The organism is Fusibacter tunisiensis (genome assembly GCF_016908355.1).
Classification (GTDB): Bacteria; Bacillota; Clostridia; order Peptostreptococcales; family Acidaminobacteraceae; genus Fusibacter_D; species Fusibacter_D tunisiensis.
This window is the reverse complement of record NZ_JAFBDT010000001.1, coordinates 1-115,343: the sequence shown is the minus strand read 5'-3', so window position 1 is coordinate 115,343 and position 115,343 is coordinate 1. Positions and strand designations below refer to the sequence as shown.

General features: G+C 37.4%; 124 protein-coding genes and 1 other annotated feature (1 of these 125 running past the window's edge). Of the genes, 8 read left to right on the top strand and 116 right to left on the bottom strand.

The window, feature by feature from the left end:
• The 63 genes from rpsB to JOC49_RS00310 form a co-directional block, all read right to left on the bottom strand.
• Positions 1 to 265 carry the 5' portion of a 30S ribosomal protein S2 gene (rpsB, locus tag JOC49_RS00620; RefSeq protein WP_204661160.1) on the bottom strand. The gene continues 464 nt to the left of window position 1, outside the view, so only the first 265 of its 729 coding nucleotides appear in the window; its start codon is at positions 263 to 265; its stop codon lies off the left edge, out of view.
• Between the two features lie 142 nt (positions 266 to 407).
• Positions 408 to 926, bottom strand: a complete 519-nt coding sequence (locus JOC49_RS00615; protein ID WP_204661158.1) for a DUF6115 domain-containing protein — start codon at positions 924 to 926, stop codon at positions 408 to 410.
• A 2-nt stretch (positions 927 to 928) separates the two neighbouring features.
• Entirely contained in the window at positions 929 to 1,252 is a 324-nt protein-coding gene (locus JOC49_RS00610; protein WP_204661155.1) for a hypothetical protein, read from the bottom strand.
• Between the two features lie 22 nt (positions 1,253 to 1,274).
• A complete protein-coding gene (locus tag JOC49_RS00605) occupies positions 1,275 to 2,654 on the bottom strand; it encodes a DUF342 domain-containing protein (RefSeq protein WP_204661153.1) in 1,380 nt (459 codons plus the stop codon).
• A 109-nt stretch (positions 2,655 to 2,763) separates the two neighbouring features.
• A complete protein-coding gene (locus tag JOC49_RS00600; protein ID WP_204661151.1) occupies positions 2,764 to 3,498 on the bottom strand; it encodes a sigma-70 family RNA polymerase sigma factor in 735 nt (244 codons plus the stop codon).
• Positions 3,499 to 3,516: 18 nt separating this feature from the next.
• Complete coding sequence (locus tag JOC49_RS00595) at positions 3,517 to 4,002, bottom strand: chemotaxis protein CheD (protein WP_204661149.1); 486 nt, start codon at positions 4,000 to 4,002, stop codon at positions 3,517 to 3,519.
• Complete coding sequence (locus JOC49_RS00590) at positions 3,999 to 4,619, bottom strand: chemotaxis protein CheC (protein ID WP_204661147.1); 621 nt, start codon at positions 4,617 to 4,619, stop codon at positions 3,999 to 4,001. Before JOC49_RS00590 ends, JOC49_RS00595 begins: the two co-directional genes overlap by 4 nt.
• A gap of 8 nt (positions 4,620 to 4,627) precedes the next feature.
• Complete coding sequence (locus tag JOC49_RS00585; protein WP_204661145.1) at positions 4,628 to 5,068, bottom strand: chemotaxis protein CheW; 441 nt, start codon at positions 5,066 to 5,068, stop codon at positions 4,628 to 4,630.
• 15 nt (positions 5,069 to 5,083) lie between these two features.
• Positions 5,084 to 7,141, bottom strand: coding sequence for a chemotaxis protein CheA (locus JOC49_RS00580; protein WP_204661143.1), 2,058 nt, complete (start codon positions 7,139 to 7,141; stop codon positions 5,084 to 5,086).
• A gap of 5 nt (positions 7,142 to 7,146) precedes the next feature.
• Positions 7,147 to 8,208 (bottom strand): protein-glutamate methylesterase/protein-glutamine glutaminase, encoded by a 1,062-nt coding sequence (locus tag JOC49_RS00575; RefSeq protein ID WP_204661141.1) that lies wholly within the window; start codon positions 8,206 to 8,208, stop codon positions 7,147 to 7,149.
• Between the two features lies 1 nt (position 8,209).
• Entirely contained in the window at positions 8,210 to 8,935 is a 726-nt protein-coding gene (locus tag JOC49_RS00570; protein ID WP_204661139.1) for a flagellar brake protein, read from the bottom strand.
• 10 nt (positions 8,936 to 8,945) lie between these two features.
• Positions 8,946 to 9,809: a MinD/ParA family protein gene (locus tag JOC49_RS00565; protein WP_204661137.1), complete on the bottom strand. Its 864-nt coding sequence runs from the start codon at positions 9,807 to 9,809 to the stop codon at positions 8,946 to 8,948.
• Positions 9,810 to 9,829: 20 nt separating this feature from the next.
• Entirely contained in the window at positions 9,830 to 10,969 is a 1,140-nt protein-coding gene (gene flhF / locus JOC49_RS00560; protein WP_204661135.1) for a flagellar biosynthesis protein FlhF, read from the bottom strand.
• Positions 10,969 to 13,005: a flagellar biosynthesis protein FlhA gene (gene flhA, locus JOC49_RS00555; RefSeq protein WP_204661133.1), complete on the bottom strand. Its 2,037-nt coding sequence runs from the start codon at positions 13,003 to 13,005 to the stop codon at positions 10,969 to 10,971. Before flhA ends, flhF begins: the two co-directional genes overlap by 1 nt.
• Positions 13,006 to 13,015: 10 nt before the next feature.
• A complete protein-coding gene (gene flhB, locus JOC49_RS00550) occupies positions 13,016 to 14,101 on the bottom strand; it encodes a flagellar biosynthesis protein FlhB (RefSeq protein WP_204661131.1) in 1,086 nt (361 codons plus the stop codon).
• 15 nt (positions 14,102 to 14,116) lie between these two features.
• Positions 14,117 to 14,857 (bottom strand): flagellar biosynthetic protein FliR, encoded by a 741-nt coding sequence (fliR, locus tag JOC49_RS00545; protein ID WP_204661129.1) that lies wholly within the window; start codon positions 14,855 to 14,857, stop codon positions 14,117 to 14,119.
• Positions 14,858 to 14,899: 42 nt separating this feature from the next.
• Positions 14,900 to 15,169 (bottom strand): flagellar biosynthesis protein FliQ, encoded by a 270-nt coding sequence (gene fliQ, locus JOC49_RS00540; protein WP_204661127.1) that lies wholly within the window; start codon positions 15,167 to 15,169, stop codon positions 14,900 to 14,902.
• Between the two features lie 12 nt (positions 15,170 to 15,181).
• Positions 15,182 to 15,967: a flagellar type III secretion system pore protein FliP gene (fliP, locus tag JOC49_RS00535; protein ID WP_204661125.1), complete on the bottom strand. Its 786-nt coding sequence runs from the start codon at positions 15,965 to 15,967 to the stop codon at positions 15,182 to 15,184.
• Complete coding sequence (locus JOC49_RS00530; protein ID WP_204661123.1) at positions 15,951 to 16,346, bottom strand: flagellar biosynthetic protein FliO; 396 nt, start codon at positions 16,344 to 16,346, stop codon at positions 15,951 to 15,953. Before JOC49_RS00530 ends, fliP begins: the two co-directional genes overlap by 17 nt.
• A gap of 9 nt (positions 16,347 to 16,355) precedes the next feature.
• On the bottom strand, positions 16,356 to 16,718 hold the full coding sequence (locus JOC49_RS00525; protein ID WP_204661121.1) for a response regulator: 363 nt from the start codon (positions 16,716 to 16,718) through the stop codon (positions 16,356 to 16,358).
• A 17-nt stretch (positions 16,719 to 16,735) separates the two neighbouring features.
• A complete protein-coding gene (gene fliY, locus JOC49_RS00520) occupies positions 16,736 to 17,869 on the bottom strand; it encodes a flagellar motor switch phosphatase FliY (protein ID WP_204661120.1) in 1,134 nt (377 codons plus the stop codon).
• Complete coding sequence (gene fliM, locus JOC49_RS00515; protein WP_204661119.1) at positions 17,862 to 18,869, bottom strand: flagellar motor switch protein FliM; 1,008 nt, start codon at positions 18,867 to 18,869, stop codon at positions 17,862 to 17,864. The genes fliY and fliM overlap by 8 nt, the downstream gene beginning before the upstream one ends.
• Positions 18,870 to 18,944: 75 nt before the next feature.
• Positions 18,945 to 19,367, bottom strand: coding sequence for a flagellar basal body-associated FliL family protein (locus JOC49_RS00510; RefSeq protein WP_204661118.1), 423 nt, complete (start codon positions 19,365 to 19,367; stop codon positions 18,945 to 18,947).
• 13 nt (positions 19,368 to 19,380) lie between these two features.
• On the bottom strand, positions 19,381 to 20,130 hold the full coding sequence (locus JOC49_RS00505) for an OmpA/MotB family protein (protein WP_204661117.1): 750 nt from the start codon (positions 20,128 to 20,130) through the stop codon (positions 19,381 to 19,383).
• Positions 20,123 to 20,911 carry a motility protein A gene (locus JOC49_RS00500; RefSeq protein WP_204661116.1) on the bottom strand — a complete coding sequence of 263 codons (789 nt, stop codon included), beginning with the start codon at positions 20,909 to 20,911 and terminating at the stop codon, positions 20,123 to 20,125. Before JOC49_RS00500 ends, JOC49_RS00505 begins: the two co-directional genes overlap by 8 nt.
• Before the next feature lie 26 nt (positions 20,912 to 20,937).
• Complete coding sequence (locus tag JOC49_RS00495) at positions 20,938 to 21,138, bottom strand: flagellar FlbD family protein (protein ID WP_204661115.1); 201 nt, start codon at positions 21,136 to 21,138, stop codon at positions 20,938 to 20,940.
• Between the two features lie 57 nt (positions 21,139 to 21,195).
• Positions 21,196 to 22,581: a flagellar hook protein FlgE gene (locus JOC49_RS00490; protein WP_204661113.1), complete on the bottom strand. Its 1,386-nt coding sequence runs from the start codon at positions 22,579 to 22,581 to the stop codon at positions 21,196 to 21,198.
• Between the two features lie 75 nt (positions 22,582 to 22,656).
• Complete coding sequence (locus tag JOC49_RS00485) at positions 22,657 to 23,058, bottom strand: TIGR02530 family flagellar biosynthesis protein (protein WP_243423523.1); 402 nt, start codon at positions 23,056 to 23,058, stop codon at positions 22,657 to 22,659.
• Positions 23,059 to 23,075: 17 nt separating this feature from the next.
• Complete coding sequence (locus JOC49_RS00480; RefSeq protein ID WP_204661112.1) at positions 23,076 to 23,543, bottom strand: flagellar hook assembly protein FlgD; 468 nt, start codon at positions 23,541 to 23,543, stop codon at positions 23,076 to 23,078.
• A 9-nt stretch (positions 23,544 to 23,552) separates the two neighbouring features.
• A complete protein-coding gene (locus JOC49_RS00475; RefSeq protein WP_204661111.1) occupies positions 23,553 to 25,043 on the bottom strand; it encodes a flagellar hook-length control protein FliK in 1,491 nt (496 codons plus the stop codon).
• Positions 25,044 to 25,052: 9 nt separating this feature from the next.
• Positions 25,053 to 26,318, bottom strand: coding sequence for a hypothetical protein (locus JOC49_RS00470; protein WP_204661110.1), 1,266 nt, complete (start codon positions 26,316 to 26,318; stop codon positions 25,053 to 25,055).
• On the bottom strand, positions 26,318 to 26,770 hold the full coding sequence (fliJ, locus tag JOC49_RS00465) for a flagellar export protein FliJ (RefSeq protein ID WP_204661109.1): 453 nt from the start codon (positions 26,768 to 26,770) through the stop codon (positions 26,318 to 26,320). Before fliJ ends, JOC49_RS00470 begins: the two co-directional genes overlap by 1 nt.
• Positions 26,767 to 28,068 carry a flagellar protein export ATPase FliI gene (gene fliI, locus JOC49_RS00460; protein WP_204661108.1) on the bottom strand — a complete coding sequence of 434 codons (1,302 nt, stop codon included), beginning with the start codon at positions 28,066 to 28,068 and terminating at the stop codon, positions 26,767 to 26,769. The genes fliJ and fliI overlap by 4 nt, the downstream gene beginning before the upstream one ends.
• 2 nt (positions 28,069 to 28,070) lie before the next feature.
• Positions 28,071 to 28,859 (bottom strand): FliH/SctL family protein, encoded by a 789-nt coding sequence (locus JOC49_RS00455; protein ID WP_204661107.1) that lies wholly within the window; start codon positions 28,857 to 28,859, stop codon positions 28,071 to 28,073.
• Positions 28,852 to 29,865, bottom strand: coding sequence for a flagellar motor switch protein FliG (gene fliG, locus JOC49_RS00450; RefSeq protein WP_204661105.1), 1,014 nt, complete (start codon positions 29,863 to 29,865; stop codon positions 28,852 to 28,854). The genes JOC49_RS00455 and fliG overlap by 8 nt, the downstream gene beginning before the upstream one ends.
• Positions 29,866 to 29,876: 11 nt before the next feature.
• The gene (gene fliF / locus JOC49_RS00445; protein WP_204661104.1) at positions 29,877 to 31,436 is read right to left on the bottom strand and encodes a flagellar basal-body MS-ring/collar protein FliF; all 1,560 of its coding nucleotides are present in this window, start codon (positions 31,434 to 31,436) and stop codon (positions 29,877 to 29,879) included.
• A gap of 27 nt (positions 31,437 to 31,463) precedes the next feature.
• Entirely contained in the window at positions 31,464 to 31,766 is a 303-nt protein-coding gene (gene fliE / locus JOC49_RS00440; RefSeq protein ID WP_204661103.1) for a flagellar hook-basal body complex protein FliE, read from the bottom strand.
• 29 nt (positions 31,767 to 31,795) lie between these two features.
• A complete protein-coding gene (gene flgC / locus JOC49_RS00435; protein ID WP_204661102.1) occupies positions 31,796 to 32,236 on the bottom strand; it encodes a flagellar basal body rod protein FlgC in 441 nt (146 codons plus the stop codon).
• 11 nt (positions 32,237 to 32,247) lie between these two features.
• Entirely contained in the window at positions 32,248 to 32,646 is a 399-nt protein-coding gene (gene flgB / locus JOC49_RS00430; RefSeq protein WP_204661101.1) for a flagellar basal body rod protein FlgB, read from the bottom strand.
• 224 nt (positions 32,647 to 32,870) lie between these two features.
• Positions 32,871 to 33,647: a GTP-sensing pleiotropic transcriptional regulator CodY gene (gene codY / locus JOC49_RS00425; RefSeq protein WP_204661100.1), complete on the bottom strand. Its 777-nt coding sequence runs from the start codon at positions 33,645 to 33,647 to the stop codon at positions 32,871 to 32,873.
• Between the two features lie 16 nt (positions 33,648 to 33,663).
• Positions 33,664 to 35,721: a type I DNA topoisomerase gene (topA, locus tag JOC49_RS00420; protein WP_204661098.1), complete on the bottom strand. Its 2,058-nt coding sequence runs from the start codon at positions 35,719 to 35,721 to the stop codon at positions 33,664 to 33,666.
• A gap of 84 nt (positions 35,722 to 35,805) precedes the next feature.
• A complete protein-coding gene (gene dprA, locus JOC49_RS00415) occupies positions 35,806 to 36,900 on the bottom strand; it encodes a DNA-processing protein DprA (RefSeq protein WP_204661097.1) in 1,095 nt (364 codons plus the stop codon).
• Complete coding sequence (locus JOC49_RS00410) at positions 36,900 to 38,369, bottom strand: YifB family Mg chelatase-like AAA ATPase (RefSeq protein ID WP_204661096.1); 1,470 nt, start codon at positions 38,367 to 38,369, stop codon at positions 36,900 to 36,902. Before JOC49_RS00410 ends, dprA begins: the two co-directional genes overlap by 1 nt.
• 83 nt (positions 38,370 to 38,452) lie before the next feature.
• Entirely contained in the window at positions 38,453 to 38,806 is a 354-nt protein-coding gene (locus JOC49_RS00405; protein ID WP_204661095.1) for a YraN family protein, read from the bottom strand.
• Positions 38,803 to 39,078, bottom strand: a complete 276-nt coding sequence (locus tag JOC49_RS00400; RefSeq protein ID WP_204661094.1) for an EscU/YscU/HrcU family type III secretion system export apparatus switch protein — start codon at positions 39,076 to 39,078, stop codon at positions 38,803 to 38,805. Before JOC49_RS00400 ends, JOC49_RS00405 begins: the two co-directional genes overlap by 4 nt.
• An 8-nt stretch (positions 39,079 to 39,086) precedes the next feature.
• Positions 39,087 to 40,523, bottom strand: coding sequence for a hypothetical protein (locus JOC49_RS00395; RefSeq protein WP_204661093.1), 1,437 nt, complete (start codon positions 40,521 to 40,523; stop codon positions 39,087 to 39,089).
• A gap of 10 nt (positions 40,524 to 40,533) precedes the next feature.
• Positions 40,534 to 41,301 (bottom strand): ribonuclease HII, encoded by a 768-nt coding sequence (locus tag JOC49_RS00390; RefSeq protein WP_207754670.1) that lies wholly within the window; start codon positions 41,299 to 41,301, stop codon positions 40,534 to 40,536.
• The gene (gene ylqF, locus JOC49_RS00385; protein ID WP_204661092.1) at positions 41,298 to 42,164 is read right to left on the bottom strand and encodes a ribosome biogenesis GTPase YlqF; all 867 of its coding nucleotides are present in this window, start codon (positions 42,162 to 42,164) and stop codon (positions 41,298 to 41,300) included. Before ylqF ends, JOC49_RS00390 begins: the two co-directional genes overlap by 4 nt.
• An 87-nt stretch (positions 42,165 to 42,251) precedes the next feature.
• Positions 42,252 to 42,605, bottom strand: coding sequence for a 50S ribosomal protein L19 (gene rplS / locus JOC49_RS00380; protein ID WP_204661090.1), 354 nt, complete (start codon positions 42,603 to 42,605; stop codon positions 42,252 to 42,254).
• Between the two features lie 87 nt (positions 42,606 to 42,692).
• Positions 42,693 to 43,397: a tRNA (guanosine(37)-N1)-methyltransferase TrmD gene (gene trmD, locus JOC49_RS00375; protein ID WP_204661089.1), complete on the bottom strand. Its 705-nt coding sequence runs from the start codon at positions 43,395 to 43,397 to the stop codon at positions 42,693 to 42,695.
• On the bottom strand, positions 43,394 to 43,882 hold the full coding sequence (gene rimM, locus JOC49_RS00370) for a ribosome maturation factor RimM (RefSeq protein ID WP_243423531.1): 489 nt from the start codon (positions 43,880 to 43,882) through the stop codon (positions 43,394 to 43,396). Before rimM ends, trmD begins: the two co-directional genes overlap by 4 nt.
• Before the next feature lie 82 nt (positions 43,883 to 43,964).
• Positions 43,965 to 44,195: a KH domain-containing protein gene (locus tag JOC49_RS00365; protein ID WP_204661087.1), complete on the bottom strand. Its 231-nt coding sequence runs from the start codon at positions 44,193 to 44,195 to the stop codon at positions 43,965 to 43,967.
• Between the two features lie 21 nt (positions 44,196 to 44,216).
• Entirely contained in the window at positions 44,217 to 44,468 is a 252-nt protein-coding gene (gene rpsP, locus JOC49_RS00360; protein ID WP_204661086.1) for a 30S ribosomal protein S16, read from the bottom strand.
• Positions 44,469 to 44,499: 31 nt separating this feature from the next.
• Entirely contained in the window at positions 44,500 to 45,840 is a 1,341-nt protein-coding gene (ffh, locus tag JOC49_RS00355) for a signal recognition particle protein (protein ID WP_204661085.1), read from the bottom strand.
• A 22-nt stretch (positions 45,841 to 45,862) separates the two neighbouring features.
• Complete coding sequence (gene ylxM, locus JOC49_RS00350) at positions 45,863 to 46,204, bottom strand: YlxM family DNA-binding protein (RefSeq protein WP_207754668.1); 342 nt, start codon at positions 46,202 to 46,204, stop codon at positions 45,863 to 45,865.
• Positions 46,205 to 46,265: 61 nt separating this feature from the next.
• Positions 46,266 to 47,183, bottom strand: coding sequence for a signal recognition particle-docking protein FtsY (ftsY, locus tag JOC49_RS00345; RefSeq protein WP_243423522.1), 918 nt, complete (start codon positions 47,181 to 47,183; stop codon positions 46,266 to 46,268).
• 8 nt (positions 47,184 to 47,191) lie between these two features.
• On the bottom strand, positions 47,192 to 50,773 hold the full coding sequence (gene smc / locus JOC49_RS00340) for a chromosome segregation protein SMC (RefSeq protein WP_204661084.1): 3,582 nt from the start codon (positions 50,771 to 50,773) through the stop codon (positions 47,192 to 47,194).
• The gene (locus tag JOC49_RS00335) at positions 50,757 to 51,794 is read right to left on the bottom strand and encodes an elongator complex protein 3 (protein WP_204661082.1); all 1,038 of its coding nucleotides are present in this window, start codon (positions 51,792 to 51,794) and stop codon (positions 50,757 to 50,759) included. The genes smc and JOC49_RS00335 overlap by 17 nt, the downstream gene beginning before the upstream one ends.
• Entirely contained in the window at positions 51,784 to 52,473 is a 690-nt protein-coding gene (rnc, locus tag JOC49_RS00330; RefSeq protein WP_204661080.1) for a ribonuclease III, read from the bottom strand. Before rnc ends, JOC49_RS00335 begins: the two co-directional genes overlap by 11 nt.
• 151 nt (positions 52,474 to 52,624) lie before the next feature.
• The gene (gene plsX, locus JOC49_RS00325) at positions 52,625 to 53,629 is read right to left on the bottom strand and encodes a phosphate acyltransferase PlsX (protein WP_204661078.1); all 1,005 of its coding nucleotides are present in this window, start codon (positions 53,627 to 53,629) and stop codon (positions 52,625 to 52,627) included.
• An 88-nt stretch (positions 53,630 to 53,717) separates the two neighbouring features.
• Entirely contained in the window at positions 53,718 to 53,900 is a 183-nt protein-coding gene (gene rpmF / locus JOC49_RS00320; protein WP_204661076.1) for a 50S ribosomal protein L32, read from the bottom strand.
• A 19-nt stretch (positions 53,901 to 53,919) separates the two neighbouring features.
• The gene (locus JOC49_RS00315; protein WP_204661075.1) at positions 53,920 to 54,408 is read right to left on the bottom strand and encodes a YceD family protein; all 489 of its coding nucleotides are present in this window, start codon (positions 54,406 to 54,408) and stop codon (positions 53,920 to 53,922) included.
• A gap of 82 nt (positions 54,409 to 54,490) precedes the next feature.
• Positions 54,491 to 55,684, bottom strand: a complete 1,194-nt coding sequence (locus JOC49_RS00310; protein ID WP_204661074.1) for an acetate/propionate family kinase — start codon at positions 55,682 to 55,684, stop codon at positions 54,491 to 54,493.
• A gap of 115 nt (positions 55,685 to 55,799) precedes the next feature.
• Between JOC49_RS00310 and JOC49_RS00305 the strand changes: the two genes are divergently transcribed.
• Entirely contained in the window at positions 55,800 to 56,999 is a 1,200-nt protein-coding gene (locus JOC49_RS00305; protein ID WP_204661073.1) for a nucleotidyltransferase, read from the top strand.
• A 65-nt stretch (positions 57,000 to 57,064) separates the two neighbouring features.
• Here the strand turns inward: JOC49_RS00305 and JOC49_RS00300 are convergent, their stop codons facing one another.
• The 6 genes from JOC49_RS00300 to JOC49_RS00275 form a co-directional block, all read right to left on the bottom strand.
• Positions 57,065 to 57,607 (bottom strand): hypothetical protein, encoded by a 543-nt coding sequence (locus JOC49_RS00300; protein WP_204661072.1) that lies wholly within the window; start codon positions 57,605 to 57,607, stop codon positions 57,065 to 57,067.
• Complete coding sequence (gene coaD / locus JOC49_RS00295; protein ID WP_204661071.1) at positions 57,607 to 58,089, bottom strand: pantetheine-phosphate adenylyltransferase; 483 nt, start codon at positions 58,087 to 58,089, stop codon at positions 57,607 to 57,609. Before coaD ends, JOC49_RS00300 begins: the two co-directional genes overlap by 1 nt.
• Complete coding sequence (gene rsmD, locus JOC49_RS00290) at positions 58,064 to 58,630, bottom strand: 16S rRNA (guanine(966)-N(2))-methyltransferase RsmD (RefSeq protein ID WP_341534638.1); 567 nt, start codon at positions 58,628 to 58,630, stop codon at positions 58,064 to 58,066. The genes coaD and rsmD overlap by 26 nt, the downstream gene beginning before the upstream one ends.
• 26 nt (positions 58,631 to 58,656) lie before the next feature.
• A complete protein-coding gene (recG, locus tag JOC49_RS00285; protein WP_204661069.1) occupies positions 58,657 to 60,675 on the bottom strand; it encodes an ATP-dependent DNA helicase RecG in 2,019 nt (672 codons plus the stop codon).
• 66 nt (positions 60,676 to 60,741) lie between these two features.
• Positions 60,742 to 62,388: a DAK2 domain-containing protein gene (locus tag JOC49_RS00280; RefSeq protein WP_204661067.1), complete on the bottom strand. Its 1,647-nt coding sequence runs from the start codon at positions 62,386 to 62,388 to the stop codon at positions 60,742 to 60,744.
• 14 nt (positions 62,389 to 62,402) lie between these two features.
• Positions 62,403 to 62,759: an Asp23/Gls24 family envelope stress response protein gene (locus tag JOC49_RS00275; RefSeq protein ID WP_204661065.1), complete on the bottom strand. Its 357-nt coding sequence runs from the start codon at positions 62,757 to 62,759 to the stop codon at positions 62,403 to 62,405.
• 206 nt (positions 62,760 to 62,965) lie between these two features.
• Between JOC49_RS00275 and rpmB the strand changes: the two genes are divergently transcribed.
• Positions 62,966 to 63,157 carry a 50S ribosomal protein L28 gene (gene rpmB / locus JOC49_RS00270; RefSeq protein WP_204661063.1) on the top strand — a complete coding sequence of 64 codons (192 nt, stop codon included), beginning with the start codon at positions 62,966 to 62,968 and terminating at the stop codon, positions 63,155 to 63,157.
• A 46-nt stretch (positions 63,158 to 63,203) separates the two neighbouring features.
• Here rpmB and JOC49_RS00265 read toward each other — a convergent pair whose 3' ends face one another.
• The 15 genes from JOC49_RS00265 to JOC49_RS00195 all read right to left on the bottom strand — a co-directional run bounded on the left by JOC49_RS00265 (position 63,204) and on the right by JOC49_RS00195 (position 78,477).
• On the bottom strand, positions 63,204 to 63,872 hold the full coding sequence (locus tag JOC49_RS00265) for a thiamine diphosphokinase (protein ID WP_204661061.1): 669 nt from the start codon (positions 63,870 to 63,872) through the stop codon (positions 63,204 to 63,206).
• Positions 63,869 to 64,519: a ribulose-phosphate 3-epimerase gene (gene rpe / locus JOC49_RS00260; RefSeq protein ID WP_204661059.1), complete on the bottom strand. Its 651-nt coding sequence runs from the start codon at positions 64,517 to 64,519 to the stop codon at positions 63,869 to 63,871. Before rpe ends, JOC49_RS00265 begins: the two co-directional genes overlap by 4 nt.
• A complete protein-coding gene (rsgA, locus tag JOC49_RS00255; protein WP_204661058.1) occupies positions 64,513 to 65,403 on the bottom strand; it encodes a ribosome small subunit-dependent GTPase A in 891 nt (296 codons plus the stop codon). The genes rpe and rsgA overlap by 7 nt, the downstream gene beginning before the upstream one ends.
• 12 nt (positions 65,404 to 65,415) lie before the next feature.
• Entirely contained in the window at positions 65,416 to 67,431 is a 2,016-nt protein-coding gene (gene pknB, locus JOC49_RS00250; RefSeq protein WP_204661056.1) for a Stk1 family PASTA domain-containing Ser/Thr kinase, read from the bottom strand.
• The gene (locus tag JOC49_RS00245; RefSeq protein WP_204661055.1) at positions 67,428 to 68,156 is read right to left on the bottom strand and encodes a Stp1/IreP family PP2C-type Ser/Thr phosphatase; all 729 of its coding nucleotides are present in this window, start codon (positions 68,154 to 68,156) and stop codon (positions 67,428 to 67,430) included. The genes pknB and JOC49_RS00245 overlap by 4 nt, the downstream gene beginning before the upstream one ends.
• 7 nt (positions 68,157 to 68,163) lie before the next feature.
• Positions 68,164 to 69,501 carry a 16S rRNA (cytosine(967)-C(5))-methyltransferase RsmB gene (gene rsmB / locus JOC49_RS00240; protein ID WP_204661054.1) on the bottom strand — a complete coding sequence of 446 codons (1,338 nt, stop codon included), beginning with the start codon at positions 69,499 to 69,501 and terminating at the stop codon, positions 68,164 to 68,166.
• A gap of 121 nt (positions 69,502 to 69,622) precedes the next feature.
• Entirely contained in the window at positions 69,623 to 70,735 is a 1,113-nt protein-coding gene (locus JOC49_RS00235) for a KamA family radical SAM protein (RefSeq protein ID WP_204661053.1), read from the bottom strand.
• Between the two features lie 170 nt (positions 70,736 to 70,905).
• Positions 70,906 to 71,586 (bottom strand): zinc metallopeptidase, encoded by a 681-nt coding sequence (locus JOC49_RS00230; RefSeq protein WP_204661052.1) that lies wholly within the window; start codon positions 71,584 to 71,586, stop codon positions 70,906 to 70,908.
• Positions 71,587 to 71,588: 2 nt separating this feature from the next.
• Positions 71,589 to 72,530, bottom strand: coding sequence for a methionyl-tRNA formyltransferase (gene fmt, locus JOC49_RS00225; protein WP_204661051.1), 942 nt, complete (start codon positions 72,528 to 72,530; stop codon positions 71,589 to 71,591).
• Positions 72,530 to 73,015, bottom strand: a complete 486-nt coding sequence (gene def, locus JOC49_RS00220) for a peptide deformylase (protein WP_204661050.1) — start codon at positions 73,013 to 73,015, stop codon at positions 72,530 to 72,532. The genes fmt and def overlap by 1 nt, the downstream gene beginning before the upstream one ends.
• A 32-nt stretch (positions 73,016 to 73,047) precedes the next feature.
• On the bottom strand, positions 73,048 to 75,486 hold the full coding sequence (gene priA, locus JOC49_RS00215; protein WP_204661048.1) for a replication restart helicase PriA: 2,439 nt from the start codon (positions 75,484 to 75,486) through the stop codon (positions 73,048 to 73,050).
• Positions 75,487 to 75,523: 37 nt separating this feature from the next.
• Positions 75,524 to 76,732 (bottom strand): bifunctional phosphopantothenoylcysteine decarboxylase/phosphopantothenate--cysteine ligase CoaBC, encoded by a 1,209-nt coding sequence (gene coaBC, locus JOC49_RS00210; RefSeq protein WP_204661046.1) that lies wholly within the window; start codon positions 76,730 to 76,732, stop codon positions 75,524 to 75,526.
• Between the two features lie 19 nt (positions 76,733 to 76,751).
• The gene (gene rpoZ, locus JOC49_RS00205) at positions 76,752 to 76,967 is read right to left on the bottom strand and encodes a DNA-directed RNA polymerase subunit omega (protein ID WP_204661045.1); all 216 of its coding nucleotides are present in this window, start codon (positions 76,965 to 76,967) and stop codon (positions 76,752 to 76,754) included.
• Positions 76,948 to 77,583 carry a guanylate kinase gene (gmk, locus tag JOC49_RS00200; protein WP_204661043.1) on the bottom strand — a complete coding sequence of 212 codons (636 nt, stop codon included), beginning with the start codon at positions 77,581 to 77,583 and terminating at the stop codon, positions 76,948 to 76,950. The genes rpoZ and gmk overlap by 20 nt, the downstream gene beginning before the upstream one ends.
• A 9-nt stretch (positions 77,584 to 77,592) precedes the next feature.
• Entirely contained in the window at positions 77,593 to 78,477 is an 885-nt protein-coding gene (locus JOC49_RS00195; protein ID WP_204661041.1) for a YicC/YloC family endoribonuclease, read from the bottom strand.
• A 133-nt stretch (positions 78,478 to 78,610) separates the two neighbouring features.
• On the opposite strand from JOC49_RS00195, the gene JOC49_RS00190 reads away from it, so the two are divergent.
• The 3 genes from JOC49_RS00190 to JOC49_RS00180 all read left to right on the top strand — a co-directional run bounded on the left by JOC49_RS00190 (position 78,611) and on the right by JOC49_RS00180 (position 81,758).
• Positions 78,611 to 80,362 (top strand): Rqc2 family fibronectin-binding protein, encoded by a 1,752-nt coding sequence (locus JOC49_RS00190; RefSeq protein ID WP_204661039.1) that lies wholly within the window; start codon positions 78,611 to 78,613, stop codon positions 80,360 to 80,362.
• A gap of 1 nt (position 80,363) precedes the next feature.
• Positions 80,364 to 81,071, top strand: a complete 708-nt coding sequence (locus JOC49_RS00185) for a hypothetical protein (RefSeq protein ID WP_204661037.1) — start codon at positions 80,364 to 80,366, stop codon at positions 81,069 to 81,071.
• A gap of 87 nt (positions 81,072 to 81,158) precedes the next feature.
• Entirely contained in the window at positions 81,159 to 81,758 is a 600-nt protein-coding gene (locus JOC49_RS00180; protein WP_204661036.1) for an NfeD family protein, read from the top strand.
• A gap of 36 nt (positions 81,759 to 81,794) precedes the next feature.
• Here JOC49_RS00180 and pyrR read toward each other — a convergent pair whose 3' ends face one another.
• Both pyrR and JOC49_RS00170 read right to left on the bottom strand, forming a co-directional pair.
• Positions 81,795 to 82,334, bottom strand: coding sequence for a bifunctional pyr operon transcriptional regulator/uracil phosphoribosyltransferase PyrR (pyrR, locus tag JOC49_RS00175; protein WP_204661035.1), 540 nt, complete (start codon positions 82,332 to 82,334; stop codon positions 81,795 to 81,797).
• 13 nt (positions 82,335 to 82,347) lie between these two features.
• A complete protein-coding gene (locus JOC49_RS00170; RefSeq protein ID WP_204661034.1) occupies positions 82,348 to 83,259 on the bottom strand; it encodes an RluA family pseudouridine synthase in 912 nt (303 codons plus the stop codon).
• Positions 83,260 to 83,368: 109 nt separating this feature from the next.
• Here JOC49_RS00170 and JOC49_RS00165 point away from each other — a divergent pair, with 109 nt between their 5' ends.
• Positions 83,369 to 84,142: a threonine/serine exporter family protein gene (locus tag JOC49_RS00165; RefSeq protein WP_204661033.1), complete on the top strand. Its 774-nt coding sequence runs from the start codon at positions 83,369 to 83,371 to the stop codon at positions 84,140 to 84,142.
• A gap of 9 nt (positions 84,143 to 84,151) precedes the next feature.
• On the top strand, positions 84,152 to 84,595 hold the full coding sequence (locus JOC49_RS00160) for a threonine/serine exporter family protein (protein WP_204661032.1): 444 nt from the start codon (positions 84,152 to 84,154) through the stop codon (positions 84,593 to 84,595).
• A 44-nt stretch (positions 84,596 to 84,639) separates the two neighbouring features.
• Here the strand turns inward: JOC49_RS00160 and JOC49_RS00155 are convergent, their stop codons facing one another.
• Together JOC49_RS00155 and JOC49_RS00150 are read right to left on the bottom strand one after the other, a co-directional pair.
• On the bottom strand, positions 84,640 to 85,053 hold the full coding sequence (locus tag JOC49_RS00155; RefSeq protein WP_204661031.1) for a MaoC family dehydratase: 414 nt from the start codon (positions 85,051 to 85,053) through the stop codon (positions 84,640 to 84,642).
• A gap of 8 nt (positions 85,054 to 85,061) precedes the next feature.
• Positions 85,062 to 85,781, bottom strand: coding sequence for a beta-ketoacyl-ACP reductase (locus JOC49_RS00150; RefSeq protein WP_204661030.1), 720 nt, complete (start codon positions 85,779 to 85,781; stop codon positions 85,062 to 85,064).
• 102 nt (positions 85,782 to 85,883) lie between these two features.
• Between JOC49_RS00150 and JOC49_RS00145 the strand changes: the two genes are divergently transcribed.
• A complete protein-coding gene (locus JOC49_RS00145) occupies positions 85,884 to 86,210 on the top strand; it encodes a hypothetical protein (RefSeq protein ID WP_204661028.1) in 327 nt (108 codons plus the stop codon).
• Between the two features lie 205 nt (positions 86,211 to 86,415).
• Here JOC49_RS00145 and JOC49_RS00140 read toward each other — a convergent pair whose 3' ends face one another.
• The 28 genes from JOC49_RS00140 to lgt form a co-directional block, all read right to left on the bottom strand.
• Complete coding sequence (locus JOC49_RS00140; RefSeq protein ID WP_204661026.1) at positions 86,416 to 87,786, bottom strand: PhoH family protein; 1,371 nt, start codon at positions 87,784 to 87,786, stop codon at positions 86,416 to 86,418.
• Entirely contained in the window at positions 87,783 to 89,120 is a 1,338-nt protein-coding gene (locus JOC49_RS00135; protein ID WP_204661024.1) for a Sapep family Mn(2+)-dependent dipeptidase, read from the bottom strand. The genes JOC49_RS00140 and JOC49_RS00135 overlap by 4 nt, the downstream gene beginning before the upstream one ends.
• A gap of 110 nt (positions 89,121 to 89,230) precedes the next feature.
• Entirely contained in the window at positions 89,231 to 92,329 is a 3,099-nt protein-coding gene (gene ileS, locus JOC49_RS00130) for an isoleucine--tRNA ligase (RefSeq protein WP_204661022.1), read from the bottom strand.
• A 56-nt stretch (positions 92,330 to 92,385) separates the two neighbouring features.
• Positions 92,386 to 92,593, bottom strand: a binding site (T-box leader).
• 49 nt (positions 92,594 to 92,642) lie between these two features.
• On the bottom strand, positions 92,643 to 93,101 hold the full coding sequence (locus tag JOC49_RS00125; RefSeq protein ID WP_204661020.1) for a DivIVA domain-containing protein: 459 nt from the start codon (positions 93,099 to 93,101) through the stop codon (positions 92,643 to 92,645).
• Between the two features lie 19 nt (positions 93,102 to 93,120).
• On the bottom strand, positions 93,121 to 93,912 hold the full coding sequence (locus tag JOC49_RS00120) for a YlmH family RNA-binding protein (RefSeq protein WP_204661018.1): 792 nt from the start codon (positions 93,910 to 93,912) through the stop codon (positions 93,121 to 93,123).
• Positions 93,912 to 94,175 (bottom strand): YggT family protein, encoded by a 264-nt coding sequence (locus JOC49_RS00115; RefSeq protein ID WP_204661016.1) that lies wholly within the window; start codon positions 94,173 to 94,175, stop codon positions 93,912 to 93,914. The genes JOC49_RS00120 and JOC49_RS00115 overlap by 1 nt, the downstream gene beginning before the upstream one ends.
• A gap of 20 nt (positions 94,176 to 94,195) precedes the next feature.
• Positions 94,196 to 94,687, bottom strand: coding sequence for a cell division protein SepF (locus tag JOC49_RS00110; protein WP_204661014.1), 492 nt, complete (start codon positions 94,685 to 94,687; stop codon positions 94,196 to 94,198).
• Positions 94,687 to 95,424: a YggS family pyridoxal phosphate-dependent enzyme gene (locus JOC49_RS00105; protein ID WP_204661011.1), complete on the bottom strand. Its 738-nt coding sequence runs from the start codon at positions 95,422 to 95,424 to the stop codon at positions 94,687 to 94,689. The genes JOC49_RS00110 and JOC49_RS00105 overlap by 1 nt, the downstream gene beginning before the upstream one ends.
• Positions 95,417 to 96,661: an HlyD family efflux transporter periplasmic adaptor subunit gene (locus tag JOC49_RS00100; protein WP_204661009.1), complete on the bottom strand. Its 1,245-nt coding sequence runs from the start codon at positions 96,659 to 96,661 to the stop codon at positions 95,417 to 95,419. The genes JOC49_RS00105 and JOC49_RS00100 overlap by 8 nt, the downstream gene beginning before the upstream one ends.
• Before the next feature lie 11 nt (positions 96,662 to 96,672).
• Positions 96,673 to 97,701: an NAD(P)H-dependent glycerol-3-phosphate dehydrogenase gene (locus JOC49_RS00095; protein WP_279381176.1), complete on the bottom strand. Its 1,029-nt coding sequence runs from the start codon at positions 97,699 to 97,701 to the stop codon at positions 96,673 to 96,675.
• A gap of 87 nt (positions 97,702 to 97,788) precedes the next feature.
• On the bottom strand, positions 97,789 to 99,105 hold the full coding sequence (der, locus tag JOC49_RS00090; protein ID WP_204661005.1) for a ribosome biogenesis GTPase Der: 1,317 nt from the start codon (positions 99,103 to 99,105) through the stop codon (positions 97,789 to 97,791).
• On the bottom strand, positions 99,098 to 100,414 hold the full coding sequence (locus JOC49_RS00085; RefSeq protein ID WP_204661003.1) for a DUF512 domain-containing protein: 1,317 nt from the start codon (positions 100,412 to 100,414) through the stop codon (positions 99,098 to 99,100). The genes der and JOC49_RS00085 overlap by 8 nt, the downstream gene beginning before the upstream one ends.
• 60 nt (positions 100,415 to 100,474) lie before the next feature.
• Positions 100,475 to 101,308 carry a peptidoglycan editing factor PgeF gene (gene pgeF / locus JOC49_RS00080; protein ID WP_204661001.1) on the bottom strand — a complete coding sequence of 278 codons (834 nt, stop codon included), beginning with the start codon at positions 101,306 to 101,308 and terminating at the stop codon, positions 100,475 to 100,477.
• A 68-nt stretch (positions 101,309 to 101,376) separates the two neighbouring features.
• On the bottom strand, positions 101,377 to 101,844 hold the full coding sequence (nrdR, locus tag JOC49_RS00075) for a transcriptional regulator NrdR (RefSeq protein WP_204661512.1): 468 nt from the start codon (positions 101,842 to 101,844) through the stop codon (positions 101,377 to 101,379).
• Between the two features lie 52 nt (positions 101,845 to 101,896).
• Positions 101,897 to 102,976 carry a cell division protein FtsZ gene (ftsZ, locus tag JOC49_RS00070; RefSeq protein ID WP_204660999.1) on the bottom strand — a complete coding sequence of 360 codons (1,080 nt, stop codon included), beginning with the start codon at positions 102,974 to 102,976 and terminating at the stop codon, positions 101,897 to 101,899.
• Between the two features lie 254 nt (positions 102,977 to 103,230).
• Positions 103,231 to 103,584: a small basic family protein gene (locus tag JOC49_RS00065; protein WP_204660996.1), complete on the bottom strand. Its 354-nt coding sequence runs from the start codon at positions 103,582 to 103,584 to the stop codon at positions 103,231 to 103,233.
• A 14-nt stretch (positions 103,585 to 103,598) separates the two neighbouring features.
• Positions 103,599 to 104,303 (bottom strand): DUF881 domain-containing protein, encoded by a 705-nt coding sequence (locus tag JOC49_RS00060; protein ID WP_204660994.1) that lies wholly within the window; start codon positions 104,301 to 104,303, stop codon positions 103,599 to 103,601.
• 11 nt (positions 104,304 to 104,314) lie between these two features.
• Positions 104,315 to 105,025 carry a DUF881 domain-containing protein gene (locus tag JOC49_RS00055; RefSeq protein ID WP_204660992.1) on the bottom strand — a complete coding sequence of 237 codons (711 nt, stop codon included), beginning with the start codon at positions 105,023 to 105,025 and terminating at the stop codon, positions 104,315 to 104,317.
• 7 nt (positions 105,026 to 105,032) lie between these two features.
• Entirely contained in the window at positions 105,033 to 105,752 is a 720-nt protein-coding gene (locus tag JOC49_RS00050; RefSeq protein ID WP_204660990.1) for a cell division protein FtsQ/DivIB, read from the bottom strand.
• Between the two features lie 13 nt (positions 105,753 to 105,765).
• A complete protein-coding gene (gene murG, locus JOC49_RS00045; RefSeq protein WP_204660988.1) occupies positions 105,766 to 106,878 on the bottom strand; it encodes an undecaprenyldiphospho-muramoylpentapeptide beta-N-acetylglucosaminyltransferase in 1,113 nt (370 codons plus the stop codon).
• Between the two features lie 13 nt (positions 106,879 to 106,891).
• Positions 106,892 to 107,983 carry a putative lipid II flippase FtsW gene (gene ftsW, locus JOC49_RS00040; RefSeq protein WP_204660986.1) on the bottom strand — a complete coding sequence of 364 codons (1,092 nt, stop codon included), beginning with the start codon at positions 107,981 to 107,983 and terminating at the stop codon, positions 106,892 to 106,894.
• Positions 107,980 to 109,347 (bottom strand): UDP-N-acetylmuramoyl-L-alanine--D-glutamate ligase, encoded by a 1,368-nt coding sequence (murD, locus tag JOC49_RS00035; protein WP_204660984.1) that lies wholly within the window; start codon positions 109,345 to 109,347, stop codon positions 107,980 to 107,982. Before murD ends, ftsW begins: the two co-directional genes overlap by 4 nt.
• A 12-nt stretch (positions 109,348 to 109,359) precedes the next feature.
• Positions 109,360 to 110,307 (bottom strand): phospho-N-acetylmuramoyl-pentapeptide-transferase, encoded by a 948-nt coding sequence (mraY, locus tag JOC49_RS00030; protein WP_204660982.1) that lies wholly within the window; start codon positions 110,305 to 110,307, stop codon positions 109,360 to 109,362.
• Between the two features lie 27 nt (positions 110,308 to 110,334).
• Entirely contained in the window at positions 110,335 to 112,275 is a 1,941-nt protein-coding gene (locus tag JOC49_RS00025) for a penicillin-binding transpeptidase domain-containing protein (protein WP_204660980.1), read from the bottom strand.
• A gap of 98 nt (positions 112,276 to 112,373) precedes the next feature.
• Positions 112,374 to 112,889 (bottom strand): hypothetical protein, encoded by a 516-nt coding sequence (locus JOC49_RS00020; protein WP_204660978.1) that lies wholly within the window; start codon positions 112,887 to 112,889, stop codon positions 112,374 to 112,376.
• A 15-nt stretch (positions 112,890 to 112,904) separates the two neighbouring features.
• On the bottom strand, positions 112,905 to 113,837 hold the full coding sequence (gene rsmH, locus JOC49_RS00015) for a 16S rRNA (cytosine(1402)-N(4))-methyltransferase RsmH (RefSeq protein WP_204660976.1): 933 nt from the start codon (positions 113,835 to 113,837) through the stop codon (positions 112,905 to 112,907).
• A 12-nt stretch (positions 113,838 to 113,849) separates the two neighbouring features.
• Positions 113,850 to 114,287 carry a division/cell wall cluster transcriptional repressor MraZ gene (gene mraZ / locus JOC49_RS00010; RefSeq protein WP_204661509.1) on the bottom strand — a complete coding sequence of 146 codons (438 nt, stop codon included), beginning with the start codon at positions 114,285 to 114,287 and terminating at the stop codon, positions 113,850 to 113,852.
• Positions 114,288 to 114,468: 181 nt separating this feature from the next.
• Positions 114,469 to 115,221, bottom strand: a complete 753-nt coding sequence (gene lgt / locus JOC49_RS00005; RefSeq protein WP_204660974.1) for a prolipoprotein diacylglyceryl transferase — start codon at positions 115,219 to 115,221, stop codon at positions 114,469 to 114,471.
• Positions 115,222 to 115,343 lie beyond the last annotated feature (122 nt).

Here is a 115,343-nt window from a genome sequence, read left to right as displayed (position 1 = left end):
TACCTGCTCTTCTAGCTTCTGCTTCAATTGCTTCTTGAGCCTGCTTTTTTGTACCTACAAATAAAACAGTTCCATTTTCTTCAGATACACTTCTGATAAAATCATAAGCTTCCTCAATTTTACCAACAGTTTTTTGAAGATCGATAATGTAAATTCCGTTTCTTTCAGTGAAGATGTACTCAGCCATTTTAGGGTTCCATCTTCTTGTCTGGTGACCAAAGTGTACACCAGCTTCAAGCAATTCTTTCATAGAAATTACTGACATTTTATGTCCTCCTTGTTTTTGGTTTCCTCCCCTTTTTTCATCTTTTACAAAGACCTTTAGGCAACATCTGTAAAATTAAAAAGAGTGTGTTTTAATTACCTTTGATATTATATCACAGCCTCAATATGAAAACAATATTTTTTTAGCGGTTGAGTTTAAGAAGCAATTGAACTTCACCAATTCCCATATCAAGGTCTCTTGCTATCTGTGAAGCACTTTTCCCTTGTCTTTTCAGCTGATGAACTTCTAGTCTTTTTGACTCTTTTATATCCAAATCAATCGCAATTTTCGGAGATTCAGAAATAAAATTGATTTGATCATTTGCCTTATTGAGTGTAACCTCTTCAACTTCATGAGATTTCTGAGCTGTTTCTAATGATTTTTTCAGTTCAATGAACAATTTTTGAAGATCCTGTATTTCCTTTTCATGAACACTGTACTTACCTTCTAAGTCTGCAGCAATGTCATAAAACGCACGATTCATTTCATCAATTGAAACCTGCATAGACTCCAAAAGATTAAATAGGTCCTCTTCTTTATAAACCTTTGATTGTTCAATAATTTGAGCTTTGGTATGAAGTGCTCTATTTAATTCATATCTTATCAAAAAAAGTGAACTGATTACTAAAATCAGTCCTAGACTTATACTTAAAAAATACATACTTACACCTTCATATCAAAATGAATCCCTATGGGTTCCAAATCACTTGAATTCTTCTTATTTTTTTCAGACGCTTCATCAGAATCGTGCTTGTCACTCTGTTTTGAATGCCCTTTTGCGTGACGTTCTTCATCCCCACGAATCTTTTTAAGCTCTGTTTTTTCAGTGTTTAGTACGCGCTCTCGATCCCGCACATAGGTCACTTTATTTTGCATCTGCGCTTGGGTAAGTTCATTATCTTGTTTGTTCACGACACTCTGTTTAGCTGGATGAATGTCTTGAGTTTTTTGTACAACGACTTGCATGTCGAGAGGTCTAATTGACATCTTGTCACCTTCTTATAATCAACTAAAATCCAATAGCAATGATTTCACCATGGTCTTTTTTAATGATACTTCTCGTCAACTGATGTTTTACATAAAAATTACCATTTCCAACTTTTATCCTTGTGCCAGGATAAAATGTGTTTGCCTTTATTTGTGCACCACTAATGTTATTAACAAGTTCGTTTAGCATTTTTAGTCTTGTGCGTTTTTCGTTTAAACTTACATCCATTTCCACAAAATTTGCACTGTATTTTTCATACATAAACACAGACCGCTTATCCTCTGGGTTCTGTTCAATCTTAGTTTTTAAAAGTTTAACAGATTTCCCTAATTTATCATGCATGTCTATCAGGTCTCTCACATCAGAGGTTAAGGTCTTTAGCTCTTCTATCGTTTCAACATCAACACCTAGTTTTATGGATGTGGTAACACCAAGCTCTGATCCAACAACATTGGCTTCAATGTCTGATTTAGAAGTGATTTCGCCACCTACAATTAAGCCCTTTTTCCCTTTAACGACAATTCGGCCATCGCATTTTATCTTACTGCTCATAATAGCCCCAGTTTCAATCGTCCCTTTTACATACACATGACAAGAGTTTATAAAATTACTTGTAAGATCTCCATGACACGTAATAGATGCTTTATCATGTCCCTGAATTCCTCTGGAAATAACAATGTTGCCGCCAGCCTTAAGGACAGCCCCCTCCACAACGCCATTTACCACGAGATCCCCATCGCATTCAACTGAATAACCACTGGTCACATTGCCATTTACGACAACTTGCCCTTGAAATGTGATGTTTCCGGTCTCAACACCTACATCCCCTCGAATTTCCAAGGACTTAATAACAGAAATTCGATCATTATCAACCACAACAGTACCGTCTGAAGTTGCAATGGCTTTTAAGCCGTCAGGACTAACGCGCATGTTCTTCCCAATCTTAAGCACCACATCTTTACCATCTTTGCCCCGGATGGCTTTTCCTGTTACAGTAGTTCCGTTTTTGCCTTTAGTTGGTGGGACTTTTACTGCTAAAACATCTTCCTCATTTACCAATTCAACAAAACCCATGTTTTTAAAATCAACGCGCCCGTCTTCTAAGATCTGTGGCTTCACTTTGTGCTCTTTGGTAATTTTAAAATCAATATAGCCATCTTTTCCATTTTCATGAACAATGCCTTCGGCAACAACAATGCTGTGCACAGTTGTACCTTCTTTACATATTTGTTCAATCACATTATGCTTAAGGCCAAAAATAACATTGCGTTCCTTAAGAATTTTTATAATATCATCAGGTTTAACTTTTGCGCCAGGCTCCATTTCTAGTGATAAATAAGCCACATAATAATTATCTGAAATTTTAACTGATGCTTCAAATTTTCGACTGGTTTCGCTCATTACATCCCCCTACAAAGATTGTCTTATATTGTTTCATATATCGGCATATATGTATAAAAACATTAGTATTATTATGAAGACACAAGAGAAAATCACAGGCTACTGTGATTTAATACAAGTCATTCAATGCTATTTTAAGTTTTGAAATGGCTTTTGTATGAATTTGTGAAACTCTAGATTCTGATATCTCTAAAATTTCTGCAATTTCTTTGTAGGTTAATTCTGAATAGTAATACAATTGCATAACACGCATTTCTTTCTCAGGAAGTTGCTCAATTGTTTGAGACAAAATCTTTTTCATTTCGTTCTCTACAAATCGGTCCTCCGGCTGAATGTCAACCACATTTGATGCAATATCAAAATTTAAGCTGTCTTCAATCTTTTCTTCCAGAGATACCACTGAATAAGTGGTTGCCTCGCCAAGTAATTTGCTGAACGCTTCAAGCGTTAAACCTAACTCATCTGCAATTTGCTCGTCCGTAAAATCATTGCCAAACTTCTTTTGAAGCCTAGCGACCGCTTCTTCTATTCGCTTATATTTTTGCCTTGTACTTCTAGGGATCCAATCCATATGACGAATTTGGTCAATAATTGCACCTCTAATTCGAATATTGGCATAAGTTTCAAATTTAATGTTCTTTTTATGGTCAAATTTTTCAAGTGCATCAATCAAGCCAATAATGCCATAACTTAGGAGATCATCGAATTCAACATGCGCATTATAACTGGTATATAATCTACCCGCAATAATTTTAACCAATTCCACGTATTCAATAATTAGCGCGTCTTTGGCCTCTTTGCTGTTATACTCCTTGTATTGAACCCAAAGCTCTTCATTGGTCATTCTAAACCACCCTCGTTATTAAATCTCTTTAATGCCTTTACCGGCTGTCTTAATTACAAGTTTGCCATTTTCGCTGAAAAACTCAATTGTACGGCCAAAGTTTCCTCCTGTTTCATCCGCTTTAATTGGGATGCCCATGGATTTCAATATTGCACGTACAGCTTCAGCATTACGCTCCCCAATTTTCATCGAATCATTCGCGGATGAAAATGAAAACATTTGTGCCCCGCCAGCAATTTTAGCAGTCAATCTTGTTTTATTGGCCCCTTTCAATTGCATTTGTTTGATTAACTCATCAATGGCGGTATCGGCAAATTTGGCAACGTTCTCATTCTTGCGGATTGCTTTACTGGATGGCAACATAATATGTGCCATTCCAGTAACTTTTGACATAGGATCGTAGAGGCAAATGCCCACACACGATCCAAGTCCAAGTGTTGTTAAAGCATCCGGGTGTTCTACAACTTTCAAATCAGCCATGCCGACTTTTACCATTGTGCTCATAGTGTCACTCCTAAACTGCCTAATAACACGTCATAAGATTCCATATCCGGAATTAAGAAAAAATAACCGTCTACGCTTTTTGCTTCCTGTGTTTCAATAAATTCATTTTGAATGATTAAGACATTGTCACTCAATTGCCCAAATTCAATTGCCGGAACACTTAAAATAGCGCCAGCCATATCAATCGACAGTGAAGGTACTGAAATCTTGATTTGTAAATTTGTAAGACCTGACAAAGAACGTATATATGATCCAGAAAGAATGTTGCCAATTTCCATCAAAGCAGAAACTGTAAATTCATCAAATTCAGGGTTATCGCGTGGCATCAGTAAATCCACTAAGTTTAATGCAGACTTCTGGTCAAGCACAAACATTATACTGCCCGTTATATCCCCCTCAAACTTAAAGAAAATCCCGCAAACAATATTCTCTGGTCCTCCAAGCAGTTCCGGCACTTCATCAAAATCAAGCAATTGAATAACAGGAACCTTCATGTCTATTTTTTTATCAATCATTTGTGCCAAAGATGTTGCAGCATTCCCTGCACCAATATTACCAATTTCTCTGAGTACATCCATGATGATTCCATTGCTCATTTCATCAAACTGAATTCCCATTCTTCACCTCACTCAACGTGTTGCTCAATATTAAGTACTTTATGCAAATCAATTAGCATAATAATTCGACCATTTTTCTTGCCAATGTTCTTAATAAATTCATTGTTAATATCTTTTTTTACATTTGGTGCAGCGTCAATCTCTGAAGTTTCTATTTGCAACACTTCAGAAGACGCATCTACCAACATACCAATTTTCAAATCTTCCAAGTTTACAATAATGATTCTAGACTCCTCAGAATTTTCTTTTGGTTCTAGGTTAAATCTAGATCTCAAATCAACAACTGGAACAATTATGCCTCTTAAGTTAATCACACCCCGCACATAATCATGTGTGTAAGGAACACGTGTTATAGGGAGGACTTTTTCGATATTCTCCACATTGTTAATGTTAATGCCATAATATTCTTCGTTTAATCTAAACGTCACAAATTCTTTTATTTCACTCATAGTATCACCCCCCGACTAGAATAACTGATTTGGATCTACAATCAATGCAACAGTTCCGTTTCCTAGAATAGTAGCACCAGAAATTGCTTTTATACCTGTTAAATATTTGCCCAGTGATTTAATTACGATTTCCTGCTGGCCAATCAAGCCATCTACAACCAGACCAGCTTCAACATCACCTTTTTTGACAATAACTACTGTCAGTTCATCTGCATCGTCACGGGTATGGTCAATTTCAAGAACTTCCTTTGTACGAATAATAGGCAAAGTTTTATTTCTATATAAAACGACTTCTTGATCTTGAACCATTGTAATATCTTTTGTATCAATATTTGTAATTTCTTTGATGTTATTTAAAGGTACTGCAAATTTTTCTTCATTCAAATAAACCATAAGCGCCTGAATAATTGCAAGCGTTAACGGTAGTCTTATAATAAACTTACTGCCTTGTCCCACAGTGGAATTAACTTCAACAGTACCATTAATCGCTTCTATCTTTGACTTAACAACATCTAGTCCCACGCCGCGACCCGATAAATCTGTTACCTTATCCACTGTGCTAAAACCTGCCTCAAAGAGAAGATTAATAATCTCTTTATCGTTCATTAATTCAACCGCATCTTTTGTGACAACATTTTTTTCAACAGCTTTGCGTTTGATAATTTCAGGATCAATTCCCTTGCCATCATCTTCAACTTCAATAACAACATTGTTTCCATCCGGGTAAGCTCTAAGTGCAACAAACCCTTGTTCAGCTTTTCCTGATTTTGCACGTTCATCAGGAGATTCAATCCCGTGATCTAGTGAATTTCTAATTAGATGAATCAATGGATCTCCAATTTCGTCAATTACAGTTCGATCTACCTCTGTCTCTTCGCCAGACATAAATAATTTGATATTTTTGCCAAGATCTTTTGAAAGGTCTCTGACGAGTCTTGGAAATCGATTGAAAGTTCTCTCTACCGGTACCATTCTAACTTTCATAACCGCATCATGCAAACTGGTAGTGATTCTTTCTAAATACTCAATCGCCTCGTTCATGTTGTTCTTACTTGATTGATCCACCATTTTTTGCTGGGTTGTGTCTAAGTCTTCAAGTCTTGTTTTGATAATAATCAATTCACTTACTAAATTCATTAAGTTATCCAAACGGCCAATTTCAACTCGAACAGTTTTGGATGTTTTGCTCTTTTCAGTTTTATTTTGGTTCTCTTCTTTAACCTTCTGAACTTGGTCTTCTACATGTGCCAAATCGACCTCTACATCTTCCTTAGTTTCTTCAAGAAGATAATCATCTTCAGAAAGCGGTTCAACAACCACATTTGCTATTTCAGAAATATTCATCAGCTCATTTTTACAGTATTCCTTATCCAACTTTGTAAAATAAAGCACTTCAAAAGACTGATCAAATTTTTCATCTTCTATTTCCTCGGCTTGTGGATGTGATTTTATCACTTCTCCAAAACGTTCCAGAGTATTGAAAACAATAAATGATCTTGCAGCTTTGAGCATACACCCTTCATCTAAAGTTACTTTAATTAAAAAAGGCTTAACCCCCATCTCAAAAGCTTTTTTAATAATTGAATCTATGTCATTTAAGGGGATATGAAACGCATCAGAAAGTTCAGCTGTTGTGGTTTTCGTTTCACTTGGCGCATCTTTTTTACCAGACATATTTTCCACATGTCCTTTGTTGTCGGCGATATCTGCTAATTTTTTTACAAGGGCTGTGGAATCCAAGTCGCCTTCAGAACCGTTTTTTTCAAGATTGTCGATATATTCTTCGAGTGCATCAAAACATTCAAACAATATATCCACAATATGACTGGTAACTTTAACTTCACCATTGCGAACAAGATCAAGTACATTCTCCATTTTATGGGTTAAGTCTGCAACCTTATTAAATCCCATCGTTCCTGACATACCTTTTAAAGTATGTGCAATTCTAAAAATTTCCCCCAAGTGCGATAAATTGTCAACGTCCTTTTCAAGGTCCAGAAGGATTTCATTCATCGTCTGCAAGTGTTCTTTCGATTCATCAATAAATATTTCCAGATATTGGCTCATATCCATATGCACTACACCTCCATGGCTTTTATTATTTCATTTGCCAGATTGGACAGGTCGACAACCTTATCCACACCGTTCAGCTTAATTGCTGACTTTGGCATTCCAAACACAACACAACTTTCTTCATTTTGAGCGAGAACAAATCCACCAGCCTCTTTTAATGCCTTCATACCTTTAGCACCATCGGCTCCCATTCCAGTCATAATTACGCCAATAGACTGTCTGGGCAATTCTTTAACAACTGATGCCATCATAGCGTCTACCGAAGGCTTATGTCCACTTACACGCTCACCATTATCTAATTCTATCATAAATTGGCCATTATGTTTAGTGACTTTTATATGGTAGTCACCTGGCGCAAGATATGCCCAACCTGATTTCATCACATCTCCATTTTCGGCTTCTTTTACGCGAATCATACTCATTGAGTCCAAACGATCTGCAAGCGATTTTGTAAACCCTGGAGGCATGTGTTGCACAATCATAATACTGGCATCTATATCTGCAGGTATAAGAGGTATGACCTCTTGAAGCGCTCTTGGGCCGCCCGTAGAGGTTCCAATAGCAACAATTTTTTTAAAACGCGTCGAACCTCCTTCAACTGCAAAAGTTCGATTAGACTTAGTCGGGTCAATTTTAGGAACATAAGCATCCACCCTAACTTTTTTTACAGTTGTCCTACTGGCAATATTAATTTTTTCAATTAATTCCATCTTCATTTCAGGTGTAGAAACTTTAATTAAAGAGGACGGCTTTGTAATAAAGTCAAAAGCACCATAATCTAATGCTTTAAGCGTCTCCTCTGCACCCTTTTTAGTTAAACTGCTCAGCATGATAACAGGAACAGGCATATCTCTCATGATTTCTCTAAGTGCAGATAAGCCGTCTTTTATAGGCATCTCAATGTCCATTGTGACCACATCAGGAGACAAAGCTTTAATCTTTTCGATGGCATCGGCACCATTTCTAGCTGTTCCAATGACTTTCATATTTGCTTCTGATTCAATCATATCTGTTATGACTTTTCGCATAAATGCTGAATCATCAACCACTAAAATTTTTATTTTCATATCACATCAAACCCTTTTTTATCAAATTTCGCTCAATCTCAAAGACATATGCAACAATTTTTGATTGTACGCCTGGATTAAGGTCTATAAATCTAATACCCACTTCATAGGTAAAATCATCTTTTTTCTCAACCCGTGACACTTCACCGGTAAATCTAATTGTCTCATGATTTAATAAGACCTCTCCCACAATAGGCATACCTTCTTCAAACGCCTTCTTAACGTGAAATCGAATACCGCCACCACTTAAATCAACTGAATCAAATGGAATCCGCTCTTCAACAGTGTCTTCCACAACAACGTCTGTAGAATGTTTTAGAGCTTTTCGCTTTTCACGTTCAAGCTCAGCATCGCTCAAAGAACGGTTAACAATAACAGCACCCTTGGCCCTGAAATTAACTCTAAAAAACTTACGTCTTTGAATTTTTTTGATTTCAGATGCCTGCCGGATTAGAACACTGGGAAGGTTGTCAAACCGCATACGTTTTTCAACTGTTCCTTTGAACAAGTACATCCCACTATTTTCAATGTAAAATCTAAAATAGTAGTCATATCGCGTTTCCATTGCATACAAATGCCCCTCATGTATCGGGTTGGATATGATTAACGTATTTGGATCCACAATATCATAAACAAAAGCCGACAATGTATAGGATTCCATGCTGTTCACAAATATCATGATATCCAAGGAATCTGCAATATTCAAATATTTCGTGAATCCTTCCATTTATACCACCTTATATTTTATTCATCAATTTATTTAAAAAACTTCTAAAGCTGTGATTGCTTTTACTATATTTACCATTATTGTCGAGGTTATACGCAATATTTTCTATACCTTTGCTGGCAATTGCCCTCGGATAGGCTTCTAATAAAGGGACTTGTTTTCTAACAGCCCTTTTCAAGTTGTTGTCTTCAAAAATATACCCCAAATTTTCCAGTTCTTTATTTAAAAATTTAGTAACTGCTTGCTGCATTTTATTAAAGACTTCGTCCCCTTCTTCATTGCTTTCAACACGATTAATAATCAGTTTGATCTTTTTTGTATCCTCTTTTATGATGTTTTTTACCAAAGCATATGCATCTGTAATTGAAGTTGGGTCAGGCGTAATCACCACAATTACATCTGATGCCGCATCAATAAATGAGAGCACTGACTTACTTAACCCTGCACCTGTATCAATTAAAATGTAATCTGAAACTTCATTAAAATACATCAAACTTTGAATCAATTTTTCAAGTTCTTCATTGGCCAAGTCAATTAAATCCATGATACCAGAGCCGCCAGATATAATATTGATACCATATGGGCCTTCAATAATTACGTCTTGTATCGGCACTTCTCCTTTAATAACATGTGACAAATTATATTTTGGTACAATGCCAAAAAGAACATCTACATTTGCAAGTCCAAGATCTGCGTCAATAATAGTGACGCGTTTTCCTAACTTTGCAAGCGCAATGCTCATATTCACTGTGAAATTTGTTTTGCCAACCCCACCTTTTCCACTTGATATTGTAATGATTCTTGCGTCTTGTACTGAATTTTCAGCTATGTCTACATCCCCTACAATATCTCTTAGTCTTTGAGCTTGATCCATTTCAACCCCCACTTAACAAATTAGGCCTCATCAAAAATAATTTGAATGATTTTTTCACGATCAGCTTCTTCAATGTCATCTGGTACACTCTGTCCAGTTGTAACATAAGAAAGCGGTTTACCGGTTAAAACTTTAAGATTGAGAATATTGCCATAAGCCGTTGCCTCATCAAGTTTAGTGAATAACAATCGATATTCCTCCAAGAATTTATAGGAATCGATGATGTTTTTCATGTCTTTAAATCCAGTTGTCATGCTCATAACCAGAAAAATCGTCGCATGATCTATAAACTGCATCAGCTCATCAAAATCTGACTGAAGTTCCTTACTTTTGTGGCTTCTGCCCGCAGTATCAATCAAGACATAATCTTTATCTTTAAACTTATATAAGGCCGATTCCAATTCACTGGCTTCGTAGATAACTTCAAGTGGTATTCCTAAAATCTCACTATAGGTCTTAAGTTGTTCCACCGCTGCAATTCGATAAGTATCTGCCGTAATTAACCCAATGCTTTTATTTTCTACCAAAGTTAATCTTGCCGCTATCTTTGCTAGCGTAGTTGTTTTTCCAACACCTGTCGGTCCTAAAAAAAGATAGATTCCAGGATTACCAGGTAAATCCCGATCAATGGTTTTTACCTCACCAAGATATTCCCTTGCAATTACTTTCATAGCGTTTAAAATCGATTCATGATTCTTTTCATTGATGCTTATTTGTCTTTGAACGATTTCCATGATTTTTTTTGCAATCGATTCCTGTATGTCTTTCTCTTTAAGGTAATCAATGTACACCGACTCTTTTGCTGGCTCTGAATCAACCTGTACAGCCCGTTCAGTATGCTCAATGTGATCCACTTTTTCAATGAGAATTTGAACCATTTTTTTTAATTCCATCATTTCAGAATTCACCACAACGGGTTCTTTAACAGGTTGTACATGCTCTGGTCTAGAGTTGTTTTCAGAAACTTGTCTGGTTTTCTTCGGCAAAACTGGCTCATCAATAGCTGCAACAACTTCAAGCACAGTTTTTTTAAACAGGCCAAGAAACCCTCCAGTTTTGATCTTTCTTGTGTTCAAAATCACAGCATCCATTCCAAGTTCATTTTTAATTTTTATCATGGCTTCGCTCATATCGTTAACCAAATATCGTTTTACTTTCATTATGCACTCACCATCCCGGCAGATTGTATTTCAATGTCTGACTCAATTTCATTATACGACAATACAACTAATTCTGGTATTGCCTGCTGTGATATGCGCTTAAAATAAAATCGTACAATTGGTGCCGTAACAACAATTGCTTGTTCTCCCATTTGAAGCAACTTTTTAATTTCTTCACTTAAACTTGATAGTATTGATTGCGTTGTCATTGGGTCCAAAGATAAAAAAGTACCATTTTCATTTGTGTCTATAGACTCCATCAACATATTTTCAAGTGATTGCTCTAATGTAACCACTTTTGCTTCTCCAAAAGGAAAATACTGTTTTGATATTTGTCTGGATAATTTTTGTCTAACATATTCTGTTAAAATATTGACGTCTCTCGTTGAACGGGCATGGTCTGCCAAAGTCTCCAAAATAGAAACAAGATTTCTAATAGAGATTCCTTCTGACAAAAGATTTGCCAATACTTTTTGAATGTCACCAATCATCATTAAATTTGGTATCAATTCCTCAAGAAGGGCGGGATTTGATTCGCGGATATTTTCAACTAAATTTTTAACATCTTCTCTACTTAAAAGTTCATGTGCGTGCTTTTTAATAACTTCTGTCAGATGTGTAGAAATAACTGAAGAAGGATCTACAACCGTATACCCTAGCAGTTCTGCCTTTTCCCTCAAATCCGATTTAATCCATTTGGCAGGCAAGCCAAAGGCAGGTTCAACGGTATCTATTCCCTCTATCTCACCTTCGACACTCCCAGGACTCATCGCCAAATAATGGTCAAAGACAATGGTGCCATATGCAATATCATTGCCTTTAATTTTAATCAAATATTGATTGGCATCCAACTGAATGTTGTCCCGCAAACGAATCATAGGCACAATTAAACCAAGTTCTAAGGCAATCTGCCGCCTAATCATAACCAATCGGTCAAACAAGTCTCCCCCTTGATTTGGATCCGCTAATGGAATTATACCGTAACCAAACTCAAGTTCAATAGGATCGACTTGCAATAAAGGCATAATGTTTTCAGGCCGTCTCATGTCATCTTTTGAAGTATCCTCTGGCACCTCTTCAACTTCTGCCAGTTTCTCCTCCTTTTTTGTCACTTGCATTGCCCGATATCCGAGCAAAAGAGCAGCACCGCCAACCACTAAAAAGGGTAATGTTGGCAAAGGCGTTCCAGCTCCCAACAACACTAAAAATGATCCAACAATATACAAAACAACTCTTCGCATAAATAATTGCGCAAACACATCAGTTCCGAGGTTCTCTTCTGATGCAGATCGTGTCACAACAATACCCGTTGCAACAGAAATCATAAGTGCAGGTAATTGACTGACCAAACCATCACCAACAGTTAAAAGCGTAAATTTACTGATTGATTCCACCAATGGCAAGCCCATCATAAAAGTACCAATTAAGAAACCCGCCAAAATATTAATAACAGTAATTAAAATTCCCGCAATTGCATCACCTTTGACAAATTTACTGGCACCATCCATTGCCCCATAAAAATCTGCTTCACGTTGGATCTTTTTACGTCTTTCCTTTGCATCTGATTCATTTATCAGGCCCGAGTTCAAATCCGCATCTATCGCCATTTGTTTCCCAGGCATAGCATCCAGTGTAAATCTTGCAGCAACTTCAGATACCCGTTCAGAACCTTTTGTAATAACTAAGAACTGAATAATTACAATAATAATAAAAATAATAAAACCTACAACGGCATTTCCGCCAATAACAAAGTCGCCAAATGCTGCAATGACACTCCCTGCTTGTCCTTCACTTAAAATATAACGTGTTGTTGAAATATTTAAAGCAAGCCTAAACAACGTTGTAATCAGCAAAATTGAGGGGAATACACTAAATTCTAAAGTTTCTCGCATAAACATTGACAAAACTAAAATTGTTAGAGCAAGTGCTATATTAAGCGCGAGAAAAAAATCCAAAAGGCCCAAAGGGATTGGAATAATAATCAATAAAATAATTACAATAACGAGAATTGCTACACTTATGTCACTAAAACGCATTTATTGCCTCCTAAGCGTTTCTTTTTAATGTATATACATATGCCAGTACTTCTGCTACAGCCTCATAAAAATCCGGAGGTATAAAATCGCCAATATCCACTGCCTTATATAGCCCTTGAGCCAAGGGCTTGTTTTCAACCAATGGCACTTCGTTTTCTGTGGCCACACGTTTAATATTTTGTGCAACCAAATCTTGCCCCTTTGCCACAACACGAGGTGCATCCCCTAAATTTGAATCATACTGTACAGCAATTGCATAATGTGTTGGATTTGTTATAACAACGTCAGCTTTGGGAACTTCCTGCATCATTCGACTCATTGCAAATGCCCGTTGCTTTTCTTTGATTTTTGCTTTCAATTGAGGGTCACCCTCGCTTTGTTTGTATTCGTCCTTTATTTCCTGCTTGGTCATCATAATATCTTTTTTGTTTTTCCATTTCTTAAAAGCAAAATCAAAGACAGCAATTACAAATAAAATTAAAGCAGACCTTATGACAACACCGAAAACCAAATCCCACATAATTAGAACAATTTGACCAGTTTCAAGTTCCATTGTAAGTAGGATTTCGCTAATTCTAGATGTAATAAATGTCCAAGATACGTACAAAATCAAGCCAGCTTTAAATAAGGACTTAAGCAGTTCAACCAAAGATCTGGTAGAAAACATATTTTTAAATCCCTTTAGAGGATTAATTTTATTTAGTTTTGGTTTAATAGGCTCAATTGTAAAAAGTACCCCCACCTGCATATAGGATAGCAGAACCCCCACAATCATTGCTACAACCAAAGGTGGTAATGATAGTTTCAGTATGGTGAGCAAGACTTCTTGTAGCAGTTGATTGATGCCTTGACTGGAATACAAAAAAATAGGGTCTTCCGTTAAATTCATAATAAAGTGATAAAATCCAAAAATTTCATCCACATAAAAGTCACTTAAAAAAGAAAGGGCAGCAAAAACTGCAAGTAATGAAAAAGCACCATTCAAATCTTTCGATTGTGGGACTTGACCTTTCTCGCGTGTGTCTCTGATTTTTTTCGCCGTGGGCTGCTCTGTTTTTTCTTCTGAAAAAAGCTGTAAATCATAATATTTCAGCATACGGCCTCCTTAATATCAAGGGAAGAGATTGAAAAATTGCGTTACATATTTAAAACCATGACCTATAACTTCTGCAAAAATTTCATAATAAAATGGCATGAGGATGATGAATAATAAAAAACCAAAAAAAATCTTAAACGGCATCCCTAAAATAAAAACATTCATTCCTGGCATTGCCTTTGCAAGTAATCCCAAAATAATATTAGAAATTAAAACTGTAATTACAAAAGGGGCTGCTATTTGAAAGCCAATAACAAAAGTTTCTCTCAGTGCGTCTAACAAAATAGGAAACGATGTCACGGAAAAAAAACTAAACCCTAAGGGAATTCTTTCAAAGGAAACGGTCATTGCCGTAATCAATTCATGGTGAAAATCTAACTGAACAAAAATCAATGTGGCAAAAATATAAAAGAGATTGGCTGTAATTGGAATTTGTGATTCATCCATTGGATTTACCACATTAACCATAGAAAAACCAATATCACGGTCAATAATATCCCCTGCAAAGTAAATAAAATTCCAATATAAAGTTAAAACAAATCCTACAAAAACGCCAATCATAAGTTCACTTACAATTTTAGCGCCCAAATCCAAAAAAGTAGATACATCGTAAACTACGGTTGAGGATATTAATGGGTTAATTAAGATTGCTAAAAAAAACATTAATCCAATTCGAAGCGGTGCAGGATAATTACGGCTGCCAAAGAATGGCGCTGTAAAAATCATACCTCCCATTCGTGCTGCAACCAGAATCAAGTCCAAAACAGGTACCGAATACAGCATCTAACCCCCTCGATTCTAATAGATTATCAAATCAATCATATTCATAATCATTGTCGTAAAGTCAATCAAAGAATTAATCAACCACGGCCCTGTGAACATCATTACCAGGAATACAACAATAATTTTAGGTACAAAGGCCAATGTCGCTTCCTGAATTTGTGTTGTTGCTTGAAAAATTGCAATCAGAAGTCCTATTAATAGACCACTTAAGAGCATAGGTGCAGAAAGAATCAAAATCATCTTTATGGACTCAGTAAACAAATCTATGATCATACTTTCATTCATCAAGGGCCTCTTCTATCTTATACTTAAAATCAATTTTTCAACTATCAAATGCCAACCATCAACCATAATAAAGAGTAAAACCTTTATTGGAAGCGATATCATAACGGGTGGTAACATCATCATTCCAAGTGCCATAAGCGTTGAAGCGACAATCATATCAACCACAATAAACGGGACAAAAATTAGAAAACCAATTTCAAAACTCAACTTCAATTCGCTGATAATAAAGGCAGGCACGACGACAGTGAGTGGTAAATCATCGTTGGTTTCCACCGTTTCAATTTCAGCAAGTTCGACAAAAAGTGCCAAATCCTTTGATCGAACCTGTCTAAGCATATATTCTTTAAATGGTTCTGAAGCTCTGTCTACTGATTCTTCTAAGGTTATAGTGCCTTCTTGCATAGGAACATAAGCATTTTCATAAGCATCCGTAAAAACAGGTTGCATGATAAAAAATGTTAAAAAAAGTGCCAATCCTATCAAAGTCTGATTGGGTGGTGTAGACTGTAAAGAAAGTGCACGTCTAACAAAACTTAACACAATTACAATTCTCGTAAAGGAAGTCATCATAATAAGAATTGATGGTGCCAACGAGAGTACAGTTAGCAACAGCAAAATTTGAATGCTATTGGCCACTTCAACTTCCCCCTCTTCATTGTCAATGCTTATGTTTATGTTCGGAAGTTCCAAAGAAGTAGCCCCATAAGAGGGTAGAGAAAATGAAATTAATATAGACACAACAAAAAAAAGCAACAAGGCTTTTTTAAGTTCCCCAAATAAATCATTGATTGTTGTCATTGGTTTTCTCTCTCTTTTGTATAGATTCTTTAAGTTGCTTTACAAAAGACAACTCTTCTACAGTAGATTTTCGCTGAAAATCCATAGGATCTAGATCATCTCTTTTATCAACGACGTGTATGCCAGTCTTATCAACAGCTAACAAATAAAAAATATTCTCCAATTCTACTAATACCAAACTCTTATCATTTGAAAGAAGGGTTCTTTCCAAAACCCTGATTTTTCTTCCTTTCAATGACATCTGATTTTTCTTAGTTAGAGCCTTAGAGAATATCCATAAAACGGATATAAATAATGTGGCTACAACGATGTACCTAATTGTGAACCACACATCATCCGTCTGATTATATGTTGTAAGAGCATAGGTGAATAAGCTCATACTTATCACCTATCCCAAAACTTTCTTAACTGCTTCTATCACGCGATCAGCTTGAAATGGTTTTACTATAAAATCTCTAGCGCCTGCCTGTATAGATTCAATAACCATTGCTTGTTGTCCCATTGCAGAACACATAACAACTTTCGCATTTGGATCAAAAGATTTAATTTCTTTAACCGCTTGAATCCCATCCACTTCTGGCATTGTAATGTCCATAATAACAAGCTCAGGTTTGAGTTCCTTGTATTTTTCAATTGCCTTTTGGCCATTCTCGGCTTCTCCGACAACATCATATCCGTTTTTGGTGAGAACATCCTTAATCATCATCCTCATGAATGCCGCGTCATCGACAACCAATACTGTGTTAGCCATATTACTCCTCCTTAAATCTATTCAGTGACTTTTCTTGGTATGACAATATCTGTAATTCTGATGCCATAATTTTCATCTACTACTACAACTTCACCCTTAGCAATTCGCTTGCCATTGGCAAGTATATCTAGCGGTTCACCGACCAATCGATCTAATTCAATCACTGTGCCAACGCCAAAATCCAATATCTCATTGATTTTTTTCCCTGTTTTCCCGAGTTCTACGGTAATCTCAAGCGGCACATCCCGAATTAAGTCTATATCATTATTATAATACATTTGTGCAGAATTGCTATCAAAATTTTCAAATTGGAGTGGAACTGCATTGACTTTTTCATTCGAAACGCGACTTGGTGATTGATCTTCCTCATAATAATAAGCCTGTTTAGGAGGCGCAACGCTTGGTGAAATCACATCTTCTGCTTCTGCAGGTTCAGGTTGCTTCTCTTTAGCGGGTGCTGGCTTAGCTTCTTGCTCCGGCTCATCTTTGCCAGAAATCAAAGTCGAAACCATCTGCTTGGCAACTTCAAGCGGTAACACTTGCATAATTTCACTGTCAATTAGGTCGCCAACAGTCATTCTAAACGATATTTTCACAACCCTGTCTTGATCATTGACACCAAATTGGTTGTAATCAAGTTCAGAAATTTTATCATGATAAGCTTCTGGTGGTGAAATATCAATTTTTTTCCCAAGCATTTCAGACAAGGAAGTCGATGAAGACCCAATCATCTGATTCATCGCTTCACTAATTGCACTTAAATGCAAATCATTTAATTCACTCGATACATTTGTACCATCATTCCCCATCATCAAGTCAGTTATAATTTTAACATCTTTTTCATGTAAAATCAAAAAGTTTACACCCTCTATACCAACTCGATAGGTAATGTTTATCAGAACTGAAGGGTCCACAAACTCGTTGGCAAGAGCCTCCATTGTTGTTTCTGATACTTTAGGGGTTGTAATGGTTACTTTCTTATTCAATAATGTAAAGAGAGTTGTTGCAGCAGTCCCCATGCTGATGTTTCCAATTTCACCTATGGCATCAGCTTCTTCATCAGTCAAAGCTTCAACCGTACTATTTTCAGTTACAGGTGCACCGCCACCCAATAAAGCATCTATTTCTTCTTGAGATAGCATATCAGTCATCTAGATCATCTCCTCCCTCTACGACTTCAGTTATCATAACAGCTATATTTTTTTTCTTAATACCCGGTTTTCCTTTGAACTTCATTTGCCCTTCAACATAAACGCCAAAGGAATCTTCCACCTTTTGATCCAAAAGAATGATATCCCCTCTTTGAAGATTCAACAATTCAGCAACTGAAATTGCAGATTTTCCAACAACAGTGGATAAAGCGAGTTTTGACTTAGAGATTCCTGTCTCTAACGCGCCCCGTTCTTCTTCAGTAATTTCCTTTTTATTGGTTGTTGCAAACCACAAACGCGAACTTAAACTCGGTAAAATTGGTTCAATAACATAATGTGGGATACAAACATTTACCATGCCCTCTATATCCCCTATGTGAATGTTAAAGGTTACAAGCGCTATAGATTCTGCAGGTGAAACAATTTGAGCAAACTGAGAATTCGTTTCAATGTTCTCAAGTTTTGGTCTAAGTTCTACAATATTTCCCCATGGTTCTTTTAGTAAATTTATAAATTTAATTAAAATGTTTCTAAGAAGTGTCATCTCAATTTCTGTTAACGATCGATTTTCCTTTGAAGCCGCTTTCGCTTTATTATTGCCACCTAGAACGCGTTCAATCATTGCATAGGCAATGTCTTGAGAGACATCAATAATAATTTGCCCATCAAATGGTGAAAAATCAACGATTCCTAAAATTGCAGGATTAGAAATCGAGTTGCTAAATTCTGTGTAAATCAAACTTTGAACAGATATAACATCAACTTCTATATAAGTGCGTAAATACCCAGATAAAAAGTTGTTTAAAAGGCGGGAAAAATTCTCATGAATAATCTCTAAAGTTCGAAGTTGATCTTTAGCAAACTTATCTGGTCGACTAAAATCGTACTTCCTAACTTTACGTTCCTTCTTTTCTTCCTCTATGTCCTTTACATCCACTTCACCGGTACTTAAGGCGGTTAGCAGTTCATCTATTTCATTTTGTGACAATACATCTGACATACAACCACCTCCTTATCATTAGAGTATTAAAGAAATACTATATCAGAATAATTATCGGCAACATCTCGATAAAACTTAACCTTGAACTACAAAAGGTTGTATATAAATGTTGCTGATTGTATCTTCATCCGATTCAAGAACATCAATTACCATATTCCGAATTCGATCTCTAAGTCTTTGCTTTCCATTAACTTTTGCAATATCTTCTGACAACGTCGACCGCATAATTTCATCAATATTGTTTCTGATTTTTGTTTTATTAATGTCGAGTTGTTCTAAGAGTTCTTCGTTCGTATACTCAATTGTCACCTGATATTTTACGATTTTTGCACTATCTGAATCTGCAAGATTTGAATATTCTTCATCCAACAAATACTCGTAATATACAATAGGCTCTTCTTTGTCACTGTTCATCATAAAAAAGACCACTACAGCACCAACAACAACAACAAGCAATAAAACCACTGCTATAATAATTATAAGTATCTTCTTGTTCATAAATTGCCCCCTTCTATTCTTCATCCTCTTCTAAGTCAGCTTGTTGGTTCACCACCACAACGTCAACGCGTCTGTTGGCAGCTCTGCCTTCTTCAGTATCATTGCTTGCAACAGGCCTATATTCACTAAAGCCAGCAGCTGATATACGCTGTGGCGACATCCCAGCAGCTTCAACAAAATACCTAACAACATTTGTTGCCCTTTCTGTAGAAAGTTCCCAGTTGGATGGATGTTTAGAGGTATTTACAGGCACATTATCTGTATGTCCCTCAACCCTAATTTCTTCGCTTATTAATTCATCAGTGGTTAACAAGCCAACTAAAAAATCAAGCACCTCATAATAATTTGGGTTTATAATTGCACTACCCGATGAAAAAAGGACATTGTCTTCAAATCGAATAACCAGTCCCCTTGCTTCAAGTTCTAGCGTAATTTGAGCTTCCATATCATTTTCTTCAAGGTATTCTTCAATTTCTGTTTTTAAATTTTCCAACTTCTTCATTTCAACAACAGATTCTTTTGAAGTCTTACTTTCAGGCATGGCATCAAATACAAACGGTGCTTCTGAAAGTGACTTTCCGCCAGAGAGTACGCCTGCTGACCCTTGAAACGATTCCATTACTGCCTCAAATTTTTGAGCGTCTATCGACGAAAAGGCAAAAAGTAGAACAAAGAAACACATGAGCAAGGTAACCATGTCACCATATGTGGCCATCCATGCAGGAGAGCCTTCTTTACATTCTGGACACTTCTTCTTAGCCATTTTCTGATTTCGCCTCCTGTGTCCCCACAGTCTTTCGAACTGATGGCGGTAAAAATACTTTTAATTTTTCCTCAATAATCCTAGGGTTTTCCCCAGCCTGTATAGACAACAAACCTTCAATCATTACATTACGAATAAGAACTTCTTCATTGCTCTTAAGGCCTAATTTAGCTGCCATTGGGATAAAAATCAAATTGGCAAATAAGGACCCATAAAAAGTGGTTAGAAGGGCTACAGCCATGGATGGACCAATGGATGATGGATCGGATAAATTTTGGAGCATGGCAACAAGACCAATTAAGGTTCCAACCATACCAAAAGCAGGCGCAAGTGTTCCCATCATTTCAAGCATAGATTTACTTTTCGAATGCCTGTCCGATAAATTCTCAATTTCAGTTTCCATGATATTTTTGACCAGTTCAGGGTCAGTTCCATCTACAATTAGCATGACACCTTTTTGAAGGAATTCATCATTGATTTCTGAAACAGCTTCTTCAAGTGCTAAAAGGCCTTCTCTTCTAGCCACATTCGCAAGTTCAATAATTTTCCCGATAATTTGATCAATATTAAACTCGCTGTTCTTTACAGTTTTGCCAATTACCTTTCCAATGTTAAGGACTTCTTTCAACGGAAAGGCAACCAAGTATCCCGCTATGGTTCCACCCAGTACAATTATAAGAGATGCAGGGTCAATGTAACTGCCCAAATCACTATTGGTTAAGATTCCCCATGCTACAAGTGCCAACCCCAGCACAATTCCAATGATTGTTGTAATATCCAAAATAACACCTCTTTTACTAATCTATTTTATTTCTCTATACTTATATATTGACTTATTTTTGCATGATATTCAAGAATACTTTGAATAACTGCTTCAACCGACTCTTTTACGATTATTTTTTTTCCGGTTGTAAGTGTAATAACCGTATCTGGTGTTTCTTCTATGAATTCAATCAAACTGGAATTGACGTAGATAGGGCTATCGTTCAGCCTTGTCACTTTTATCATGTGTCACCTCTCACTTAAACACTAAAACTACCCGTAGGATCGCTACGGGTAGATAAATTATCGTTTCAGATTCACAAGTTCTTGCAAGATTTCATCACTGGTTGTAATAACTCTTGAATTAGCCTGAAAACCTCTTTGTGTCGTAATCATATCCGTAAACTGTGCGGATAAATCCACGTTACTCATTTCAAGTGCACCTGGTGTTAAAGAGCCAAAGCTACCTGAGGCCGGTATGCCGTATTTAGGTGAACCGGAGTTAGGCGTTGCTTGGAACATATTGCTGCCCATCTTCATGAGTCCCCCTGGATTGTCAAATGAAACAAGCCCAATTATTTGAGGCTTTTTATCATCCTCTTCTTCATACATGTTTGTATTTCCATTTGTATAATAAGAGATTACCTCACCTTTTGAGCTGATGTTAAATGATGAAATAGAGCCTGCTGAAAATCCATCCATCTGAATACCTCTGGCATCTGAATCTTGTGCGTACTGGCTAAATGATGTTTGAGCATTTGGACTTGTGTCATCCCCATTTAAATAAAACATAGATTTGTTTAATGGAATATTAAGGGCTGCTGCACCTGGAATTGGGATGTTGCGCTCGTCTGTTAATGTCGCATAAGCAGAATCATATAGACCCACAACATTTCCATTTTCATCAAAACCTACGTAAAACGTTTCAGCACTATCCCCTATATATTCTCCAAGACCATCTCCGTCGTCAGCAATTGCGTCTGTCCCTCCGGGAAATACTCTTAAATCACCACTTTCTCTTTGCATTGTAATTGTCATTTTTCTTACTGAAACGGCATTATCCGCTGTTAAATCCGCACTAGTAGCCGTAGTTATTGGGTCTTCGAGAAACTTTATATCAAAGGTATGGGTATCTCCCAAAGAATCATAGGCATCAACTGTAACGCCATATTCCTTATCATTGTAATTGATATTTCCTGAAACCAAAAGTTTACTTGTGGCACTTGCATTTACAGTTTCAGACATGTTAACCTGAATTGGCTCAAAATCTTTGTCAAGGACATAATATCCCTCTACAGTTACCAAATACCCACTGGAATCCATTGAAAAGTTTCCAGCTCGAGTGTACATAATATTTTCGCCATTTCTAGCTGGTGAAACCATGAAGAAACCTTCGCCATCCACCATTAAATCGGTGGCGACATCTGTTCTTTGAATAGAGCCTTTTGTATGGTTCACTGCAATTGCAGCAGTATTTGTACCCAGGCCTACTTGCATTGGGTTCGTACCACCACGCGACTGGCTTGAAGAACTTGCACCTGCAAGTGTCTGTGAGTACATTTCTGAGAAAGACACGGCAGACGATTTATAGCCAACCGTATTTACATTGGCGATATTATTGCCAATAACGTCCATTCTTAACTGGTGTGCCTTTAGTGAGGATACACCAGAAAACATCGATCGCATCATAACGATAACCTCCTATATCGAGCAGGTCCCCTATCCATCATTCAAGGGGGGAAATAGCTTCCTAAAAAGGTCCAGCTATACGATGACTGCTCCGTCAATATTCGTAAAAACATTTTCTTTTAATTGCTCATCTGTTGCTGCTGTAATAATGGTATTGTTAGGTACACTGGCAATAAATACTTTATTGTCCATCATGATCAGCGCTTCTCTAACGCCCTTTGACTTGGCCTTGCCAACACCTTCTTGAATTCGATTCATCTCAGCTTCAGTAAGCGTAATATTTCTTTGATCCAAACGCGTAATTGCATGTTTGGAAAATTTAACTTGATCAGAATCCTTAATTTTAGATAAAACATCATTAAATGAAGGTCCCTTTGTATTTATTCCTTTTTGTACAGCTTGCGTTTTCGGCGCTTCAGCAGGATTGACTTTGAGACGCTTCAACATATAATCACTGTTCATTTTTGTCGGACTCATCTCACCACCACCTGATTCTAATCATTTGCCAAAAGTTCAAACAAATCAGTGTCTTCAACAGAAGTTTCACTTTCAAAGTATTGCGTAAGCATCTGATTCATTTTCATCAATTCTTCAAGAATCTTTGTGTTTTGTTCTAATAATTTTCCCGATTCTTCAGTTGTGCCACTTTTCTCAACCGCTTCTTTAAGTTCATCTAACTGGGTTGAAATAAGAGCATTCAATTCATTTGTACCCTCAATAGAGCCCACAATATTTGACAGCTGTTCCACTGATGAAAATTGTGCCATTTGAGCCATATAATCCTTATTATCCACTGGCTCGAGGGGATTCTGATTTTGAAGTTGAGCCATCATCAATTTAAGGAAAGCATCTTTATCCAGTTCTTGTGACGCTTTTCGCTTTTCATTTGCTTTGTCATTGCTAATGACATTCAACTTTTCAATTTGATCTTGTGTAAATGTTCCACTAATTGGAAATGCCATATTTACCTCCTATCCTAGATAATTAATTGTTGAGGTTTCATCACTGTCAAACATATACGTTTGAACACGTGTCTCATTTCCATTTTCCTCTTCAACCGATTGAACACCTTTTTTTGAAGCCTTTTTTTGACTTAAAAACTCAAAAGCCTCTTGCTGTTCTTTTTTACCAGTATCGACAGATACATTGATCTGATTTACTGTAAAACCTTTGTTTGCCAAATTCTGCTTCAAATCATCTAATCCTGATTCAACAGCTGCTTTAACAATTTCGTTCTCAACCTTAATTTCAGCCATTACGAGACCCTTATGAATATTCAATTTAAGTTCTACATTTCCCAGTTGTTCCGGTTGTAATTTCACGAGCATCGACGTCCCATTTTCATCGATCTTAAAATTACCCTTAACTGCATCCATAACTTGCGTAAATATATCTTGTTTAAGTACCTGTGTTCCTTGTACCGTCTGATTGGATACCAAACCGGGTTGACGCATTACCAGTTGATGAAAAGATATCACATCATCAACGTCTTGATTCTGAGCACTGTTCGTATCAGGATCATGCACATGCTCTGAAACATCCTTGGTGCCGCTTGTCTTTAATTCCAAATTAGTTTCACTTTTCTGTTGGTCTACCGGTTTTGTTTCCGCGTCTTTTTGGATCACTTGAGAAGACTTCACAGGCGTATCACTCTGTACAGTCCCTTCAGAGTTCTTAGTGGTCATCAAAGGTGCATCTTCAGTTTGTTCTTTTTTTGTAGACGCATCAGAAGGTTTAATATCCAACGTTTGCTGAAACTTCACAAGGATTTCATCAAAGTTCTCCATTACGTTTGCCAGCAAGGCGGAGTGTTCTGGATTGCTATTTTCGATAGCAGGTTCCAAAGACTGTTTTAACAACTCAATTTGCTGGTCTAACTTTTCAACCAACTCTAAGTCCAAGGGTTCATTTAGCATCTTGTTAATTTCAAGAGATTCAAGTGAAACATGAATTTCTTTTATAAGATCTAATGACACCTCAGGAACCGATTCTAACAGTTGAACCATTTCTCTCAAATCCAAATTCATAAATGCCATTAAAGCATTTAAATCTTCATCGGATAAGCCAAATTTTGATTTGAGTTTTTCTTTTAGCGCGTCAAGTTCCTCGTTTGCATCCATTTCTTTTGTCATTTCTGATGCATTCGTCTTCTCAGCTACTTTTGTTTCAGTCTTTTTACTGTCAATTTTTGACGGCCCATCTTTAGAATTGTTTTCTTGCTGCTTAACTTTTACTTGGTCTGTCTTATAGACTGGATCTTCAATTGGAACCTTTATTTTCTCTGGGTTCCCCTGCACCGGTTCTTTAAAGACAGGTTCTTTCATGGGATTTCTTTCGATTTTTGGTATCTTTTTACTTTCAAACAACTGGCTGAACGCATCTGTTGGCTGATTTGATTTGTTGCCAACGGATACTGCTGGGTTGAGAATCGATTGACTTGCAATCCATTCTCTAATTTGCATATACACCTCCTATTGTTGTGGTAGCGCGAGTTTTCGCGTCAATTCTGTAGAGAGCGTGCTGTCCATCAACGCCAATAGTTCAGAACGTTTCTTTTCAGTAAACTGTTCCAATAAACCTAAAACAAGATCTTCATCTGAAATTCTGATTAAATCGCCATTATTAAGTTCATATATTGCAGAAGGCGCTGAGTTCAAAATCATACTCTCTAAAATTGGTAGAATATCTGTATTTGCCATCCTTGCATAGACATTTACCAATTCTCTAACATTATCGTCAAATTCTCGATAAACCTTTAGTGATTTTAAAATATCCGGTGTCAATAAATCTTCACCCTTATCTAGCATTTCTGTGGCTTTAATTTGCGCAACCAAATCAAACACAAACGTTTCATCTGTATTTTTCGCCAAAACTTCTCCTGCTTTACGTGGCCCCATTTGCGCATAAATAATTGCCAGTTCTTCCATTGAATAATTGCCTGAACTTCCCAATGCTTCCGCCACAGCTTCAGCATCTTCAGATCTATATACATCTGCAATCTGCTTCAAATCTTCAGTGCGTCTGGTGTAATCGCTATACATTTGCTGAATTGCTTGTTTCTTTTGAATTGAAAGATGTGAAAACAATATGTTTCGATCTTCAACATCCATTTGATAAAGGATCTTCATTGCAGCATCATCTGAAATCCATTCAATTATTGAGCCCACTTCAGCATGACCATTTATACCACTTTCAATAATGGATTCAATTTCTTGAATTGCAGAGTCAACTGGTAACGATTCAATATGAGCGGCCAATTCTTTTAAATCGTCTTGTCTTTCAGTCTCAATGGATTTAAGCGTATTTTGAAGGACATCTTCACTAACAGTTGCATCCCTGATTGCATCTAATATGCGTCTGGTTTTATTTGGATTCAGTCTCAGCATATCTTTAACCACATCATTGTAAGCACCACTGTCCTCACTGTTTAAAACCATTAGCTTGTCCACAGCGCGTTCTTCCGGTAAGTCGAGCATAAATTCAGAGATTTGCTTAATCTGTTCCATTTGTTCTGCCCTTGTTGGGAATTTTGAAAAATAGTCGCCCAAACCTCCTGGTACATTGGACATCAAACCATTTACAGTCATATTAAAATCATTATTCAAAAAATAAAGACCCCCAACAACCAATAAAGGGGTCAATAAAAGTACAAGTAGTACAACGAGACACCCCGTTAACCCTTTTGATTTCTTTTCGGATTCATTCCCAGAAGGCTCATTGTTTTGTATTTCTGCCATTACGATTCTCCATTCGTCCGATTATTTTTGTAGTTAACAACTTCTTCAATCAGCTTGGCATCCGCCTCATTAAACGCTTCAACATATGCTCTATACGCATTTTCTTTCAGTTTTTCCATTATTTTTCTAGACTTAACTGCCTCAAGAAGTTCTTCTTGTTTTTTCTTAATATCTTGGTCCAATCTTGATACACGATTTTGAAGCACATGTTTATGATCAGAGTAATACTTTTTTCCATCTGAAAAATGATGCATTTCATGTTTAGCACGTCCACTTCTTAAACTCTCTTCAATAAACACCAAGTAAGACTGCTCGCGACCTTTTAAAGCTTCAAGTGCATCTAACTGGTTCTGGCGCTCTTTAATTAACCCAGCCAGTTGATGCTTAACTTTATCTTCCGCATCCATGCGCATTTTTAAAACGCTCTCATATCTAAATTTGAACTTCTTCATCTAATCAAGTCCTTTAATAACGACTTACTTTCTTCAAATGACAAAGTCTCTGTTGTTCTCTGCTTTAAAAACGTTATAAAATCGTCATATTTATCAATTGCGAGGTCAATATGTGGATTTGTCCCCTTTGCATAAGCACCTATGTTAATTAAATCTTCAGAATTTCTATACGTTGCTAAAACCTCTTTAAATCGCATTGAAGCAAGAAGGTGGTCTTCATCAACAATATTGGGCATGACTCGACTTGTACTGTCCAAAACATCAATTGCCGGATAATGGCCCAGTGACGCTAATTTTCTAGATAACATAATATGACCATCCAATATCCCTCTCACAGCATCTGAAATCGGTTCATTAAAGTCATCACCGTCAACCAAAACAGTATAAAGACCCGTAATCGATCCTTTGGATGAATTTCCCGCCCGCTCCAGTAGCCTTGGAAGCATGGCAAACACGGATGGCGTGTACCCTCTGGTTACAGGTGGCTCGCCGACAGCAAGTCCAATTTCCCTTTGGGCCATTGAAAAACGTGTGACAGAATCCATCATCAAAATTACATTTTTACCTGAATCCCTGAAAAATTCCGCTATTGAAGTTGCAATGAGTGCAGCTTTAACACGAACAAGAGCCGGTTTATCAGAGGTCGCCACAACAACAACTGATCTTTTTAGCCCCTCTTCTCCAAGTTCATTTTCAATAAACTCACGAACTTCACGTCCCCGCTCTCCAACTAGTGCAATCACATTTACATCTGCTTTAGTGTACTTTGCAATCATGCCTAGCAAGGTACTTTTACCGACTCCAGAACCTGCAAATATACCGATTCTTTGTCCCTTACCACACGTGAGCAGCCCATCGATTGCTTTAATCCCAAGTGGCATTGGCGCATCAATACGGTCTCTAAAAAGCGGGTTCGGCGGATCATTGTTGGCAGGATATTTTTGGTCGGCAGCAGGTTTCGCCATCTCATCAATAGGGTTTCCAAGACCATCAAATATTCGACCAAGCATAGCTTCAGAGACTTCAACTTGAAGGGCATGTCCAGTAGCAACCACACGGCTACCGGGCCCTATACCAATCATATCCCCAAGTGGCATAAGTAAAACTTTGTCTTGATTAAAGCCAACAACTTCACCTTTTAAAGGATTTGTCCCTTTAATTGGGAAAATATCACACACTTCACCAATTTCAACAGCAGGGCCTATAGATTCAATCATCAACCCAACAATTTTTGAGACGCGTCCACTGTATCTTAGAAACACCGACTCTTCAACTGCCTGTTTATAGCGTTCCAACATGTCTACTCACCTTTCAACATTTCTTCAAACAACTTGGTGACTTCTTCAAATTGTGTCCAAATGCCACTGTCAACACTGCCCGAGTCAGCGTCTATCATACACGAGCCATTTTGAAGCGATGGATCTCTTTTGATTTCAATAGCATCTATTTTATCGCTCATAGCCAATATTATGGGTTTTACTGAAATTGCTTGATTGTAATCATCGGTTGAAACACGTATGGTGAGTTGTTCCGTTCTAGAAACCCTTTGAATCCCCATTTTTATTAAGGACTCTATCAAAGAAACATCCGTTTCCACATGGTGATTTAGCAGTTTCTCTACAACTTCTAAAACAAGATCAATCATCTCTTTTTCAGCGCTCTTAAAAACAGCTTCTCTTTCAGTAAGCCATGCTTGCTTTATTGTTTCAGCCTGTTCAATAATTTTATTGCCTACTTTTTGACTTTCTGCAAGACCAGAATCAAATCCATCTTTATAGCCATCTTGTTTCGCACGTTCCATTATACCTTTGGCCTGATCGTAAGCATCTGAAATAATGGATTCACTGCTCATTTCAGCATTTTTTAATTTTAGATCCGCTTCTGCATCCGCCTCTTCCAATATAGCCTCAGCCTCTTGCTTTGCTTGTTCAACACTATCATCCGGTCTTCTTTCATTTGATAGGTCAGAAAAATCAGGTTCTGTATCACGCTCTTGAGCGTTATGATTTTCTATCACTTCTTCTTTATTTTTCAGTACAAAGGCGTTTTCATCCAAAATAACTCTGGAAGCTTTAAAAATCTTAGACAATGAGTTCATCTCCTCCGCCTCTTGCTATAATAATTTCATTTGATTCCTCAAGTTTTCGGATGATGTTAACAATTTTTTGTTGTGCTTCTTCAACATCCCTTAAGCGAACAGGACCCATGAAGTCCATATCTTCTCTGAGCATTTCAGACATACGCTTGGACATATTGGCAAAAATCATTTCCTTAACCTCATCAGTAGCACCCTTAAGTGCAACTGCAAGATCGTTGTTGTCCACTTCTCTGATAAATCTTTGAATACCAACACTGTCCAAATTGACGATGTCCTCGAAAACAAACATCTTTTTCCGGATTTCTTCAACAAGTTCTGCATTTTGAATTTCAAGTGTCTCAAGGATGTATTTTTCAGTTCCACGGTCAACAGAATTCAAAATATCAACAATACACTGAATACCACCCGTTGCTGAGTAGTCTTGAGTAACCATAGACGATAACTTTCTCTCAAGGACGAGTTCGACCTCTTTTATAATTTCAGGCGATGTACTTTCCATCGTTGCAATTCGCTGGGCAACATCCGCCTGTTTTTCCTGTGGCAAGGCAGATAAAACTTGAGCAGACTGATTGGGGTTAAGGTAAGATAAAATCAACGCCAGTGTCTGAGGATGTTCATTTTGGATAAAGTTCAACAATTGATTTGCATCTGTTTTTCTAACGAAATCAAAAGGCTTCACCTGTAATGAAGACGTCAATTTATTGATAATCTCAAGTGCTTTTTGAGATCCCATTGCTTTTTCAAGAACCTCTTTCGCGTAATTGATACCGCCTTCTGATATAAATTCTTGAGCCAGACATACTTGATAAAATTCCTCAAGAACCGATTCACGTTCTTCAGGCGAAATTCGGCTAACATTTGCAATTTCAAGTGTTAATTCTTCGATTTCATCATCATGCATATGACTAAATAGCTTAGCAGACCTTTCTGGTCCTAAAGCAATCAAAAGTATGGCAGCTTTTGTCTTTCCTGTCATTTTCCCTTTTTTTACAGCCATCAAGTCGCCTCCTAATCGTTAAGCCATGCTCTGAGAAGTGCTGCAGCCGCTTCCGGATTGTTGTCCACAAATTTTTCAATATGGTACTTAGGACTGCCTTTATCTTCTTCAATTTGATCAATTTCATCAAGGTCTCGTTTTGCTTCAAGTTCTTTCTTGCGCTGGGCTTCAAGTTCAGCCGCTTCAGCCTCTTTTGCTTTCTTACGTCTAATCATTAGAACAACAACAATCACAACTATAAGTGTCACCACAGCCACAACAATCAGTGCCCATAATGGAACGCCAAAGACAAGTCCATCTTCCACTTCAGCAGTATAAACGTCATAATAAGCCATCGGATCAGGAAATTCACTTACCATAACACTTATGTTATCGGCAGCAGTTCCTGCAGACATGGCTATAAGTGATACCAACTCAGTATAATGGTCGTTTGACAATTGACCGTCAATAAGCGCTGTGGAATTTAACAAAACCCCTATGGACAGTTCCTTAATGTCACCTTGTGAGCTTATAATTTCACGATAAATTTCATTGAGTTCATAATTTAAAGTTTCACTTGCTTTTTCATAAGAAGATTCTCCAGAATCTCCTTCCACATATCCAGTCGCTTCCCCCGAATTAGAATCTGTGCCAGGCACACCTACTGCACCAGCACTATTAACGACGTTTTCAGTTATAGTCGTCGCACTTCTAACCATTCCGGAAATCTCACCTTCAATAGGCGGACTAAAAATACGTTGAGATTCCGTTTGACGGTCAAATTCCATAATGACACTTGGTTTTACTTCAACATTTCCAACGCCATACAAGGTTTCTAGAAACGAGGTCAGATCATGTTGCATCTGCTGTTGAACTTTATATTGAAGTTCATAATTTGAGTTGGCACTAAAATCATCCATACGGTATGGATCGTTTAATTGAATGCCATTTGAATCCAATAAAGCAACATTTTCAGCTGTTAAATCTTTAACAGAATTTATAATGAGACTTACGATGCCATTAATCTGTTGCTCATTTAAAGAAGTTCCACCTTTTAATTCCAGAACAACCGAAGCTTTTGATTCAATTTCATCTTTAACGAAATAATTACTTTCTTTTGGAATTTGTAATATTACAGTGGCATTGTCAACAGATGTTAAAGTCTCAATGGATTCCTCAACACCAGAAGCTGTTGCTTGTATAATCATTTGTTCTCTGGTTTGGGAAGTCATAGTAATAGATTCACTGCTAAAAAAATCAGACCAGCTAAAACTAACAGCCTGGACATTTGCTGCAATTTCCATTCGCGCCCGAGACGCATAAGCTTCAGGCACAGAAATCACCGAGGTGTTCATACTGTCTTGCCAAGGAATACCCAATTCATCCAACTGACCAGTAACAATCTGAGCATCAGCTGCAGTAAGCCCTTGAGCCACAACAACATATTCAGTTCTTGTAAAAAAAAGAATTCCAAACGTCAGCGCTAAGATTAACACAGATAATCCCACGTATAATAAAATTTTTCGATTTCGGTCCAAACGCGAGTGAAAGGCTTTGACGCTTTCTAGAATTCTGTTTAATAACTCTCTCATTAAAACACCTCTTATGACTATTAATTACTACAATTGGAGTCGCATTATTTCACTATAAGCTGCCAGTAACTTATTTGTTACTTCAACCGCTAGATTTAAAGACAGATCAGCCTTCATCCCTGCAATACTTACATCATGGACACTGTCAATTTCGCCGAGCAGAAAAGCATTCCCAATCTCAGTAGAATAATTTTGATCTGCATTGACACTATTAAGTGCATCTGCTAAGAGTTCTGAAAAATTAACTTGACCAGAATCAAGTGTTTGATTTACTTCTTTAATTTTATCGAGATTTAAAGATCCGATGTTTTGAATACCATTAACGATCATGCCTACCCCTTTCTACACTCTTAAACGGCCTATTTGCCGATTTCTAAAGCTTTCATCACCATTGCCTTGGTTGTGTTCACAGCGGTAATATTGGACTCATAGGCCCGAGAAGCAGAAATAAGGTTAATCATTTCATTAACCACTTCGACATTCGGAAGACTTACATAGCCCTCAGCATCCGCATCTGGATGATCTGGATTGTATTCTTTTTTAAAGGGTGCTTGGTCTTCAACAATTCCTGCAATTTCAACCCCTTGACCAAGTGTTTGAAGTCCCTTTGCCGAATTTAGCATTTGCTCAAAACTAGAAGCTTCTTGAGCTCTAAAAACAGCCACTTTTCTTCTATACGGTGTGCCACTTGCAGTTCGTGTCGTATTGGCATTGGCAATATTTTCACTAATCAAGTCCATCCTAAGACGTTCTGCAGTAAGGCCAGTTGCACTGACATTAATTGAATTAAAAAATCCCATAACGTCCCTCCTTATTTATTGATATTAAAGACACTTTTCAGTCGGCTATATTGCCCATTTACAGAATTAATGACAGCGTTATAATATAGTGTATTTTTAGCCATCTCTGCATTTTCCACGTCAATATCTACATTGTTGTCATCAACACGGTAACTGGTGTTCGCTTGTTCTTCAATTGAAATTTGACCATTTCCCATGTGATCCATATGTTTTGGATTTGTTTTTATCATTTGAGCCGACGAAGACTTGGCGATCTCCGTTCTTAGCACCTCTTCAAAATTCACCGTCTGACGTTTATATCCCGGTGTATTCACATTGGCTATGTTGTTGGAAATCGCGCTATTTTTAAGCCAAGCACCGTCTAAAGCCTTATTCAATAAATTAATTCGATCAAATGATTTGTTTAACATAGCACCCTCCTTATGACGCCCGTTACATACTCATATATAACATATCGGTTCATGTGGACAATTACTTTATATGATTACAAGTATCCCAATTTATACTATATATACAACTTATGGGTCTATTTTACCCTATATATTGTATAAAATAAAGTGTTTTTCGTAAATAAGGCAAAAGTCCTTCTTTGAATGAATTTCAAGAAGGACTTTTAATATGCCAATGCATCAATTTATTGCTTAACACGTTCCAATTCAGGAAGTAGCAAATCATTTAAAACTTTAATATAGGTACCTTTCATGCCCAACGAACGCGTTTCAATAACACCTGCACTTTCAAACTTGCGGAGTGCATTTACAATAACAGAACGCGTGATCCCTGCTTTATCTGCTATTTTACTTGCAACAAGTAAGCCTTCAGCACCATCGAGTTCATCAAAAATATTCACAACAGCCTCAAATTCTGAGTATGAAAGTGTGCTAATTGCCATTTGAACAATTGCCTTCTTACGAACCACTTCTTCATGCTCATCACTTTTTGCGCGGATGATTTCTAAACCAATAATAGTGGCCGCATATTCTGCCAAAATCAAATCTTCTTCTAAATATACTTTTTCTCGTCTGGCAATTATAAAAGTTGCCATCCTTTGGGCATTTCCAATTACAGGTACAATCGTTGCAAATTTAGAGGAACTCCCAATTTCGTTTTTAAAGAGTGACTGCAGTTCTTCTTTTGTCACATTAAAAAGCGTTTCATTAATTTTAAGAAGTTTTTCCTGCTCTTCCTGATCATAAAACTGATCACCCTTTTCTGTATTCACAACCGCGCTGTCTTCCTGCTCAATCAAGCTGGCACCTAATATCTTACCGCGTTTGCTAACCACATAAACATTGGAATCTAGAATTGTCATCATCGTGTGACACAGGTCCTTAAACGACAACTGAGTCGCTGCAGATGTTTGTAAAATGCGATTCAACCTACGCATTTTTTGAAGAATGTTACTTTCCAATTAATTTTCCTCCTAATTATTCCTTATAGTCACATGATGGATTGTGACATTTAATAGTTTTACCCTTTTTGGTTTTTTTCTCAGTTAAAATATCGCCACATTTCGGACACTTTCGATCAATCGGCATATCCCAGGAGACAAATCGACATTCTGGAAACTCTGAGCATCCATAAAAAACTTTTAATTTTTTTGATTTTCGCTCTACAATCTCACCATTCTCACATGCAGGACATGCAATCCCAAGCTTCTTCAAAATTGGTTTGGTGTTATTGCATTCCGGATAATTTGAACATGCCAAAAACTTTCCATATCGGCCATGTCGAATCAACATCATACTGCCACATTTCTCACACTCAATATCCGTTTCTTCTGTCAAATCTACTTTTTCGATTGCTTCATCCGCTTTTTTTAGCATTGTTTCAAAAGGCTTAAAAAACGTCCGGATAGAATTTTTCCATTCATCTTCTCCCGCTTCGATGGTATCAAATTGTTTTTCCATTCCCGCAGTAAAATCAACATCTACAATTGAGCTAAAATAATCGTTCATAATTTCATCAATAATAAAGCCGAGTTCAGTTGGCTTTAAACTCTTCTTTTCTTTCTCAACATAGCCGCGGCTTAATATCGTAGAAATTGTAGGTGCATAAGTACTTGGTCTTCCTATACCCAATTCTTCCATTACCTTAACAAGCGAAGCTTCTGAATATCTTGCAGGCGGTTGTGTAAAATGTTGTGTTGGTTGGTACTTAATATTTTCTAACACATCGCCCTTAGTCACTTCAGCAAGAATTTTATCCGATTGTTTAGACGCTGTATAAATGCGTAAAAACCCTTCAAAAATCAATTTGCTCCCACTGGCTTTAAATACGTAATCACCTATCTGAACTTCGATACTCAGACTTTCAAATTCTGCACTTTTCATTTGGCTTGCCACAGCTCTCGACCATATTAAATCATAGAGTTTAAGCTGATCTTTTGAAAGTGCATTTTGAAGGGAATCTGGTGTCAACTCTACATAAGTGGGTCGAATTGCCTCATGTGCATCTTGTGCATTTTTTACACTTTTTTGCTTTTTTTCCATTGTGCCTAGCCATTCGCTGCCCAAAGTTTCTTCAATATGCGCACGCATTGTATCTTTCGCTGTATCCGAAAGACGTGTAGAATCTGTTCTCATGTAAGTTATCAGACCAAGTGTCCCACGTCCCTTAACCGCAATACCTTCGTAGAGTTGTTGAGCCAACATCATTGTCTTCTTTGTTGAAAAGCCAAATCGATTTGACGCTTCCTGTTGTAAAGAACTGGTAATAAACGGTGGTGATGGGTGTCTGTATTTTTTCTTTTTCTCAACAGAAATAACTTCGCCTTTTTTAGTGTCAAGGTCTTTTAAAATAGCCGCAACCTGAGCTTCATTTTCCAAAGGTAACTTGCCATTATGAGTGCCATAAAATTCAAGTTCCAAAGAATCTTTGCTTTGATCCAATTGACCTTCGGCATCAATTTTCCAGTATTCTACTGGAATAAAACTTTGTATCTCGCGCTCTCTTGAGCAAATCAATTTTGTGGCAACCGATTGGACTCTACCAGCGCTTAAGCCTTTCTTGACCTTGCGCCATAAAATCGGACTAATGGAATACCCTACCAAGCGATCCAAAACACGTCTTGCTTGTTGTGCATCAACGAGATTTAAATCAAGTGGTCTTGGGTTTTTTATAGCACTTTTAATGGCATCCTTTGTAATTTCATGGAACATAACCCGACACGCTTCATCATGGTCAATTCCCAAAATATACGCGAGATGCCACGCAATAGCCTCACCTTCTCGGTCAGGGTCAGTAGCTAGAAATATCTTATCTGCTTTTTTCGCAGCGGATTTCAAAGATTTAATCAAATCCCCTTTCCCGCGTATGTTGATATATTTGGGTTCAAAATCATTTTCAATATCAACACCCATTGTACTTTTAGGCAAATCCCTAACATGACCAATAGAGGCCACAACTTTATAGTTCTTACCCAAAAACTTCTCAATGGTTTTTGCTTTTGCAGGTGATTCAACAATTACTAAATTATAGGACATTATACGCTCCAAACTCTATTTTTATTTATCTTACAAGTGTACCTAATAAATTTATAAAGTTTTGTATCACTTGTCAAGCCTTTTTTAAGCAAGTCCTATTTCAGTCAGAGACTCAAACCGACATAAACCCTCAATAACAAGCTCATTAACCGCAGCTAAAATTTCAGAATATTCTAAATTGAGTTCGCTTTCAATGGCATCATAATCTTGTTTTTTCTTCTCTTCTATTAAGCGAAATATTATTTGTGCATTTTCACTAAATTTTTCTAACTCAATCGATTTGTGTGCGTCTGCTTTAACAGGACTAACACCTGACACAGCAAGTAGGTCTTCCAAACAAATTAAAGGATACGCACCATCATAAATCAATTGATTGGTTCCTTTTGATGTTTCTGAAAAAACAGGCCCTGGCAATGCAAACACTGGTTTTCCTTGATTAATTGCATGCTGGGCAGTTGTTAACGTTCCGCTTGCAAAACTTGCTTCAACTACAACAACAGCATCCGAAAATCCACTTATCAACCTATTCCTTAATGGAAATTCATAGGGTTTAGGCGCCTCATCAAAAGGTTTTTCAGACACAACAAGTCCATTCTGGTCTAGTATGCCTTTAAAAATAGAAGTGTTGGTTTTGGGATAGGCATTCATAACGCCTGACGCCATGACCGCCATGGTAAGTCCATTAGCTTCTAGAGCAGTTCTATGGGCAATTGCATCAATTCCAAGTGCCATCCCACTTACAACGACAATGCCATGCTTAGATAAAAATTTTGCAATATCAACTGTTGCTTTTCTCCCATATGCGGTTGGTCGTCTTGTACCAACAATAGCCACTTTAGGTCTATTCTCAAGCAATCTTTCATTTCCTTTATAGAAAAAAATATCGGGCGGACAGTCAATATGATGAAAATTATTTGGATATAGGACACTTCTTTTGCCAATATACTGAATGCCATTCATTTTTAGTTTTTCCAAAAGCATGTAATACTCACGAAGACAAATTTCTTTCGTCTTTTGACTTTTTTCTTCTATTATATTATCCGGTAACCCACACTGTGATAATCTACGCCAATTTATTGACTCAATCGACCCAAAATATGCCAGTATCTGATTCTGTTCTTTTTTTGTGAACCGACACCAGTTTTTTAAACACATAAGATTATACAAATATCGATCCATCAAAGGCCTTCTTTCAATCTTGATAAGTTGTGATAAGATGCAGCTTCATACAAAGCACTTTTATCAATGGTATCCGATGCGTTAAAATGGGCTATAACTTCTGCAACTGACAACAGCTGTTTTGCACCTCTCATGGATAAGTTTTTAGTTGCATATAACTGTTGCAATACTGGTATTGCATCCACTTCTATCTGCATTGGTGTATTATCATCCCTAAACTTAAGAATGCGTTTACACACATCCTCAACATCCTTGCGCAGTTCTATTGAGTCTTTTCCCCTAGTGCCTTTATTTTCAACAAATTGACCCGCGCGGTCTAGATACACAATCATATGAAAACGGTCAAGCAGGGCACCAGACATTTTATTTAGATACCGTTTAATTTCATAGCTGTTACACGTACATGCCTTATACTTTGACAAATGAAATCCGCATGGACAAGGATTCATCGTTGCAATCATTGTGAATTCACAAGGATAACTCGCGTTTTTAAAATTCTTTGTCAATTGTATTTTTCCACTACTTATCGGCTCTCGTAAGGCTTGAAGAACAGGATTCTTATATTCCAGTATTTCATCTAAAAAAAGAACGCCCCTATGGGCTTTAGATATTTCACCTGGCAAAAGGGCGCTTGTACCCCCTATCATTCCCGTAATAGAAATGCTATGATGTGGCATTCTAAACGGCCTATGTCTGTTCATATAGGCTTCACCAGTTAGTGCGTAAAGTTTTGAAACTTCAACATATTCTGTCTCTGTAAGAGAAGGTAAAATTGTTTGAAATCTTTCCGCGAGCATGGTTTTTCCACACCCTGGCGGTCCAACAAGCAGTGTGTTAAACCCACCAGCTGCACTAATGGTAAGTGCCCTGATCACATGGTTCAGCCCTCTTGTTTCATTGTAATTTCCCTGTGCCCTAGGCGCATCTGCAACTGCGCCCAAGCCTGATGCCGTTTCTAAGCTTCCCTCAATCAGCTCTTTAATCAAGTCACCTAGTTGATTAACTGGATGATATGACACACCCTCAATTGTAATCAGTTCTTTTAGATTTGATGCCGGTAAAACAATATGATTTATACCTTTCTTTGCAAAGGCTTCAACCAATGCAACACTTCCAGAGACCGGTTTAATTTCACCTTCTAATGACAATTCGCCAATAAAACCATAAGTGTCTAATTTTAAGTTAAAGTCTAAAATACTGGCTAAAATTCCTATTGAAAGTGGCAAATCTAAATGCGCACCTTCCTTTTTCAAATGGGCGGGGTACAGATTTTGTGTAATTTTTTGATCTGGAAACTTAAACCCACTTTCCCGTATTGCCGATTTCACACGATCTTTTGATTCTCTTATGGTCTGACTTGGTAAACCAACAATTATATGGTATGGTAGCCCATTACTGATCTGCGTTTCAATTTCAATAACTTCACCCTTCATGCCACTTACAACTGCAGAATTAATTTTTGAATACATAACACCTCCATAATTTGTTAATTTATAATATATTATACAAATTATGGAAATAAGTCAACTAAAATTAGACCTTCTGCCAACACTTAAACCAAAAGATCCTCAATCCAAGTATATTCAATTTTTGAGTCCATCTCCAAAATGCCAATGTATGAAAGTTTATATTTTATAAATGCCTTATAATTTTCTGAAATATATTTTGACGCTGTCTGCCGCATACGGCTTACTTTACCTTTGTTTAATAAATTGACTGCATTTCCATAGTAGAGGCTTCGTCTATACTTAACCTCAACAAAATATAGTGTTTTGTCTTTTTCGAAAATCAAGTCAATTTCACCATATCGACTGTAATAATTTCTACAAAGACAGGTAAATCCTCTCTTTTCAAGCCATTTTTCAGCAATGCCCTCTCCCATTGCGCCAACATCTCTCTTATTCATTTAATTGTCCCCTTCTTTTGGTCCACATCACTTATAAACACTAAAACTTCAGCCACAACCTCATACAATTCATATGGAATTTGATCGCCAATATCCAACTGATTCAATTGTCGACTTAATTTTTCATCAACATATACAGGAACATCACTTTCCTCAGCCCGTTTTATAATATTTTCAGCAACAAGCCCTATTCCTTTTGCAATAACTTGAGGCGCTGCATCAACATCAGGATTAAATTTCAAAGCGCTGGCCAGTTTCTTTTTATTTTCCATACCCTCACCTAAACTTTCATATCAATGGTGAAACCATCGTGTTCCGGTTCAAAGGATTGAACAAAATCTAATTCTTTTACACCAAATCGAATAGAGACATCTGAAATGCCCATTTCGTTCAAAACCATTTCTAAATTTAGCTGATTCATTTTAAACAAATCTCGTGTATCCTTTTCTTCCAAACTAAATGCAAGATCATAGTGTGACTTCATTTTATGGACAGCACACCTTACTTCACCACAATTGTGGGTATTTAGAGCAACTAAAAGGTATAAGTCATCGGGGTCCACTTTTTTATGACGTTTTTTAACATATAAATCAACGGTTGTAAATTCTTTTTCAAGTTGTATCGGGAACTGATAAAAGGCAATAGAGTCAGGCACACCTTGAGGCACTTGCTTCAATTCTTTAACAATACTAAATTGAGTCTGCATCTCTTCTACTATCGATTCAGATAAACCTGATTGTTTTGCCCACTGAAGCAGTGACTCTACTTTTTCATCATTCGTGGCTTCGTTAACAAGTATCTCTAAAGCTTGTGAAACCACATGGTCTTTAAGGGGTAATTTAGAAATTTGGTCCAATAGTTTAACAAACGCTTCAGAAACAGGGTTCTTATTTTGGATGGCAGCTTCAATCAGCGTTAAGTTTTTAAGTGTCAATTCTAAATTTTCGCGTACTAAAACGCTACTTCTGTTAACCTCAAACTGGTTCAGAAGTTCTTGAACAACTTTTGTGTCCGGCAAGCTAGATTCAACGTTTAAGACTTGTTTAAGCGCTTCAAAAACACCTTTAGCCTCAGCCTTTATAACCTCATTTGCAAGTGGTGTTGTTAACAGACGCTCAACATGCCCACTGTCATTTGTTTTAAAAGTGGATAGGCTCTCATTAGAACGTTCTGGCGTTTGCTCATCCTTCATCATGAATAATATCATTTCTTTTAATGGCTTGTCTAAATTTGCAAGTGCCATTTCACGTGTAGGCTCAGGTGCAGTACTAAATTCAGCACTAAAAACACCCACTTCTTTTATAGCATTTTGCATTGATTTTACCGTTGTCAAAGTGACAGGCACTTCATTTTGAATGAGGGCTTTAACAATTTCCTGATTGATTGGTGTGGTTGGAAGTTTCATTTTATTAAGCAACTGCATTGGTATGTCTTCTGTCTCTTGAGGTAAATCATCTGCAACGCGAATCCACAAAGCCCCATCTTTAACATCAACAATTTGCGCAGAAATAAAGTCGCCTTTCTGAAAAGCATGTGACGACTGATTTTGAAGTTTAATTACCTCTCCATCCACTTCAACCGACAAGGTTTCTCCTTCTAGTGCGATAACCTGTCCTTCAATGATAGAACCAATCAATTGCTTTGTTTTTGCAGGCACATCCGGTTGATTCATCAATTTTATTAAATTATGCATTATGGCTTGATTTGTAATTCTCATCAGAATCCTCTTAAAAAAATCCTTTTAAAAAACTTCTTCTATGGGCATCAATTACGCCATATTCATTAATAGCAGCATAGTGCTTTGGTGTTCCATACCCTTTGTTCTCATCAAATCCATATTGGGGATATAATTTATGGAGCTCTGTCATCATCGCATCCCGAGAAACTTTTGCCAAAATCGATGCAGCCGCAATGCTGATACTGTTTGCATCTCCTTTTACAATTGATTCCTGTTCTATAGGTATATCGGCTAATCTAACTGCATCAATTAATAAGTAATCTGCCTCTACACTTTTTAGCGCCCGCTTCATGGCCAGTTTTGTTGCATTTAAAATGTTAATCTCATCAATCTCTGTATGCGTGGCTATGCCAATACCATATGCTAAAGAATTGTGAATTATCTTATCATAAAAGTAAAGGCGTTTGCTTTCAGAGAGTTTCTTTGAATCGTCAATCCCAGTCCAGTCATGACGCATATCAAGCACAACAGCAGCAGCAACAACTGGTCCAACTAGGGGCCCTCTGCCTGCTTCATCCAATCCTGCTATATGTTTAAACCCCTTATCTTCCGCAGCAAGCTCATAGCGTTTCATAAAATTAAGTTTTTCTGATAGCGCCTGAATTTTAACGATTTTTCTTTCAAGAGATTCAGCCAGTAAAACGGCCCCTTTTCTACCATCAGATTTTAAGCTTGCACAAAACGACGGAATTTCAGAGTCTTCAATTGAATTGGCAATTTTTTTAAGTTGCGATATCGTCTTCCCTTCAATTATCATTCTTCTAATCCTTTACCAGAATCCTCGGGAGATTCCAACGAAATGGTACCAATAATCCCTTTTCTAAATTCGTCTACTATTAATCGACTGGCTTTTTCCAAGTCCACTTGATTACCTTTAACGAGGCAGCCTCTTTTTCGGCCAATTGCTTCCATTATTTCAACAGGATCTTCAACTTGTTCCAATTGGTATCGATGCTTTATAGCTTCAGGATATTTATCACTCAATATGCGAATAAGGTGAAAAGCAATGTCTTCAATATTTAGGATTTCATCTTTAATCGCCCCAGAACACGCTAACTTAATCCCCATCATATCTTCTTCAATTTTTGGCCAAAGTATTCCAGGTGTGTCAAACAATTCAAGGTCTTTATTAATCCGAATCCACTGCTTGCCTTTTGTAACACCAGGTTTATTCCCTGCTTTTGCGGCATTTTTCCCCGCCAAGCGATTAATTAAAGACGACTTCCCGACATTAGGGATTCCAATAATCATGAGCCGGATTGGTCTTAATTTTCGGCCCTGTCTTTTCATCTTTTCAGCAACTTCAGCAGAAGCTAATTTCACATGACCAAGCAACTCTGAAATACCTTGACCGTTTAATGAATTAATGGGTATTGCATCAATCCCCTTTTCCTTATAGTAGGTTACCCACTTACGTGTAACCACAGGGTCAGATAAATCGTGCTTATTAAGTGCCACGACTCTTTTTTTACCACCAATTAAATTTTCAAATTGGGGATTCTTACTGCTAATGGGAATCCGAGCATCTAAAAGTTCAACCACGATATCCACCAACTTTAAATTTGCTTCAATAAGATCCCTTGTTTTTTTCATGTGCCCAGGGTACCAATTTATACTCACGATTTTCTCCTTTTTATACCATTCTAACACAGTTCATACGTTTCAAAAACAAATAAAAAGGGACTTTGAAGTCCCTTTCTACTTGAATTAGTACTTTTTCTTTTCTTTTACTTTTGCGGATTTACCCACACGTGATCTCAAGTAATTTAATCTGGCTCTTCTTACGCGACCTTCTCTAACCACTTCGATCTTTTCGATTTTTGGTGAATGAAGCGGTAAAGTCTTTTCAACACCAACACCGTAAGAAATTTTTCTTACTGTGAAAGTTTCTGCAATACCACCGTTTTGCTTTTTAAGCACTACACCTTCAAAAATCTGAATTCTTTCTCTCTTGCCCTCTTTTACGCGCAAGTGAACTTTTACAGTATCACCAACATTAAACGGTGTAATGTCTGACTTCAACTGTTCATTTTCGATAGTCTTAATGATGTTCTGATTCATCGTACTACCTCCTTCCCTCAAAGATGTTCATTAACGCCTCTGCGACAGAGGAACATCCGTAATTCAAACATAGGTATTATACCATTTTCACAATTTCTTATCAACCTTTTTTTGCATATAGGCTTCATAAAGGTCTGGTCTTCGTAATTTTGTAAGTGCCAATGACTGGTCTAAACGCCATTTTTCAATTTTAGCATGATTTCCAGAAATTAAAACATCGGGAACCACATCACCATCGTAAGATGCTGGACGTGTGTATTGGGGATATTCCAACAGACCATTGGCAAACGACTCATCACTTGCAGAATCATCGTTGCTAAGAACATGCGTTACCATCCGGCTCACACTATCAACCAAAACCATTGCAGCAAGCTCACCACCTGTTAAAACAAAATCTCCAATTGAAATTTCTTCATCCACATATCGATCAATGAACCGCTGATCTATCCCCTCATAATGACCACATACAATCACAAGTTCATCATATTGGGATAAATCAACCACTTTATCATGTGTCAAACGGCTGCCGAGCGGTGACATATATATGACTTTTCCTTTAGGTGCTATGGGTTTAGCCTGCAAAGCATCTTTTAACGGCTGCACCATCATCACCATTCCAGCACCGCCTCCAAAAGGCGCATCATCTACCTTTTTATGGCGATTTTCTGAATACTCTCTAATATTGTCGCATTCAATTTTAATATGGTTTTGTGCCACTGCTCTTCCAATAATGCTTGTACTCAAAAACCCATCAAACATTTCTGGAAATAGTGTTAGGATTCTGAACTTCATTCTAGCATCCCTTCAATCAAATGAATCACAATCTTTCTTGCATTGATATCGATGGATTTTACAAATTCATCCACAACAGGGACATAAAAAACCTGCATTGAGTCCTTCCGCTTAATTTCATATAAGTCTTGAGCTGTGTTTTGAAGAACATCCTTCAAAACGCCAAGTTCTTTTCCATATTCATCCAAAATAATGCACCCAATTAAATCTACAATATAGTGACCCTCACCGTCATCATCAGCCATTTCGCGGGGAATATAAACGCTTTGGTTTATAAGTTCATGAACAGAATCAATCGACTCATATCCCTTAAATTTAACAAGTGCCATATTTTTATGAATGCGAACGGAAACAACCTCTATACGGCGCTCTCCAACAATCAAACTTGAATACTTTTCAAATTTGGTCACATCGTCTGTATAAGGATAAATTTTAACTTCTCCTTTGACGCCATGTGTATTTACAATTTTTCCAATATTAAACATTTGTGCCACAGCATACTCCCAATACCTTAATAAGAAAAAAGCTATTTCAGGGTAAAACCTATGAAATAGCTCTACAGTTCAATTACTGAATAATTTCCACAACGACACGTTTATTTTCTTTAGTCGCCGCAGCTTTAACCACAGTTCGAATTGCCTTCGCAATTCGCCCTTGTTTGCCGATTACCTTACCCATGTCTTCAGATGCGACTTTCAACTCAATAATAATTGATTGAGAGCCTTCAACTTCTCTTACTTCAACACTTTCAGGATTATCTACCAGCGAAGCTGCAATAACTCTTACCAATTCGCTCATTGTATCACCTCTGTCTGATTGTTACTTGGTTTCATAAACGCCGTGTTTCTTAAAAAGCGCTTTTACAGTGTCTGTAGGTTGTGCGCCATTAGCGAGCCATTTGTTAGCTTTTTCAACATCAAGTTTTACTTGCTCACCTTCTCCAACTGGGTTATAGTAACCAATTTGCTCGATAAAACGACCATCTCTTGGTGATCTTGAATCTGCAACTACAACTCTATAGAAAGGTTTTTTCTTAGAACCCATTCTTGTCATTCTGATTTTAACTGCCATTTTTTCACCTCCTTAGTGATTTTTCAATTTATTAAAAGAAAGGAAACTTTAATCCCTTACCTTTTTTCATTTTTTTATCCATTTGACCAAACTGTTTCATCATTTTTTTAGATTGTTCAAACTGTTTGAGCAGACGATTGACCTCTGAAACATGAACACCACTTCCTGAAGCAATACGTCTTTTCCGACTGGCATTGATAATATCTGGATCTTTTCTTTCCAAAAGGGTCATAGACTGGATAATTGCTTTTGTACGGGCCAAATCTTTATCATTTACTTCTAAGCCTTTTAATGCTTTGTTGTTCATTCCCGGCATCATGCCAAGTAAATCACCAATAGGGCCCATGTTTTGTAGTTGTTCCAATTGATCTAAAAAATCTTCTAGATCAAATGTCATTGTCTTCATTTTATTTTCAAGTTTTTTTGCTTTTTCTTCGTCGAAATTTTCTTGGGCTTTCTCAATAAGAGATAATACATCACCCATCCCAAGAATTCTAGATGCCATTCGGTCTGGAAAAAATTCTTCAATATCTGTCAGTTTTTCACCAACACAAGCATATTTAATCGGTTTACCCGTAACTGCACGTACAGAAAGTGCTGCACCACCTCTTGTATCACCATCAAGTTTCGACAGGATAACACCATTAATTTCCAATTGACTGTTAAAATGTTCTGCGACATTAACCGCATCTTGACCAGTCATGGCATCTAAAACAAGTAATATTTCTTTGGGGTTGACAGCCTCTTTGATTTTCTTTAATTCTTCCATCAAAGCTTCATCAATATGCAATCTACCTGCTGTATCTAAAATCACAACATCGTTGTTGTACTTTATTGCATGTGCCACAGCACTTTTGGCAATTTCGACTGGGCTCACTTGGTCTCCCATAGTAAAAACAGGAACATCTACCTTTTCACCTACAACTTGCAATTGTTTAATTGCTGCAGGTCTATAAATATCACAAGCAACAAGTAATGGTCTCTTGCCATTTTTTTTCAAAATATGTCCCAGTTTACCACACGTTGTGGTTTTACCAGCACCTTGCAATCCTGCCATCATCAAAATGGTTGGTGGCGATGATGCAAATTCAATTTTAACCTGTTCAGTCCCCATCAAAGCTGTCAACTCTTCATTAACAATTTTGATAACTTGTTGACCAGGTGTTAAACTTTGTAGTACGGATTCGCCAATAGCACGCTCCGTAACTTTATTAATAAAATCTTTAACAACTTTAAAATTAACGTCTGCTTCGAGAAGTGCAAGTTTAACTTCTCGCATGGCCACTTTTACGTCTTTTTCAGATAATTTACCCTTACCTCGAAGTTGGCTAAATGCCCCTTGAAGCTTTTCGGCTAAACTTTCAAATACCACCGGCAACCTCCATTAATGTTCCCTAATCTATTTCAAGTTTTATCAATGTCTTTATGCTTTCAAAAATTTTTTTGTCAAAATCTTTTTCATAAGCTTCAACAAGTGCATTTAATTGTTCAAATCGTTCCTGCTTTTCAGAAAATCTTCTATATAGAGACAAGTGCTCTTCGTAATTCTCTAAAATTTTTTCCGTGCGTTTAATCGTGTCATGAACAGCTTGACGACTGATGCCCAAAAGTTCTGAAATCTCGCCGAGTGAATAATCCATTATACAATAGTATTGCATAATTTCATTCTGTTTTTCCGTCAACATTTTTCCATAAAAATCATATAGTGCATCGAGTCTTAATTTTTTTTCAAACATGATTACCTCACAAATTATAAAACAAATTAGCAACTGTGTCAAGCATTTTTACTTTACATATCTAATTGAATAAAGCTTCCACAAAATCATGGGCATCAAAAAGTTGTAAATCTTCTACTTTTTCACCCACACCAATGAGTTTTACTGGAATATCCAGTTCTGAATCAATGGCCAATACCACACCACCTTTAGCCGTTCCGTCTAATTTGGTAAGCACGATACCCGTTATTTGAGCAGCTTCATTAAAAACTTTTGCTTGCTGAATCGCATTTTGTCCTGTAGTCGCATCCAAAACCAGAAGAACTTCCTTTTCAGCTTCTGGATATTCCCTTTCAATAACTCGAAATACCTTTGCAAGTTCATTCATTAAATTCACTTTATTGTGCAATCTTCCTGCAGTATCACAAATCAGCACATCTACCTTCCGCGCTTTTGCAGATTGAATCGCATCAAAAACAACAGCAGCAGGATCTGAGCCTTCACTTTGATGAACAACAGGAACACCCGTGCGGTCGCCCCATACCTTTAGTTGCTCGATTGCAGCAGCTCTAAAAGTATCTCCAGCAGCAATCATAACCCGGTTCCCATCATCTTTCAACTTCTGAGCAATTTTACCAATAGATGTTGTCTTTCCAACACCGTTAACCCCAATTACCATTATTATTGTAGGGGTTTTTTCAATTGAAAAGGGTTTATTGTCCTTTTCAGTCAGCATTTTTTCCACAACATCTTTAAAAACAGTCTTAACCTCATGTACATCTTTAACTTTACGAACTTTAAGTTCTGCTTTTAAAAGGTCAATTAAAGTCATTGTTGTTTGCATTCCAACATCAGCAGTAATTAAAATCTCTTCCAATTCATCAAACAGCTTATCGTCAATTTCACCATAACTATTAAACAAGTCATCAATTTTATCGGTTATGCCTTTGCGGGTCTTATCTAACCCCTCTTTTAATTTTGAAAATAATGACAGTGCCATATAACCTCCTACATAAACTTTTCTTCAACATCTTCTAAGCGTACAGATAAAACTTTCGAGATGCCATACTCTTCCATTGTCACCCCATATAAGGTGTCTGCAATTTCCATAGTGCCTTTTCTATGCGTAATAACTACAAATTGAGATTGTCTTGCATACTCTCCAATAAAAGCTGCAAACCTATACACATTTACATCATCCAGCGCAGCTTCAATCTCATCTAAAATACAGAAAGGAGATGGCTTTGTTTTAAGAATTGCAAACAAAAGTGCAATAGCAGTCAAAGCTTTTTCTCCACCTGACAACAAATTTATACTTTGAAGTTTTTTACCAGGTGGCTGTGCAATAATTTCAATGTCACAATTCAACAAGTCATCGTAATCCGTCAAAACAAGTTCTGCCATCCCGCCGTTAAAAAGCGCAGAAAAAGTATCCTTGAAATGCGTGGCAATCCATTCAAAATTTGTTTTGAAAAGCTGTATCATTTTACGGTCCAAATCCCGAATAATTTTCTCCAACTGTTGAATCGCTTCTGTTAGGTCCGCCCGTTGTTCTGTTAAAAATTCATATCTTTCAGAAACTTCTTCATATTCTTTAATTGCATTGAGATTAACTGTTCCCAACAATTTCAGTGCCTGCTTTAGTTGCTTTACTTCTGATGCCGGATGGTTGTGTTCAACCTGCATTGCTTCTGCGATAGACATTTCATACTTATCCCAAAGTTCGGATACAACAACATCTTTTTCCACTTCCAATTTTGCCATGCGTACATCAATTTTGTGCAACTTATCTTTAACATCATCTTGCTCACTTGACACCGCAGTCAGTTCACGTGTTAATTCAGTTACACGAGCAGAACACGCCTTCTTTTCCTGAATTAAAAGGTCAATATCTGATTTGATTTTATGACTTTCTCGCTGGATAGATTCAATTGTTTCGACTATTTTAACCACTTGATTGGCCATAGCCCCTTTACTGTCTTCGTAGGTTGAGCGTTGAGAATTTCTCAAAGTCAACTTTTGAACAATTGTTTTAAGGTCGTCTTCCACTCGAGCTCTTTCTCTGATTTTAAAAGCCATATTTTGATCTATTGACGCTAGATCAATTTTATATTTGGTCAATTTATCAAGCAGCTTTTGAAGTGATCCTTCCTGTGTTTCAATAGTTTGATTTTCTTCAACCAATGTTGTCTCAAGGGCTTTAGAACGATTTTCAAGCTCAATTATTTGTTTTTGTTTCTCTGAAGTCTGTGCATCTGAATCAATTACTTCATCCTCAAGGGATTCTATATCACGCTTAACCTTAAGTATCTGAGCCTCAACTGACTGCCGCCATTGATTTTGGTTGTCAATTTGGTTTTGAATTTTCAACCCATCCATCCTTAACGCATCCAATTGTTCTCTAATGGCTTTTACCCGCACTTCATCTTCAGTTTTAAGTATGACCAGCTGATTTTGATCCTTTTTGATGTGATCAATATCAAGCGCCAATTGTTCAAGCATTTTTGAAAGTTCAGATATCCGCCGTTTACGGCCTAACATGTTGTGGGCCCTAGACTTGAAGGCACCTCCCGTAATATGTCCGCCAGGCACAAGAACATCGCCCTTTAAAGTAATCAATTTAAACTTCATTTTTTTTACTTTAAGCATATCAGATGCGTGTTCAAAAGTATCCACAAAAATGACTCTCCCAAGCAAGTGTTCAACCATTGGCCTATAAAGGGCATCCACTTTTACAAGGTCACATCCTAAACCAATATAGCCCGGCATTTTACGAACAGATTCTGGCGCATCACGATTGGGCTCTCTCTCTGATAAATTTTCAAGAGGCAAAAAAGTAACCCGTCCAATATTATGCTTTCTTAAAAAGTCAATTGATCTTTTTGCATCTGAAACCTCTTCACAAACGATATTCTGTATCGCACGTCCTAAAGCAATTTCAACTGCTGTTTCATAGCGTTCAGGGACCTCAATTAAAGTTGCAACAATTCCATGAATCCCATCTTGGTTGGGCAATTTTGTAAGGATTTCACGAACGCCTTTATCGTAACCTTCAAATTCTTCTTCCATCGTCTCTAAAAGTTGCTTTTCCGTTTGAATTTTAGACTGGTTTAAGGATTGGTTTTCCAGAATTTGATTTTTTGCATCATATGTTTCTTTATAATACTTCAAACTTTTTAGTTTTTCTGAAAGTTCTTGATTTAAATGGTCAATCGCATGCTGAATTTGATCCAATTGCTCTTGATTGGAACTATGAGAATCATTAGAATCAGTCACTTGTTTTTGCAATTTTTCAAGTTCCAAACTGCTTTCTGTGATACGACTTTGAATCTGTTTTTTAAAATGCGCCAGTGTCTCTATTTCGCGCGTTAAAATTTCTATCTTATTTAAAATTTCAAAAGCTTCTTGACGCTCATTGTCATTTTGTGTTTTTAAACTTGAAAGTGCAAACTGAAGGGATTCTTTCTCTGCAGAAATTTCAGCCATTTCATTTTCTAAACGCTTTTTTTCCAGTGAAATGTGTTCCAAACTATGAGTTACCGCATCTCGTTCTTTTAAATTTTCTTCTTGGTCCTTCTCTATTTCACCAATTTCTTCATACAAACGCTTAATATTTGCTTCAAAATTTATGATTTTCTCTTCAATTAATTGCTTTTCTCCCAGAGTTCTACTTTCTCTATTGGAAGTGTCATGCAACTGTTCTTCATAGGCTCGAATTTTTTGATTTAGTGTATAAAGCATTTGATCCTTTTCAGTGTAACGATTTGAAAGCATATCCTTTTTTTCAGCGAGCCCTTTTAAAAAGTCATCTGCCTCATTTTTTTGATTTATCAAAGCTAAAATGGACTGTTCACAAGAGTCATATTTTTCAGCAAATGCTTTTAATTCAATACTCCGAACAGCTTCCGACAATTCTAAATATTGCTTTGCACGTTCACTTTCAGCCTTTAAAGGTGCAACTCGATCTTCTATCTCGGAAAGTATATCTTGTATCCTCAGTAAGTTTTCACTTGTATTTTTCAGTTTTTTCTCTGTTTCAAGTTTTCTATGTTTATATTTAACAATGCCAGCAGCTTCCTCAAACAACATACGCCGTTCATCTTTATTGTTACTCAAGACTTCATCAATTCTGCCCTGTCCAATAATTGAATAGCCTTCTCGTCCAATTCCAGTGTCCATAAAGAGTTCTCGAATGTCTTTAAGTCTACATGGCATTTGATTAATATGATACTCACTTTCTCCAGACCGATGCACCCTTCTTGTAACTGAAATCTCTTCGTATTCCAATGGGAAAAACTGTTCGGAATTGTCAAAAACAAGTTTAACTTCAGCCAACCCCAAAGACTTTCGGTGCTTGGTTCCATTAAATATAACATCTTCCATTTTTGAGCCTCTCAGCGTCTTGACACGCTGTTCCCCCAAAACCCATCGGACTGCATCTGTTATATTACTCTTGCCACTTCCATTAGGACCCACGACACAAGTGACGCCTTGCTTAAATTCTATAACAGTTTTATCTGCGAAAGATTTAAAACCTCTCATCTCTATGCGTTTTAAATACAATGAAACACCTCTATTCATCCATAACATAAGTCCATCTGATCTCGCAACCGGTGTCGATCTTCAAATGGTCTTTTGGTATATTTTTATCTTGTAAAATTTGAATCTTATACGTGTTAAATACGTCACGATAAAAGGGGAGATTACATTTTCCCTGGCCATTTACATATGACATCTGACTTGGATGAACCCAAACAATCAAATTCGATGATTCTGTCAAAACTTTTACAATTGCATCTCTAAAAATTTTTGAGTACACCAAAGCGCCAAAAGCAGGGTGGAATGGACCGGCCACTACATCAGCCCCAAGTTCAATCAGGTCCGTATTTTGGAGGCCAATACGAATAACATTGATCCCCTGACGCCTGAATTTTCTTAAGGCAGAAGCACACCAATCAATTGCAGTTTCAAGGTTTATCGGTTGATAAAGTCCATTTAAATACAAGGCTTCCATTTCAGTATCTTTAATCACCAAAGCAGGATACAAACGCACTGTATGTGGCTTAAGCCCAATTGCGGCTTCTACCGAACGCATAAATATCGTTTTTGTATCCCCTGGAAGACCTGCCATCAGTTGAATTCCAAAGTCTATGTCGTAGCGCTTCAAAATATCAATTGCAGTATAAATTGCATTTTTATCATGGCCTCTTTTTGACGCAGCCAAAACAGCATTCGAAAAGGATTGACAGCCTAGTTCTACCAAATCAACTTGATACTGCATCAATCGCTCGACAATCTCGGGCGAAATATAATCCGGTCGTGTAGACAACCGGATTCGGTGACATTTCCCACGCACCTTATAGTCGCGTGCAATTTCCAGATATTCAATTTGTTGTTTTACAGGAATACCGGTAAAACTACCGCCGAAAAATGCAATTTCAATGATGTCAGACTTAATGGTTTCCAACTGCTGATCAATTTCAACCTTCAACGCATTTGCCTTTGGAATTTCAACAACACCTGTAATTTTTCTTTGGTTACAAAAAATGCAAGCATGTCCACACCCATAATGCGATATGAAAATGGATACAATTGACTGTTTAACGCCCATTTTTTCCCAACCTTTTCAATCCTTCCTTGGCCGCTTCCTGTTCCGACTCTTTTTTGCTTCGCCCTGATCCAGTTCCAATAACATCGTCATTTAATATCACATGTGTATAAAATAATTTTGCGTGGTCAGGTCCTTCCTCTTTAAAAATTTCATACCGAATACGATTTCCTTTTTTTACTTGAATCACTTCTTGGAGTTTGGTCTTATAGTCCATAAACAGTTTCCCGACAGCTGCACTTTCAATTGTTTCTCTTAATTCTCTCAGGACAAAAACTTGAGCGGCTTCTATACCGCCATCTAAATACAATGCTGCTACAATGGCTTCAAACGCATCTGATAAGATACTGGTCCTATCACGCCCTCCTGTAAGTTCCTCGCCTCTACCAAACAACATAACCTCGCCAAGCCCTAAGTTTCTAGCCGCCTCTCCCAAAGATGCTTCACACACAATTTTTGCACGCATCTTTGTAAGTTGACCTTCTTCCTGTTTCAGATAGTGGGTGTACAGATACTCACTTATAATCAAGCCCAAAACAGAATCACCCAAAAATTCTAGACGCTCATTGTTTTTCATGTCACTTTTTTTGTGCTCGTTGGCATAAGAGCTATGCGTTAAAGCCCATTTCAAATAAGACTTATCCTTAAAAGAATACCCCAATACCTGTTCAATTTTGTCCATCGTACTCACCTCCTTAACCTGTAAGGATCTTTAAATATATCATTTCAATCTGTAATAACATATTTAAACAACCTTGCACTCTATATTTTATAATTTTATACCTTAAAAAACAATTACCAGTTGCAAAAATTAAGACCTGTAAATACAGGTCTTAAACGTCTTCTTCAGGATTTACTTGCAACTTCTCGCGAATACCACCTACCAGATCCTGTTCAACACCTATTGCCGCATATTTAATGGCATTCTTAAAAGCCTTAGAATTAGAAGAGCCATGTGCTTTCACAATTAATCCATTGATTCCAAGTAGAGGTGCGCCACCATACTCAGTATAATCAAGCCGCTTCTTAAAAGCACCTAAATTCCCTTTAAGTAAAAGACCACCTATTTTGCCAATGGTATTTTTCATAATTTCAGTTTTAAGGCCCTTAACCAATTGAATTGCGACACCTTCAGTCAACTTCAATATAATATTTCCAGTAAACCCATCGGCTACAATTACATCCACACAACCACTGGGAATATCCCTGCCTTCCACATTTCCAACAAAATTTAAAGCCTCATTTTTAAGTTGACTATGTGTTTCAATGTATAGAGGCGTCCCTTTTGTTTCTTCTGCACCAATATTGGCCAGACCAACTTTTGGGTTTGAAATACCCAGTATTTTTTCAGCATAAACGCTTCCCATCTGCGCAAATTCTACTAAATTTCGAACTTTACACTCTGCGTTTGCACCTGCATCTACCAGCACAGAAGTTCCCACCATTGTTGGATAAACTGAACATATCGCTGGTCTGTCTATGCCTTTAATTCGACCAACTTTGAACAACCCTCCAGCAAGTAGCGCACCCGTATTGCCTGCAGAAACAAAAGCATCTATTTCTCCTTTTCGAAGGGCTTTAAGTCCTACAACCATAGACGCATCCGATTTTTCTTTAATTGCTTTAACCGGCTTGTCCTCATTCATAATAACTTCTGAAGTATGAACCAGTTCAATTCGATTTAAGTCCACTTTATACTTTAACAGTTCTTTTTCAACGACATTTGAATCCCCATAAAGAACCATCGTACCTTCCATGATTTCAAGTGCTTCAACAGCACCCTTTACAGTTTCCATTGGCGCATTGTCGCCACCCATTACATCTAAACCAATTTTCATGAATCCACCTCTTATTAAAGTTACTTCAATCATACGCAAAAAAAACAAAAAAGGCAATAGCTGAGCCATTGCCTTTAAATAGAAACTCTTAAGCTTCTTTTTGTTTTGAATCTCTTGAGTGATAGTAACCACACTCACCACACTCTCTGTGTGATACAGTTGGCGCCTTACACTTTGGACATTCGATAATGTTCGGAGCAGTCATTTTAACATTGCTCGCTCTTCTTTTATCTCTTCTCGCTTTACTAATCTTACGCTTAGGTACTGCCATATCTTAACACCTCCTTAATCTAAGTGAATAAATTCTTCAGCGCCTCAAGTCTTGGGTCAATTTTCGATTCGCTGCACGTACATGTCTCTTTATTCAGATCTGCACCACAATTTGGACAAATGCCTTTACAAGTAGGATGACACAAAATCTGCACAGGCAGATTTAATGTAATATCTTCTTCCAAAATTGGTACCAAATCCAAAATCGTGGATTTCAGGGGAATCTCGTCTTGATCTTCTTCCGAATCCACCAGCAGTCTTTCTACAGAATTTTCTACATCCAAAGTTACCTTGGACAAACATCTGTCACATTCGAAAACCATATTGCCAGAATAAGAGAGGGTTAAGTCATATCGATCATCAATTCGTCGAACTTCTCCAACGATTTTGAAAACCGACGCATCTACTCCCTTGATCGACTTCAAATAGGCATCGCTAATTTGATAATCGAAACTGAATTCCAGTTGATTCTGAAGGCCATTAATAACTTTTGATAAATCAAGGTTCATATTTTCACCTCTTCAATGCAACATTAACATTATAATTACTGCCGAGAGGTTTGTCAAGCAAAAGTACTTACATCTCAAGAGATTATTTTAAAAGTTCCAATGTATCTCTGGCAATCATCAACTCTTCATTTGTTGGAACCACCATGATTTTTACACTAGAATCTTCTGTATTTACAAATGCTTCCTTACCTCTTACTTTGTTCTTTTCTTTATCAAGTATAGCCCCCATAAATTCAAGGCCCTTACATATTTCTTCTCTGCTCTCTGCACCATTTTCACCTAGACCAGCTGTAAATACAATGGCATCAGCGCCACCAAGAACAGTTGCGTAGGCACCTATATACTTACGGACATTGTCATGGTAAATATCAAGTGCTAAAATAGCTCTTTCATTTCCTGCTTCTGCCGCCTCTTCAATATCTCTAAAGTCACTGCTTACACCCGAAATTCCAAGAACACCTGACTTTTTATTCATGATGTTGTTCATTTCATCTAACGAAAGTCCTTCTTTACCCATGATATACGTTACAATTTGAGGATCAATATCGCCACATCTTGTGCCCATTACCAAGCCTTCAAGTGGTGTAAATCCCATAGACGTATCTATTGATTTTCCGCCTTTAATTGCCGCAATGGATGCACCATTTCCAAGATGACAAGAGATGATTTTTGTCTCTTCAAGTGGTTTGCCCAACATCTCTGCAGCTCTTTGAGAAACATAACGATGGCTTGTACCGTGGAAGCCATAGCGACGCACATGATCTCTTTCATAGTATTCATATGGAAGCGCATACACATAAGCGGACTTTGGCATAGTCTGATGGAAGGCAGTATCAAAAACAGCCACATTCTCAATATTTGGAAGCAATTCTTGAATGGCACGAATGCCAATGATATTTGGTGGGTTGTGTAAAGGTGCAATTTCTATACACTCTTCCAAAGCAGCCACAACAGAATCATTAACAACTACAGATGCACTGAATTTCTCACCGGCATGAACCACTCTGTGTCCAGCGGCATTAATCTCCTGAAGAGACTGGATTGCACCATATTCAGGGTGCTCAAGCGCAAATAGAACTTGTGAAAGCGCATCCTTATGGTTATGCATTGGAACTTCAATAACCTGTTTGTCTTTGCCTTCTGCTTCATGCTTTAATCTTGAACCTTCAATTCCGATTCTTTCCACCAAACCCTTTGCAAGAACAGCCTCATTTTTCATGTCAAACAATTGATACTTTAAAGATGAGCTGCCACAATTGATAACCAATACGTTCATTTAATGTCCTCCTTGTATATCACGTTTCTAACGTAAGATAAATTCTTAGTGCTTTCGGTCACACATATATATTATAATGTAATTAAGGCAATTTTCAAGATAAATGGAGGAATTGATGAAAATAATTGGGATCGTTTCTGAATACAACCCTTTTCATAAAGGTCATAAATATCAAATCGATAAAAGTCTAGAGTTAACAAATGCAGATGGTGTAATTGCAATTATGAGTGGCAACTTTGTCCAGCGAGGTCTTCCTGCATTTCTAGACAAATGGACACGCGCAGAAATGGCTTTACAATCAGGCGTTAATCTCGTTCTTGAATTACCCACTTTTTATGCAACTGCAAGTGCTGAAGATTTTGCAAAAGGTGCAATCTCTCTTCTAAATGCAACTGGTGTTGTCACACACCTATCCTTTGGTTCAGAAGTGGATTCACTTGATGAAATCACCAAAATCGCCACACTTTTAGCCAATGAACCAATGGCCTATAAAAATCTACTCAAAAATCAACTTCAAATCGGTCATTCTTTTGCAAAAGCTCGAAACATAGCAATTAATCAGCATATGGGGACGGACATCAACTTAAACCAGCCCAATATGATTCTTGGTATTGAATACCTCAAGCATCTAATACGTCTAAACAGTAAAATCAGCCCCCTGTTAATTAAACGTGTAGGTAGCGCTTACCATGATACCAATCTATACCATGATATTTCCAGCGCATCTGCAATCAGAGAAAAATATTTTGACCCAACCGTTGACTTTAATTTCAAAAACCACTTGCCACCACAGGCAGTTAAAGTTATAGAAAACACCCCCTATATGCCAGTAAATATTGAAACATTTGAAAATCAAATTTTCTCACTCTTAAGACGTCTGACACCAATTGAATTGCGCCAGTACAGAGAAGTTACTGAAGGATTGGAAAATAAAATTGTCAACGTTATTAACCAAACAACAACTTACAGCGATTTAATTAATGCTCTAAAATCCAAAAGATACGCAGAAACAAAACTAAACCGTATGCTTCTCAATATTTTTTTAGGCATTAAACCCTTTGACTGCAATTTAGAAAAGTTTGGCTATTTAAGATTACTTGGAATGGACTCAATCGGTCAAAAAATTGTTAAAAATATGAAATCTAGTGCCAGTTTGCCAATTATCACAAACTTGAATCGAATGGAAAAAAGTTTGAAAACAAATCCATTAATTGAACTTGATGTTCGCGCTTCCAACCTTTACGCATTAGGTCAAAATTCGCAAATTCTAAAGCGCGGAGGCCGAGATTATCTTGAACAGATTATTCGTGTTTGATCCAATCATATAAAAAGAGTTGTTTGACAGCCTTAAAATAGGTGTCTAACAACTCTTTCAACCATTTACTTGTATTCTTCTAACTCTTCCAAATTTTCATTTACTGTATGCAAAACTTTCGACATATTGTAGGCCACTTTTTTCATAATTTCCTCTGCATACTCATACGAACCTCTTCTTATTTCTTCAGCGCGTATTTCCGCTTCTTCAACAATCTGGTCTGCGCGTTGTCTCGCTTTTAAAACAATGTCATTTTCATCAATCATCTCTCGAGATCTTAAACTCGCATTCATTAATATATCATTTTCTTGTGCCTTTGCTTGTTCAACAATTTTAAGTTCTTCATGTCGTGCATTTGTTATGAGTTCTTGAGCTAATTTATTTGCATCTTCAATAATCTGCTGTTTTTGAGACTTAATCCATCGGACATGTTGGTATTCATCTGGTAAAAGTATATTAATATCCTTTAAGATTTCAAGGAATTCTTCACGATCTACTAAAATTTTTCCTGTAAGCGGAACAGTTGGTGCACTCTCTAACTTGTCTTCAAAATCATCCAACAGTTCCAATACCTTAAGTTCCATTTCTTGACTTTTTGAATTTGACATTATAACCCTCCCACTTTTCGCTCAATGGCTTTTTGAACACCTTGTGTAACAAAATTCGAAATATCCCCACCATATTGCGCAACTTCCTTCACAATACTTGAACTCAAGTACATGTATTCTGTTTTCGTCATAATAAATACAGTCTCTAAATTGGCAAGCAATTTGCGATTCACGCTTGCCATTTGAAATTCAGCTTCAAAATCAGAGATAACGCGTAGCCCTTTGACTAAAATATTAAGATTTCTCTCTCTTAAATAATCTGTCAATAAGCCTTTGTGAAAATCAATTGTCACATTATCAAGATGACCTGTTGCCTCTTTAAGGAGAGCAACCCGTTCTTCTGGAGTAAACATAGGCGTCTTCGTACTGTTAATCATTACTGTAACAACAACGTGGCCAAAAACAGCGCTTGCTCTTTCAATAACATCCAAATGGCCAAGTGTCACTGGATCGAAACTACCGGGATATACTACTGTTTTCATCCTGCCTCCTTAGTATGATAACTGAAATTTTGCCATATGTCTTTTCTCGATAAACTTTGAAATATTCTTTTAACGCGTCAATTTCAGGATCACCTGTTCCGTATTCTACCACAATAAAAGTATCATTTGTAATTAGGTTTCTCCGCTCTAATTCCAAGACATTCTTTAAAATCAAATTCTGAAAATAAGGCGGATCTAAAAAAACAAAATCAAATGCCTCCCCATCATATGTTTCCACAAATTGTGTTGCATTTTTACAAACCGTTTCTGCCTGATGGTCTAATTTTGTTTTTTTTAAATTTTCTCGAATGCATCGGATGGCTTCTAGATTTGAGTCTACAAAAACACACTGTCTCGCACCCCGACTAAGCATTTCAATTCCAAGCGCACCTGAGCCTGAAAAAAGGTCTAAGCAGCGGCTATCAAATATATAGGTTTGAAGCATATTGAATATGGATTCCTTAACACGATCCGTTGTTGGTCTAGTTTGTAATCCGTCCATAGTCAGCAACTTTATCCCACGTGCGCTGCCTGAAATCACTCTCAAAAAATCACATCCATTCTCATCTATAAAGTAAACCAAGTTTCTAATTCATTGGAAAGCTTCTGAATATAGCGTTTAACTTGTACATTGTTCATTTCATATTCTGCAATTATCATTTTAACATATTTTTGAACTTCCTTTAATGTTTTTTTATCTTCAATTAAACTGGCAAGCCTGAGCTCAGGAAGCCCATGCTGTTTAAGTCCAAAAACTTCACCCGGTCCTCTCAACATCAAATCTCTTTCAGCAATTTCAAATCCACTGCTTGAATTAACAAGCGACTCAATCCTCTCTTTTGACGTTTTTCCCAATTTTTCACTCAGTAAAAAACAATACGATTGTACCTCACCTCTACCAACGCGCCCTCTAAGTTGGTGTAACTGAGAAAGACCAAACCGTTCAGAATCCATAACCACCATAATCGTTGCATTGGGAACGTTAATGCCAACTTCAATAACCGTTGTAGATACCAAAATTTGAATTTTATTTTCATGAAATGCTTTCATGATTGTTTCTTTCTCGCTTGATTTCATTTTTCCATGTACAAGACCAATCTCATAATCTGGAAAACGGTTTCTCAAATGCTCATAGTGGCCTGTTGCAGAGGTCAGATCTATAGCCTCAGAATCTTCGACCAATGGACACACCACATAAACTTGGCGTCCTTCTTGAATGCGTTTATCAATAAACCCATACATATCCGAAACCTTTTCAGGCTTAATAAAGTGCGTTTTTATAGGTTTACGACCTTCAGGTAATTCATCAACTAAAGAAACATCCATATCCCCATAAAGAATCAGTGATAAAGTCCTTGGTATAGGCGTAGCAGACATAATTAAAGTATGGGGTTGATTGCCTTTCAATGCTACGTTCATACGTTGCCTAATCCCAAACCTATGCTGCTCATCGGTAATAACCAAACCTAAGCTTTCAAAAACAACATCTTCCTGAATAATGGCATGGGTCCCAATCACAACTTTTATATCACCCAAAGCAATCTGATTTTTTAGTGCTTCCTTATTTTTAGCCTTTACGTCTGAGGTTAAAAGAGCAACTGTGATGGTGTTTCCAAATATTTTTTTAAAGCCTTCATAGTGTTGCTCTGCAAGCAAAGCAGTCGGTGCCATTAGTACTGCTTGCTTATGGTTTAATACTGCCAGAAAAATAGCTGCAAAAGCCAGTATGGTTTTTCCAGATCCTACATCGCCTTGTATCAGCCGATTCATAGCATAACCACTTGTTATGTCTGTTTTAATTTCATCCAAAGTTCGTTTTTGTGCCTGTGTCAATTGAAATGGCAAACGGCTTATCCAGAACTCGAAATCTTCCGGTATGGTGTAAGGTGCTTTAATAGGCTTGTGGTAATTTTGCTTAAGAAGCATCAACTTTAATTGTAAAATAAACAGCTCCTCAAAAACCAACCGTCTTTTTGCTGCCTTATACGCTTCTGCAGAGTCTGGAAAATGAATCTGAGTGAACGCCGTCATACGCGTGACCAGCTTCGCTTCCTGTACAACAAACTCGGGAAGATTCTCCATTATTTTTCCTTGTAAAGCACTTAACACACCTTTTTTATAGGCAATCATTTCTTTGTTGGATATCCCTGCGGTTAAGGGATAAACTGGAATAATCCCCAAAAATCCTTTTGTGCCAACTTTAGCAAACTCCGGCTGTAGCATTTTAAAAAACATCCCAGTCTTATCCATCTTCCCAAAAAAATAATACGACTGTCCAACTTCAAATGCATTTTTCAAATACTTTGGTGAGAAAAACACCATCTCGCCTTGGTGAAAATGAGATTCTACAGTAACACTTAAAATTTCTTTTTTTGCCCGCTTTTGTTGAACTTCTACTACTTTTGCCTCAATACATCCAAGCGCCCCAGTTTTTAAAGCCGAAACTGAAATGACGCGTCTGCGGTCTATATAGCGATGCGGGTAAGCCATTAACAAATCACCAAACGTTCTAATATTTATTTTCTCAAGCAGTTTTCGTTTTCGATCACCAACACCGTACAACTTATCAACAGATGTATCCAACATGATTGCCCTCACTATAAAATAAGCGCCCCAAATAATCCCATATTTGAAGCGCTTACAAATCAATTGTTATTCCAATGACATGACAAAATAATAAACTGGCTGACCGCCATAAAAAACATCGACTTCTAAATTTGGAAACTTATTAGAAATACTTTCAGCTAAATCATTTGCATCTAACTCCGAAACGTCTGCCCCATAATAAATGGAGAGCATTTCAGAATCTTCCGTCATTGTTTTTTCAATAGCATTTAATACAACTTCAGATTGATTCTTGCCCACATCTTTAATTTCACCATCCGCTACTGCAAGATAATCATCCTTTTCAATTGCCATATCATTGAAGGTTGTGTTCCGTACAGCGTATGTGATTTGTATCGTTTTTACAGAACTGAGACTCTCTAGCATGAGCTCATAATTATCAGCTGGAGATGCTTCTCGATCAAACTCTAGCATCGCGGTAATACATTGCGGCATTGTTTTAGTTGGAATTACCCATATGTCCTTCTCTGACAATTCTTTCGCTTGATTGGCTGCCATGATAATGTTGCTGTTATTTGGAAAAATGAAAATATGGGCTGACGGGCATTCTTCAATCATCTTCATAAAGTCCTCAGTACTTGGATTCATCGTTTGACCACCTTCAATATTTCCAAGAATACCTAGATCTTTAAAGATATCTGAAAAGCCTTCACCCATAGACACACCTATAAATCCAAATGTTTCATCATAAGGGATTTTTGAAACATTTTCTTGTTCATAGGACGCGTGTGCCCCTTCAATAATATTGCTATGCTGTTCGCGCATGTTTTCAATTTTAATTTTCTTTAAAGCGCCATATTTAAGTGCTTCTTCAAGTGCAACGCCAGGATTATTGGTGTGGATATGAACTTTAATCAAATCATCATCCTGAACAAAAACCATGCTGTCACCCAATTTTTCAATTGCTGTTTTTAGGCCTAAACCTTCAGATTCAGTTTTATTGGTTTCAATAATGAATTCAGTACAATATCCAAACTCAATATCTTCAGTACGTAGGAAGGACTGGGCAGGTGACTGTGCCGAAGCTGTTTTGGATAAAACCTCTTCAGAAAGTTCGTGTCCCTTTAATACGTCCTCACACCCTTTTAAAATAAAAAGCAATCCCTTACCACCAGCATCCACAACATCAGCTTGTTTCAGCACTGGTAGCATTTCAGGTGTTCTTGCCAGTGTCTCTTCACCGCGTTTGTTTAAAAGTTCAAACAATTCAACAATATCTAAAGAGTCTTCTTGATACTCTATAGCTTTTTCAGCAATTTCACGAATCACAGTTAAGATTGTGCCTTCAACAGGCTTCAAAACAGCGCTATAGGCTGTATCTGCAGCATCTTTAAAAGCAAGACACAGTTCTTGTGAATTCAGTTCTTTCTTTCCTTTACACCCTTTTGCAAATCCTCTAAAAATTTGAGACAAAATAACACCAGAATTACCTCTGGCTCCCATTAGAGATCCTTTTGAAATTGACTTTGCGACCTCATCAACGGTTTCAAAATCTGCTTTAGAAAGTCCTTCAACAGCAGAATTCATGGTTAATGACATGTTGGTTCCAGTATCGCCATCTGGCACTGGAAAAACATTTAGCGCATCAACGACTTCTTTATTTCGATTCAGCTCATACGTGCCTTGTTTAAACATTTTGGCAAGCATTTGAGCATTAATGGTTTTATGTTCCACTTGATATCCTCCTACTACTCTTGTACTTTTACGCCTTCAATGTTTAAATTCACTTCCAGCACATTTAACCCTGTCTGTGTCTCCACATTGTATTTGACTTTATCAATAATATTTTCAGCGACAACTGATAATTTTGTCCCGAATTGTACAATTACAAATAAGTTAATCACAACACCATGTTCTTCAGGAATGATTTCAACACCTTTCGACAAATGTTCACCCTTCAACAATTTAGCTATCCCATTTTTTGTTGATTTGTATGTCATTCCAACAAGCCCATAACATTCCATAGCTGACACAGCAGCGATGGTTGCTATAACATCATTTTTAATCGCTATTTCACCAAAAGAGTTGGTCATTTTTATGGACATAGTTTCCTCCTTAAATTCTTTCGAACAATGAATTCATACTTTATTTTATAGTATGATGACGCGAATATCAAGATAATACCACCCTCAAGCACAAAATAATCAAAAAAAACAGACAAACAAAGAAAATTCTACTTGAAAAACCAACATTGCTCTGATACAATATTTTTGTTATGTTGTGAGTCAATCACTCGAAGGAGGTGTCATAAATGGCAAAAGTATGTGATGTATGCGGAAAAGGTAAAATGTCTGGTAATACTGTCAGTCATGCCAACAATCACAATAGAAGAACCTGGACTCCAAACTTAAGAAGTGTTAAAGCTTCTGTTAATGGCGGAACTAAGCGCATTAAAGTTTGTAGCAGATGTTTGCGTTCAGGTAAAGTTGAAAGAGCGGTTTAATAAACTTTCAATCTTAAATTAAGATCGAGGCTGTAGCCTCGATCTTTTATTTTTTGTCACTGGACTGAATTAACAAACAAGTGCCCTCTTCAATTTTCACAATTGCATGATCTGCTGTAATCTCATTGCTAATCCCTAGTGTCTGACCAAACTCTACTTTTGCTAGATCGAGCGGATATTTTACCCCGCTCAAGCTCACACCTGAAACCTGCCCCATCAAAGGTACAAGAGACATATACTTTAAATTAAATGGCGTCTCTTCCACAAGCCACTTTCCAGGGCCCTTAAGCCGTTTCACAATGTTTTGAGGGTCAAAGAACATAAGGTCCAATTGGCTAAATTGCTCCATTAAAAACACATTTGCCAGCATATGATCAACGCGTCCACCAAATCCACCTAAAACACAAACGTTTTCTATGTCATTATCCAGCATCCACTCAAATGCTAATTCAGCGTCTGTCATTGATTTTTCTGAAGGAAACTTCACAACTTTTGCTAAGGGCCATCTGTGTGTATAATAGTCAATGCTTGAAATAGAATCAAAATCACCTAGAATAAGGGTTGGTTCTAGTCCTAATTTTTCAGCATATTTAAGGCCACCATCTACAGCCACTACCTCTTGAAAATCGTAAAGACTTAGAAAAAGCTCTAACCATTTAGGTGTATAATCTGAAAGGGACATAGGCCCACCTAAAAGTACTAGCCCTGTTTTCATAACACTTTTCTAAAGGCTTTTACTGTTTCATCAATACTTGGTGTGTTAAAAATTGCTGATCCAGCTACAATAACAGTTGCCCCTGCATCAACAACAGCTTTAACATTATCAAGTTTAATACCACCATCTACTTGTATGTCACAAACCAAACCTTTTGATTGAATCATATCTTTTAACCGCTTAATTTTATCCGTCATACTGTCAATATAACTTTGTCCACCAAATCCAGGGTTAACTGACATGATTAAAACCATATCAAGATCCGGTAGAATCTCTTCTATGCTAGATAATGGAGTTCCTGGATTTAAAGCCACTGCCGCTTTAACACCAAATGAACGAATCAGTTGAATGGTTCTATGGATATGTGGGCAAGCTTCAATGTGAACATTGATTAAATCTGCGCCTGCTTTAACAAAGTCTTCAATGTATAAATCAGGATTTTCAATCATCAAATGAACGTCCATAAACAAATTCGTTTTGCCTTTTAATGATTTTAAAATTGGTGCGCCAAACGAAATGTTTGGGACAAAATGACCATCCATAACATCTATGTGCAAGTACTCAACCCCTGCTGCTTCAACCTCTTGAACGTGTTCAAGCAATTTCGAAAAATCTGCAGATAATATTGAAGGTGCTAATTTTACCATTTCCTAAACTTCCTCCTTTGATCGACGATTTCTTTATATAAATAAACATAGGATTCATAACGCTGAGGAGACAATTCTTTACTAAAGACAGCTTCTTTAACCGCACAACCTGGCTCATCTAAATGTAAACAATTGTCAAACCTGCAGTCTTCAGCGCGTTCACGAATATCGGGAAAAAGTTCCCAAAGTTCATCCGGATCAATTTCAAGCATGCTTAAAGACGTGAATCCTGGCGTGTCTACTACCCATCCCCCCTGTTTAAGTTCCATCAGTTCTGAATGACGGGTGGTGTGCTTTCCACGTTTAATCTTCTCACTAACTGCGCCTGTCTTAAGTGTAAATCCTGCTTCAATGGCGTTGAGTAAGGATGATTTGCCTACCCCTGAAGGCCCTGAAAAAACTGAAATTCTGGATTTTAGTATACTGCTTAACGCCGCCACGCCTTCACCTGTTATGGCACAGGTTTTCAATGTCGTGTATCCTGCCTTCCGATAATCATGACTCACAGCTTCATAATCATAGGCCGAATCTAAATCCCCCTTATTAAAGCAAATCACAATTTCCAGACCTGAATTTTCAGCTAAAACAAGCATCTTGTCTAAAAGCATCATATTGGGCATGGGGTCTTTAATGGAAAATACAATAATGGCTTGATCTACATTTGAAACACTTGGACGTAAAAGTTCAGTCTTTCTAGGGTGTACTTCCTCTACAACCCCAATTTTTTTTAGGTCATCTAGAACAGAAATATCAACATAGTCTCCAACTAAAGGTGTTACATTTATATTTTTGAACTTGCCTCTTGCGCGACACTCATACACGTCTTCATCAGATTTCACATAATAAAACCCGCCAATTCCTTTGATTATTATTCCTTGTTTCATTCACACCATCCATTAAAATTCGATTTCCTGTTCATAACCAACAACATCACCATAATAAACCGATATAATCGCAGTTCCTGTACCACTCACTTTTGCTGGTATAAAAATTTCAGGACCCTCTGCTTTTGAATGCACATTTTCATAAATAACCGTCACAACACCTTGATTTAACATTTCAATGCGTATGGTTTCAGTTTCATCAGAAAACTTGTCGACATTTAACGGAATGGTTAAATTAAGTTCAGTGGTCTCCCCTTCAGTTGTTTCACCTTCAATAGGTGTGCCGTCTGGCGAGGTTTCAATTGGCAAGGTTTCAGGTCCATTGCTGACCACTACTGGTATTTCAGTCCCTTGTTTCACTTCTTCACCAAGGAACTCTTGAGCCATAATTTGCCCCTCATCGTAGGCATCACTCAATTCATAAGATATAGAGCCTAGCTTTAAGCCCAACTGATTTAAAGTTATTTCAGCTTCTCTAATTGTATTGCCAATAATAGAAGGCACAATATAAGTTTTGATTTCAGGACCTCGACTAACCACCAAATCTATAACCGAGCCTTCACCAAGACGAACACCCGATTTTGGCGATTGTTCAATCACCATCCCCTCTGGAAAATCATTGAACTCATAATCCACTCGACCAACTTCAAAGCCATTGCCTTCAATAATAATACGCGCCTCTTTTAAATCCTGCTGTTTAACATTTGGAACCAACCCCTGTACTGCGCCATTTGATATAACCAATTTTACAATATTGCCCTCTTTTAAAACATCACCTGATTCATGATTTTGCGAGATAACATGATCCAATTCAACATCTCCATTAAATCTACGTTCTGTTGCATCAGCAACAAGGCCAAGCGCAGTAATTTGTGTTACCGCTTCATCCACATGGAGGCCTACAACCATTGGTACAGACACTTCTTCCACTTCAAAAAAAGCTTTAAATCGTCCAAATGCAAATATTCCAAAAACAAGTATGGCCATAATAAGAGCGGACAAAATAATCAGCGTCATATTGATTTTATTAACACCTTTCACTTCATCAAGCCTCTCATCTTCCAGTTTTGTTTCCATCACAGGCTTTTTCCGAACAACCGGCTTATGCATGTTAATCGTGTCGTCTGACACTTTTGGAATCACCATTGTTTCTTGAGAAACGGCACTGCCGAGTTCAGCAACAAAATCCTTATCCCGTTGAAGCATTTTCAAATCATGTATAAATTCAGACATGTTTTGATACCGCAGTGAAGGACTTTTTTCAGAAGCTTTACATATAATGGATGACAATCCTTTAGAGATTTCAGGATTATATGCTCTTGGATCTGGTAAATCGTCCTTAATTTGCATCAGAGCAATGGAAACTGGACTCTCCCCTTCAAAGGGCAAACGCCTCGTTGCCATTTCAAACATCATGATTCCAGTTGAATAAATGTCGCTTCTTGCATCTACATAGCCACCTCTCGCTTGTTCTGGAGACGCATAATGAACTGATCCAATAATTTCTCTCGTATTCACTAGAGTTGACGTTGTCGCAGCTCTTGCAATGCCAAAGTCAGCAACTTTAATACTGCCATTTTCACCCACAAGGATATTTTGAGATTTTATATCTCTGTGTATAATTTCTTTAGAATGGGCTTCACTTAGCGCTGAAGCTACCTGCAAAACGATATTAATAATGGCCTCTTCTTTCATATAGCCATTCATTTGATCCAAATAATCTTTTAAGGTATTCCCACTTACAAGCTCCATAACAATATAGTGATGGTCATCGCTAAATCCCACATCAAATATGTTTACAATATTAGGATGAGACATCCTTGCTGCAGCTTGAGATTCCTTCTTAAACTTATTTACAAATTCTGCATCAGAATTATATTCTGTTTTAAGTACTTTAATTGCAACCAGGCGGTTCAAAATCAAATCCTTGCCCTTATAGACAGTTGCCATTCCACCAGTTCCTAAAACCTCGAGAATTTCATACCGATTGCTAAGTATATGCCCGGTAGACCCACCGTTACGAGTCATATACGTCCTCCTTTTATATCAACACAAATAACAGTGATGTTGTCTTTACCACCGTTGTTATTGGCACATTCAATTAATTTTGCTGGAATTACGTTAAACTCTGCTGTCTTAAAAATGCGTAGAATTTCTTCTGATGACACCATATTGGTAAGTCCATCAGAACAAATCAGCAAGTACGCATACTTCTTTATTGCAAACGCCTGTTTGAACAAGTCAAACTTAGTTTCAACGCCCAAAGCACTTGTAATAATATTTTTATCAGGATGTTGTTCCGCTTCCTCGATACTAATACTCCCAATTTTTACCAATTCTGCAACCAAAGAGTGGTCTTTCGTCAGTTGAATCAATGCATTATCCGAAAGTGCATAACATCTTGAATCACCTACATTGGCAACGTGCAACGTTTCATTGTCAATCCAAACCACAACTATGGTTGTGCCCATGCCACGACACGCCGGATTTTCTTCGACATAATCCAGTATACTTTGATTGGCAATCGCCAAAATTTCATCAATCTGCGTTTGAAATTCAAATGTATTTTCATGAATTCGACGCTCAATTTCATTTGAAATGGTTTTTGCAGCAATTTCAGCAGCAACTTCACCCGCTTTGTAGCCTCCCATGCCATCTGCAACAATATAGAGTTTTAGTGCTTCGTTTACTATAAAATAATCTTCATTATTACTGCGCTTAACGCCGCGATCTGTTAATCCATTTACATTCATAGACACCTCAATTGTTTCTTCTAGTCATTTTTGCAATAAAAAAGCCGTCCGACGCATGCACGTTCGGAAATAATTGTACAGTCCCTTCTTCCGTTACACCAGGAACACCAGATACCGGTGTAAGCACATACTGTGGATGATGCCTTAGAAATTCATGTACAATAGCGCCATTTTCTTCATCATTTATCGTACACGTACTGTAAATCAATACACCTCCTGGCTTAACATATTCAGAGGCTGTTTCAAGTATTTTAAATTGAATCTCAGTCAGAGCTTGTAAGTCTGCCTCTGACTTATTGTATTTAATATCCGGTTTGCGGCGAATAATTCCAAATCCGGAACAAGGGGCATCTACCAGAACAACATCTGCAGTTCCAGTCAATGTGTCATCGTACTTCATTGCATCAAAAACTTGAACTTCTAAAATATCTATACCCAAACGCTCTGAATTTTCCTGAATCAAGCCTATTTTTTGAGGCGATATATCTCTCGCTAGTATACGCCCCTTATTTGACATCAATTGTGCCATATGCGTGGACTTTCCACCTGGCGCAGCACAAACATCAATCACAAAATCTCCTGGCTGTACACCCGAAATCGCGCCAACACTCATAGAACTTATATCCTGTACTGAAAACAAACCAGACTTATAGGCTTTTAAAGTCTCAATTCGCTGTGAATGGCTTGCTTTAATTTGTAGTGCATCAGGCAATATCGTGGCACTATGTGAATCAACACCTTCTTCTGCCAAATCCTTGATCAAGGTATCTGAATCAGTTTTAAGCGTGTTTACACGAACCCACAATTCAGGCACACTATTGTTTGCGGATAAAAGTGCTTCCGTGAACGTCGCTCCATATGCCTTAAGCCATTTTTCAACCAGCCATTCCGGATGAGAATATAAAATACTCAAATGTGTGGAAAGGTGCCTTTTGCGATCTGGGAGTTCTATGGTTTTTTGCATTCGAATAAACGCTCTCAAAATTCCATTTACGAACCCGCCATAACGGTTTCCAATTTTTTTAGCCAACTTGACACTTTCATTTACAGCTGCTGAATCAGGTACCCTATCCATAAAAATCAGTTGATAGAGCCCCATTCTTAAAATAATTACGATTTCATGATTGATTTTTCCAAACCGTAAAGTGGATAATTTTCGAATATAATAATCCAGCAAAAGTTTGTTTTCAAGCACACCATAAACAATGGACATAATAAATCGACGGTCCATATCAGACAATTCAGGGTTGCTTAAGGCGTCATTTAATGTCAAATGAGAAAATGAGCCCTCAACATCAATTTTTCTTAAAATTTTAACACTTTCTTTTCGTGCTTCTATTTTCATATAGTCACCATCTATTCATTTTATCAAATATCATATTCTATTATATCATTGTAGAATAAATTCGTTTTCATGTAAATAACAATTGCCCTCCACACCGAAGAATGAAGGGCAATACCTAAAATTATTCAGAAAACACAATATCCGCCTCTGAAAGCCAAGCTTGATCTTGATCCAAATTAACAGAAAAGATTTTTCCAGCATTTTCAATGTTTTTTGCTTGGTGATATTTGAACATCATCTCACCTTTATAAACGCCTAAAATCTCAATTTTCCCAGTAATATGACTCATGCAAAATTTAATTCTTTTACTATGTCCATGCATTAATTTTTTGGCTTCCTCAACCACATGTACAGCCGTTTCAAGTGGCAACTGAAATTGATTTTTCACACCCTTAACCGGTCTACATTGAAAGATATAATAAGGGACAATTCCTTTTTGTACAAGTGCATTTTGAAGGTCTGCCATAACTTCTGGTTTGTCATTGACCCCATGAAGTAAAACAGTTTGATTGTTTACAATTATATTAATGTCATGTAATGCTTTAATGGATTTCATGGCTTCATCTGTTAGTTCTTTCGGGTGATTAAACTGTGTCACGACATATATTCTCTTTTTCTCACTGTATTTTCTTAATATGCCCAAGAATTCTTTATCGTCATAGATTCTTTCAGGGAAAACCACAGGTGTTCGTGTCCCAAATCTAATAAACTCTATATGTGGCACCTTGGATAGCTCTTCCAAGTATGTCTCAATCAAGTCATTTTCTATCATAAAAGAATCCCCACCCGTAATCAGAACATTGTTGATTTCCTTATGTGCCTTAATATAGTCAACAGCATCATTGATAAAGGAAAGGGTTTCATTATTGGCAGTTCCCACCAGGCGCTTTCTAAAACAATGCCTACAATACATGGCGCACTTGTTTGTGGAAAGCAATAAGGCTGTGGTGTGGTATTTGTGCTGCAATCCTTGCATTTTAGTGTTTTGTCCTTCACCACTTGTATCGAAGTCCCCACTTAAGTCAAATTCCTCTATACTGGGAATCGACATGAGGCGAATAGGATCTTTTGGATCTTCAGGGTCAATTAAGTCCAAGTAATAAGTTGTTGATGAAAGCGGATAATTCTTAATTATTTTTTCATAATCTTGTTTGTCTTCTGGTGCAATGTCAATGTAATCTTTTAATTTTTCTACTGTGTTTACGTTGTTCTTCCAAGTGTCTCTCCAGGCCATCCTTACCTCCTTGTTTATTTATAGTCATTAAGACCTAGACAATATAAGTATACCTTAATTTAGAAGTTCATTATATCATATTGGCTTATGATGTTGAAGACATTTTTTTCCATATTGTTTTTAAAATCCCAAAAAAAGAAAAACCCGGCTAAATCGCCGGGTAATGCTTTTTAATCACGCCCACGATTCAAAAGAATCATCCTAACCAGTTGACCAATGGCCATTGCTGCGGCAGCAACATAAGTCATTGCAGCTGCATTTAGAACCTTCTTCGCATGTACATTTTCTTCCATGGCCAATATACCTGATTCGTCCATTATTTTTAAAGCCCTTGAACTGGCATTAAACTCAACCGGCAAAGTAATTAACTGAAATAAAACAGAGAAAGAAAAAAATATAATCCCAAATGTAATTAAAGGTGGCATGGACAATATAATTCCTGCAAAAAATAGTGGCCATAAGGCTTTAGTTCCAAGTTGAGCAGCAGGAAGAATCGCCGTCCTTAATTTTAAAGGTGTATACCCCATCGCATGTTGAAGTGCATGACCTGCTTCGTGGCATGCGACACTTACCGATGCAACAGAAGGATTGTCATAAACAGGCTCAGACAATCTAATCACCTTTGCCCGTGGGTCATAATGGTCTGACAAATACCCGTTTACCCGTTCTATTCGAACATCATTCACACCATTTTGTCTAAGCATCATCTCTGCTGCTTGAGCACCGGTTAATCCTCGCACATTCCGAACTTTATGGTATTTATTAAAAGTTGATTTTACCCGCATACTTGCAACCGAAGCCAAAAGCATAAGGCCAATCAATATGAAAAAACTACCGTCTCCAAAATACATAATTACGCCTCCTTATCTCCAAAAACGTCCCCTAGCTTCACATCATGTCCAAGTAAAAACGCTTCAACAGGCATACGTTTTCCACTGCCCCATTGAATTTCTTTTACCGCAACAGCTGAATGACCTGCAGAAACAATAATGGCTTCCTTGGTCAAATCAATAACACGGCCTGGAAGTAAATTTTCATCAAAACATTCAGAGACAGACGCCTTAAATATTTTTAGCATCTTCCCCTGCCAAGTTGTATGTGCAACAGGCCATGGATCAAACCCTCTAACTTTGTCAACAATCTGTTTTGCAGTTTCCGTCCAATCAAGTTTCGAAACGTCCTTACTTAACATTGGGGCATAGCTGGATAAATCTGAATCCTGTGGTGTTGGGTTTATCCCATTTTTTTCAAATTGGTCCAACGTTTTGATTAGTAGTTTTGCGCCCAAATTTGCCAGTGCATCGTGCAACATTTGGGCATTCATCTCAGCAGTAATTGGAACACTCTCTTTTAAAAGCATATCTCCAGTGTCAAGCCCTTCATCCATCTGCATGGTTGTTACACCACTTTCAGTCTCCCCATTTACAATCGCCCAATTGATTGGTGCAGCACCACGATATTTTGGCAATAATGAAGCATGTACATTTACACAGCCCAATCGTGGAATTTCAAGTATCTCTTTGGACAATATTTGTCCATAAGCCACAACGACAATCACATCTGGAGATAGGTCTTTTAGTACCTCTACCCAGGAATCTGTCTTGATTCGATCAGGTTGGTAAATTTTCAACCCGTGGTGCGTTGCAACCTGTTTAACCGGAGGCGCTGTGAGTTTTTTTCCTCTTCCACTCGGCTTATCTGGCTGGGTAAAAACCCCAACAACATTATGCTTTTCCAATAAGGCTTCCAATGTTTGGACTGAAAACTCCGGTGTGCCCATAAATACAACTCTCATCAATACGTCGCCTCAACTTCTTCAATATCCAGTTCAGATTCAGGAATTGCTTTATCAATATAAAGCACACCTTCTAAATGATCCATTTCATGACAGAGAGCCCGTGCAAGCAGTTCCTGTCCTTCTATTTCATGACTTTCACCATTTAAGTCTTCATAGGCTACACGCACTTCAGAAGGCCTTTCAACATATCCGGATTGGCCCGGCAAACTCAAGCACCCTTCCTGTTCGATTTGCGATCCTTTTGAAGCCAATAGTCTTGGATTAATCAGCGTTACTGGCCCCTTATCATCATAAAGGTCAATAACGACAACCCTTTTTAAAATACCAATTTGTGGTGCAGCAAGGCCTACGCCATCTGCATAATGCAGGGTTTCTATCATGTCTTCAACCAATATTCTAAGACGGTCATCAAATTCAGTAACCACTCTACATTTTTTTCTAAGCACCGGATCGTCATCCGTTCTAATTGTTCTTATTGCCATTTTCAGCCTCCTAAATATTTTTACAGTTACTATTATAATATATTAGACGCGTTCAAATCCACGTTTAATTTACACTTTGATTCCTTTGACAGCCTCTTTTCAAGGTTTTTTACATATTGACGCACAAAATCCATGTGTGCAGGATTTACTTTTATTAAAACTTGCCACCTGTAATTGCCATCAATCTTCTTTAATAATGCAGGATTTGCATCAAAAATTTCTATCTCATTTTGTAAACGATTTTTTAAAATCCTTTGATTCAGATATGTTCTGGATTTTTTTGCAAAAGACTCAGCCAATGTTTCTTCCTTACTGGAAAATAATAAATTTACAATTCTAGAAAACGGTGGATATCGCATTTGTTTTCTAAAATCGAGTTCATGCCTATAAAAGGCCTCATACTCTGTATGATTGATTGCATAATGATCCGGAACATACGTTTGAAGGATTACTTGTCCTGGGATATCGCCTCTGCCTGCGCGGCCAGCCACTTGGTTGAACAATTGATACGCACGTTCTGAAGACTGAAAACTCGGGAAATTTAACATTAAGTCAGCAGACAATATTCCAATTAAAGTCACCCGTTTGAAATTAAAACCCTTTGCAACCATTTGAGTTCCAATTAAAATATCTGTTTTATGCGTTTCAACATCGGTAATAATCTTTTCAATACTGCCTTTTCGCTGAGTTGTCGTTCGATCCATCCTTGAAATTACAGCGTCTTTAAAAAGTGTCCTCAATTCTTCTTCAACCTTTTCAGTCCCCACACCAAAATACTTAAAATAGTCGCTCCCACATGAAGGGCATTTTTTTGGTACATAACTCTCATACCCGCAATAGTTGCATCGGACTGTTTTTTCGCCTTTGAAATACGTAAGTGTCACATCACAATTGGGACACGCAAGCGCAAACCCACAACTTCTGCAAGAAACAAAAGTAGAATGCCCTTTTCGATTTAAGAGAATAATTGTTTGTTCTTTACGTTCCAGTCGAGTTTCAATAGCTTGATACAACCGCTCACTTAAAATTGATCGATTCCCAGCCACAAGTTCTTCACGCATATCTACAATTTCAATTTCAGGTACTTTTTGAGCATTATATCTTGAATCCAACTTCACTAAAGCGCGTTCCCCAGAAAGCGCACTATAATATTCTGTAATAGAAGGTGTCGCAGAGCCAGAAATCAAAATACCACCCGACATTTCTATTCTCATCTTGGCGATTTCATAAGTATCGTATTTAGGTCTTTTTTCAGATTTATAGGTGCTTTCATGGCTTTCATCCAATATAATCAATCCCAGTGATGTCACAGGTGCAAATATTGCTGAACGCGCCCCAATGATCAAATCAAATTGCCCTGCCCTAATTTGTTTCCACTGATCATATTTTTCACCAGGTGAAATTTTAGAATGTATAAGCGCAATCCGATCAGAACCAAATCTAGCAGCAAACCTGGATACAATTTGAGGGGTTAAAGCGATCTCGGGAACCATCAAAATAGCCTTTTGGCCATTTTTCACTACCGATTCTATCAATTCAGCATAGACCTCAGTTTTGCCACTCCCCGTAACACCATGCAACAAAAATTCTTGCTGATGGTCCTTAAAGAAACCACTTAGAATTGCATCATAGGCGCTTTTTTGTTCTACAGAAAGATGAATGGCCTTACTTTCAGTGTTGGCATTCATAAACTCTGGTTTTCTCAAAGCTTCTTTGTGGGTCACTTTCAAATGTCCCAAATCAACCAAGCGGTCTACAACACTTTTTGAAACCTTTACCGCATCTTGTACATCAAGACGTTTTGCACTTCCAACACCTTGCATATACTGACCTAGACTCTTCTGTGCTTTATATCGGTTAGGAACAGACTTCAAAAAATCACCTAAGGTTTCAGTTGGTTCAATCCATTCAACATAACGGTCTTTAACAACCGATTCAAACTGGACTTGATATTTAATCAATTTAAGTGCAATCAACCTTTTAAGCGCATTTTTCCGTTTGTTATCCGAACAGATCCCAATGAGTTTATCTTCTGAAATTGGTTCCAATTCAATGGTTTTCAATAGTTTCAGTTCACATTCTGACAGCGTCAAATCAGAGTCCTCTGTAAAACATGGATAGAACACCCGATATTGATGTGTTAAAGTGCCCATTGGCATAAACAATTGTGCCGCTTCTGTATAACTGCATAAATATAAATTATGAATGGTTTCAATTAATTCAAGTTCCGATTCCGTCAAAAAAACACCATCAGAAAACACATAGGCAATTTCTTTAACCTTATAAGAAACAGGTGTCTCTAAACTTTTATAGGTCTTAAAAATAATGGCCTCATTGAATTTTGAAACCCCAAATGGGACAATAACCCTTGCACCATGTATGACTTTACTTTTCAATTCATCGGGAACTCGATAGGTAAAGGTCATATCCAAGTCCCCAGTACTTCTCAGTAATATTACATCTGCATACATGTACAGCCTCCACTTAAATAAGAGCGGAAATCCGCTCTTATAGTTCGTTATCTTTTAATTGAAGCCTTTCAACGACTCTTTGAACAATCAAATCAGCGACTTCATCTTTTCCCATAAGATCATAAGACGTCATACGCCCATTGTCTTCAAAAAAAGTAACTATATTTGTATCTACATCAAATCCTGCACCCGGAAGGCCAACATTATTCGCAACTATAAAATCCAAATTCTTTTCCAAGAGTTTTTTCTTGGCATAAGCCTCTACGTGTTCTGTTTCAGCTGCAAAGCCAACCAGTATTTGATGCGTCTTCAGCTCACCCACAGCCTTTAAAATATCAGGATTCTTGGTAAAATTCATAGCCATTTGCGAATCGCTTTTTTTTATTTTTTCTTTTGAAAAAATTTCAGGTTTATAATCTGATGGGGCTGCTGCTTTTATGATAACATCTGAATCCAAGTTTTCCATAACCGCTTCATACATTTCTGCTGTTGTTTCTACGCGAATAACCTCGGCGCCTTGGGGCGGAACAAGATGTGTAGGCCCTGTAATAAGCACAACACTTCCACCTTCATCTAAAGCTTTTTGAGCAATTGCATACCCCATACGTCCACTGCTTCTATTTGAAATATATCGCACTGGATCTATTGGCTCGCGCGTAGCCCCCGCTGTAATCAGAACTTTTTTCCCAGCCAACTTAAAAGATTTCGTAAAATGATCGCACACTTTTTGTACAATATCTTCAGGATTAGCCAGTTTTCCAGCACCAACATCACCACATGCAAGGCGACCAGACTCCGGATCTACAAAATAGTAGCCCATTTGTTTTAGAAATTCAATATTCTTTTGAACAATTGGATTTTGATACATTTTGGTGTTCATTGCAAGTGCAAAATAAACTGGCGCCTCTGTGGCCATAACAGTTGTGGTCAACATATCGTCGGCAATTCCAGATGCAATTTTTCCAATACTATTGGCAGTCGCCGGTACGATTAAAAACAAATCGGCCCGTTTAGCAAGTGAAATGTGTTCAACATCCCATGTTTTAGGATCATCAAACATATTGGTAACCACATAGTTTTGCGAAATTGACTGGAAAGTCAAAGGGTTTACGAATTCTGTACTGTTTTCAGTCATTATACAGTAGACATTTGCGCCTAATTTCTTCAAACGACTCACAACATCAGCCGCTTTGTATGCGGCAATGCCGCCAGTTATACCTACAACAATATTTTTACCGGTCAGCATTTCATCACTCCTAACCCACTTAGATACGATCTTTTGGTGGCTCTGGTATAAAAGCTTCGATTTCATCAGCCATAATTTCTTCTATGGCAACTGAAAGTGGTTTCATAATCATTTCTTCTTCTTCATCTGCCTCGTGTTTTTCAATTAAATGTCTTGCACGTTTTGCGGCAAGAATGCAAAGTGCATATCGGTTCCCAGTTTTTTCAATCAAGTCATCAATCGACGGATTTAACATTTTGTTTTTCCTCCTTAAATTTTAAAACAACTTCAGAAATATCAGATCGAACGCGGCATTTTTCAGCAAGCAAGATGGCTTGAAGTTGATCTGTTGCCCACTCTACCTGATCGTTTACAACAAAATAATCATAGTGTCTGATACTTTCTATCTCATTCATGGCACATGACATACGTTTTTCAAGTGATTCGGGTGTTTCAGAACCCCGTCCCACAATTCGGTCCCTTAAGGTTTTCATAGAAGGTGGTAAAACAAATACAAATACACCTTCAGGATATTTTTGCTTCACTTGAATCGCACCTTGTATATCAATTTCAAGAAGTACGTTTTCACCTCTTGAAATATGATCTATAACAAAATCTTTAGGTGTGCCATAATAATTGTCATAAACTTTGGCATATTCCAAAAATCCATTTGCTTCAATACGATTCAAAAAATCTTCTTTTTCATAAAAATGATAGCTGACACCATCAACTTCACCATCTCGTGGTAATCTTGTGGTTGCAGAAACGGAAACAATCAAACTTGAATCCCTTTTTAAAAGAGATTTACAAAGTGTTCCTTTTCCAGCACCACTAGGCCCCGAAACAATGATCAGCAATCCTTTTTGATTCATTCAATAACCTCACTCTATATTTTGAATTTGTTCTCGAATTTGTTCCAAATCGCTCTTCAATTCAATGACAAGCGTGGAAATTTCTGAATCTGGTGATTTTGAACCAATTGTATTGACTTCCCGATTTAATTCTTGAATCAAAAAATCTAGTTTTCGCCCAACTGGAACGTCTGTCTCTAAAATACGCTCGATTTGCTCTAAATGCGAGTGGATTCTAACAATTTCTTCATTGATATTTGTTTTATCCGAAAAAATGGCAATTTCATTGGCAATGCGAGACGCATCAATTTCAGCATTCATGTCGGACAAAAGCTCTTCGATTCGATCTGTTATTTTTTTGCGATAGGTAGACACAATAAGGGGTGCGTATTCAGATAATTTTTCAAGATTTTCTTTTATATTGGCAATTTTTTGAAGGACATCGATCTTAAGTTGCTGACCTTCAATTGACCGCATCTCCATCAGATGTTTAAGCGCATCTGTCAATGCCGGTTCAATGGCATTCCAAAATTCAGCTTCGTCACGGTCTTCATAAGATACCTCAATACCATCTTGAACTCTTGAAAGTAAAGCCAAAGAGACATCATCTTTCAAATCATAGCGCTCTGATATTGATCTGTACACTTCCACAAATCGATCCAATATCTCATAATTGGCTTTTACCGCATAATTGTCATGTGATGTTTCTTCAAGGTTGATATAGACATCAACACGTCCCCTAGACAATTCAGATTTAACTTTTGATTTAATTCGTTCCTCAAATACCGTTAATTTCTTAGGCATCTTCACAACAATATCACAGTATCTATTGTTGACGGCTCTCATCTCAACAGTAACATCAAAAACACCACTGCTAAACTCACCGCGTCCAAATCCAGTCATACTATAGATCATTCATTTCCTCCATGTGCTTGACATCATTAAATTATAACACAAACACTCAAAGATTATCAAGGCGAACAGGCCTTTTATTTCCCACATGTTAGTGGTATACTTTAAAGCATAATTCACAACTTCGGAGGTAATCATGGCTTTTGACGGTCTACTGATGCATAAATTAATTGAAGAAATAAATTTAAAAATACAAGGGGGTCGAATTGATAAAATTCACCAACCTGAAAAGGACGAATTAACCCTTAAAATCAGAAGTGGCGGCATAAACTTTTCTTTTTTTATATCCGTTGATGCGTCTATCCCATATTTTTCCTTAACTGAAGAACGTCGGGAGAATCCCGATAACCCACCAATGTTTTGCATGCTAATGCGCAAACATTTAACCAATGGAAAAATCAATCGGTTTTATCAAATTAGGCACGAACGGATTGCAATTTTAGAAATACTTTCCAAAAATGAGTTGGGCGATTTAGAACTTAAAAATATTATCATTGAAATCATGGGCAAGCACTCCAACATTATTGTAACCCGTGAAGACGGCGTTATTATTGACAGCATAAAACGTATTAGCCCAGATATGAGCCGTATTAGAAGCGTGCTCCCGGGCCTTCGTTACGAACAGATTCAATCTAACAAAGTCCCTTTATCTGGTAACTGGCAAGAACACTTAATGACATTACCAAGCGAAATGCCTATTCTTAAGGCGCTCTATTCGACTATAGAAGGCTTTAGCCCAACCATAGCCAAATATCTTCTGACTCAATCCGGGATTTTTCATGATTTAAAACGCGCCGAACTCACTCAAGACCACCTTATAACTCTTACAAACCAGATTAAAAAAATTGAAACCCTGCTTAAAACTTCAAATCATTGCGGCTATATTTATTATGATTCTCATAATATCATGCAAGATTTTTATTTTATCCCGGATTTACATGAAGCTTTTGAGTATAAAACTTTTGAAAGTCTTGCACATGCAACTGAAAAATTTTACACCGAAAGAAATCTGGCGCTCAAAATTCACCAACGCACTGCTGACCTTAAGAAATCAATTTTGATTAAAAGGGACCGGGCTAAATCAAAACTTCAAAAGCTCCGTTTAGAGCTTGATTCTGCGGAGAATGCAGATCATTATAAAGTTGCAGGTGAACTCATTCTTGCAAATATATATCAAATTCAAAAAGGAACCAATAAAATTGAACTCCTAAATTATTATATGGATCCACCTGAACCCGTGACAATTGACCTTGACGTCAGGCTTGATGCCACTCAAAACGCACAACTTTACTTTAAAAAATATGCGAAATCAAAAACTGCTTTAGAAGAACTTGCAGTTCAAATTGATGCCACACAGTGGGATATCCAGTATTTAGACAGCATACTCTCACAATTGGAGCTCAGCGAAGACAGCAAAACCATTCAAGAAATCAGACAAGAGCTTGCCGAACAAGGCATTATTAAAAGCCGTCAATACAAAGGGCGAAAAAAAGACTCCAAAAAACAAGGCTATAGACAGTTTCGATCTTCAGATGGTTATGCAATATTCGTTGGCAAAAACAATATGCAAAATGATTATCTAACCACAAAAATAGCGTCAAACAAAGACATATGGCTGCACACCAAAATTATTCCTGGATCACATGTAATCATTCGTACAGAAGGACAAGAACCACCTGAAAGAACACTTGAAGAAGCAGGCATGCTTGCAGCATATTATTCCAATGCGCGTGCTTCAGAAAATGTACCTGTAGACTACACTTTTGTTAGATATGTTACTAAGCCCAATGGCGCAAAGCCCGGAATGGTCATCTACACGCATAACAAAACACTTTATATTACACCAGATGAGGCAGCCCTAAAAACTCTAATTTCTAAGGAGGACTAATGTGAAAGCGCTATTAATATCCGCTGTATTATTGGTGACAATTGGGGCTGGACTAAATATACAAAAACAAATAATACCTTCTGATTCTCCAGTCCTTGCATCCATAGAAACTATAGAAACATCTGACTTAACCAACTGGATACATGCGCCTAATACGCGGGCACTTTTAGGCGTCATATATGAGCGTTCGCCTGATATTGTTTTAATGGATAGTTTTAATTACATTTATAATTACAAGACGCTTCATCAATACCGGGCAATAGGAATGATTCCTTCATCATATGGCCTTCACGGTCCATTGCCAGAAGCCACAGAGACGCCTCAAATTGGCTACATAAGTGAACTTCCAGCCTTGTATTTTATAGAAACCAATCAACTCTGGAAAAACTTTTCGCCCATGATGGCCAGGGACTCAAGAGAATTGGCTTTAAATTTAGACTATGGACACCTTGAAAATACAGTGGATTACGCCCCCGATACGCTTCACTTTAATTCAGAAAGCACTTTGTTCGCAACTTTGATTCTTGTGAATCAAGAATGGTATACTCAAGAGCATAAGCAAAGCCTTGATGCCCTTTTAAGTGATTTGTCTGCCATTCGACCAGATGAATCTGCAATGGTTGAAGTTGTCAGATGGCTATATAGCAATGCCTTAATAGATTCTCGATATTACTTCAAAGATCTGGTCATGGATAAAGTTTATGATTAGGATGGTTATTTGTTAATACTCTATTCATATTTTTCAATTATACTAACACTGTTAGTGTGAACAATGAATGCTAAAGGTTGGTGTATCATGACTCTTTTTAGAAAAATGAATCTGTTTCAAATCATCGGTTTGATTATTTCCATAACCGGTTTGCTCTTTATGGCTTTTCCAAGCTTTATTGGCACCTTAGCCATTAGAGTGATTACTTTCATCTTTTTAATGATTGGCTTTTACAGTTTTACTTTCGCGCTTGTCAGTGGTAGTAAATTAAGTATTATTGCCAGTGCTGCAGTTTTAATCCTCAGTTTTTATGCGTTTATCAGACCCGAAAACGTTTTAATGATTATTGGGCTTGGGTGTATAATTTCAGGAACAAATGGTATGATTATGTTTTTTAAAACACGAGGAGAAGGTAAGGAAAAAGCAGTAATCTCTTCAATTATTCTCATTCTACTTGGTGTATTCGCAGTTATTAATTCAAAAGCTGCCCTTGCAACAGTGGTTATGATTTTAGGAATTATGATTACAATCATTGGACTTGTGGTTTTTTTCCTTGGAAAAACACTCATCATTAGGAAACAAAAAGCCTTTTTTAAAAGCCACGCCTATTCAGGCCCAAGAGGCCGGGTCATCATAAATATTGATTCAGATGATGTGGAAGAAATTGATTACAAAGAAATAAAATAGAAAACTTCAGTCCATATAACTTGGACTGAAGTTTTTTTAATCGCCTTGATAAATGCTAATTTCACTGACGCCATCCATCTCTTCAATTTTTACTTTCACAATTTCTTTTCTAGAAGTTGGAATATTTTTTCCAACATAATCCGCCCTTATTGGTAACTCACGGTGGCCTCTATCGACCAAAACCGCAAGTTGAATCGATCCAGGCCTACCATAGTCCATAACTGCATCCATAGCTGCCCTTACAGTCCTTCCCGTAAAAATCACATCATCAACTAGTATAACAATCTTATCATTGATTTCAAACCCTATAGATAACTCTTTTACATCTGGAACATCTGTGCGTTTGCTTAGATCATCGCGATAAAGTGTAATGTCCAGCTCGCCCACAGGTAAAACAGAACCTTCAATTTTTTGAATCTTCTCTGATAGTCTTTTTGCAATGGGCAGGCCTCTTGATTTGATGCCCAAGAGTACCAACCGATCAACGCCCTTATTTTTTTCAATGATTTCATGTGCCAATCGCGTTAAAGAACGATCCATCGCTTTATCATCCATTAATTTCGCTTTAAATTCCATTGATACCTCCTAATTACAATGCCCTACACTTTTCCAAAACCCGAACAAAATAATCAGGCAACTCAGAATCAAATTCCATCCATTGACCAGTAGACGGATGCATAAAGCCTAATTTTTTTGCATGTAACAATTGTCCTACATGTTTTACTTTTTCATTTTTTAGGCCATAAACAGGATCGCCCACTAGCGGGTAACCTATTGAGGCCATGTGAACCCTAATCTGATGTGTCCTCCCAGTTTCAAGTTTCAAAGCAACCAAAGTATGAAATTTGAAACGTTCCAATACTTCAAAATGTGTTACAGCATTTCTGCCATCTTGACGTATCGCATTTTTTTTTCGATCCACAGGATGCCTTGCAATTGGGGCGTCTATTGTCCCTGCCGTTTCCTTCATTTGGCCATTTACAATTGCCCAGTAAACTCTAAGTGTTGTTTTTGCCTTTAGTTGGTCTGCAAGAAATTCATGGGCATGGTTATTTTTTGCAACCATCAGAAGCCCGGATGTATCTTTGTCTATTCTGTGTACAATTCCAGGTCTAATTACGCCATTAATTGACGATAAGCGGTCAGAAGTGTTCATTAGCGCATTGACCAAAGTACCAGAGTAATTGCCTGGAGCTGGGTGGACGACCATTCCCTGTGGTTTGTTGACAACCATTAAATCTTGGTCTTCATATATAATGTCAAGGGCTATATCCTCCGCAACTACATCTAAAAGTTCAGCATCTGGAATCACAACATCAACAAGATCCCCTTTATTTAATATTTGTTTTTTGATGCCACACGGGTGGCCATTTAACGCCACATGTCCCTCAGAAATTAATTTTTGCATATAGCTTCTAGAATGTGACGAAATCGCATTTCCTAGGTAAACATCTAGTCGGATGCCATCCTCATCACATATTAAACGGATTATTTCATCCATAACAGTCTCCATTCTTTAGGATTTATAATGATTTTATCAAATATTCATCTTTAAAAAAAGACTATTTTTCTGTTATAATGACTTATAACTTTTAAAGAAGGACTTTTTTATGAATACTAAATCCAAACGTATACTCACAATATCAGTTGAAACTGGTAAAACTATGCTTATAAATGGGGCAGAAACTTATCGGGTTGAAGATACTGTTAAACGTATGACCGAAAACCGACTGCATCTTCCAGTCAATGTTTTTGTTATCCCTACAGGTATTATTGTAAGTGTTGATTTTGAAAATGAAACCGTAACCAAACTCTATCGGGTAACACCAAAAGGTATTGATCTGGAAATTATTGACCGGGCCAATACATTTGCAAGAGAGTTCAGTGCCTCTGACATGAGTCTGGATGATGCTGAAGCATTATTGGCAAATTTCAAAACACCACCTATTTTCTCAAACCGCGCACGCTACTTTTTTGGAGGCATGGCTGGTGGTTTTTTTGTTTTTCTCTTTGGTGGCACACGCCTTGAATTTCTAATTTCCTATTTTGCGTCTTCTTTGACCCTATTTACATGGGATCATCTCAGTAAACTTGAATTAAATTTCTTTATAAAAAATATTTTTGGAGGCCTCTCCTTATCTCTTTTAAGTTTTTTGGGAATTTTTCTAGCGACACTTTTTGGCTATCACCCTGATTATAACATGGTTATTATTGGACCGCTCATGACTTTAGTTCCTGGGGTCTCATTAACTAACGGCATACGAGACTTGATTTCAGGCGAACTATTGGCTGGGAGTGCTAAAATTATGGAAGCGCTTTTCATCGCCATAGCCCTTGCCTTCGGTGTCGGTATGGTACTTCAACTCATTCTAGGTCATATTTAGGAGGCTTTAATGGAATTGTTATTTCAAGCACTCTATTCTTTCTTCTGTGTGGTTGGCTTTTCTGTAATCTTCAACCTTCCCAGAAAACTCATTGTAATTGCCAGCATCAATGGCATGATTGGATGGATTTTATACTACGGACTTCAAAATTCAAGCGCAAGTTTTATTGTTCCAGCATTAATTGGCTCAATATGCGTCGGTTTTATTGGCGAAATTCTAGCCTCTATTCAAAGACATCCTGCAACCTTATATATTATTCCTGGCATTATACCCTTTGTTCCTGGGTATGGCATTTATTACACAATGTACCACATTGTTAACCAAGACTTCCAGAACGCTTTAACGACAGGAGCAGAATCGCTTTTTGTTGCAATTTCAATTGCATGTGGTATCGTACTGGCCACTTCAATTTTCAGATTAATAAAGCCCTATCTTAATCGTGTCAAAAATTAAAAAACCTCAACAGCTCAATAAAGATTAGCCGTTGAGGTTTTTCCCTATTTCGGTGGCATTACTGTTGCTTTACCATCAATAACGATATCACCATTTTGGTTGGTACAATAGGTTCTTAAAATCAATCGATTTTTCTCTTCAATTCTCTCAATAACCTCAACTTTGGCTGTAATGGTATCTCCAAATTTTACAGGTCTAAGGAACTTCAACTCTTGGCCCATATAAATAGTGCCTGGACCAGGAAGTTGATTTCCCAAAACTGCAGAAATAAGACCAGCTGAGAGCATGCCGTGTGCTATTCGTTCTTTGAACATGCCCTTTTCAGCTTCAACCGCATTGATGTGTGCCGGATTAAAATCACCACTCACCCCTGCATAAGCATAGACATCATACTCTGTAATGGTTTTTGAAAATTCAGCAGTATCGCCTAATTGAATTTGCGCAATTGTTTTTGACATATTACCCCCTAAAGTCTTAATCCACCATTTACCGAAAGATTATGTCCTGTAACAAAAGATGATTCGTCACTTGCTAAGAACAATACAGCATTTGCTATTTCTTGAGGTTCTCCCAGTCTGCCAAGCATCGTTTTCGCACGAATTGGATCCAAAACTTTATCTGGAACAGTTTGCATCATTTCAGTGTTTACATAACCAGGCGCTACTGAATTAACACGAACCGCTTCACCTTTTCTTGAAAATTCTTTTGCCCAAGTTTTTGCAAGCGCAATAACACCTGCTTTTGTAGCTGCATAATTGGACTGTCCAATGTTTCCATATTCCCCTACAACAGAAGCAATATTTATAATGGATCCTTTTTTCTGCTCAATCATTTGTGGCGCTACTGCTTGAGTAATGTTGAAAACGCCCTTTAAGTTAACATTAATAACTGCATCCCACATGTCTTCAGTCATTTTATGAATTAGAGCATCTCTGGTAATGCCAGCATTGTTAACTAAAATATCAATGTGTCCGTATTCGCTTACAATGTTTTTCGCAAACTGTTCAACTTCTGGACGATTTGTAACGTTTAAAATGTATCCCTTTACATTTTCACATGTGTATGCCAAATCAGACATATCTACCGCAACAACTTTAGCACCTTCCTTTGCAAAAGTCTCACAGATTGAACGGCCTATTCCCTGCGCGCCACCTGTTACAATTGCTACTTTTCCTTCGAGTCTCATTTTCTTCCTCCTTTAAATTTTAGTGATGTTTTCTTAAATCTTATTTGCAACTTCCATGCCAAAGCGATAAAATAATACTATAAAAAAACAAGGAGGCTTCCCATGCAAGATAAATGGATCAACAAGGGACGTGCTTTTTACAAGTACTATTCAGAAACGGACAAAAATACAATTGAATTTTATGTCGAAGGCCTTGGATGGATGATTTTACTTAAAGAAAACATCGAAATCGTATCTGACAATTGGTTTTCTTCTATGAAATTTACAGCATCCGAAATTTCACTCAATGAAGAAGAAACCAACTTAATTATAATAAAAAATGTCTATCGCGCCAACTCTTCTTTTATTGATAATGAAAATAATGTTAAATATAACCTTCATTTTGATGTTCTACACCTCTATGCAGATAAAATTGTAGCCTTTCACTAAAATTAAAGGCCCTCTTTGATGGTCAATCCGCAGGAAGATTTTTGGCAAGTGACAAAAATCTTTTGAGGACTTCTTGACCTGAAAAGAGGTTACATTTCTAAAAAAAATAAAGGCCCTCTTTGATGGTCAATCCGCAGGAAGATTTTTGGCAAGTGACGAAAATCTTTTGAGGACTTCTTGACCTGAAAAGAGGGCCTTTATTTTTTTACATTGCCCCTTCCGCCAGCTCCGCAAGAGGACTTCTTTCAACACGTTTTAATGTCACATGTCCTGATAAGACAGAGTGTTTCATTTTTTCAACTGTATAGACAAGACCGTTGGATTTTGCATCCACTAAAACATTGTCAATTTGATTGTCGCTCGGGTCTCCAATAAAAACAAATTTAGATCCAAAGCCTGCTCTTGTAAGCATGAGTTTGGCTAAATGAGGTGTGATTTCTTGAGCTTCGTCTACAATTACAAGCGCATCCGTTAACGTTCTTCCCCGCATATAGGTAAACGTTTTCGTTTCAATAACGCCATATCGACGATATTGTTCAATAAAATCATCTACACTGAATTCAGGTTTCTCACTGTATACCACGTGGTGACCTTTGCCTGGTGTGTCTTTTTGTTTTTTCACTATCTTTTGATCCACAAGATTTTCAATGGCGTCATAAAAGCTCCCCATCCAAGGTCTAAGTTTTTCTTCCTCTGTGCCAGGCAAATATCCAATATCATTTCCTGCTGGTACAACAGGTCTAACAAACACAATCCGACGATATTGCCCCATCTCAATAACTTTTTGTAAAGCGACAGCAGTGGCCAAAATTGTTTTCCCTGATCCAGCACCTCCAGTAATTGAAACAAAATGAATGTTCGGATCCATCAAAAGTTCATATGCCATTTTTTGTTCTCTGTTAATCGGCGATAATCCCCAAGAGACTTCATTGACATACTTAAGTGGCACTAATTTTTCACCATCAAATCGTGCCAATACTTCATGAGATTCCCGCGTTGAACTTTTCACATGTAGGAATTCATTAGGATTCAGACCTTCTAGTTGAAACTGTAACCCACCACTATATATGGCATCAATTTCATCACTGGTGAGTTGAATATCTCGATAGCCTTTATAAAGTTCATCCGCTGTGACTTTATCATTTTGATAATCTTGAATCTCAATGCCTATCGCATCACCTTTAATGGCCATATATAAATCTTTAGTGACTAAAATCGTTTGTGTTGGCGCATATATTTCCTGAAGTTTTTTTACCACCGCTAATATGCGTGTGTCATTTTTTGACGTGTCCAATCCATCTGGCAACGTATTAAAATCTAAATGGTTTAACTCAATTCGTACCGTACCACCTCCCTCTAGTTTTACGCCCTCAGAAAGGCTTCCCATTTTCCGAATAATTGAAAGCTCACGCGCCGCACTTCTCGCCTGGTAGCCCACCAATCCGTCTCTAGATTTTAGTTTATCCAGCTCCTCAATACAAATAATGGGAATAATAACATGGTTGTCTTCAAACTTATAAAAACATTCAGGGTCGTGTATCATAACATTCGTATCAAGAACATAATTTTTAATCATAGAACCAACCTTTCTATCGCTTTGGCATAAATTTGTGTACACTTAACAAACGCCTTTACGTCCATGTATTCATCTGCCTGATGCACAAGTTTTGGCATTCCAGGAAAAAGCGGACCAAAAGCAACAGTGTTGTCCAAAGCACGTGCATACGTTGCACCACCACTGGAAATTGGTGTACCATCTAAATTCGTTTCTTCTTCATATACTGCTCGAAGTGTTTGAATCATTGGATGAGTGTCGGGCAAGAAAACGGGTGGCAAAAAATCCAGTTCATCATAAACCAGACCATACTTTTGAGCCGTCCGCTTAATGCCTTCAGCAATAAATTTTTTATCTATGGTAACTGGTATTCGAATATCAAGACCAATCACGCCCCCATGTGCGCCCATATCCAATTGGTTGACTGATACTGTAAGGTCACCTGAGTAAGCATCTACACACTTTCCAAACATGGTTTCACCATGAAATGTGAAGCCAATCTTATCATATAAAAATGAAAGAATTGGTGATTCAATCCCAATGTCATAAGCTGCCATTGCCATTCGCATAACTGCATTTACACCCATTTGAGGCTTTGAAGAATGTGCACTTTTTCCAATAACGTAGAGTTCTTCGCCTTCTATTTCATGATCAAATCCCATTTTTTTAAGTTGTTTTTCAAGTTTATAGATATGATTACCATGATAAACACAAGATTCCGGAATAGAATTCATAGCATATCCACCCTTTATTCTAACATCTGTTTTACTTGTGCTTTTTAACCTTACTTGCAAAAGTCCTTTTTCAGCAAATTGAACGGGAAAAGAAGCATCTGGTGTAAACCCAAAATCTGGTTTTTCTTCACGCTTGAGATACCTGTAGATGCCCCGCCATTGATTTTCTTCGTCTGTACCAATGATTATGCGAAGCCGCTTGTTAAATGGAACCTCCATAGCAATAAGCGCCTTCATTGCGTACAATACAGATACGATAGGTCCCTTGTCATCCAAAACACCTCTTCCGTACAACCGACCTCCTGCCAAAGTGCCTTTAAACGGACCATATGTCCAGTGTGATTCAATGCCACCGGGGACAACATCAACATGCGTAAGAATACCAAGCATTTCCCTGCCTTCACCATAATCGGCATATCCATAATACCCTTCTGGATCATAGTACGTTTTAAAACCAATTGCCTCAAATTGATTCAGTACCCATTTCAAGGCCCTATCAATTGCCTCCCCAAATGGTTTATTTGAATCCATTTCATCAATAACACTGGGGATTCCGATAAAATCAATTAGGTCCTTAGTCATTTGATCGACATTGTCTTCAATATAATTTCTAGTTTTCAACTTGTTCGCCTCCCCTCGTCTCTTATATTTTATATATTGGCTGAATTTGCGTTTTCAATCACAAAATAGAAAAAAAGCAGGCAGAATTTAAAATTCTACCTGCTAAATAATCACGCGTTCTTTTCCAAATACAAGTCTACATCATGTCCATTTAAGTTAAATGTTTCATATGATTGGTCTGAATCTTGAATTAAATCAACACCCAAAGTTTCAGAAAGGATGTAATCAGCGTGCTTCTGAACTGCTTTACCAAATGCCTCTGGTGCACGATAATAAATTTTAATCTGATCCATCATTTCATAATCATTTGCTTTACGCATTTGTTGAATTCTTGAAATCATTTCACGCGCATACCCCTCATCAATCAGCGCATCTGAAAGATGGGTATCCAAGATAATAAAACGGTTATTTTCCATTTTTACCGTAAATCCTTCTTTCGCTGTGATGTTAATAAGAACATGTGAACTGTCTGCTATGAAGCGTTCATCTCCTAAATCCAATTCAACTGTTTCACCTGCTTCAAAACGCATTGCGTATACTTGAGGATCTAATTTACCTAAAGCTTTTGAAAATTGTCCCATTTGGTTTCCAAGAATCGGACCTAAAACTTTGAAGTTTGGTTTCAACATGAAATTCATATATTCAGGAAGATCGCTTGTAAATTTCACATGTTTTACGTTCAGTTCTTCTTCAATCAATGGAACCAAGTCACCAATTAAATCCTCATGCTTGCCATCCACAATCACTTCTGCAATAGGTTGTCTCACTTTTATTTTCACGGATTCACGCGCAGCCCTTCCAAGCGTTACCAAATCACGTACCAAGTCCATTCTATCTTCAATACGTGGCTGAATCAGAGTTTCATTTATTTGAGGGTAATGACTTACATGAACGGATACTTCACCTGTTAGATTTCGATATATTTCCTCAGATAAGTAAGGTGCAAAAGGCGCAGCCAATTGACTCACAGCAACCAAAACTTCATAAGTTGTTTTGTAGACCGACTTCTTATCCAAACTTAACTCTGAATCCCAAAAACGTCTTCTAGAACGTCTAATATACCAATTTGAAAGGTCTTCACTAACAAATTCCTGAATTTTACGAACCGCTTTTGTAGAATCAAAAACTTCCAAATCCAACTGAACACCTTTAATCAAAGTGTGAAGTTTGGATAAAATCCATTGGTCTAGTTCTGATCTGTCCGTTTCAGGAACATCAAACTCTAAAACATTTATACCATCTGTGTTTGCGTAGAGCGTGAAGAAATTGTACACATTTTTGAAAGTTCCAAAAAACTTCGATGCCACTTCTGCCAGACCATCCTCATCAAACTTAGTTGGCGTCCACGCAGGAGAAACATAATACAAATACCATCTAACAACATCTGCGCCATATGAATCTAGTAATTTAAAAGCGTCAACCGTGTTGCCTCTAGATTTTGACATTTTTTTGCCATGTTTATCCAGTACAAGATCATTTACCAAAACATTTTTATAAGGTGCTTTTCCCATCACAAACGTGCTGATGGCAATTAGAGAATAAAACCAGCCTCTCGTTTGATCGATGCCTTCACAAATAAAGTCAGCAGGATACAAACTGTCAAAAGATTCCTTGTTTTCAAAAGGATAATGGTGTTGTGCAAAAGGCATTGCACCACTGTCAAACCAACAATCTATAACATCGGGGACTCTTGTCATAACGCCACCACACTTATCACAAGTCAAGTGAACATCATCCACATATGGACGGTGGAGTTCAATGTCAATGTCTATGTCTTCTATTGCTCTATCCTTAAGTTCTTCACGAGAGCCAACTGACGATAAATGACCACAGTCACAGCGCCAAATATTTAACGGCGTCCCCCAGTATCGACTTCTTGAAATCGCCCAGTCATTTAAATTCTCTAGCCAATTTCCAAATCTTTTCTCTCCAACATAGTCTGGGAACCAATTAACACTGTTGTTATTGGCAATCAACTGATCTTTTAATTTTGTCATTTCAATATACCAGCTTGGTTTTGCATAGTACAAAAGTGGGGTTCTACACCGCCAGCAATGCGGGTAATTGTGGTCCATTTTTTGCTTTCGATAAAGAATGCCATTTTCACCGAGCCAATTTACAATTTCAGGATCGGCATCCATAACAAACTGTCCCTTCCAAGGGGTTTCAGTATAGCGTCCTTCTTCATCCACAGGCTGGATTACTGGCAAATTATACCTAACCCCTGTATTGTAATCATCTTCACCAAAAGCAGGTGCCGTGTGGACAATACCAGTTCCATCTTCAACAGTAACATAATCCGCACACGTCACAAAAAATGCTTTCTTGTCTACGGCAATGAACGGCATTAATTGTTCATACTCCATATATTCAAGAGATTTACCCTTCATTTCTTCCAGCACTTCATAATCTCCCTCCAAAACTTGAGGGGCGAGATTCTTTTCAACATAATAAACCGTATCGTTATGACGCACTTTTACATAAGTTTCATTGGCATTAACGGTAAGTGCCACATTGGAGGCAAGTGTCCAAGGTGTTGTTGTCCATACTAAAAAGTATTCATCATAGCCTTTTCGTTTAAACTTTACATAAACAGTAACTGTTTTTATTTCTTGATAACCTTGTGCAACTTCATGGGATGCAAGACCAGTTCCACATCTTGGACAGTATGGCAAGATTTTATGGCCTTCATAAATATAGCCCTCTTTAAAGAATTTGTCTAAAATCCACCATTCACTTTCAATATAATTGTTTTCTAAAGTAATGTATGGATGATCCAAGTCAATGAGATATGCCATCTTTTTAGTCATTTCACGCCAAGTGTCTTCGTATTCAAAAACAGATGCTTTGCACTGATGGTTAAAATTCTCGATGCCATACGCTTCAATTTGAGACTTGTCATTAAGATTTAATTTCTTTTCCACTTCAATCTCAACAGGCAGTCCATGAGTATCCCATCCAGCTTTACGCTTAACTTGATAGCCTTGCATCGTTTTGTATCTGCAGACTGCATCTTTTAATGCTCTGGCCAATACGTGATGAATTCCCGGACGTCCATTTGCAGTTGGCGGGCCTTCATAGAATATAAAGGGTTCCTTACCCTCACGAGAATCAATACTGAGCTTCAACAAATCAATATCTTCCCAATAAGTGCGTATTTGCTTTTCATGATCTGAAACTACGCCTTTGCTCAATTCCTTATAACTCATTGAATACATCCTTTCATAATTGTTTTTTCAAAAAAAATAAAATCCCACAGCATAAGCCATGGGACGAATAACTTCGCGGTACCACCCAAGTTGCACAATTTAGTGCCTCTCTAATCATGATAACGGTTTGAAACCGACCAGCGCTACTAAAATTTCACACCGATAACTATGGGTGATTTTCACTTGAACGATTCACCTGTTTTCACCAACCACAGGCTCTCTTGGAATCTGTTTCAAGATACTCTTCCCAATCCTTGCTTTGACAATTACATTTGTAAAATATTATAACGTATGACTTCTGCAACGTCAATCATTATTCTTTCTCTGCATTTATAATCATTTCATCTACCAATTTAAGTTCTGATTCAAGCAAAACCTTAAACTTTGTTTGAAAGGCCTTTAAAACCATTTTTGCTGCTTCATGGCGCTTTAAAACTTCGATAACTTCAGTATTTGCATCATTGATTGTTTTTTTAGCTTGATCTTCAGCCCGTTCAACAATATATTTTGCTTTTTCATTTGCAGAATGAATCAAATCATCCGAAGTCTTTTGAGCCAAAACCACAGCATCATGGATTGTTTTTTCCATTGCTTGATACTTGGAAATTTCTCTTTCCAGCTGTGCATTTTGGGCAGTTGTGTCAATGTTCGTCTGAATTAAATCTTCCATACTCTTTACGATATCTGCTAAAAATTGTTCAACTTCTGTTTCACTAAACCCACGAATCACTTTTGAAAAATGTTTGTTTTGTATGTCAAGTGGTGTTAACATCTCTATCCCCCCCTACTCGTTATCTTGAATAAAATGATAAGCTTACACGTATACGGTCTTTACGGGTTACACCCGAAATTTCCTCAAGAATAAAACGGCCTTTTTTCCTTACAGAAACCAAATCACCTTGTTTCAACACCTGTGCAGTCTGTTCACACACTTTATAATTGACCTTAACCGATTCTGAAGCAATGCATTTTTGTGCTTCACTACGAGAAATACCCATTGCAAGTGCAATAAGTGCATCCAATCGCAAAGACTTTACAGTGCCTTCCCGCCGAATTAATTTTAAATCTTTTTCAAACTTCATATCAAGTGGAATACGGTTTCCACTAACACCTGCACGTCCAATTTGGTCTAGATGTGCCAAAATATATGTTTCAAGCTCACAGTCAACAGCCATTTGAATTTTTGAACCCGATAGAACAATATCACCAACCCGATTTCTTTGAATGCCGAGCCCCATCAAAGCCCCTAACACATCTTTATGTGCCAGAGTATTGAACTTATCATTGTATTCAAACTCAAGCAAAGCAATAAACGCATTGACATCACAAGGCTCTGAAAATTCAGGATAAAAACAAAGTCTCACCCGTTCAGCGCCTTCAAATACACCAAAGGGCATAAGATTGAGTTCGGTATATTGACTTGCAATCTGATTAAAAGCATACGCCATATCCGGCGTGATAAAATCAGTCATTGAAGCTTCATAATATAAGTCACTACGTATCAGTAAATCTAATGTTTTTAAAAAAATACCGTCTTCATCCAAAAAGGCGGCATATTGCTTTAAGACTGTATTTTTATTCATTAGAATAAGCCCAATACCATTGCACTTAACAATTGAACCAACAACAAAGCAGCCAAAGGACTGAAATCAATCATATTTCCACCAATCTTCAGCTTAAAAAGCAGGGCTCTGATTGGACTTAATATAGGTTCCGTCAATGCCAAGAGTATACTCATTATTGGATTTTGAGGATTCCTAATAAACCAAGATAGAAGTGCCCGTGCAAAAATCAGGTACATAATCACTTGTAAAAAATAATAAATGGTTATTCTAAGTTCCAACATGTCTTATCCTTCCTGTCGCTTTATTCTCTTAACCAGCTTGCTGGTTCAGAATGGTCCTTTTTCAACATCACATCACCTGTTATGTCCACGTTTTGAGGCGCCATAACAAAAATTCCTTTTGAAACTTGCTGAATATGTCCATCAATTGCATATAAAGCACCAGAACAAAAGTCAAATATCTTTCGTGCCAAATCCTTATCCACTTCAGAAATATTCATAACCACTGGGCGTTTGCTTTTTAAAGTATCTACTATGGTTGTAGATTCTTCAAAACTCTTAGGGCTAAAAAGCACAACATTAAGTTGAGAATTCGAATGGATATTTAAAACCTTGTTAGAAGTTTTAATAGTACTGACAGGGTCAGAATATGTTTCTCCTTGTTGCGCGGCATATTCTGGATCCTCCAGGTCTTTTCGCTTTAATTCATCATAGAAATCTTCAGTTGTATCATCCTCTTCTTGCGTATCTACACCCCAAAAAAATTTAATTTTGTCAATAAATTTATCGCCCATTAGCATCCTCCTGTGTAATTGCGTTTTCCATAAATAGCAGTTCCAACTCGAATCATGTTGCTGCCTTCTTCAATAGCCACTCTATAATCGTTGGACATCCCCATTGATAAAAACTCAGATTTCACATTTGAATACCCAAGTCCTTCCAATCCGTCAAACAATCGTTTCATTTGCTTGAAATCCGCCCTTAAATTTTCAACATTTTCAACCAAAGGCGCAATGTTCATAAGACCAACAACTCTAACACAATTCATTTTTGAAATTGATTCCAACAATTGAGGCAAGTCATCAGGTTGAATCCCAAATTTCTGTTCTTCATCTGCAATGTTTATTTGAATCAAAATTTCTTGCACCTTGTTAATTTGAGCTGCTCTTTTTTGAATCTCCTCAACGAGTTTAAGACTGTCAACCGAGTGAATAAGCTTTACCTTATCTATGATATATTTTACTTTATTTGTTTGCAAATGTCCAATAAGATGCCACTCAACATCTGTAGAAATAGCCTCAAATTTTCTGGTTATTTCTTGCACTCTGTTTTCTGCTATTTCGCGGATCCCATAGCGGATTGAAGCGTTAATTACATCTGGCTCATAAGTCTTTGTAACACCAATCAAATGAATCTCATCTACCTTTCGGCCCGAATCTCTACAAGCGGCCTCAATAGATTGATTCAAAGTTTCAATATTTTCTTTAAGATACGCATAATCTTCATTTGCTGCTTTGGTAATCTCACTCATGGACAATATCTCCTTCCCTAAAAGCCTTAGAATCTATAACCACTTCTTGATCTACAGAAATCGTTCTAACAAGCCCAAATTCTGGATCATAGAATTGCGCATTATAAACAATGGCATTTTCTGAATCATATGCCAACACTTTAATTGGTATAAATGAAACACGACGATCAGGTCCTACACTATAGACACCCAACCGATCTTCTTGCGTCACGATAGAGGAAACTTTAATTTTTAAACCTCTATAATTTTGACGCACAACCTTGAGATCCTGCCATCTGTTTAAATGAAAATCATCAAACGGCTCATGTAATTTAATTAAAACAACTGCAGAATCTTGATCAGAATAGACGTCATGGACAACTGCTTTTAAAACTTTTTGATCCACATGTACTTCAAGATCTTGTATGTCTTCATAAGTCTGAATGGCATCTTTTGCTATTTCAAATAAAAGATAATACGTAGAAACGTCTACAATTTTAAACAAAGGCACCTGAGACTTTGATACTTCCGTACGTGTAGATGTTTCCTCAAATTTCAAGTCAGAGAGTTCTTTAAAACTAATATTGTAAATATTATCGGCTTTTAAGACCGATTCATAACCATCAATTTGATAGGTTAAAATACCCTCGGCTGGAGCACTGACTGTCCGTTTTTCACCTTCAGTTAGGTGTCCACTTCCTATTGTTTGTGTCACGTTTGAGGTTTCTCGATTTGAAAGAAACTTATTTTCAACTCTCAATTTTCCAAGTCGTGTTTGTTTTAAAATAAGTTCTTGCTTAAGTGCTGGAATTTCACCATAAGTTTTATTCAAGAGATTGAGTTCAATCCGATCTTTTAAAGACCCAATTTCATATTCCAAAGATGTATAATCAAACTGAATTTTTTTACGGTCTAGTTCGCGTTCACTAATTGTTTCAGAAGTTACAATGCCACCATCGTTGTAAATTTCCAGAATTGGATGATTTTTCTTTACTATACTGGACTCTTCAGCAATATAGTTTATTTTTCCTGTCAATTCAGTATCAACTACCAATTCATTTCTCAAAATAAATGCTGTATATGAATCTTCTAGATTCAAACTGTCAACTTGAACAGTATAAGTAAGCTGCTGATCTGCAAAAAATCCTAGAATAAGTTTAACAGCAAAATAAATGAGGCCGCCCAGAAACAAGAGGCTCATAATAATACGATCGTATCTGACTTTTCGATGTTTCTTTTTGTTTTTGACTCGTGTCATACCGCTGCCTCTTAATCCCAAGGTTCAATTTTCGATGCGTATTCGTCCATTTCATGTTTTTTACGTCTGGTCATAAGGTCCAAAACTGCAGTTTTAGCATTTTTATCTTCATATAAGACTCTATAAAGTTCAGCCGTTATAGGCATCTCAATGCCATGTCTTTGACTCAAAGCATAAGCAGATTTAACCGTGTACGCACCTTCAACAACCATTCCAATTTGTTTGACTGCTTCATTTAAGGTAAGGCCCTGACCAATAAGCATACCGCAACGTCTATTTCGACTGTGCATACTGGTACACGTTACAATTAGGTCTCCTACGCCCGCAAGCCCTTTAAACGTTTCAGGTTTTGCGCCAAGCGCCAATCCCAATTGAGAAATTTCCTTAATGCCTCTTGTTATAAGTGCCGCCTTTGCATTGTCTCCGAATCCAAGTCCATCACTGATGCCAGCACCAAGTGCTATAATATTTTTTAACGCCCCACTAATTTCAACGCCAATCACATCAGGGTTCGTGTAGACCCTCATGTAATCATTAGAAAACAAATCTTGTATAAGTTCAGCATCATTTCTGTTTTTTGAGGCTGCAACAAGGGCTGTAGGCAATTCAAGCGCCACTTCTTCAGCATGAGATGGGCCCGACAAAGTCACAAATCTAACTTCAGGGTACACTCTATAGGCAATTTGTGAAGGTGTCTCTAAAGAATTCATATCAATGCCTTTGGACACATTGACAACAACTTGCCGATTTGTCAATAAGCCCTTTTCATAAAACATTTGAAAAGTATCTTGAAAATGTTGACTCGGAACAGAAAAAACAACAACATCGGTATCAGTTAGCGCCATCTCTGCATCGCAAGTGAAATTAATTTTTTCGTCTAATCTTATACCTTTTAAATACTTTTCATTTTGTCTGGTTTTACGAATTGTCTCTATATGATCGGCATTTCTCGCCCAGACTGTTACCTTGTGTCCATTAGAATTTAAAACCATGGACAAGGCAGTTCCCCAGCTTCCTGCCGCTACAACTGAAATTTTCAAGTCGAACCTCCTTAAATGTGATTTATCGCTCATAATTATAACACAATTGCTGAATAAACTCTATTTCTCCAAACAAAAAACGCGGCATTAACCGCGTTCTTTAACTGAAAATAAAATAGGTGTTCCTTCATAATTAAAATTCTTTCGGATCTGATTTTCCAAATAACGAATGTAAGAAAAATGTGCCAATTCTTTATCATTCACAAACAAAACAAAAGTCGGTGGTTTAACTGAAGCTTGGGTTGCATAATATATTTTCAAGCGCTTGCCCTTGTCTGAAGGCGGTTGATTCAATGCCATTGCCTCATTGAGCACGTCATTTAGAACGCCCGTAGAAATTCTCAATGCATGATTGTTGGATACATAGATTGCCTGTTCCAACAATTGCATCACACGCTGGCCTGTTAACGCTGAGACAAACATAACCGGCGCATATGGCATGTAGGCAAATTGTTCTCTAATTGTACGTTTAAATTCATTAAACGTCGTGTTGTCCTTTTGTAGCAAATCCCATTTGTTAACAACAAAAATTGACGCTTTTCCTGCATCATGCGCATAACCGGCGACTTTTTTATCTTGATCTGTAATACCCTCTTCAGCATCTATCAAAATAAAACACACATCAGACCGTTCAATTGCAGTTAAAGTTCTAATAATGCTGTATTTTTCAATATTTTCATTAACTCTGGATTTCCTTCTAAGGCCCGCTGTATCAATAAGTACAAAAGGCTGTCCGTCATACTCAAATGGCGTGTCAATTGCATCCCGTGTTGTGCCCGCTATTTCGGAAACGATTACCCTATTTTCGCCAATTATTTTATTAACCAAAGAAGATTTACCAACATTTGGTTTTCCAATCAAACAGATTTTAATTGACTCTTCTGCTTCTGTCATGTCATCTTCATTTGGAAATAATTTCACGATATCATCCAGCAAATCGCCTAATCCCATAGCATTTACCGAAGAAATCATAACCGGCTCACCTAATCCCAAACTGTAATAATCATAAAAATGATCTGGTTTTTTATATTGGTCAATTTTATTGAGAACCAAAACCACTGGTTTTTTACTAACCCTCAACATTTGAGCAATTTCTTCATCAGCAGTGGTATAACTGTTCTTTCCATCACATAAAAAAACAATTACATCTGCAGTGTCTATAGCAATCTGAGCTTGATCCCGCATCTGAGACAAAATAACATCAGAAGATGAGGGTTCAATGCCACCTGTATCAATTAAAGTAAACTGATGGGTCAGCCATTCACAATCTGCATAAATACGGTCTCGCGTTACGCCTGGGGTGTCTTCTACAATAGATATTCTTTTTCCTGCAATTCGATTAAAAAATGTCGACTTACCAACATTTGGTCTCCCTACAACTGCAACAATAGGTTTTCTACTCATTTGTGCCTCCATTCAATATATAAGCAACCAGGGATTCACCATCCACTGGGACTTTGTAAAAGGGTACTTTAAAATAATCCTGTAAATCCTTTAAGAAAACATCATCTAAAAGGATGGTCTCTCCAGACCTAAACATTGAGTCGGGTAAGAGGACACATGTGTCATTGGAATCCAACTTAATCTGAGATTTAAGGTCAAAACCAGTTAACAAGCCAGCAACTGTAATCCTCGGTCCAAAGAAGGTGTTTTCAATCCCTTGAATCCTGCATTCTATGGTTTCGTATTGATGGGTTATATGTGATACAATCTCTTCTAAATAAGGCTTTGCAGCCATACCAGTTACGATGAGAACTTGCCTTCTATCAGAAGCCGTTGACTGTATAACCTGTAAGGCATCCTTAACTTCCGATTCTAACTTTCGCACCATACCGATGCCATCTTCCAACTGAATATACCCTTCATAGGCATCATCGTCAGGAAATGGTCTTTTTGCTTGAATGTAAAATTCATCTGCAGCAAAAGCAAAACGCGTTCCAATTTTTTTTAACGCCATCGCTTGAAAATTACCAAGCAAATCTAGGGTTTCACAAGCTTCAGAAAATACAACAGGCCGCATATCCGGTAGACCTTCTCTATATTTAGTAAGACCTATTGGAACAATTGCAACACTTTCCAATTTAGGATAAAAAGTCATCAAATCTAGCAAAGTCTTTTCAAGAGCAGGTCCATCATTGTATGAAGGGCATAATACAATTTGAGCATTTATTGTAATCCCACCTGAAATCAAGTACTCAAGACGCGTCATAATCTGACCTGCAAATTTATTGCCCAACATTTTTACACGCAAGTCCGGATCTGTGGTATGAACAGACACATTGATTGGACTAATACCATATTCTACAATTCGTTTAAGATCATCATCTTTTAAATTTGTGAGCGTCACAAAATTCCCCTGTAAAAAAGACAATCTTGAATCGTCATCTTTAAAATATAGAGGTTCTCGCATGCCTTTAGGCAATTGATCAATAAAACAGAATACACAATTATTGGAACAGCGCCGAGCATGATCAATAATTGGGTTTGTAAAATCTAGCCCCAATGGCTCATCGTACTCTTTGTCAATTTCCAGCGTCCAAATCTCGCCATTTGTTTTTTGAATATCCACTTCAATATAAGCATCATGGCACAGATATATAAAATCCATGATGTCTTTAACCTCTCGACCATTTATGGACAAAAGGGTATCGCCTACTTCAATATCCATTTCTTCTGCAATGGATCCAGGCGTAATTTCCTTGATCTGGTTCATTTCCAACCCTTTCTAACTTAATCTTATACAGTACTTCATTGTAATACAATTAACTCTGAATTACAATGTTTTATTTTCAAGTTGTACAAGTATACTCATCATACCTCGATTGCCACCTTTTGCACCACGATGAGAATGAAACAACGATGGCGCACAAACTGTACAGCCAGAATCAATTTCAATATTCCCCTGTAAAACCCCTGATTTTTTTGCCAGCAGTCTATTGGCTTCCTTTAAATCCAAATGCCACAAATTATCAGCTTTGGCATGGAAAATCACTTGCATTTCTTCAGGAACCAGTATTGCTTCAAAAGCCTCGTATACGTTTCTCTGTACTTCATAGCAGCATACACTTGCAGACTGGCCAATCACAACTTTAACCTCCGACATTAAACTTCCAAACCGCATGTGCATTAAGTCAAGCGTCTTAGACAGTATCATTTTAGAAGTTCCCAACCAGCCACTATGGATTGCTGCAACAACATGTTGTATCGGATCGTATACAATTATTGGAACACAATCCGCATGAAATGTCATTAAAGCTATATCCGTTCGATTGGTAACCATTGCATCATGATCTTCAATGGCATATAGCTGATATGCCCTCTCACTAATTTTTGCTTGATCGTAAACGTCTAATGACGTTAACTCGGTCGATTCGTCAATCACAAAAATTCGGTCAGAATGTGTTTGATGGGTCATAAAAATTGAGGATGCAGTTATGCCCACTCTATCTGCTGCAATTGAAATGTTTTTAAGGACATCTTCGCGCACGTCAGAGCCAAAAATGCCTGTATTCATTGAAACGTAGTCACCCTTGCTAACGCCTCCAACTCTTGTGGTGATGCCGTGTTTAAGACCTGGAAAATCAAGCATTTTATAATTTCTAATCATGGCAACCTCCATCCAAACAGTTAAAAAGAAGCAGACAAACGCCTGCTTCTTGAGTATATGCTTGCTATTTATTTAAGCGGTGTTTTTTCATTTAAAAGTTTGGTTAATTCTGTAATAAACGTATTAATATCTTTGAACTGCCTATAAACCGATGCAAACCGTACGTAGGCAACTTCATCCAAGTCTTTTAACCCAGACATAACCAATTCGCCAACCCATTCTGATTGAATTTCCTTTTCCATTGAACTATGAAGTGTCATCTCAATTCGATCAATTAAAGCTTCCATCTGTTCCATTGTAACAGGTCTTTTTTCACAGGCTCTAATTATCCCGTTAAGTACCTTCATGCGATTATAAGATTCGCGCATACCGTTTTTCTTGACAATAATCATAGGAATTTCTTCAATTTTTTCATATGTCGTAAACCTTTCACCACATCCTATGCATTCTCTTCTTCTTCGAATCACATGGCCATCGTCTGTAGGTCTTGAGTCGACTACTTTAGATTCCAAATTATTACAAAATGGACACTTCATCTGTTCACCTCTATTCATATAGGTTAAAAATAAAACCTTGCTAGAAGCAAGGTTATCTTTTCTTTCTCAAAAATGTAGGAATATCAAACGTGTCGTCCTCGTTAGGTTCAGCTTCTACTTGTTGAACTTTAACGGGTTCTGATTTACTATTTTGTTTGTCTGCCTTAACTTCAGGTCTTGAAGATTCAAATCCTGTTGCGATAACCGTAACTGAGATTTCATCTTTTAATGATTCATCAATGACAGCACCCATAATAATATTTGCATCTGGATCTGCTTCGCGATAAACCAAATCAGCTGCTTGTTGAATTTCCATCATCCCTAAAGATTTTCCGCCTCTGATATTAAGAAGAATTCCTTTAGAGCCTCGGATTGACGTTTCAAGCAAAGGAGAATGAATGGCTTGATTGGTTGCATCTATTGCACGATCATCACCACTAGAATGGCCAATACCCATGTGTGCAAGACCTTGCTCATACATGATAGTCTTTACATCTGCAAAGTCTACATTTATTAGGCCTGTTTCAGTAATTGTATTGGAAATTCCTTGAACCCCTTGTCTAAGAACATCGTCTGCTATGGTAAATGCATCGAGAATAGAAGTTCGCTTCTCTACGATTTCAAGCAAACGGTCATTTGGAATTGTAATCAATGTGTCTACTTTTTTCTTTAACTCTTCAATGCCTTCTTCAGCATGTTTCATCCTACGCTTGCCTTCAAACGAAAATGGCTTTGTTACAACACCAACTGTTAAAACACCCATTTCCTTGGCTATTTCAGCAACAATCGGCGCGGCACCAGTTCCTGTTCCACCACCCATTCCTGCAGTAATAAACACCATATCTGCACCTTGTAGGGCTTGATAGATATCGTCGCGACTTTCTTCCGCCGCTTTTTTCCCAACTTCAGGATTTGCACCCGCACCTAAACCACGCGTCAATTTTTCGCCTATTTGCAATTTATATTCTGCAGCTGAACTGTACAGCGCTTGCTTATCTGTATTGATTGCAATAAATTGAACGCCTTTCAAGCTGGCTTTAATCATTCGATTAACGGCGTTATTCCCCCCGCCACCAACACCTATTACTTTAATCTGGGCAAATTCTTCAACTGCAACATCAAATTCTAACATGAAACTCCTCCTTATCTTGTAAGGCTAAAACCCCTTCAAGTGTAGATTCTTTATATAAACTGTATCGTATGGTTATAATCATCGTAATTGTATAAATTTTATGATGTGAAATATCACAATCATTCGCAATATCTATTGGTATCAATCTATAGTTTTCACTACATATAGTATATACTCTTTCAATGAATTTTGGAATATTTTTTTGTGAAAAATGTATTTTTTATTGATATTTAAATGATTTTGGGCCCGTGGACCTATTTATTTTTATGTTTCGTCCGCATGCGATCAATTGTCAAACGTCTAATACTACCAATATTATTAAAAAGACGTGTTCCAAACACAAAAATAGCAGCATAGTAAATTGGCACACCAAGTTTATCACCTATATAGGACAAAGAAATTGCTAGAAGGGCATTTACAATAAAACCGCTTAAAAAGATAACCCCATCAAACTTGTTTTCCAAACTTGACCGCAATGCGCCTAAAATTGAATCCATTGCAGCCAGTATGCCCACAGAAATATATAAAGAGGATATCGTGGTAAACTCAAACGGTAAATATAATCCAATTAAAATGCCTGCGACAATACCTAAAATAGCAATAATCATATAGCTGCCTCCTGTTAATTTGTATAAAGATATTCCACAAATCCTTCATATTTAGGGATCTTGATATTGACTGAAGTGTTTACTTCTACAAAAAGTCCCCACTGTCTTAAGCTTTCACTGTAACTGTCTGGCGAATTAATGGCAGATTCAAGAAATTTGCGGTCCCCTATTGCTTGTATAATATATGGTGGTGCAAAAACTTGATCGTTCACTTTAATTGTAGGTCCAGTACACTGAATGTTGGATTTGTTAAAAATTACGCGTTCATTATTAATTGAAATCGCTTCAGCGCCTGCATTTCTGAGGTCATCTACAAGTGCCCTAATATCGATATCGTGAACCAAAACATTGTTAGGATTTTCATCTTCCCCCAGTTCCCGGGTTCCATCAGTGATGACAATTACAACACCAGGACCTTGCACAGGGGTTATCCCTGAAATTTCTTTTGTCAGTTCAATTTCATCCGCTAAAAATTGTGCATAATCAATCCGCTCATCTGTTTTAGCAAGTTGATAGGTGGCCACTTGATTTTTAATATCTTCAATTTTAATTTTCAATTGTTCAACTTCACTCTGCTGACTCTCCAATTCAATACTGAAAGCGTACATGTCTTTAATCGAAGTATACTTAACCTCCGTAGAAATGGTTTGTATTTGAAGACCTATGGATACGCCCAGTAAAAATATCAAAAGCCATATGACTTTCCAATTTGTCAACATGAAATCATTCCTCATTCCACTGTAGTGGCATAATTGAATTTTACAGTACCATTAAATGCAGGCACTTCTATAATTTCGACTTGGTTCACTTCAACATAGTACCCCAGTTCTCGTAAGTTTTGAACAATTCCAAACCTCTGGTTAATTGCCCCATCTAAGGTTTTGGCGCTTCCTATTGCTTTGATAACAAATGGAGGCGCAATTGGAATTGTATTTACATTAACCTGATTTCCAGCCAGACGTACTTCTGTGCTGTTAATCATGCGCTGTTCATTAATGGAGATTGCTTCTGCACCAGCAGAATTGAGCTCATTAATTAAATCAAGTATCAACCGGTAGTCATATGCTATATTCTTTTCCGATCCAAGGTTAACATCCTGAGGCGGATTGTCTATGGTAACCAGAACGCCGGTTCCAGAAACTCTCGTCATTCCAGAAAACGCCTTATATCGATCCAACTCATCCGTAAGATTTTTTACTATGGCGCTCTCTCCAGATGCTGAACTTTTAATCTCTTCAAGTTGAGTTTCCAATCGCGTAACTTCCTCAAGAAGCAGCTCTTTCTCTGCTTCCACAGATGCTAGCTCATTTAAAATCTCTACCGTTTTCTGTGTTGGCGTATCGCCATCCAAATATGTTCCCTGTATAAATTTCATTTGAAATGCCATGAAAATTCCTAAAATAATACACGCCAGTCCAATCCAAACATAATCTCTTTTCATAAGCCACCTATTCTCCAAAAGGTTTATATATTGGCAAACCATCCGTACTCACATCAATAATACCACTTGTAATGCCCTTGAGTGATAAATCATCGTATATAGAAACAAAAGCATTAAATCTTTTTTGAATGTTCTCTCCATCGCCAAATTTTACTTTTATTTCATTCAAATCTGCTATGATGCCATTTTTTTCATATTTAAGACTGGGCACCACAGTCACATGGGATTTTTGAAAAAGTTCAATTAACTGTACAACATTTTCGAGCAAATACCGCTTATCAACGCGTATCAATTCACCTGTTGAAAAACTATTGAACTCAAACCCTTCCACTGTAAAGCCTGACTTAGGCGCTTCAAGCACCTCTAGAACATATAGTTCTGAATCCAAAGACAAGGTTATATCTGAGTAGGTCAAATTAAAGGCATGCGTCCTGTAAACAATCTCAATCGCAATTAGGCCAGGAAATGATTTTTTAATGGCAGCACTTTTTACAAACGGATGGGTTTCTAACTTCATTTTTGCGTCCTTAACATCCACCATAAAATAGGGTAAACCAAGATAAATTCCTGATTCTCTTTGAATTTCAGTAAGATTTAAATGGTCATGGTCATTGAATTCAATTTTAGAAATTCTAAAAAGATCTGTTTGCGTGTATAAAAAATAACCCAATATACCAATTCCAATTAACACAAACAGAATTCCCAATATCTTAAAAAAACGTTTCATTTACCACCTACAATTAGGATTTGTCTTTAAGCAACTGATCTACAACAGTCAAAATATAATCCATTGTTTTTTTTGAGTCAACTCTTTTACAATTCGATTTCATGATTTCCAATTTTGACCGGTCCGTGAACAAATCATTTATAACATGTGCCATGAGATCTGCTGTTAATTCGGATTCCTTCATAACAACGCCAAGACCTTGAGCGTCTATTATTTTTGCATTAAAGGTCTGATGATCATCTGTAACATTCGGTGATGGTATAATAACAGAAGGTGTTTCTGTGGCAATAATTTCATGTATAGTAGAAGCCCCTGCACGGGATATAACCAGGTCACATGCATTTAAATAACAGGGCATATCTTCTATATAAGACTTAATCTCCACATTTTCACCAACTGCGTAGGCACCTTCTTTTATCCGTTTCTGTAAAGGCTCAAAAAAACGACTACCAGCAACATGAATAAACTTTATATTAGGCGTATCTCGAAATTCTGTATAAGTTTGCAACAAAATTTCATTTAAGTGTTGTGCGCCATTACTCCCTCCCACAGACAGAACAATAAACAGCTCATCAGAAAAACCAAGCACCTTTCTAGCAGCCTCGCTTGTAACTTCAGTAAATTTTTCTGATATTGGCAAGCCTGTAAAAACGACTTTTTCCGGATACTTAAATCGGCTTTTCGCATCCTCAAAGGCAATCATAATTCGGTCTGCAAAACGACTTAATGCGCGATTTGTAAAACCAGGAAAAGCATTTTGCTCATGAATTGCACTGGGAATGCCCAATAGAGATGCAACACATACAATAGCACCCGCAACATAGCCACCCGTACCAATAACCACATCTGGCTTGTGCCTTTTAATGGTTCTATAAGCCTGAAAAAAACCCACACTATTAAAAAATAAGGATTTAATCATTTTGAAATTAAGTTTACGGTATACAGGCCTCACATCAATAAATGTTGCCGCTAAGTCTGTCTTTTTCAAAATATCTTGCTCAAGACCAATCTTAGACCCAACATAAATCAATTCCACATCTTTGTAGGTCTCTTTCAGCGCCTCTGCAATTGAAAGTGCTGGATATATATGGCCACCTGTACCGCCACCAGTCAGCATAATTTTCATTTAATCACTCCATCTATGTTTTTTGCATCTTATTTTTGGATATATTTAACATTATGCCAATTGCACCCAACATGATTACAACACTGGTGCCACCATAACTAATCAAGGGAAGGGTAACACCTGTTGCAGGCATAGAAGATGTTGCTACAGCATAGTTCATAAGCACTTGTAGACTAAACATGGTCGTAATTCCTGTCCCAATGAAAAAAGAAAATTTATCTGGGGCATTTAGAGTTATCTTAACACATCTATAAATCAATATCAAAAATACGATTAATAAACCTACCGTGCCAATCAGTCCCAGTTCTTCACCAATTGTAGCCAAAATGAAATCATTTTGAGGCTCAGGAATATATAATTTGTTTTGAGTACTCATGCCCATGCCAACGCCAAAAATACCGCCAGTTCCAAGCGCATACAAAGATTGAACAACTTGATATGCTTCATCATAACTGTGTTCAAATGGATTTAGAAAGGCCGTAAACCGTTCCAATCGATACGATGCACTATTTACAAAAAACCAACCTGCAAAAATACTTCCAGTGCCTATAAGTGCCACATAAAGCCAATGAAGTCCAGCCGTAAATATCATAATCGCCATAACACCTGCAATAATAATTGCGGTGCTCATGTTAGGTTGTTCCATAATTAAAAAAACAAACAAAATCAAAAGGCTTAAATAAACACCTAATACACTGAATTTATTTAGGTTCATATGGTTTTTTTCCAGCGCATATGCAAAGAAAAAAATGACGCCCATTTTGGCAATTTCAGCTGGCATAAACTGCTGACCAGCCACAATAATCCACCGTCTTGCATTATTTATAACAACACCATTAAACAAAACATAGACTAAAAGAAAAATACTTATTATAAGTGCTGGTATAGCCAATTTTCGATAAACACTATAAGGTACCACAGACGCCACAATCATGACCACAATACCTACCGCAACCCATTTTAAGTCATTGATAAAAAAATGCAGCTTGTTTTGCATTTGATCAATCGCATAATAATAGCTGGAGCTAAACACCATTATTATTCCAAATGAAACAAGTATAAGCGCAACGATGAGGAGCGCGTAATCGATTCTTTTAACAGTCATCTTTTGCCACCAACTTTTTTTAAAGTTTTCACCAAACTTTTAAAATGATTCCCACGTTGCTCAAAATCATCATACATATCCCAACTTGCACACGCTGGAGACAACAAAATTGCATCGCCATATTCAGATTCTGCAAATGCTTTTGAGACCGCTTGATCAAGTGTGTCAACACGATGAATACTATTAAATTCATTTCTTGTAGCAGCCTCTTCAATAAGTGTCTTGGTTTCACCATAGACAACAATAGTTTTAACCCTACCCCTTGCCGTTTGAATCATTTCATCAAACAAACTGCCTTTGTCCATGCCTCCTGCAATCAACACAGTTGGTGTTTTCATGGCATGAATTGCACATATAGCTGCATCAGGATTCGTTGCTTTTGAATCATTGTAAAATGTTCGACCCTCAATACTGTCAACATATTCAATCCGATGGGCCACACCTGGGAATGTTTCCAGTGCCTTTTTTATATCCTGAACCTCTATCCCACAAAGACTCGCCATTAACATTGCTGCCAGTGCATTTGATTCATTATGTGATCCAAAGATTCGCATATCTGCCACTTCACACACAGAGGTCACACCATTATTTAGTCGAATTTTAAAAACACCTGACTCTATGAAACTGCCTATTTGAGCATGAGGTGTTCTGCTAAAAACTGCAATTTGCGACTGAATTTTCGGACTTTGTGCCATGACACTTGGATCGTCATAATTCAAAACCGCCCAATCTGAACTGAGTTGATTTTCAAAAACACGCATTTTAGCCGCAGTATAATTTTCCATTGTTTTATGACGGTTTAAGTGATCCGGTGTAATATTTAGCAAAGCCCCAACCCGACATGACCATTTTTCTATGGTTTCAAGTTGAAAACTACTCACTTCAGTAACAAGAACTGAATCAGGATCTGCATCCTGTGCCATTTCTACAGCAGGAATTCCAATATTGCCAACGACATGGTGTTTTCGATTTGCTGTTTTAAAAATTTCACCCAATAAGGCCGTTGTTGTGGTTTTCCCATTTGTACCTGTAATGCCTACGAAGGTCGCATCCGTTACCAAATATGCAAGTTCAATTTCACCAATTAAATGTACCCCACTAGACGTCAACTTTTTTACATACGGACTGTCAACTGGAATACCTGGGCTTATAACAGCATAATCAAATTTTGCAATCTCATCTGGATGTCCACCAAGAACCAATTCTTGAACATATGGTTTTACCTGCGTCACCCATTTCTCGAGCGCTTTCGCATCCTTTTGATCTGTAACTGTAACAAAAGCCCCCGCCTTATAAAGTGCGCGTGCCGAAGCCAATCCAGACCTAGCCAAACCTAAAACCAAAACGTTTTTTTCTTTAAACATAGTCACCCTCATTTATAAAAGAATTACATACCCAACAAGTGATCCAACAAATGTAATCCCCGTAAAGACATACACCACCTTTTTTTCATGCCAACCAGATAATTCAAAATGGTGGTGGATTGGAGACATTTTAAAAACCCGTTTACCAGTCCGTTTGTAGACCACAACTTGAATCATAACGGAAAGGGTCTCAAGAACATAAACTATACCTGTCAACACTAAGATTAAAGGCATTTTCAAAACAATTGCCATTCCAACTACATAACCACCTAGGGCCAAAGAACCTGTATCTCCCATAAAGACACGTGCAGGATACCAATTGAATTTTAAATACCCAACCAAGGCACCTACCATCGAGAGATTAATTGCCGCAAGTTGAAATTGACCCATTTCAAAAGAAACACTTGCAAAAAACAAGGCCACTACACTTGTGACTGACGCAGCCAGTCCGTCAATGCCATCTGTAAGATTAACAGCATTGTTAAAACCAACACTGATAAAAATAATAAAGGGGATAAAAAACAAGCCTAAATCCACTGGTGCATCTAAAAAAGGCACCCATGTTTCGGAAGAATTACCATACGCGATGACACTTATAATAATCCCCACTATAAGTTGCAGCACAATTTTCTGACGTGCTTTTAAACCAAGGTTGTGTTTCTTAACCACTTTTAAATAATCATCGGTAAATCCAATCGCCCCAAACCCAAGGACTGAAAACCATAACAACTGGACAAGTGAATTTTCAATGTCAAGAAAAATCAGACTTGGTGTCATAAAAGCAACTATGAAAATCAATCCCCCCATTGTTGGCGTACCTGATTTTGACAAATGGGCTTCGGGACCTTCTTCTCGAATCGCTTGTCCAAATTTCATTTTTTTAAGCTGTGGAATAATCACTGGTCCAAGAAAAAGCGCGACCAGCAAGGCAATTCCAAAATATAGAAAAAAATCAACCATTATTTTATTCCTTCCAATTTTATATTTTTATGACTCAACCGATAAAATTACAATGGTATTTTTATCAACCTTGGTACCTGCTTTTGGAAACTGATCCAAAATAATTTGCATTGAATCTTCAATTACAATTGGTTCCGTTGAATATTGAAGACCTACTTTATCCAGCATTTCAATCGCCTCTTCATATGGCAAACCAATTAAATTTGGAATTTCAACGGATTCAAGAACAGAAATATCTGGCACAACATTTCGATATCTAAAAATATCTTCTAAAATTGATCGTACAATTGGTGCCGCAACTTCTGTTCCAGTAGAGCCAACTTGAGGCTCATCTACAACGACTAAAACCACATATTCTGGATTTTCCATTGGTGCTATGCCCACAAATGAACTTACAACAACGTCTTCTTGATATTCTGAACCCACCATTTTAGTTGATGTACCCGATTTCCCCCCTACAGTGATCCCATCAATATAGGCGCGGTGTTTGTTTGAACCAACAGCCGCCGTAAAAAGGTCTTTCATTTTGTCAGAAGTCTCTTGAGAAATAATCCGTTCTTCTATTTCTGGTGCAAACTCTAAAATCACTTCACCCGTCTCATCAATCACTTCTTTTACCAATTGAGGTTTCATCAGGTAGCCACCGTTGACAAAAGCTGAAATTACCCGCGTCATCTGGAGCATCGTTACATTGATACCATGTCCATATGACAAAGTTGCCAGTTCAATTGGCCCAACCGATTCAAACGGCAAAGAGATAGAATTGGCCTCATTTGGCAGATCAATGCCCGTTTTTTCAAACAAGCCAAACTGATCCAGATAGTCGTAAAATGTTTCTGCACCAATTTTTTTCGCCACTTCTACAAATGTCGGGTTACAAGAATTTACAAAGGCCTGTAAAAAAGTTTCATGCCCATGACTTGCAGGATAAATCCAACATTTAAGTCTAATGCCATTTACAGTTGTATAACCGTTGCAATGAAAAGAATCATCCATTTCCACAAGATGCTCTTCAAGTGCTATTGCAGAAGTCACTGCTTTAAATGTTGATCCAGGTTCATACGTATTGCTGAGAATTGGGTTTTTCCAAATGCTATGCCAATATGTCACACGGTCTTCATTCGTCATTTCAGCCCACGTTTCATCAGACACATCCGCCCGCTTCTCACGTGGGTTATTTAAATCATAGTCTGGCTTTGAGGCCATGCCAATAATTTCACCAGAATTTGGGTCCATCACAATGGCCGATACTGTTTTAGCATTTTCCGCCATTAAGGCATCTTCCAAACGCGTTTCCAAAAAATATTGAATTGAATCATCCAATGTAAGGCGAATGGACTTTCCATTAATTGGAGCACTTAAGTTTTCTTCACCATATGCAAGCTGTCTACCATGTACATCAGTTGTTATATGATGCAGTCCAGGTTCCCCTTTTAAGAGCGTGTTGTAATGCATTTCCAGCCCTAAAAACCCTTCGTTATCTGCGTTGACATTTCCAATAACATGTGACGCCAAATTCCCATAAGGGTAAATTCTTTTCGTATCTTCAGTAATTGAAATCCCCCAAATGTTTTTTGATCGAATTAGATCTGCCTCTGATTTGGTTAAATCTGTCGCCACTTTTACAAATGAAGTTTTTGAGTTGATAATTGCATCTGAAATGGCCTTTGCATCCTCTTCAATTGTTTCCGCAATCAAGGCCCCCGTCTCATTGGGTTTCATAATATTGGTTGCATTTGCCCAAACTGAGTAGGTTTTCATACTAAAGGCAATTCGATCCCCATTTCGATCGAGAATATCGCCGCGTTTTGCGGGTACAACAATAGACTTAACCTGTTGACGTTCAGCCTTTTTTGCCAATTCTTCTCCAGTAATTACCTGTATATAAAAAAGGCGGACTACAAGCGCAACCATCGCAATTATAATCCATATAAAAATGAAAAGCATTCGCTTTCTCTGCTTTTGCATATAAGCCCTCCATTTGTCATCATTACTATTATAACGCGTCCCAAAGATTTATCAATGTACCTAAATCAAAAAAACCTGCACGTAGCAGGCTGAATTTATTAGTTCGATTTAAGCAAACTCCCAATAAACGCTCGAAAAGAGGGTTCTGAAGCTTCTTGGCGTGCGGATACAAGCGGTTCTGATGTTTCTCCTTCAGCAACGTTGAGTTTGTATTCAGTTGCAGCATTGATATAAACAATTTGTTCTTTCACAGGATACTGCATATTGAGCTGTTCCTTTGCAATCACTTCTATGTTTTGCAGTTCCGTATGACGTTCAAGATTTGCTTCAACTTCTTCTATCCTTGCCTCAATGGACTTAATTTCATTTCTAAGATTAAAAAGATTGTATTTTGCTTCATTAACAAGTGAGTTTTGGAAAATGACAGCACCAAAAACAGATGCAAAAAAGAACACAACACAAATCGAAAAAAACATGTTTTTTATCTGACACATGGCTTTCTTTTTTGCATTCTCTTTCTCCAAACGTTTTTGCTTAATTTGAATAATCTTAGCAGTTTGGGTCTGATTAAATTCTTCTATCTCCAATTGAGTTGCTAACATATTCGCCGCCATAGTCCCCTCCTGGGTTTATTTCTTTTCAGCTATTCTCAGCTTGGCACTCCTTGCCCGCGGATTTTCTTCAACTTCAGTTTCTGATGGTACAATGGGTTTTCGAGTAATCAACTTAATTTGTGGTTTTAGACCACACATACATACCGGAAACTCTGGTGGGCACACACATCCTGTTGCCAGTCTTTTGAAAGTCGACTTAACAATACGATCTTCCAACGAGTGGAAAGTTATAATGGCGATTCTGCCCCCCTTATTCATTACTGAGACAGCATCTTCAATGGTTTTTTCTATTATTCCAAGTTCATTGTTAACTTCTATTCTAATTGCCTGAAAGGTTCTTTTAGCAGGATGTGGCCCATCTTTACGCGCAGAAGCTGGTATCGCTTTTTTAATCACATCCACCAGTTCATATGTCGTTTCAATTGGCTTTTCTTCTCTTTCCTTTACAATGAACTCAGCAATTCTTGAGGCCCAATTTTCTTCGCCATACGCTCTAATAATCCGATTTAAGTCACTGGCAGAATAACCGTTTACCACATCATATGCTGTAAATTCATCTGATTGGTTCATTCGCATGTCCAATTTTCCATCTTGCATGTATGAAAATCCACGCTCCGCTTCATCCAATTGAAAGGATGATACACCAAGATCCAACAAGAACCCATCAATTCTTTCAATTTCCAACATCTCAAGAATAGACTTTAATTCTGAATAATTGTTGTGGACAGGTGTAAATTTTTCTCCGAAAATTGCCAATCTCTGTGTGGCGGCTTCAAGTGCATCTGTATCTTGATCAATGCCAATTAAGCGCCCTTTATCCAGATATTGAAGCAATTTAAAAGAATGTCCTCCCCCGCCAAGTGTGCCATCTACATAGATGCCATTTGGATTGATGTTAAGACCTTGCATGCATTCTTTCAGCATGATGCTCACATGTTTAAATGCCATCTGCCCTCTCCTTTAAAAACTAATCCCGAGTGACGTCATATCTTCAGCCAACTCATCCATGTTATCCGTTAAAAATTCATTATATGATTCCCATGCTGCCGAATCCCAAACTTCTATTCTTGAGCCGGCACCATTGACATAAACTTCTTTCTCCAAATTTGCATAATGCTTTAGATTTTGTGGAATTAAAATACGTCCTTGTTTGTCTAAGCTGCATTCAGTTGCGCCTGCAAAAAAAGATCGGGCAAACGCACGTGCTTTTTTATTGGAAAGTGGTAAGGCTTTTAGTTTCTCTTCAAATTGTTCCCATTCCGTCATAGAAAAAACGAAGAGACAGTGATCCAATCCCTTTGTAATATAAAAAGCTTCTCCAAGTTTTTCTCGAAACTTGGCGGGTATACTCAATCTATTTTTTGCATCTACAGCATGCTTGAATTCTCCTGTAAACATAAATCCACCACCACCAATTTCAAGATTACAAATAACGTTATGGTCTTTCATCCCACTTCAGTACACTTTATACCACTTCTTAGGTATATTTTAGTCTTAAATTTACAAAATTGCAATAAAAAAAGACAACTTTAAGCCATTAAAGTTGTCTAAATCATTGAAATATCAAGTTTATAGGACTCTACACCTCTTTTTTCTGTATCTTTAGCCATCCTTTTTTTCGAATTCCAACAATCGCAAGAATCCCCAGAACAATAGAAGCCAAACTGAAAAGTTGTGCAATTCTAAAATCACCAAGCATTAAACTATCTGTGCGAAGCCCTTCCACATAAAATCGACCTATTGAATATAGAATTAAGTATTTAATAAAATGTTCACCATAAAATCTTCGTTTTTTAAACGTAACAACCAGAATTACAAAAGTCACAAGATTCCATAATGACTCATATAAAAAAGTCGGATGAACCTTTACACCATCCACCATAATGCCCCAAGGTAAATCTGTGGGGCCACCATGTGCTTCTTGATTTATAAAGTTTCCCCATCTTCCAATAGCTTGTCCCAAAATAAGTGGCATGGAAACCATGTCTGCCAAATCCGGAAAATTTAATTTCTTAACCCTACAAACAACATAACCCCCAATTAAACCGCCAATAATACCACCATGAATGGCAAGTCCACCTTCTCTAAACGCAACCACCTTCATAAGATTCTGGGAATAGTAGTCCCACTCAAACGCCACATAATACAGTCTGGCAAATACAATTGCAGTTGGAAGGATTACCATAACCAAATCTAAAATATCATTTTCTTTATAACCATATTTTTTGCCAATCTTCATTAGAATAAGCGTCCCAATCATCATAGCACTGGCAATTATAATCCCATACCACGCAATTCCAACTCCAAAAATTTCAAATGCAATTTTATTCAATTTTTACCTCCTTGTAAGATAAATATAGGGTTAAGGTTTAAAACCAACCCCGAATGTTCTTTGATAATTTCAAATCTATAGTTCAGATGAATCACAGACACCTTACCTTGATTTTCCTAAAC

Excerpts from the sequence above, each read along its gene's own strand:
- der (WP_204661005.1), bottom strand. The coding sequence starts at position 99,105 with ATGAGTAGAAAACCTATTGTTGCAGTTGTAGGGAGACCAAATGTTGGT.
- pknB (WP_204661056.1), bottom strand. The coding sequence starts at position 67,431 with ATGACTCGTAACGGTGGGTCTACCGGGCATATACTTAGCAATCGGTAT.
- JOC49_RS00195 (WP_204661041.1), bottom strand. The coding sequence starts at position 78,477 with ATGATCTATAGTATGACTGGATTTGGACGCGGTGAGTTTAGCAGTGGT.
- JOC49_RS00115 (WP_204661016.1), bottom strand. The coding sequence starts at position 94,175 with ATGTTGGAACTTAGAATAACCATTTATTATTTTTTACAAGTGATTATG.
- rplS (WP_204661090.1), bottom strand. The coding sequence starts at position 42,605 with ATGAATCAGAACATCATTAAGACTATCGAAAATGAACAGTTGAAGTCA.
- JOC49_RS00570 (WP_204661139.1), bottom strand. The coding sequence starts at position 8,935 with ATGGAAGGATTCACGAAATATTTGAATATTGCAGATTCCTTGGATATC.
- plsX (WP_204661078.1), bottom strand. The coding sequence starts at position 53,629 with ATGAAAATTGGTTTAGATGTAATGGGTGGCGACAATGCGCCAATGGAA.
- JOC49_RS00065 (WP_204660996.1), bottom strand. The coding sequence starts at position 103,584 with ATGATTATTGCTATTTTAGGTATTGTCGCAGGCATTTTAATTGGATTA.
- mraY (WP_204660982.1), bottom strand. The coding sequence starts at position 110,307 with ATGGTTGATTTTTTTCTATATTTTGGAATTGCCTTGCTGGTCGCGCTT.
- JOC49_RS00155 (WP_204661031.1), bottom strand. The coding sequence starts at position 85,053 with ATGTCAAAAACAATTGCGCAAATTCAATTAGGCGATACTGCTGAATTT.
- def (WP_204661050.1), bottom strand. The coding sequence starts at position 73,015 with ATGGCAATAAGAACAATTAGAACGGATGACGATCCGGTGCTTAGAAAA.
- JOC49_RS00485 (WP_243423523.1), bottom strand. The coding sequence starts at position 23,058 with ATGAGTCCGACAAAAATGAACAGTGATTATATGTTGAAGCGTCTCAAA.
- JOC49_RS00020 (WP_204660978.1), bottom strand. The coding sequence starts at position 112,889 with ATGGCGGCGAATATGTTAGCAACTCAATTGGAGATAGAAGAATTTAAT.
- flgB (WP_204661101.1), bottom strand. The coding sequence starts at position 32,646 with ATGTTAAACAAATCATTTGATCGAATTAATTTATTGAATAAGGCTTTA.
- gmk (WP_204661043.1), bottom strand. The coding sequence starts at position 77,583 with ATGAATCAAAAAGGATTGCTGATCATTGTTTCGGGGCCTAGTGGTGCT.
- flhB (WP_204661131.1), bottom strand. The coding sequence starts at position 14,101 with ATGCTGAAATATTATGATTTACAGCTTTTTTCAGAAGAAAAAACAGAG.
- JOC49_RS00170 (WP_204661034.1), bottom strand. The coding sequence starts at position 83,259 with ATGGATGAAATAATCCGTTTAATATGTGATGAGGATGGCATCCGACTA.
- JOC49_RS00190 (WP_204661039.1), top strand. The coding sequence starts at position 78,611 with ATGGCTTTTGACGGTCTACTGATGCATAAATTAATTGAAGAAATAAAT.
- rsmH (WP_204660976.1), bottom strand. The coding sequence starts at position 113,837 with ATGGCATTTAAACATGTGAGCATCATGCTGAAAGAATGCATGCAAGGT.
- JOC49_RS00530 (WP_204661123.1), bottom strand. The coding sequence starts at position 16,346 with ATGAGCTTATTCACCTATGCTCTTACAACATATAATCAGACGGATGAT.
- JOC49_RS00410 (WP_204661096.1), bottom strand. The coding sequence starts at position 38,369 with ATGTATTCAAAAATTAATTCTGCAGTTGTAAGTGGCATGAAGGGTGAA.
- fliY (WP_204661120.1), bottom strand. The coding sequence starts at position 17,869 with ATGACTGATATGCTATCTCAAGAAGAAATAGATGCTTTATTGGGTGGC.
- flhF (WP_204661135.1), bottom strand. The coding sequence starts at position 10,969 with ATGAAAGTAAAACGATATTTGGTTAACGATATGAGCGAAGCCATGATA.
- fliP (WP_204661125.1), bottom strand. The coding sequence starts at position 15,967 with ATGACAACAATCAATGATTTATTTGGGGAACTTAAAAAAGCCTTGTTG.
- JOC49_RS00120 (WP_204661018.1), bottom strand. The coding sequence starts at position 93,912 with ATGAATAAAAATACAGTCTTAAAGCAATATGCCGCCTTTTTGGATGAA.
- JOC49_RS00025 (WP_204660980.1), bottom strand. The coding sequence starts at position 112,275 with ATGCAAAAGCAGAGAAAGCGAATGCTTTTCATTTTTATATGGATTATA.
- rnc (WP_204661080.1), bottom strand. The coding sequence starts at position 52,473 with ATGGACAAAATTGAACAGGTATTGGGGTATTCTTTTAAGGATAAGTCT.
- JOC49_RS00365 (WP_204661087.1), bottom strand. The coding sequence starts at position 44,195 with ATGAGCGAATTGGTAAGAGTTATTGCAGCTTCGCTGGTAGATAATCCT.
- coaBC (WP_204661046.1), bottom strand. The coding sequence starts at position 76,732 with ATGCTGACCGGTAAAAATATTGTTGTAGGTATAACTGGCGGCATTGCC.
- fliE (WP_204661103.1), bottom strand. The coding sequence starts at position 31,766 with ATGATCGTTAATGGTATTCAAAACATCGGATCTTTAAATCTCGATAAA.
- mraZ (WP_204661509.1), bottom strand. The coding sequence starts at position 114,287 with ATGTTTACAGGAGAATTCAAGCATGCTGTAGATGCAAAAAATAGATTG.
- fliG (WP_204661105.1), bottom strand. The coding sequence starts at position 29,865 with ATGGCTGTAAAAAAAGGGAAAATGACAGGAAAGACAAAAGCTGCCATA.
- JOC49_RS00590 (WP_204661147.1), bottom strand. The coding sequence starts at position 4,619 with ATGGGAATTCAGTTTGATGAAATGAGCAATGGAATCATCATGGATGTA.
- JOC49_RS00100 (WP_204661009.1), bottom strand. The coding sequence starts at position 96,661 with ATGACACGAGTCAAAAACAAAAAGAAACATCGAAAAGTCAGATACGAT.
- murD (WP_204660984.1), bottom strand. The coding sequence starts at position 109,347 with ATGTTTAAAGAAAAAAACGTTTTGGTTTTAGGTTTGGCTAGGTCTGGA.
- topA (WP_204661098.1), bottom strand. The coding sequence starts at position 35,721 with ATGTCCTATAATTTAGTAATTGTTGAATCACCTGCAAAAGCAAAAACC.
- JOC49_RS00490 (WP_204661113.1), bottom strand. The coding sequence starts at position 22,581 with ATGATGCGATCGATGTTTTCTGGTGTATCCTCACTAAAGGCACACCAG.
- JOC49_RS00145 (WP_204661028.1), top strand. The coding sequence starts at position 85,884 with ATGCAAGATAAATGGATCAACAAGGGACGTGCTTTTTACAAGTACTAT.
- ileS (WP_204661022.1), bottom strand. The coding sequence starts at position 92,329 with ATGAGTTATAAGGAATTGAGCAAAGGCGTAGTTTCAGATCATGAAAAG.
- JOC49_RS00390 (WP_207754670.1), bottom strand. The coding sequence starts at position 41,301 with ATGATAATTGAAGGGAAGACGATATCGCAACTTAAAAAAATTGCCAAT.
- JOC49_RS00230 (WP_204661052.1), bottom strand. The coding sequence starts at position 71,586 with ATGTATTTTGGAGACGGTAGTTTTTTCATATTGATTGGCCTTATGCTT.
- rpmB (WP_204661063.1), top strand. The coding sequence starts at position 62,966 with ATGGCAAAAGTATGTGATGTATGCGGAAAAGGTAAAATGTCTGGTAAT.
- rimM (WP_243423531.1), bottom strand. The coding sequence starts at position 43,882 with ATGTTTAATATTGGAAAAATTGTAAATACACATGGCGTCAAAGGAGAA.
- JOC49_RS00610 (WP_204661155.1), bottom strand. The coding sequence starts at position 1,252 with ATGTCAATTAGACCTCTCGACATGCAAGTCGTTGTACAAAAAACTCAA.
- fliQ (WP_204661127.1), bottom strand. The coding sequence starts at position 15,169 with ATGAATGAAAGTATGATCATAGATTTGTTTACTGAGTCCATAAAGATG.
- JOC49_RS00140 (WP_204661026.1), bottom strand. The coding sequence starts at position 87,786 with ATGATTAAAAATTATGTTCTTGATACGAATGTTATGATACACGACCCT.
- JOC49_RS00400 (WP_204661094.1), bottom strand. The coding sequence starts at position 39,078 with ATGGAAAATAAAAAGAAACTGGCCAGCGCTTTGAAATTTAATCCTGAT.
- JOC49_RS00585 (WP_204661145.1), bottom strand. The coding sequence starts at position 5,068 with ATGAGTGAAATAAAAGAATTTGTGACGTTTAGATTAAACGAAGAATAT.
- JOC49_RS00235 (WP_204661053.1), bottom strand. The coding sequence starts at position 70,735 with ATGGCCTGGAGAGACACTTGGAAGAACAACGTAAACACAGTAGAAAAA.
- JOC49_RS00395 (WP_204661093.1), bottom strand. The coding sequence starts at position 40,523 with ATGAGAATTACAAATCAAGCCATAATGCATAATTTAATAAAATTGATG.
- JOC49_RS00480 (WP_204661112.1), bottom strand. The coding sequence starts at position 23,543 with ATGGCATTTCCAATTAGTGGAACATTTACACAAGATCAAATTGAAAAG.
- priA (WP_204661048.1), bottom strand. The coding sequence starts at position 75,486 with ATGTATGCAGATGTAATATTACTGAGAAGTACTGGGGACTTGGATATG.
- JOC49_RS00275 (WP_204661065.1), bottom strand. The coding sequence starts at position 62,759 with ATGTCCATAAAAATGACCAACTCTTTTGGTGAAATAGCGATTAAAAAT.
- flgC (WP_204661102.1), bottom strand. The coding sequence starts at position 32,236 with ATGGGATTTTTTAATTCAATTAATGTCAGTGCAACTGGCCTTACTGCA.
- JOC49_RS00105 (WP_204661011.1), bottom strand. The coding sequence starts at position 95,424 with ATGAGTGAGATTACCAAAGCAGCAAATGAAGATTATGCGTATCTTAAA.
- JOC49_RS00160 (WP_204661032.1), top strand. The coding sequence starts at position 84,152 with ATGGAATTGTTATTTCAAGCACTCTATTCTTTCTTCTGTGTGGTTGGC.
- rsmB (WP_204661054.1), bottom strand. The coding sequence starts at position 69,501 with ATGAAAATAGAAGCACGAAAAGAAAGTGTTAAAATTTTAAGAAAAATT.
- JOC49_RS00475 (WP_204661111.1), bottom strand. The coding sequence starts at position 25,043 with ATGCAAATTAGAGAATGGATTGCAAGTCAATCGATTCTCAACCCAGCA.
- rpe (WP_204661059.1), bottom strand. The coding sequence starts at position 64,519 with ATGGTAAAATTAGCACCTTCAATATTATCTGCAGATTTTTCGAAATTG.
- JOC49_RS00165 (WP_204661033.1), top strand. The coding sequence starts at position 83,369 with ATGAATACTAAATCCAAACGTATACTCACAATATCAGTTGAAACTGGT.
- JOC49_RS00525 (WP_204661121.1), bottom strand. The coding sequence starts at position 16,718 with ATGGCTAACACAGTATTGGTTGTCGATGACGCGGCATTCATGAGGATG.
- JOC49_RS00310 (WP_204661074.1), bottom strand. The coding sequence starts at position 55,684 with ATGAACGTATTGGTTATCAATTGTGGCAGCTCATCTTTAAAGTATCAA.
- rpmF (WP_204661076.1), bottom strand. The coding sequence starts at position 53,900 with ATGGCAGTACCTAAGCGTAAGATTAGTAAAGCGAGAAGAGATAAAAGA.
- JOC49_RS00150 (WP_204661030.1), bottom strand. The coding sequence starts at position 85,781 with ATGAGACTCGAAGGAAAAGTAGCAATTGTAACAGGTGGCGCGCAGGGA.
- JOC49_RS00050 (WP_204660990.1), bottom strand. The coding sequence starts at position 105,752 with ATGAAACGTTTTTTTAAGATATTGGGAATTCTGTTTGTGTTAATTGGA.
- coaD (WP_204661071.1), bottom strand. The coding sequence starts at position 58,089 with ATGAAAACAGTAGTATATCCCGGTAGTTTCGATCCAGTGACACTTGGC.
- fliF (WP_204661104.1), bottom strand. The coding sequence starts at position 31,436 with ATGAGAGAGTTATTAAACAGAATTCTAGAAAGCGTCAAAGCCTTTCAC.
- JOC49_RS00060 (WP_204660994.1), bottom strand. The coding sequence starts at position 104,303 with ATGTTGACAAATTGGAAAGTCATATGGCTTTTGATATTTTTACTGGGC.
- JOC49_RS00055 (WP_204660992.1), bottom strand. The coding sequence starts at position 105,025 with ATGAAAAGAGATTATGTTTGGATTGGACTGGCGTGTATTATTTTAGGA.
- JOC49_RS00565 (WP_204661137.1), bottom strand. The coding sequence starts at position 9,809 with ATGGATCAAGCTCAAAGACTAAGAGATATTGTAGGGGATGTAGACATA.
- JOC49_RS00470 (WP_204661110.1), bottom strand. The coding sequence starts at position 26,318 with ATGGCAGAAATACAAAACAATGAGCCTTCTGGGAATGAATCCGAAAAG.
- JOC49_RS00110 (WP_204661014.1), bottom strand. The coding sequence starts at position 94,687 with ATGGGCGATAAATTTATTGACAAAATTAAATTTTTTTGGGGTGTAGAT.
- rsgA (WP_204661058.1), bottom strand. The coding sequence starts at position 65,403 with ATGAAACAAGGAATAATAATCAAAGGAATTGGCGGGTTTTATTATGTG.
- JOC49_RS00505 (WP_204661117.1), bottom strand. The coding sequence starts at position 20,130 with ATGGCTAAGAAGAAGTGTCCAGAATGTAAAGAAGGCTCTCCTGCATGG.
- fliJ (WP_204661109.1), bottom strand. The coding sequence starts at position 26,770 with ATGAAGAAGTTCAAATTTAGATATGAGAGCGTTTTAAAAATGCGCATG.
- nrdR (WP_204661512.1), bottom strand. The coding sequence starts at position 101,844 with ATGAAGTGTCCATTTTGTAATAATTTGGAATCTAAAGTAGTCGACTCA.
- fliM (WP_204661119.1), bottom strand. The coding sequence starts at position 18,869 with ATGTCAGATGTATTGTCACAAAATGAAATAGATGAACTGCTAACCGCC.
- JOC49_RS00180 (WP_204661036.1), top strand. The coding sequence starts at position 81,159 with ATGACTCTTTTTAGAAAAATGAATCTGTTTCAAATCATCGGTTTGATT.
- JOC49_RS00615 (WP_204661158.1), bottom strand. The coding sequence starts at position 926 with ATGTATTTTTTAAGTATAAGTCTAGGACTGATTTTAGTAATCAGTTCA.
- ftsZ (WP_204660999.1), bottom strand. The coding sequence starts at position 102,976 with ATGTTAGAATTTGATGTTGCAGTTGAAGAATTTGCCCAGATTAAAGTA.
- JOC49_RS00595 (WP_204661149.1), bottom strand. The coding sequence starts at position 4,002 with ATGAGCACAATGGTAAAAGTCGGCATGGCTGATTTGAAAGTTGTAGAA.
- ftsW (WP_204660986.1), bottom strand. The coding sequence starts at position 107,983 with ATGACTGTTAAAAGAATCGATTACGCGCTCCTCATCGTTGCGCTTATA.
- JOC49_RS00600 (WP_204661151.1), bottom strand. The coding sequence starts at position 3,498 with ATGACCAATGAAGAGCTTTGGGTTCAATACAAGGAGTATAACAGCAAA.
- flhA (WP_204661133.1), bottom strand. The coding sequence starts at position 13,005 with ATGCGTTTTAGTGACATAAGTGTAGCAATTCTCGTTATTGTAATTATT.
- JOC49_RS00245 (WP_204661055.1), bottom strand. The coding sequence starts at position 68,156 with ATGAATGTAAATGGATTAACAGATCGCGGCGTTAAGCGCAGTAATAAT.
- pgeF (WP_204661001.1), bottom strand. The coding sequence starts at position 101,308 with ATGATTAGAAATTATAAAATGCTTGATTTTCCAGGTCTTAAACACGGC.
- JOC49_RS00335 (WP_204661082.1), bottom strand. The coding sequence starts at position 51,794 with ATGGGCGTTAAACAGTCAATTGTATCCATTTTCATATCGCATTATGGG.
- JOC49_RS00265 (WP_204661061.1), bottom strand. The coding sequence starts at position 63,872 with ATGAAAACAGGGCTAGTACTTTTAGGTGGGCCTATGTCCCTTTCAGAT.
- ylxM (WP_207754668.1), bottom strand. The coding sequence starts at position 46,204 with ATGTTTGAAAAAAAATTAAGACTCGATGCACTATATGATTTTTATGGA.
- JOC49_RS00510 (WP_204661118.1), bottom strand. The coding sequence starts at position 19,367 with ATGAACAAGAAGATACTTATAATTATTATAGCAGTGGTTTTATTGCTT.
- pyrR (WP_204661035.1), bottom strand. The coding sequence starts at position 82,334 with ATGGAATTTAAAGCGAAATTAATGGATGATAAAGCGATGGATCGTTCT.
- JOC49_RS00300 (WP_204661072.1), bottom strand. The coding sequence starts at position 57,607 with ATGTCAAATTCAAAAAGTCAAGAAATGGAACTTAAGGTATTGGAACTG.
- JOC49_RS00580 (WP_204661143.1), bottom strand. The coding sequence starts at position 7,141 with ATGGATATGAGCCAATATCTGGAAATATTTATTGATGAATCGAAAGAA.
- JOC49_RS00495 (WP_204661115.1), bottom strand. The coding sequence starts at position 21,138 with ATGATAAAAGTGACAAGGCTGAACGATAGCCCTATCTACGTCAATTCC.
- JOC49_RS00575 (WP_204661141.1), bottom strand. The coding sequence starts at position 8,208 with ATGAAAATAAAAATTTTAGTGGTTGATGATTCAGCATTTATGCGAAAA.
- JOC49_RS00405 (WP_204661095.1), bottom strand. The coding sequence starts at position 38,806 with ATGAATAAGAGAGATGTTGGCGCAATGGGAGAGGGCATTGCTGAAAAA.
- recG (WP_204661069.1), bottom strand. The coding sequence starts at position 60,675 with ATGTTGGATACATCTGTTGATAAGTTGTACGGTGTTGGTGATCGAAAA.
- JOC49_RS00605 (WP_204661153.1), bottom strand. The coding sequence starts at position 2,654 with ATGAGCGAAACCAGTCGAAAATTTGAAGCATCAGTTAAAATTTCAGAT.
- smc (WP_204661084.1), bottom strand. The coding sequence starts at position 50,773 with ATGTTATGGATGAATAGAGGTGTTTCATTGTATTTAAAACGCATAGAG.
- ftsY (WP_243423522.1), bottom strand. The coding sequence starts at position 47,183 with ATGGCACTGTCATTATTTTCAAAATTAAAAGAGGGGTTAGATAAGACC.
- JOC49_RS00305 (WP_204661073.1), top strand. The coding sequence starts at position 55,800 with ATGAAAATAATTGGGATCGTTTCTGAATACAACCCTTTTCATAAAGGT.
- trmD (WP_204661089.1), bottom strand. The coding sequence starts at position 43,397 with ATGAAGTTCAGAATCCTAACACTATTTCCAGAAATGTTTGATGGGTTT.
- fliI (WP_204661108.1), bottom strand. The coding sequence starts at position 28,068 with ATGTTGGAACGCTATAAACAGGCAGTTGAAGAGTCGGTGTTTCTAAGA.
- murG (WP_204660988.1), bottom strand. The coding sequence starts at position 106,878 with ATGAAAATTATGCTGACTGGTGGCGGTACAGGTGGCCATATATATCCA.
- rpsP (WP_204661086.1), bottom strand. The coding sequence starts at position 44,468 with ATGGCAGTTAAAATCAGAATGACAAGAATGGGTTCTAAGAAAAAACCT.
- fmt (WP_204661051.1), bottom strand. The coding sequence starts at position 72,530 with ATGAGAGTTGTATTTATGGGCACACCGGAGTTTTCAGTCCAAACATTG.
- JOC49_RS00125 (WP_204661020.1), bottom strand. The coding sequence starts at position 93,101 with ATGTTAACACCACTTGACATACAAAACAAACATTTTTCAAAAGTGATT.
- JOC49_RS00085 (WP_204661003.1), bottom strand. The coding sequence starts at position 100,414 with ATGAACCAGATCAAGGAAATTACGCCTGGATCCATTGCAGAAGAAATG.
- JOC49_RS00315 (WP_204661075.1), bottom strand. The coding sequence starts at position 54,408 with ATGAACCTTGATTTATCAAAAGTTATTAATGGCCTTCAGAATCAACTG.
- dprA (WP_204661097.1), bottom strand. The coding sequence starts at position 36,900 with ATGGATCGATATTTGTATAATCTTATGTGTTTAAAAAACTGGTGTCGG.
- rpoZ (WP_204661045.1), bottom strand. The coding sequence starts at position 76,967 with ATGTTAAATCCGTCGATTGATGACTTGATTGAAAAAACTGGGAACCGA.